At 27.4% G+C, this 115,343-nt stretch carries 114 protein-coding genes, 1 pseudogene, 3 riboswitches and 3 other annotated features (1 of these 121 running past the window's edge); of the genes and pseudogenes, 90 read left to right on the top strand and 25 right to left on the bottom strand.

Going from position 1 to position 115,343, the window contains the following annotated elements; all coding sequences use genetic code 11:
* From recQ to KGF36_RS10220, 8 genes are all read left to right on the top strand, one after another.
* Positions 1-872: the 3' portion of a DNA helicase RecQ gene (recQ, locus tag KGF36_RS10255; protein ID WP_227828418.1), read on the top strand. 1,612 nt of this gene lie to the left of the window's left edge; 872 of the gene's 2,484 nt are visible here — the last part of the coding sequence; its start codon lies off the left edge, out of view; the stop codon is at positions 870-872.
* Positions 873-960: 88 nt separating this feature from the next.
* A riboswitch (TPP riboswitch) is annotated at positions 961-1,072 on the top strand.
* 142 nt (positions 1,073-1,214) lie between these two features.
* A complete protein-coding gene (gene thiC / locus KGF36_RS10250) occupies positions 1,215-2,516 on the top strand; it encodes a phosphomethylpyrimidine synthase ThiC (protein ID WP_227433195.1) in 1,302 nt (433 codons plus the stop codon).
* Between the two features lie 48 nt (positions 2,517-2,564).
* Positions 2,565-2,759, top strand: a complete 195-nt coding sequence (gene thiS / locus KGF36_RS10245) for a sulfur carrier protein ThiS (protein ID WP_227828419.1) — start codon at positions 2,565-2,567, stop codon at positions 2,757-2,759.
* A complete protein-coding gene (thiF, locus tag KGF36_RS10240) occupies positions 2,746-3,555 on the top strand; it encodes a thiamine biosynthesis protein ThiF (protein WP_227854700.1) in 810 nt (269 codons plus the stop codon). Before thiS ends, thiF begins: the two co-directional genes overlap by 14 nt.
* Before the next feature lie 62 nt (positions 3,556-3,617).
* Entirely contained in the window at positions 3,618-4,388 is a 771-nt protein-coding gene (locus KGF36_RS10235) for a thiazole synthase (protein ID WP_227828421.1), read from the top strand.
* 16 nt (positions 4,389-4,404) lie between these two features.
* Complete coding sequence (thiH, locus tag KGF36_RS10230; RefSeq protein ID WP_227828422.1) at positions 4,405-5,508, top strand: 2-iminoacetate synthase ThiH; 1,104 nt, start codon at positions 4,405-4,407, stop codon at positions 5,506-5,508.
* Positions 5,509-6,207 (top strand): thiamine phosphate synthase, encoded by a 699-nt coding sequence (locus KGF36_RS10225; protein ID WP_227828423.1) that lies wholly within the window; start codon positions 5,509-5,511, stop codon positions 6,205-6,207.
* Positions 6,208-6,386: 179 nt separating this feature from the next.
* Positions 6,387-7,781, top strand: a complete 1,395-nt coding sequence (locus tag KGF36_RS10220; RefSeq protein ID WP_227828424.1) for a YfcC family protein — start codon at positions 6,387-6,389, stop codon at positions 7,779-7,781.
* Between the two features lie 184 nt (positions 7,782-7,965).
* Here the strand turns inward: KGF36_RS10220 and KGF36_RS10215 are convergent, their stop codons facing one another.
* The 4 genes and pseudogenes from KGF36_RS10215 to KGF36_RS10200 all read right to left on the bottom strand — a co-directional run bounded on the left by KGF36_RS10215 (position 7,966) and on the right by KGF36_RS10200 (position 10,177).
* Positions 7,966-8,475 (bottom strand): SdpI family protein, encoded by a 510-nt coding sequence (locus KGF36_RS10215; protein WP_227828425.1) that lies wholly within the window; start codon positions 8,473-8,475, stop codon positions 7,966-7,968.
* A gap of 173 nt (positions 8,476-8,648) precedes the next feature.
* Positions 8,649-9,764 carry a transposase gene (locus KGF36_RS10210; protein WP_227828426.1) on the bottom strand — a complete coding sequence of 372 codons (1,116 nt, stop codon included), beginning with the start codon at positions 9,762-9,764 and terminating at the stop codon, positions 8,649-8,651.
* Positions 9,742-9,897, bottom strand: a pseudogene (locus tag KGF36_RS10205) (IS607 family transposase); the annotation flags it as partial. The gene KGF36_RS10210 and the pseudogene KGF36_RS10205, both read right to left, overlap by 23 nt.
* A gap of 19 nt (positions 9,898-9,916) precedes the next feature.
* On the bottom strand, positions 9,917-10,177 hold the full coding sequence (locus KGF36_RS10200; RefSeq protein ID WP_227828427.1) for an autorepressor SdpR family transcription factor: 261 nt from the start codon (positions 10,175-10,177) through the stop codon (positions 9,917-9,919).
* Positions 10,178-10,454: 277 nt separating this feature from the next.
* Between KGF36_RS10200 and KGF36_RS10195 the strand changes: the two genes are divergently transcribed.
* From KGF36_RS10195 to KGF36_RS10135, 13 genes are all read left to right on the top strand, one after another.
* Entirely contained in the window at positions 10,455-11,822 is a 1,368-nt protein-coding gene (locus tag KGF36_RS10195; RefSeq protein WP_227828428.1) for a GTP pyrophosphokinase family protein, read from the top strand.
* A gap of 124 nt (positions 11,823-11,946) precedes the next feature.
* Complete coding sequence (locus tag KGF36_RS10190; RefSeq protein WP_255287807.1) at positions 11,947-12,450, top strand: molybdenum cofactor guanylyltransferase; 504 nt, start codon at positions 11,947-11,949, stop codon at positions 12,448-12,450.
* 47 nt (positions 12,451-12,497) lie between these two features.
* Positions 12,498-12,869: a CoA-binding protein gene (locus KGF36_RS10185; protein ID WP_227828430.1), complete on the top strand. Its 372-nt coding sequence runs from the start codon at positions 12,498-12,500 to the stop codon at positions 12,867-12,869.
* Positions 12,870-13,030: 161 nt separating this feature from the next.
* The gene (locus KGF36_RS10180) at positions 13,031-13,369 is read left to right on the top strand and encodes a heavy metal-binding domain-containing protein (RefSeq protein WP_227828431.1); all 339 of its coding nucleotides are present in this window, start codon (positions 13,031-13,033) and stop codon (positions 13,367-13,369) included.
* 188 nt (positions 13,370-13,557) lie between these two features.
* Positions 13,558-14,373: a selenium-dependent molybdenum cofactor biosynthesis protein YqeB gene (gene yqeB, locus KGF36_RS10175; protein WP_227828432.1), complete on the top strand. Its 816-nt coding sequence runs from the start codon at positions 13,558-13,560 to the stop codon at positions 14,371-14,373.
* Between the two features lie 62 nt (positions 14,374-14,435).
* Positions 14,436-14,939 (top strand): molybdenum cofactor biosynthesis protein B, encoded by a 504-nt coding sequence (locus tag KGF36_RS10170; RefSeq protein ID WP_227828433.1) that lies wholly within the window; start codon positions 14,436-14,438, stop codon positions 14,937-14,939.
* Positions 14,940-14,985: 46 nt separating this feature from the next.
* On the top strand, positions 14,986-15,945 hold the full coding sequence (gene moaA, locus KGF36_RS10165) for a GTP 3',8-cyclase MoaA (RefSeq protein ID WP_227828434.1): 960 nt from the start codon (positions 14,986-14,988) through the stop codon (positions 15,943-15,945).
* A gap of 3 nt (positions 15,946-15,948) precedes the next feature.
* Positions 15,949-16,419 (top strand): cyclic pyranopterin monophosphate synthase MoaC, encoded by a 471-nt coding sequence (moaC, locus tag KGF36_RS10160; protein ID WP_227828435.1) that lies wholly within the window; start codon positions 15,949-15,951, stop codon positions 16,417-16,419.
* 34 nt (positions 16,420-16,453) lie between these two features.
* On the top strand, positions 16,454-16,888 hold the full coding sequence (locus tag KGF36_RS10155) for an MOSC domain-containing protein (RefSeq protein ID WP_227828436.1): 435 nt from the start codon (positions 16,454-16,456) through the stop codon (positions 16,886-16,888).
* 194 nt (positions 16,889-17,082) lie between these two features.
* Positions 17,083-17,313 carry a hypothetical protein gene (locus KGF36_RS10150; RefSeq protein ID WP_413840993.1) on the top strand — a complete coding sequence of 77 codons (231 nt, stop codon included), beginning with the start codon at positions 17,083-17,085 and terminating at the stop codon, positions 17,311-17,313.
* A gap of 231 nt (positions 17,314-17,544) precedes the next feature.
* Positions 17,545-17,756: a binding site (T-box leader), on the top strand.
* A gap of 162 nt (positions 17,757-17,918) precedes the next feature.
* Positions 17,919-19,208: a cytosine permease gene (locus tag KGF36_RS10145; protein ID WP_227828437.1), complete on the top strand. Its 1,290-nt coding sequence runs from the start codon at positions 17,919-17,921 to the stop codon at positions 19,206-19,208.
* Positions 19,209-19,261: 53 nt separating this feature from the next.
* Complete coding sequence (locus KGF36_RS10140; RefSeq protein ID WP_227828438.1) at positions 19,262-20,341, top strand: DUF917 domain-containing protein; 1,080 nt, start codon at positions 19,262-19,264, stop codon at positions 20,339-20,341.
* Between the two features lie 20 nt (positions 20,342-20,361).
* Positions 20,362-21,906 carry a hydantoinase/oxoprolinase family protein gene (locus KGF36_RS10135; protein ID WP_227828439.1) on the top strand — a complete coding sequence of 515 codons (1,545 nt, stop codon included), beginning with the start codon at positions 20,362-20,364 and terminating at the stop codon, positions 21,904-21,906.
* 82 nt (positions 21,907-21,988) lie between these two features.
* Here KGF36_RS10135 and KGF36_RS10130 read toward each other — a convergent pair whose 3' ends face one another.
* Together KGF36_RS10130 and KGF36_RS10125 are read right to left on the bottom strand one after the other, a co-directional pair.
* Positions 21,989-22,273 carry a transcriptional regulator gene (locus KGF36_RS10130; protein ID WP_227828440.1) on the bottom strand — a complete coding sequence of 95 codons (285 nt, stop codon included), beginning with the start codon at positions 22,271-22,273 and terminating at the stop codon, positions 21,989-21,991.
* Positions 22,274-22,344: 71 nt separating this feature from the next.
* Positions 22,345-23,100, bottom strand: a complete 756-nt coding sequence (locus KGF36_RS10125) for a lysophospholipid acyltransferase family protein (RefSeq protein ID WP_227828441.1) — start codon at positions 23,098-23,100, stop codon at positions 22,345-22,347.
* 298 nt (positions 23,101-23,398) lie between these two features.
* Positions 23,399-23,493: riboswitch (guanidine-I (ykkC/yxkD leader) on the top strand.
* 63 nt (positions 23,494-23,556) lie between these two features.
* Between KGF36_RS10125 and KGF36_RS10120 the strand changes: the two genes are divergently transcribed.
* Both KGF36_RS10120 and KGF36_RS10115 read left to right on the top strand, forming a co-directional pair.
* Positions 23,557-24,264: a B3/4 domain-containing protein gene (locus KGF36_RS10120; RefSeq protein ID WP_227828442.1), complete on the top strand. Its 708-nt coding sequence runs from the start codon at positions 23,557-23,559 to the stop codon at positions 24,262-24,264.
* A 19-nt stretch (positions 24,265-24,283) separates the two neighbouring features.
* The gene (locus KGF36_RS10115) at positions 24,284-24,973 is read left to right on the top strand and encodes a radical SAM protein (RefSeq protein WP_227828443.1); all 690 of its coding nucleotides are present in this window, start codon (positions 24,284-24,286) and stop codon (positions 24,971-24,973) included.
* Between the two features lie 246 nt (positions 24,974-25,219).
* On the opposite strand, the gene KGF36_RS10110 is transcribed toward KGF36_RS10115, so the two are convergent.
* From KGF36_RS10110 to KGF36_RS10100, 3 genes are all read right to left on the bottom strand, one after another.
* Positions 25,220-25,420 (bottom strand): cold-shock protein, encoded by a 201-nt coding sequence (locus KGF36_RS10110; RefSeq protein ID WP_227828444.1) that lies wholly within the window; start codon positions 25,418-25,420, stop codon positions 25,220-25,222.
* A gap of 392 nt (positions 25,421-25,812) precedes the next feature.
* Positions 25,813-26,079, bottom strand: a complete 267-nt coding sequence (locus tag KGF36_RS10105; protein WP_227483233.1) for a DUF3795 domain-containing protein — start codon at positions 26,077-26,079, stop codon at positions 25,813-25,815.
* Positions 26,080-26,120: 41 nt separating this feature from the next.
* Positions 26,121-26,930 (bottom strand): helix-turn-helix transcriptional regulator, encoded by an 810-nt coding sequence (locus KGF36_RS10100; RefSeq protein ID WP_227828445.1) that lies wholly within the window; start codon positions 26,928-26,930, stop codon positions 26,121-26,123.
* A gap of 312 nt (positions 26,931-27,242) precedes the next feature.
* On the opposite strand from KGF36_RS10100, the gene KGF36_RS10095 reads away from it, so the two are divergent.
* Both KGF36_RS10095 and KGF36_RS10090 read left to right on the top strand, forming a co-directional pair.
* Positions 27,243-27,524, top strand: a complete 282-nt coding sequence (locus KGF36_RS10095; protein ID WP_003420428.1) for a hypothetical protein — start codon at positions 27,243-27,245, stop codon at positions 27,522-27,524.
* Between the two features lie 301 nt (positions 27,525-27,825).
* Entirely contained in the window at positions 27,826-30,732 is a 2,907-nt protein-coding gene (locus KGF36_RS10090; protein ID WP_227828446.1) for an EAL domain-containing protein, read from the top strand.
* Between the two features lie 149 nt (positions 30,733-30,881).
* Here KGF36_RS10090 and KGF36_RS10085 read toward each other — a convergent pair whose 3' ends face one another.
* Both KGF36_RS10085 and KGF36_RS10080 read right to left on the bottom strand, forming a co-directional pair.
* Positions 30,882-32,501 carry a Na/Pi cotransporter family protein gene (locus KGF36_RS10085; protein ID WP_227828447.1) on the bottom strand — a complete coding sequence of 540 codons (1,620 nt, stop codon included), beginning with the start codon at positions 32,499-32,501 and terminating at the stop codon, positions 30,882-30,884.
* 313 nt (positions 32,502-32,814) lie between these two features.
* Complete coding sequence (locus tag KGF36_RS10080; protein ID WP_227828448.1) at positions 32,815-33,555, bottom strand: helix-turn-helix domain-containing protein; 741 nt, start codon at positions 33,553-33,555, stop codon at positions 32,815-32,817.
* A gap of 148 nt (positions 33,556-33,703) precedes the next feature.
* Between KGF36_RS10080 and KGF36_RS10075 the strand changes: the two genes are divergently transcribed.
* From KGF36_RS10075 to KGF36_RS10045, 7 genes are all read left to right on the top strand, one after another.
* A complete protein-coding gene (locus KGF36_RS10075; protein ID WP_227828449.1) occupies positions 33,704-34,453 on the top strand; it encodes a nitrogenase iron protein NifH in 750 nt (249 codons plus the stop codon).
* A 63-nt stretch (positions 34,454-34,516) separates the two neighbouring features.
* Positions 34,517-35,413 (top strand): ABC transporter substrate-binding protein, encoded by an 897-nt coding sequence (locus KGF36_RS10070; protein WP_227828450.1) that lies wholly within the window; start codon positions 34,517-34,519, stop codon positions 35,411-35,413.
* A gap of 16 nt (positions 35,414-35,429) precedes the next feature.
* A complete protein-coding gene (locus KGF36_RS10065; RefSeq protein ID WP_227828451.1) occupies positions 35,430-36,410 on the top strand; it encodes a FecCD family ABC transporter permease in 981 nt (326 codons plus the stop codon).
* Positions 36,410-37,204: an ABC transporter ATP-binding protein gene (locus tag KGF36_RS10060; RefSeq protein ID WP_227828452.1), complete on the top strand. Its 795-nt coding sequence runs from the start codon at positions 36,410-36,412 to the stop codon at positions 37,202-37,204. Before KGF36_RS10065 ends, KGF36_RS10060 begins: the two co-directional genes overlap by 1 nt.
* 107 nt (positions 37,205-37,311) lie before the next feature.
* On the top strand, positions 37,312-38,589 hold the full coding sequence (locus KGF36_RS10055) for a nitrogenase component 1 (RefSeq protein ID WP_227828453.1): 1,278 nt from the start codon (positions 37,312-37,314) through the stop codon (positions 38,587-38,589).
* A 1-nt stretch (position 38,590) separates the two neighbouring features.
* Complete coding sequence (locus KGF36_RS10050) at positions 38,591-39,802, top strand: nitrogenase component 1 (protein WP_227828454.1); 1,212 nt, start codon at positions 38,591-38,593, stop codon at positions 39,800-39,802.
* A 159-nt stretch (positions 39,803-39,961) separates the two neighbouring features.
* Positions 39,962-40,153: a hypothetical protein gene (locus tag KGF36_RS10045; protein ID WP_227828455.1), complete on the top strand. Its 192-nt coding sequence runs from the start codon at positions 39,962-39,964 to the stop codon at positions 40,151-40,153.
* Positions 40,154-40,252: 99 nt separating this feature from the next.
* Here the strand turns inward: KGF36_RS10045 and KGF36_RS10040 are convergent, their stop codons facing one another.
* Complete coding sequence (locus KGF36_RS10040) at positions 40,253-41,065, bottom strand: Mrp/NBP35 family ATP-binding protein (RefSeq protein ID WP_227828456.1); 813 nt, start codon at positions 41,063-41,065, stop codon at positions 40,253-40,255.
* Between the two features lie 440 nt (positions 41,066-41,505).
* Between KGF36_RS10040 and KGF36_RS10035 the strand changes: the two genes are divergently transcribed.
* From KGF36_RS10035 to KGF36_RS10020, 4 genes are all read left to right on the top strand, one after another.
* Positions 41,506-42,657, top strand: a complete 1,152-nt coding sequence (locus KGF36_RS10035) for a GNAT family N-acetyltransferase (RefSeq protein WP_227828457.1) — start codon at positions 41,506-41,508, stop codon at positions 42,655-42,657.
* 114 nt (positions 42,658-42,771) lie between these two features.
* Positions 42,772-43,410, top strand: a complete 639-nt coding sequence (locus KGF36_RS10030; RefSeq protein WP_227828458.1) for a B12-binding domain-containing protein — start codon at positions 42,772-42,774, stop codon at positions 43,408-43,410.
* A gap of 1 nt (position 43,411) precedes the next feature.
* The gene (locus KGF36_RS10025) at positions 43,412-44,437 is read left to right on the top strand and encodes a uroporphyrinogen decarboxylase family protein (protein ID WP_227828459.1); all 1,026 of its coding nucleotides are present in this window, start codon (positions 43,412-43,414) and stop codon (positions 44,435-44,437) included.
* A complete protein-coding gene (locus KGF36_RS10020; protein ID WP_227828460.1) occupies positions 44,424-45,044 on the top strand; it encodes a hypothetical protein in 621 nt (206 codons plus the stop codon). The genes KGF36_RS10025 and KGF36_RS10020 overlap by 14 nt, the downstream gene beginning before the upstream one ends.
* Before the next feature lie 124 nt (positions 45,045-45,168).
* On the opposite strand, the gene KGF36_RS10015 is transcribed toward KGF36_RS10020, so the two are convergent.
* Together KGF36_RS10015 and KGF36_RS10010 are read right to left on the bottom strand one after the other, a co-directional pair.
* On the bottom strand, positions 45,169-45,855 hold the full coding sequence (locus tag KGF36_RS10015; protein ID WP_227828461.1) for a YjjG family noncanonical pyrimidine nucleotidase: 687 nt from the start codon (positions 45,853-45,855) through the stop codon (positions 45,169-45,171).
* A 12-nt stretch (positions 45,856-45,867) separates the two neighbouring features.
* Positions 45,868-46,413: a helix-turn-helix domain-containing protein gene (locus KGF36_RS10010; protein WP_227828462.1), complete on the bottom strand. Its 546-nt coding sequence runs from the start codon at positions 46,411-46,413 to the stop codon at positions 45,868-45,870.
* A gap of 232 nt (positions 46,414-46,645) precedes the next feature.
* Here KGF36_RS10010 and KGF36_RS10005 point away from each other — a divergent pair, with 232 nt between their 5' ends.
* The 8 genes from KGF36_RS10005 to KGF36_RS09970 all read left to right on the top strand — a co-directional run bounded on the left by KGF36_RS10005 (position 46,646) and on the right by KGF36_RS09970 (position 57,166).
* On the top strand, positions 46,646-47,893 hold the full coding sequence (locus tag KGF36_RS10005) for a GntP family permease (RefSeq protein ID WP_227828463.1): 1,248 nt from the start codon (positions 46,646-46,648) through the stop codon (positions 47,891-47,893).
* Between the two features lie 83 nt (positions 47,894-47,976).
* Complete coding sequence (locus KGF36_RS10000; RefSeq protein WP_227828464.1) at positions 47,977-49,971, top strand: ATP-binding protein; 1,995 nt, start codon at positions 47,977-47,979, stop codon at positions 49,969-49,971.
* A complete protein-coding gene (locus KGF36_RS09995) occupies positions 49,968-51,293 on the top strand; it encodes a sigma-54-dependent transcriptional regulator (protein ID WP_227828465.1) in 1,326 nt (441 codons plus the stop codon). Before KGF36_RS10000 ends, KGF36_RS09995 begins: the two co-directional genes overlap by 4 nt.
* A 279-nt stretch (positions 51,294-51,572) precedes the next feature.
* On the top strand, positions 51,573-52,859 hold the full coding sequence (grdG, locus tag KGF36_RS09990) for a sarcosine reductase complex component B subunit alpha (RefSeq protein WP_227828466.1): 1,287 nt from the start codon (positions 51,573-51,575) through the stop codon (positions 52,857-52,859).
* Between the two features lie 85 nt (positions 52,860-52,944).
* Positions 52,945-54,252, top strand: coding sequence for a sarcosine reductase complex component B subunit beta (gene grdF, locus KGF36_RS09985; protein WP_227828467.1), 1,308 nt, complete (start codon positions 52,945-52,947; stop codon positions 54,250-54,252).
* A gap of 304 nt (positions 54,253-54,556) precedes the next feature.
* Positions 54,557-55,264 (top strand): LytR/AlgR family response regulator transcription factor, encoded by a 708-nt coding sequence (locus KGF36_RS09980; protein ID WP_227828468.1) that lies wholly within the window; start codon positions 54,557-54,559, stop codon positions 55,262-55,264.
* A 1-nt stretch (position 55,265) separates the two neighbouring features.
* On the top strand, positions 55,266-56,651 hold the full coding sequence (locus KGF36_RS09975; protein WP_227828469.1) for a sensor histidine kinase: 1,386 nt from the start codon (positions 55,266-55,268) through the stop codon (positions 56,649-56,651).
* A 71-nt stretch (positions 56,652-56,722) separates the two neighbouring features.
* Positions 56,723-57,166 (top strand): FlxA-like family protein, encoded by a 444-nt coding sequence (locus KGF36_RS09970; RefSeq protein WP_227828470.1) that lies wholly within the window; start codon positions 56,723-56,725, stop codon positions 57,164-57,166.
* Positions 57,167-57,427: 261 nt separating this feature from the next.
* Here KGF36_RS09970 and KGF36_RS09965 read toward each other — a convergent pair whose 3' ends face one another.
* Together KGF36_RS09965 and KGF36_RS09960 are read right to left on the bottom strand one after the other, a co-directional pair.
* Positions 57,428-57,652, bottom strand: a complete 225-nt coding sequence (locus KGF36_RS09965; protein WP_003423664.1) for a FeoA family protein — start codon at positions 57,650-57,652, stop codon at positions 57,428-57,430.
* A gap of 96 nt (positions 57,653-57,748) precedes the next feature.
* On the bottom strand, positions 57,749-59,002 hold the full coding sequence (locus KGF36_RS09960) for a sodium/glutamate symporter (protein WP_227828471.1): 1,254 nt from the start codon (positions 59,000-59,002) through the stop codon (positions 57,749-57,751).
* A 261-nt stretch (positions 59,003-59,263) separates the two neighbouring features.
* Between KGF36_RS09960 and add the strand changes: the two genes are divergently transcribed.
* From add to KGF36_RS09935, 5 genes are all read left to right on the top strand, one after another.
* Positions 59,264-60,253: an adenosine deaminase gene (gene add / locus KGF36_RS09955; protein WP_227828472.1), complete on the top strand. Its 990-nt coding sequence runs from the start codon at positions 59,264-59,266 to the stop codon at positions 60,251-60,253.
* A 74-nt stretch (positions 60,254-60,327) separates the two neighbouring features.
* Positions 60,328-61,065: an EcsC family protein gene (locus KGF36_RS09950; protein ID WP_227828473.1), complete on the top strand. Its 738-nt coding sequence runs from the start codon at positions 60,328-60,330 to the stop codon at positions 61,063-61,065.
* A gap of 197 nt (positions 61,066-61,262) precedes the next feature.
* Positions 61,263-62,414, top strand: coding sequence for a double-cubane-cluster-containing anaerobic reductase (locus tag KGF36_RS09945; protein ID WP_227828474.1), 1,152 nt, complete (start codon positions 61,263-61,265; stop codon positions 62,412-62,414).
* Between the two features lie 22 nt (positions 62,415-62,436).
* Positions 62,437-63,192 carry an acyl-CoA dehydratase activase gene (locus KGF36_RS09940; protein ID WP_227828475.1) on the top strand — a complete coding sequence of 252 codons (756 nt, stop codon included), beginning with the start codon at positions 62,437-62,439 and terminating at the stop codon, positions 63,190-63,192.
* Positions 63,193-63,385: 193 nt separating this feature from the next.
* Positions 63,386-65,773, top strand: coding sequence for a cell wall-binding repeat-containing protein (locus KGF36_RS09935; protein ID WP_227828476.1), 2,388 nt, complete (start codon positions 63,386-63,388; stop codon positions 65,771-65,773).
* A 229-nt stretch (positions 65,774-66,002) separates the two neighbouring features.
* Here KGF36_RS09935 and KGF36_RS09930 read toward each other — a convergent pair whose 3' ends face one another.
* Complete coding sequence (locus KGF36_RS09930; RefSeq protein WP_227433254.1) at positions 66,003-66,236, bottom strand: ATPase; 234 nt, start codon at positions 66,234-66,236, stop codon at positions 66,003-66,005.
* 276 nt (positions 66,237-66,512) lie between these two features.
* Here KGF36_RS09930 and KGF36_RS09925 point away from each other — a divergent pair, with 276 nt between their 5' ends.
* The 10 genes from KGF36_RS09925 (at position 66,513) to KGF36_RS09880 (ending at position 74,351) form a co-directional block, all read left to right on the top strand.
* Positions 66,513-67,103: a TetR/AcrR family transcriptional regulator gene (locus KGF36_RS09925; RefSeq protein ID WP_227828477.1), complete on the top strand. Its 591-nt coding sequence runs from the start codon at positions 66,513-66,515 to the stop codon at positions 67,101-67,103.
* Between the two features lie 113 nt (positions 67,104-67,216).
* Positions 67,217-68,062: an ABC transporter ATP-binding protein gene (locus KGF36_RS09920; protein ID WP_227828478.1), complete on the top strand. Its 846-nt coding sequence runs from the start codon at positions 67,217-67,219 to the stop codon at positions 68,060-68,062.
* Positions 68,059-68,742: an ABC transporter permease gene (locus KGF36_RS09915; protein WP_227828479.1), complete on the top strand. Its 684-nt coding sequence runs from the start codon at positions 68,059-68,061 to the stop codon at positions 68,740-68,742. The genes KGF36_RS09920 and KGF36_RS09915 overlap by 4 nt, the downstream gene beginning before the upstream one ends.
* Positions 68,739-69,455 (top strand): ABC transporter permease, encoded by a 717-nt coding sequence (locus tag KGF36_RS09910; RefSeq protein ID WP_227828480.1) that lies wholly within the window; start codon positions 68,739-68,741, stop codon positions 69,453-69,455. The genes KGF36_RS09915 and KGF36_RS09910 overlap by 4 nt, the downstream gene beginning before the upstream one ends.
* Positions 69,456-69,551: 96 nt before the next feature.
* On the top strand, positions 69,552-69,806 hold the full coding sequence (locus KGF36_RS09905; RefSeq protein WP_227828481.1) for a helix-turn-helix transcriptional regulator: 255 nt from the start codon (positions 69,552-69,554) through the stop codon (positions 69,804-69,806).
* Complete coding sequence (gene def, locus KGF36_RS09900) at positions 69,787-70,242, top strand: peptide deformylase (protein ID WP_227828482.1); 456 nt, start codon at positions 69,787-69,789, stop codon at positions 70,240-70,242. Before KGF36_RS09905 ends, def begins: the two co-directional genes overlap by 20 nt.
* A 51-nt stretch (positions 70,243-70,293) precedes the next feature.
* Positions 70,294-70,755 carry a pyrimidine dimer DNA glycosylase/endonuclease V gene (locus tag KGF36_RS09895; RefSeq protein ID WP_227828483.1) on the top strand — a complete coding sequence of 154 codons (462 nt, stop codon included), beginning with the start codon at positions 70,294-70,296 and terminating at the stop codon, positions 70,753-70,755.
* Between the two features lie 49 nt (positions 70,756-70,804).
* Positions 70,805-71,707: a radical SAM protein gene (locus KGF36_RS09890; protein ID WP_227828484.1), complete on the top strand. Its 903-nt coding sequence runs from the start codon at positions 70,805-70,807 to the stop codon at positions 71,705-71,707.
* Between the two features lie 342 nt (positions 71,708-72,049).
* The gene (locus tag KGF36_RS09885) at positions 72,050-72,880 is read left to right on the top strand and encodes a class I SAM-dependent methyltransferase (RefSeq protein WP_227828485.1); all 831 of its coding nucleotides are present in this window, start codon (positions 72,050-72,052) and stop codon (positions 72,878-72,880) included.
* Positions 72,881-73,124: 244 nt separating this feature from the next.
* Positions 73,125-74,351 (top strand): RtcB family protein, encoded by a 1,227-nt coding sequence (locus tag KGF36_RS09880; RefSeq protein WP_227828486.1) that lies wholly within the window; start codon positions 73,125-73,127, stop codon positions 74,349-74,351.
* 188 nt (positions 74,352-74,539) lie between these two features.
* Here KGF36_RS09880 and KGF36_RS09875 read toward each other — a convergent pair whose 3' ends face one another.
* Both KGF36_RS09875 and KGF36_RS09870 read right to left on the bottom strand, forming a co-directional pair.
* Complete coding sequence (locus KGF36_RS09875) at positions 74,540-74,740, bottom strand: cold-shock protein (protein ID WP_131044449.1); 201 nt, start codon at positions 74,738-74,740, stop codon at positions 74,540-74,542.
* Positions 74,741-74,967: 227 nt separating this feature from the next.
* On the bottom strand, positions 74,968-75,144 hold the full coding sequence (locus KGF36_RS09870) for a hypothetical protein (protein WP_227435413.1): 177 nt from the start codon (positions 75,142-75,144) through the stop codon (positions 74,968-74,970).
* 52 nt (positions 75,145-75,196) lie between these two features.
* A riboswitch (cyclic di-GMP riboswitch) is annotated at positions 75,197-75,293 on the bottom strand.
* Between the two features lie 542 nt (positions 75,294-75,835).
* Here KGF36_RS09870 and KGF36_RS09865 point away from each other — a divergent pair.
* The 5 genes from KGF36_RS09865 to KGF36_RS09845 all read left to right on the top strand — a co-directional run bounded on the left by KGF36_RS09865 (position 75,836) and on the right by KGF36_RS09845 (position 80,070).
* Positions 75,836-76,231 carry a BlaI/MecI/CopY family transcriptional regulator gene (locus KGF36_RS09865; protein WP_227828488.1) on the top strand — a complete coding sequence of 132 codons (396 nt, stop codon included), beginning with the start codon at positions 75,836-75,838 and terminating at the stop codon, positions 76,229-76,231.
* Between the two features lie 318 nt (positions 76,232-76,549).
* On the top strand, positions 76,550-77,005 hold the full coding sequence (locus KGF36_RS09860) for a MarR family transcriptional regulator (RefSeq protein ID WP_227828489.1): 456 nt from the start codon (positions 76,550-76,552) through the stop codon (positions 77,003-77,005).
* A 106-nt stretch (positions 77,006-77,111) separates the two neighbouring features.
* Entirely contained in the window at positions 77,112-78,455 is a 1,344-nt protein-coding gene (locus KGF36_RS09855; protein ID WP_227828490.1) for an MATE family efflux transporter, read from the top strand.
* A gap of 203 nt (positions 78,456-78,658) precedes the next feature.
* Complete coding sequence (locus KGF36_RS09850) at positions 78,659-79,441, top strand: PhzF family phenazine biosynthesis protein (protein ID WP_227828491.1); 783 nt, start codon at positions 78,659-78,661, stop codon at positions 79,439-79,441.
* A gap of 209 nt (positions 79,442-79,650) precedes the next feature.
* Positions 79,651-80,070, top strand: coding sequence for a YjdF family protein (locus tag KGF36_RS09845; protein WP_227828492.1), 420 nt, complete (start codon positions 79,651-79,653; stop codon positions 80,068-80,070).
* Positions 80,071-80,180: 110 nt separating this feature from the next.
* Here the strand turns inward: KGF36_RS09845 and KGF36_RS09840 are convergent, their stop codons facing one another.
* On the bottom strand, positions 80,181-80,444 hold the full coding sequence (locus tag KGF36_RS09840) for a DUF1294 domain-containing protein (RefSeq protein ID WP_227828493.1): 264 nt from the start codon (positions 80,442-80,444) through the stop codon (positions 80,181-80,183).
* Between the two features lie 239 nt (positions 80,445-80,683).
* Here KGF36_RS09840 and KGF36_RS09835 point away from each other — a divergent pair, with 239 nt between their 5' ends.
* The 25 genes from KGF36_RS09835 (at position 80,684) to KGF36_RS09715 (ending at position 110,277) form a co-directional block, all read left to right on the top strand.
* Positions 80,684-81,385 (top strand): B3/4 domain-containing protein, encoded by a 702-nt coding sequence (locus tag KGF36_RS09835; RefSeq protein ID WP_227828494.1) that lies wholly within the window; start codon positions 80,684-80,686, stop codon positions 81,383-81,385.
* An 82-nt stretch (positions 81,386-81,467) separates the two neighbouring features.
* Positions 81,468-82,076 carry an NUDIX hydrolase gene (locus tag KGF36_RS09830; RefSeq protein ID WP_227828495.1) on the top strand — a complete coding sequence of 203 codons (609 nt, stop codon included), beginning with the start codon at positions 81,468-81,470 and terminating at the stop codon, positions 82,074-82,076.
* A 466-nt stretch (positions 82,077-82,542) separates the two neighbouring features.
* Positions 82,543-83,559 (top strand): type I glyceraldehyde-3-phosphate dehydrogenase, encoded by a 1,017-nt coding sequence (gene gap / locus KGF36_RS09825; RefSeq protein WP_227828496.1) that lies wholly within the window; start codon positions 82,543-82,545, stop codon positions 83,557-83,559.
* 380 nt (positions 83,560-83,939) lie between these two features.
* The gene (locus KGF36_RS09820) at positions 83,940-85,109 is read left to right on the top strand and encodes a hypothetical protein (RefSeq protein ID WP_227828497.1); all 1,170 of its coding nucleotides are present in this window, start codon (positions 83,940-83,942) and stop codon (positions 85,107-85,109) included.
* Positions 85,110-85,497: 388 nt separating this feature from the next.
* Positions 85,498-89,754, top strand: coding sequence for a 2-hydroxyacyl-CoA dehydratase (locus KGF36_RS09815; protein ID WP_227828498.1), 4,257 nt, complete (start codon positions 85,498-85,500; stop codon positions 89,752-89,754).
* A 146-nt stretch (positions 89,755-89,900) separates the two neighbouring features.
* Entirely contained in the window at positions 89,901-90,395 is a 495-nt protein-coding gene (locus tag KGF36_RS09810; RefSeq protein ID WP_227828499.1) for a methylated-DNA--[protein]-cysteine S-methyltransferase, read from the top strand.
* An 86-nt stretch (positions 90,396-90,481) separates the two neighbouring features.
* Positions 90,482-90,859, top strand: coding sequence for a C-GCAxxG-C-C family (seleno)protein (locus KGF36_RS09805; RefSeq protein ID WP_227828500.1), 378 nt, complete (start codon positions 90,482-90,484; stop codon positions 90,857-90,859).
* Positions 90,860-91,203: 344 nt separating this feature from the next.
* Positions 91,204-91,644: a SufBD protein gene (locus KGF36_RS09800; protein WP_227828501.1), complete on the top strand. Its 441-nt coding sequence runs from the start codon at positions 91,204-91,206 to the stop codon at positions 91,642-91,644.
* A 53-nt stretch (positions 91,645-91,697) separates the two neighbouring features.
* Complete coding sequence (locus tag KGF36_RS09795; RefSeq protein WP_227828502.1) at positions 91,698-91,850, top strand: hypothetical protein; 153 nt, start codon at positions 91,698-91,700, stop codon at positions 91,848-91,850.
* Between the two features lie 532 nt (positions 91,851-92,382).
* The gene (locus KGF36_RS09790) at positions 92,383-93,690 is read left to right on the top strand and encodes a hypothetical protein (protein ID WP_227828503.1); all 1,308 of its coding nucleotides are present in this window, start codon (positions 92,383-92,385) and stop codon (positions 93,688-93,690) included.
* Between the two features lie 85 nt (positions 93,691-93,775).
* Positions 93,776-94,035: a binding site (T-box leader), on the top strand.
* A gap of 125 nt (positions 94,036-94,160) precedes the next feature.
* Positions 94,161-94,964: an amino acid ABC transporter substrate-binding protein gene (locus tag KGF36_RS09785; RefSeq protein WP_227828504.1), complete on the top strand. Its 804-nt coding sequence runs from the start codon at positions 94,161-94,163 to the stop codon at positions 94,962-94,964.
* Positions 94,965-95,001: 37 nt separating this feature from the next.
* On the top strand, positions 95,002-95,613 hold the full coding sequence (locus KGF36_RS09780) for an amino acid ABC transporter permease (protein ID WP_227435933.1): 612 nt from the start codon (positions 95,002-95,004) through the stop codon (positions 95,611-95,613).
* Positions 95,614-95,645: 32 nt separating this feature from the next.
* Positions 95,646-96,317: an amino acid ABC transporter ATP-binding protein gene (locus KGF36_RS09775; protein ID WP_227828505.1), complete on the top strand. Its 672-nt coding sequence runs from the start codon at positions 95,646-95,648 to the stop codon at positions 96,315-96,317.
* A gap of 137 nt (positions 96,318-96,454) precedes the next feature.
* Complete coding sequence (locus KGF36_RS09770; protein WP_227828506.1) at positions 96,455-96,832, top strand: VOC family protein; 378 nt, start codon at positions 96,455-96,457, stop codon at positions 96,830-96,832.
* 233 nt (positions 96,833-97,065) lie between these two features.
* The gene (locus KGF36_RS09765) at positions 97,066-97,428 is read left to right on the top strand and encodes an arsenate reductase family protein (protein ID WP_227828507.1); all 363 of its coding nucleotides are present in this window, start codon (positions 97,066-97,068) and stop codon (positions 97,426-97,428) included.
* 673 nt (positions 97,429-98,101) lie between these two features.
* Positions 98,102-98,803, top strand: a complete 702-nt coding sequence (locus tag KGF36_RS09760; protein ID WP_227828508.1) for a DUF4253 domain-containing protein — start codon at positions 98,102-98,104, stop codon at positions 98,801-98,803.
* A gap of 385 nt (positions 98,804-99,188) precedes the next feature.
* Positions 99,189-99,992 (top strand): ATP-dependent sacrificial sulfur transferase LarE, encoded by an 804-nt coding sequence (gene larE, locus KGF36_RS09755; protein WP_227828509.1) that lies wholly within the window; start codon positions 99,189-99,191, stop codon positions 99,990-99,992.
* A 61-nt stretch (positions 99,993-100,053) separates the two neighbouring features.
* Positions 100,054-101,202 (top strand): THUMP domain-containing class I SAM-dependent RNA methyltransferase, encoded by a 1,149-nt coding sequence (locus tag KGF36_RS09750; RefSeq protein WP_227828510.1) that lies wholly within the window; start codon positions 100,054-100,056, stop codon positions 101,200-101,202.
* A gap of 141 nt (positions 101,203-101,343) precedes the next feature.
* A complete protein-coding gene (locus tag KGF36_RS09745; protein WP_227828511.1) occupies positions 101,344-102,723 on the top strand; it encodes a hypothetical protein in 1,380 nt (459 codons plus the stop codon).
* A gap of 28 nt (positions 102,724-102,751) precedes the next feature.
* Positions 102,752-103,450 (top strand): cell wall metabolism DNA-binding response regulator WalR, encoded by a 699-nt coding sequence (walR, locus tag KGF36_RS09740; RefSeq protein WP_021384573.1) that lies wholly within the window; start codon positions 102,752-102,754, stop codon positions 103,448-103,450.
* A 2-nt stretch (positions 103,451-103,452) separates the two neighbouring features.
* Positions 103,453-104,886 (top strand): cell wall metabolism sensor histidine kinase WalK, encoded by a 1,434-nt coding sequence (walK, locus tag KGF36_RS09735; RefSeq protein WP_227828512.1) that lies wholly within the window; start codon positions 103,453-103,455, stop codon positions 104,884-104,886.
* 21 nt (positions 104,887-104,907) lie between these two features.
* Positions 104,908-105,648: a tRNA pseudouridine(38-40) synthase TruA gene (gene truA / locus KGF36_RS09730; RefSeq protein WP_227828513.1), complete on the top strand. Its 741-nt coding sequence runs from the start codon at positions 104,908-104,910 to the stop codon at positions 105,646-105,648.
* Between the two features lie 105 nt (positions 105,649-105,753).
* Positions 105,754-105,961 (top strand) — a binding site (T-box leader).
* A gap of 263 nt (positions 105,962-106,224) precedes the next feature.
* Positions 106,225-107,424 carry an argininosuccinate synthase gene (locus KGF36_RS09725; RefSeq protein ID WP_227828514.1) on the top strand — a complete coding sequence of 400 codons (1,200 nt, stop codon included), beginning with the start codon at positions 106,225-106,227 and terminating at the stop codon, positions 107,422-107,424.
* A 410-nt stretch (positions 107,425-107,834) separates the two neighbouring features.
* Entirely contained in the window at positions 107,835-108,887 is a 1,053-nt protein-coding gene (locus KGF36_RS09720; RefSeq protein ID WP_227828515.1) for a BtrH N-terminal domain-containing protein, read from the top strand.
* Positions 108,888-109,113: 226 nt separating this feature from the next.
* Positions 109,114-110,277: a MerR family transcriptional regulator gene (locus KGF36_RS09715; protein WP_227828516.1), complete on the top strand. Its 1,164-nt coding sequence runs from the start codon at positions 109,114-109,116 to the stop codon at positions 110,275-110,277.
* A 129-nt stretch (positions 110,278-110,406) separates the two neighbouring features.
* Here the strand turns inward: KGF36_RS09715 and KGF36_RS09710 are convergent, their stop codons facing one another.
* The 5 genes from KGF36_RS09710 to KGF36_RS09690 form a co-directional block, all read right to left on the bottom strand.
* Positions 110,407-110,787 (bottom strand): DUF4363 family protein, encoded by a 381-nt coding sequence (locus KGF36_RS09710; RefSeq protein ID WP_227828517.1) that lies wholly within the window; start codon positions 110,785-110,787, stop codon positions 110,407-110,409.
* Positions 110,788-110,789: 2 nt separating this feature from the next.
* Positions 110,790-111,449 (bottom strand): DUF421 domain-containing protein, encoded by a 660-nt coding sequence (locus KGF36_RS09705; RefSeq protein WP_227828518.1) that lies wholly within the window; start codon positions 111,447-111,449, stop codon positions 110,790-110,792.
* A gap of 107 nt (positions 111,450-111,556) precedes the next feature.
* A complete protein-coding gene (locus KGF36_RS09700; protein ID WP_227828519.1) occupies positions 111,557-112,528 on the bottom strand; it encodes a 3'-5' exonuclease in 972 nt (323 codons plus the stop codon).
* Positions 112,529-112,567: 39 nt separating this feature from the next.
* Positions 112,568-112,918 carry a hypothetical protein gene (locus tag KGF36_RS09695; protein WP_227828520.1) on the bottom strand — a complete coding sequence of 117 codons (351 nt, stop codon included), beginning with the start codon at positions 112,916-112,918 and terminating at the stop codon, positions 112,568-112,570.
* Between the two features lie 287 nt (positions 112,919-113,205).
* A complete protein-coding gene (locus KGF36_RS09690) occupies positions 113,206-114,162 on the bottom strand; it encodes an L-threonine 3-dehydrogenase (protein ID WP_227828521.1) in 957 nt (318 codons plus the stop codon).
* A 499-nt stretch (positions 114,163-114,661) separates the two neighbouring features.
* Here KGF36_RS09690 and KGF36_RS09685 point away from each other — a divergent pair, with 499 nt between their 5' ends.
* Positions 114,662-115,030, top strand: a complete 369-nt coding sequence (locus KGF36_RS09685) for a C-GCAxxG-C-C family (seleno)protein (RefSeq protein WP_227854696.1) — start codon at positions 114,662-114,664, stop codon at positions 115,028-115,030.
* Positions 115,031-115,343 lie beyond the last annotated feature (313 nt).

Genomic DNA, 115,343 nt, shown 5'->3' with positions numbered 1-115,343 from the left:
CAAGTGAAGAAAAAATAGCTCCATATATGGTTTTTGGAGATGGAACACTTAGAGCTATGTCTAGTAGTTATCCAGTCAATAAAGAAGAAATGCTAAATATATCTGGAGTAGGAGAAATTAAATATCAAAAATATGGTGAAGATTTTGAAACACTAATCAAGGAATATGTCGAAAAAAATAATATAAATAAAAAAGATAAAGAAAAAAATATCGATTTAACGAATGATAATAGTGAATTTCTTGAAGTTAATACAGATAAAGCTTTATATGAAAGGCTAATAAATATTCGAGAAGAATATGCTAAAAAAGAAAAATTACTTCCATACATGATTTTAACTAATAAAGCTTTGAAAGAAATAAGTGGAAGATATCCCATTGATAAAGAACAATTAAAGGATATTTCAGGTATAGGTGAAGTAAAAATTGAAAAGTATGGGGCTAGTATTTTAGATGAAGTTAAACATTATGTAAAAGAAAATAATATTGATGTTAATTGGGAGAAAAAGAAAAAAAGAAAATTGATACTAGATGGAGAAAGCAGAAAAAACAATGAAATAGCATTAGATTTACTAAATCAAGGGAAGGACATACAAAGTGTTAGCCAAGAAATAGAAGTATCCTTATCTACAGTTATTGGATATGTATATGATTATGTGAAAGATGGGCAGAGTATGTCATTTACATTGGATTTAGAAAGTTTTTATACTGAAGATGAAAAGAAAATGATTTTAGAAGTGTGTGAAAAAATAGGTTATGAAAATTTAAATAACATAAAAAGAAAACTTCCAGATTCAATAAAGTATGAAAATATAAGGGCTGTAATACTTAAAACTTATCTTGAAAATTCGAAAAAAGGTGTATCATTAGAGTAAAGTTAGGTGGATTAAAATATAAAATTTGTATTATTGTGTTGAACTAATATTTTTGCTGTGTTATACTGAATTTGTAAAAATGATAAAAATTTAGAGCTAGGGGCGCTAGAATTGGCTAGCTGAGAGATAAAGCCGTAACTTACAAACCCTAATAACCTGATCAAGATAATGCTTGCGAAGGGAAGCTTTGTAATATAATTTTGTTATATAAATAGATAAATTATTCTGTATAGTGAGAAATTTGTCTAAGTGTATATATGATTATAAGAGTGCTTTCCAAAACAAGGAAAAGCACTTTTTTTATTGTTAAAAACTATAACTTTAATCTTGGAGGAATGTAATATGAATTATACAACGCAAATGGATGCTGCTAGAAAAGGCATAATAACTAAAGAAATGGAAATCGTTTCTCAAAAGGAACAAGTAGATGTAAATGAATTAAGAGAATTAATAGCAAAGGGACAAGTTGTTATACCTGCTAACAAAAATCATAAATCCTTAAGTGCAGAAGGTGTAGGTAAAAATTTAAGAACAAAGATAAATGTAAACCTAGGAATTTCAAGAGATTGTAAGAATATAGAAAATGAACTTGAAAAAGTTAAAGTGGCAATAGACATGAAAGCTGAAGCAATAATGGATTTAAGTAACTATGGAAAAACTAGAGAATTTAGAGAAAAAGTTGTTGAAATGTCACCTGCAATGATAGGTTCGGTTCCTATGTATGATGCAGTAGGGTATTTAGAAAAAGAACTAAAGGATATAACAGAAGAAGAATTTTTAAATGTAATAAGACAACATGCTATTGACGGAGTTGATTTTATTACTATACATGCTGGTCTTACTAGAAGTGTTTGCCAAAAGATAAAAAATCATGAAAGATTGACTCATATAGTATCTCGAGGAGGTTCATTATTATTTGCTTGGATGGAGTTAAATAATAAAGAAAATCCTATTTATACTAATTTTGATAAGATTTTAGATATATGTGAAGAATATGATGTCACATTAAGTTTAGGAGATGCTTGCAGACCTGGTTGTATAAAAGATTCTACAGATGGTGTTCAGATTCAAGAACTTGTTGTATTAGGAGAGCTTACTAAAAGAGCATGGGAAAGAAATGTACAAGTCATGATAGAAGGCCCTGGTCATATGGCTATTGATGAAATAGAAGCAAATGTAGTGTTAGAAAAAAGACTATGTCATGGAGCGCCTTTTTATGTTCTTGGACCATTGGTTACGGATATAGCACCAGGTTATGACCATATAACTAGTGCAATAGGAGGAGCATTAGCATGTGCTAAAGGAGTAGATTTTTTATGCTACGTAACTCCAGCAGAACACTTAAGATTACCTAATTTAGATGATATGAAAGAAGGGATAATAGCTGCTAAAATAGCTGCTCATGCAGGAGATATAGCTAAGAATGTTAAAGGAGCTCGTGAGTGGGATAACAAAATGAGTAAAGCTAGAGCAGATTTAGACTGGTGTGAAATGTTTAGACTTGCAATAGACCCTGAAAAGGCTAAAAGATATAGAGATGAGTCAACTCCTACTCATGAAGATAGTTGTACTATGTGTGGAAAAATGTGTTCAATGAGAACAGTTAAGAAAATATTAAACAATGAGGAACTTAATTTAATATAATTTGTACCAAGGATTGGTTGAATAAAGTCAAAAGGAGGAGGTGAGTTAGTGAAGGTTAATGGCAAGAATATTGAATTCAAAGAAAATTTAACTGTTATAGATTTGTTGAATAAATATAACTTAAAGAGTGATAGAGTTGTAGTTGAGATAAATCTAGAAATAGTTGAAGAATCTAATTACAATACATATATATTAAAGGATGAAGATGTTGTAGAACTTATTGGCTTTATTGGAGGTGGTTAAAATAAAAATCTTTGTAAATGAAATATTAACAGATGTTGAAGAAAATACAACTGCCTATAAAGTTAGAGATAATTATAATCACAAATGTGATGTATTGGTGTTGAATGGATATCCAATTAAAGCTGACATTCCACTTTCTGAAAATGATAAATTAACACTTATACAAAAAGGGGTTAAGCCTTCTTTTGATGAGCTAGAAAGCTTGTTGATAGCTAGGCATACTCCAAATGTGCATAATAAATTAAAAAAAGGAAGAGTTGCTATATTGGGACTAGGTGGACTTGGATCCAATATAGCTATCTCTTTAGCTCGAATTGGAGTTGGAGAACTTCTACTTATAGATTATGATGTTGTAGAGCCATCTAACTTAAATAGACAGCAATACTTTATAGACGATATAGGAAAACTAAAAACAGATGCTATGGTTGAAAATATAACAAAAATTAATCCATTTGTAAAATTAAAAACGCAAAATGTTTTTTTAAATAAATACAATATGGATGTACTTAAAGAGGCAGATTTGATAATTGAAGCTTTCGATGATGCTTCATGTAAAGCACAAGTTTGTAATTATACCTTACTAAACTTGAAAGATAAATATTTGATAGCATCATCAGGTATGGCAGGTTATTATGATTCAAATATAATAACTACTAAGAAAATAAGAGATAGATTTTATATATGTGGAGATTTTGTAAATGAAGCTAAATTTGGAAAAGGACTTATGGCACCAAGAGTAGCTATTTGCGCAAATCATATGGCAAATTTGGCAACACAAATACTTATAGATATGTAAATGCGTGAGTCACAAAATAAAAAGATTGAAAATTGAAAAAGTTAAGACTGGGAGGAAAGAAAATGGATAAATTAGTACTTGGAGGACATGAATTTAATAGTAGATTATTGGTTGGAACAGGTAAATATGGCTCAAATGATATATTGCCTAAAGTAATCAAAGAAAGTGGAAGCGAAATAATAACAATGGCACTTAGAAGAGTAGATTTAGATAATAAACAAGAAAATATCTTAACATATATTCCAAAAGAAATGACTATACTTCCAAATACATCAGGAGCTACTAATGCAGAAGAAGCTGTAAGAATAGCTAGAATATCTAGAAAAATGGGTTGTGGAGACTTTATAAAAATAGAAGTAATATCAGATACTAGATACTTACTTCCTGATAATGAAGAAACTATAAAAGCTACAAAAATACTTGCTGATGAGGGATTTATAGTACTTCCATATATGACACCAGACCTTTATGCTGGAAGAAGACTTATAGAAGCTAAAGCAGCAGCGGTTATGCCTCTTGGTGCTCCAATTGGTTCAAATAGAGGTCTTCAAATGAAAGAAATGATAAAAATAATGATAGATGAATTAGATATACCAATAATAGTTGATGCAGGTATTGGTAAACCGTCTCAAGCTATGGAAGCTATGGAAATGGGAGCTGATGCAGTACTTGTTAATACTGCTATAGCTTCAGCAGGTGACCCGGTGCAAATGGCTAGAGCATTTAAGTTAGCTGTAGAAGGTGGACGAGAAGCTTATATAGCAAAAGCAGGAAGTGTATCAGAATTTGCAAACGCATCTTCTCCTTTAACAGGTTTTTTAGGCAATTTATAGAAAGTGGTGATTGATGATGAGTTTTTATGAGGTAATAGAAAAATATAGGGATTTTGATTTTGATGGATATTTAAATAATGTTACAGACAATGATGTTTTAAGAAGTTTATCAAAAGACAAACTTGAGGATTTTGATATATTAAATTTACTTTCTGAAACTGCTGTAAAATATTTAGAAGCTATGGCACAAAAAGCACATAAATTAAGTGTTCAATATTTTGGAAAGACAGTCTGTCTATATACCCCAATGTATATAGCAAATTACTGTGTAAATCAATGTGTTTATTGTAGTTACAATATAAAAAGTGGAATAAAAAGAAAAAAACTAACTATGGATGAAATTAGAGAGGAAGGAAATGAAATTTCAAAAGAAGGTTTCAAACACCTACTTGTTTTAACTGGTGAAAGTAGTTTTCATTCAAGTGTAGAATATATAGGTGAAGCTATAGAAATATTAAGAGATAAATTTCCATCTATAGGAATTGAAGTATATCCGATGGAAGTAGATGAATATAAGTATATTGTAGACAAAGGTGTTGAAGGTCTAACTGTATACCAAGAGACTTATGATGAGGAAATATATAAAAGAGTACATTTAAAAGGGCCAAAATCAAATTATAAATTTAGATTAGATGCTCCTGAAAGAGGAGCAAAGGCAGGTATGAGAACTCTATCAATAGGAGCGCTTTTAGGATTAAATGATTTTAGAAAAGAGACCTTCTTTACGATATTGCATGGGAAATATCTAAAAACAAAATATCCTCATATTGAGCTTTCATATTCAACACCAAGAATGAGACCATTCAAAGGTTGTTTTGAAGAATTAGTAGATATAAGTGATACTGATTTAGTTCAAGCTATGGTTTGTATGAGACTGTTTGACCCTCATGCAGCTTTAAATATATCTACTAGAGAAAATTTAGAAATGAGAAGTCATATAATACCTTTAGGGGTAACTAAATTAAGTGCAGATGTATCTACAGATGTAGGAGGTCATTCTCAAGATGAACATGATACTGCTCAATTCAAAATAAATGATGAAAGTACTGTTGAAGATATAGAGAAAATGCTAAATTCAATTGGTTATCAACATGTATTTAAAGATTGGGAAAGATTTTAGATGTATTTGATAACAAATAGAAATTTATGTAGTGAGGAACGATACTTAGAGGTTATTAAAGAATCTATATTGAATGGCGTAGAAAATATTATAATAAGAGAAAAAGATTTAGAATATGAAGCATTAAAAGATTTATATATAAAGATAAAAAAGAAAATCAAGTGCATTAATTTTCAAGAAAAAATATTGGATGAAAGCTTGAAGAACAGTATAAAAAAGAAAGAAAATAATGATGCCTTTAACGTAAACTTCATAATAAATAGTAATATAGAATTTTTTGAAAAGATAGATTGTCAAGGTATTCATCTTCCATTTAAATTGTTTTTGAATTTACTGGGAAATAGGTATAATTTCAATAAAAATAAAATATTGGGATTATCATTACATAAAGTAGAAGAAGTAAAGTATCTAGAAGGAATAATAAGAAAACAAAATATAAAAATAGATTACATAACATTATCACATATATATGAAACTAAGTGTAAAGAAAATTTATTGCCAAAAGGAATTGAACTTTTAAAGGAAGCTAAGAAAATTACTGATATTAAGATAGTTGCACTTGGAGGAATTCTACCATCTAATGTCAAAGAAACATTAAAATACTGTGATGATTTTGCTGTAATGTCAACTATAATGAAATCTAAAAATATTGAAGAAACAATATCAAATTATAATGAAAAAATTCAATTAGCAAAATAGGAAGTAAAGTATTTAAATTGAATAAAAATAAAAAAAGCTATCTTTTAAAATCTAAAAGAGAGCTTTTTTATTTTGTATCTTTGCTAATAAAAAATTGTAAAAAGGGAAAACTTTAGTCAGAGAGATTAAAAAATATCCTATATAGATTCAAAATTTAGTAAAGTATGGAGGACATTATAATGATTGACAGTAAGAAGAAACGATTTATTATACCACACACTTTTACAATTATATTCTTGCTAATAGTCTTAATGGCAATATTAACTTGGATAGTACCAAGTGGTGAATTTAGTAGAGAAGATGTAGAAGGTAGGATGGTTGTTGTACCAGGGACTTATCAAAGTGTAGAAAGTAATCCTCAAGGATTTACAGATGTTTTTAAAGCGCCTATAGAAGGTTTTATTGATTCAGCAGAAGTTGTAGGATTTGTTTTAATAGTTGGAGGTGCTTTTGGTATTGTAAATAGAACTGGAGCTATAGAAGCAGGAATAGCATCAGTTATATCGAAGTTTAAAGGAAAAGAACTACTTATAATTCCGATATCAATGATTTTATTTGGTCTTGGAGGTACTACATTTGGGATGGCAGAAGAAACATTACCATTTTATATGATATTTGTTCCACTTATGACATCCTTAGGATATGATTCTCTAACCGCCATTGCGATTGTATTTATAGGAGCAGCGGCAGGAGCGGCTGCATCGACAATAAATCCATTCTCAGTTGGTATTGCACAAGCACTAGCTCAACTTGCTCCTGGTTCAGGAGTAGCATATAGAGTAGTGATTTTTATAGCATATATATTAATCAGTATAGCGTTTGTAATGTATTATGCTAAAAAAGTTAAAGAAAACCCTGAAAGCTCAATAGTGTATGAGATAGATAAAAATAATAAATCAATACTTAATCATACTTCAACTGAAATAAAAGAGTTTACTTTTAAAGAAGTATCTGTTCTTGCTATATTTGGAATAGGAATGGCGATAATGATTTGGGGTGTTTTAAGCCAAGGATGGTATATCCCAGAAATATCAATGTGTTTTGCTGCGATAGGTGTACTTTCTGGATTAGTTGGTAGATTGTCACAAAGTGAAATTTCTGATAGTTTCATAGATGGAGCAAAAGATTTAGCATCAGCTGCTCTTGCAATAGCTTTAGCTCGTGGAATTGTAATAATTGCTCAAAATGGATTCATAATAGATACTATATTAAATTCTGCAGCAAGCTTTTTAGGTGGACTTCCAAAGGTTATATTTGTATATCTATCATTTTTCTTGGAAGCTGCGTTGGCATTTTTGATTCCATCATCTTCAGGACTTGCTTCACTTACAGTGCCTGTTCTTGCTCCTCTTGGTGATTTAGTTAATATATCAGCTCAAGTTATAGTAACTGCTTATCAATTTGGGGTAGGTCTTACAAACTTTATAACTCCAACATCTGGAGTACTAATGGGAGCACTTGCGGTAGCTCATGTTCCTTTTTCAAAATGGGTAAAATTTATAATGCCTATATTGTTGATTTTAACAGCTGTATCTTTAGTTTTTTTAACAATAGGTATTTATATAGGTTTTTAATTTAAGAGAGTTTAATTTAATATATTTAGAAATTATATAAAATACTAAAAATATGATTATTAATAAATTGCCACCATAAATTTTTTGGTGGCAATTTATTTTATAAATGTTTCATTTCAATATTAAAACAAATTATAGCTTCCTTTAAGAAGAAGTTGCTTTATTTTATTATATTTATAATTATTTATTTAGGAGTATGAGCTCTAAATTTATTTCTATAATGAAGCAATAAATATAATAAAGGTATTGCAAACCATATGAACTGGCATGCTGTTGTGACTGTAGCTGAATCAAAGTAAAAACTCAATATAATCATTCCAATAGCTATAACAAATGATAAATACGCAAAAATCTTACTTGCCTTTTTCCATATTTTTTCATCTCCAATGGCCCAAGCATATTTAGTATCTATGTTCTTATAAATTTGTAGCTTAGGTAATAAATTACCAAAATACATAATTATAATGGCATTTATTATAACTGATACTTTGTCGTTAATTTCATAAGAAAATATCTCATCTATACCTAGTAAAGGAATGATAAACCTTCCAACTGCGACTATTAAAAATAACATTTGTAACCTTCTTGCAGTTTTAACTTTTGGGTTATCTTTTGAAAAACCTAAAATTTCTGGTGCATTTACATAGTTTATAATTAATAATGCTACAAGTAATATTAAACCTATATTTTCCATAATAACCGTTGCCAAAACCTTATAAAACTTTATAAAGTATGTTTAATTATTGTTTCAACGTATCTGATTTTGCAAGTCAAACTACAACAAGCTACTTTCATTTGATGTGATACTCCACAATCGTAAATTCGGATACAATGCATCCTACATATTAGCATTATCTTTTTGGTGATTTATGCTAATTTATAATTTGAAAGATTAATTGAAGCATTTAAATCTCTATCAATAGATAATCCACATTTGCAATTATAATATCTATTTTTAAGTTTTAAATCTTTCTTAACCTCACCACATTGACTACAAGTTTTTGATGATGGATAAAATCTACCTGCTATAACTAACTCTATTCCTCTAAACTTACACTTGTATTCAAGTTGTCGTCTAAATTCATAGAAGCCTTGTTTTGTAATAGCTTTTGATAAATGCTTATTTTTCATCAAATTAGAAACTGATAAATCTTCTATTACAACTCTGTATGGTTTGGCTTTCACTATACTCGTTGTAGTTTGATGAAGATAGTTATTTCTAATATTTGCAAGTCTTCTGTGCATTAGTTGTATTTGCTTTTCAAGTTTTATAATATTGTTAGTTTTGACATACTCCTTTCCTTTTTTATTATTTTCATACTTACAAGAAACTTGACGTTGCAACCTACGAAGTTTCTTATCTAATTTTCTAACTACATAAGTTTTATTTATGTTCTTGTAGACTATACCATCAGAACAAATTGCTAAGTCTTTTAGTCCTAAGTCTATTCCTAATGATACATCTGTTAACTCTTCTTTAATTTCTTCTTGCTCTATACCTACTGAAATGTACCAATACTTGTTATCATAACTTATTCTTGGATTACTATATTTAACTCCAGTAGGTAATTGTTCATTAGTTCTTATCCAACCAACTTTTTCAATATTAACTAACTTTCCTTCCTTTACTTTTAACTTACAGTTATCATTGTAGAAGGACTTCTTACTTTTCCTTCTACTCTTAAATATTGGTTTATCTGATAAGCCTTTGAAAAATCTCCTGTAACTATCACAAGCATCTTTAACTGATTGTTTCGCTACATTATTAGATACTTCTTTAAGACAACTTAATTCAGATTTCTTTAATTTAGTTATTTCTTTTCTTAGTTCGTTATCTGAAATAAACTTACCACCATTTTTATAATTTTCTTCTTGTTTCGCAAGTGTCCAATTATATATAAATCTAGCAGTACCTACTGATTGCCACAACTTTTGCTCTTGAAGTTGACTTGGATACAATCTAACTTTTTTCGCTAGTATCATCTTCTATCAACTCCTTTATCATCTTCTTGGCTTTATTACCTCTCTTGCCTTGAAGCCTACAACTAAAAACTGTGATTATCTGTATCATATCTTCAACTAACTCTTGTTGCTCTGCTTTTTCAGTATTGTCAATTTTAACAGTTGCAACTCTCCTATATCTTTTTAAAAATATCCAAGAAGTTTCCAAGTACTTCTTGAAGGACTGATAAATTAATAGAATAAATCAAAAATTGTCCCATTTTTTCTGAGCTAATAAGTTCTGCATCTTTTAAAATATCTAAATGTTTAGATATTGCTGGTTTAGACATATTAAAATGACTTGCTATTTCTCCTGCATTCATATCTCTTTCATTAAGTAATTTTAAAATTTCTCTTCTAGTTTCATCACTTAATGCTTTAAATACTTTTACCATAATATCCTCCTTGCTATAGATATAAATATTTAACTAATTAGTTAAATATTTATATCTATAGTATACTCGTATTAGGAAAAAAAATCCACTATTTTTATAACTTCATTATTACGAAATCTTTTAATTTTATCTGATATTTTAATTCTAATTTGAAATATATATGAAGGTTTTTGGAGAATACTTACTTATAATAGGAAAAAATGTTAAAATAAGAATGTAGTTAAATATAAAGAACTGAAATAGCTAACAGTTATTAAACATAGGAGTGTAAAAATTTATGGGATTAAAAGAATTTGATTTTATTGAAGAGTCTATAGAAATGTTGAGGACAATGTCTCCAACATTAGAAACTATATCAGATGAAATAGAAGAGTACTTTGAAAATATCTTGGATGAAAAAAATCAAGAGTATATAAATGTAACCTCTAGAATAAAATCAGAATCAAGTTTACGGGAAAAGATAATTAGAAATAGATATTTAAAAAAATATGGGGAGGCAAGTAATCTTATTCATAATGTATCTGATTTAATAGGACTAAGAATTGAGTGTAGATTTATTGAGGATGAAAATAAGATATATAGGCTTTTAAGAAGATACTTTAATAAAACAGATGATAAAATAAACTACTATAATAAAGAAAATAAAAATATTAAATTAAAATTGTCTGAAAGACAACCTAATAAGCAAAAAAATGGATTTGAAATATATAAGATAGATGGAGTTTTTGCATATTTAGATAGAGAAGTAAAATTTGAACTTCAAATTAAATCTCTTGTAAATGTGTTTTGGAGTGAGATTGAACATAAAATAATTTATAAAAATAACACATATTTACTTGCTGATAAATTTATAAAGGATATGATGGACTCTATAAAGAATAATCTTACTATGATAGATAATCAGCTTTTGAGTATTTATAAAAACTTTCACTCAGGAAAGTCTTTTAACATGAAAGGAAGTAAAAAAGAAATTGAAAAGCTCTTTGCAAAATTAGTGTACGATGCTTTTTCAGAAAAGATGAATAAAAGTATAGGTTTTGTTGTGGATTTTAAAAAGCCATGTGAAACTATATTAAGTTATTCTTTTAATAAACAAGATATAAGCGATGAAGTTTTAGGTAATTTTATGCTCGATGAGTTTGCAAGATTAAATGAAATTGTAAATAAAGATATAGATTTTAATGACCAAATAGAGTTTGAAAGAGAACCTACATTTGATGATAAATTCTGTAATGATTTAGGAAATCATTTTAGAAGTAGACTAAATACGGAGTTTCCATGGAACTTATTTTTTAGGATATTGTTTGAAATAGAACCATGTAATAACACTGAAGACTTTGAAAACTTTGTAGAGTTTATAAAGGAAAATGTATTGCTTGAAGAAAATAGAGAACAACTCTTATGTCAATTTGAAGAAGATAGTAAATTTATAATTGAAGATATATATAATTGTATTTTTAATAGTATAAGTGAAGTTGATAGTGTTGAAATTTTATATAACTATAATCTTGAAAAAATCAATTTTACATCAAGTGAAATTATAAATTGTATCTGTAGAGAGTATGAGTGTTATAGTGAATATTTAGAAGAAAAAGAAAAACTTATGAATGCATTTAAAGAAAAAATTATTCAGGTTTTTGAGTAGTCAATCAATATTGAAATGGCGCAATAGCGCCATTTTTCAAATATATATAAATAAAAGTATTTTAGAGGAGGCGATTTGTATAGAGAGAACAGGTGTAATTTTAGCAGGAGGGAAAAGCTCTAGAATGGGGAAAGATAAAGCTTTTTTAGAATTACATGAAAAGCCTTTTATTGAAATTGCAATAGAAGTTTTTAAAAATTTTGATGAAGTAATAATAGTATCTAATAATGAAGAATTATATTCAAAATATAACATTAAAGTTTATAATGATATAATAAAAAATGTTGGTCCAATAGGAGGAATATATACTGCTCTTGAACATGCAAAGTATGATATAGTTACAGTTGCATGTGATATGCCGTATCTAAATAATGAAATAGTCGAAAAAATAGCTGATGAAATGGATGATAAAAGTGTAATTTCAGTAACAAATGGAAAGTTACAACCATTGTGTTCTGGATACAAAAAGAGTATAATAAATAAAGTATCTTTATGTATAGGGAAAAATGATTTGAAGCTTAGAACTCTTATAGAAAAAATAGATAAAAGCTATATATACTTTGATAACGAAGATTTATTTTTAAATGTAAATACTATTGATGAGTATAAAAAATTGACTGAAGTTTAATTAGCTACGGTTGTAAAATAGAGTAGGATTTATATGGAGGAGAATTTATGAATTTACTTAAATGTGATTCTTGGGCAGTGATATTAAATAATAGTGACGAAGGAAGCAAAGCATATAAAATATTAGATGAACTTAAAAAGAATATGTACAAAGTTGTTGCTATAGATGAAGAGAAAAAGAATATTGAAGGTATAGATGTATATGAGTGTCTAAAAGACGTACCACACAATATTGATGTTGTAGCTATTATAGATAAGCAGTCTAAGATGGATGCCATTTTAGAAGAGATAGAACTTTTAGACATACAAAATATCTGGTTTGAAAAAGGAAGCTTTAGTGAAATGATTATTAAAAAAATTAAGGATTTAAAATTGAATGTAGAATACAATTTAAGTTTATATGATGAGTTAACTAAGTAAAATTATATATAGAAATGATTAAGAACATAATTGGTTAACGAAATATCTTATTTTATAATATAGATTTCCTAGATAAAGTATCAAATTAAAAGATTTATTAAGAAAATTCCTATTTACATGATATAATATATTAAACAGGAATATTAAGGAGTTGATATATTATGTTAATAGTAACTACAGAAAAAGTAGAAGGAAAAAAAATAGCAGAAGTGTTAGGATTAGTTAGAGGAAGTACAATAAGAGCAAAACATGTTGGAAAAGATATAGGAGCAAGCTTTAAGAATCTTGTTGGTGGAGAACTTACAGGATATAATGAAATGCTTACAGAAGCAAGACAAATTGCAATAGGCAGAATGGTTGAAGATGCAGAATCTAAAGGTGCAAATGCAATAATAGCATTTAGATTGTCTTCAGCTTCAGTTATGCAAGGAGCAGCAGAAATGCTTGCTTATGGAACAGCAGTTATTTTAGAAGATAACAATGATATAGCTGAAAAATAAAGTATAAGTAATTAGAAAGAGACATCTTTTATAAATTTTATGGATGTCTCTTTTTGTTTGAAAAATATCAGGTAAAAGTAATTTTTAACCATTATGATAATAAAATAAGATGATATTATATAAATAAGTAAAATTATATTATATAATATAAAGTATAGACTTTAAAATTTTTATTAGTAGGAGAAAATATGAACAATGTTATAATAGTTAGAGGAGCTGGAGATTTAGCAACAGCAGTTATACACAAGTTACATAACTGTGGTTTTAAAATAATTGCTTTAGAAGTTGAAACTCCTCTTGCAATAAGAAGGAAAGTTTCTTTTAGTGAGGCTATTTATGAAAAGGAAGTTTCTGTGGAAGGTGTCTATTGTGTGTATTGCAAAGATAAAACAGAAATAAAAAAAGCTTTAAATAAAAGAAAAGTGGCGCTAATAATAGACCCAAAAGGTAAATATATAGATGAAATACGTCCTGTAGCAGTTATAGATTGTATACTTGCAAAAAAAAATATTGGAACAAATAAAGCGATGGCATCACTTACAATAGCTTTGGGTCCAGGGTTTTGTGCAGGTAAAGATGTAGATATAGTTATTGAAACTATGAGAGGACATAATTTAGGAAAAGTGATAAGAGAAGGATATGCTTTAAAAAATACAGGAATACCAGGTGCTATATTGGGTATAACTAAAGACCGAGTTTTTTATTCTGAGAACGTTGGAATAATAGAAACTATATGTAATATAGGAGATGTAGTTAAAAAAGGAGATATAATATGTTATATCACTGAAAAAAATGGAAATAAAATAGAAGTGAAAACTTCTTTAGATGGTGTTTTGAGAGGCATATTGAAAAATGGTTCACAAATAGAAAAAGGATTAAAGATATTGGATATAGACCCTCGAATGGAAGAAGTAAAAAATTCATTTACGATATCAGATAAAGGACGTTGTATAGCAGGAGCAGTTTTAGAAGCATTATTATCAGAAGGAATATTACCAGAATAGGTTCTATTAAATAGATTTTTTATTTATAAAAGTTTAATTTATATGTAAAGGGGTGAAACCATATGTTTAATGTAGCAATTATAACACTTAGTGATAAGGGCTATGAAGGGAAAAGAGAAGACATAACAGGCAAAAAATTAACTGAATTTGTTGAAAATACAGGGAATTATAAAGTTATTGAATATGTGTTGATAAAAGATGATAAGGAAATGTTAAAGGAAAATATTATAAAAATTTGTGACAGTAATAAAGTAGATTTAATTCTTACCAATGGAGGTACTGGATTTTCAAAGAGAGATATAACTCCAGAGGCTACTAAAGATGTTTTAGAAAGAGAGATACCAGGTCTTAGTGAATACATGAGAATGAAATCTACAGAAATTACTAAAAAAGCTATACTAAGTAGGGGTGTAAGTGGAATAAGGAATAATTCTATAATAATAAATTTACCTGGAAGTCCCAAAGGTGCAGTTGAAAATCTAAGCTTCATTATTGATGTCTTAGACCATGGCATAGAAATTTTAAGAGGAGAAGCCACAGAATGTGCCACTAATAACAAAAAATAGTATATAATTCAGATAGATAAAAAATAGACAAAGAGGTAGATAAAGTATGATTGATAAGTATGGAAGAAAAATAGACTACCTTCGTATTTCACTTACAGATAAGTGTAATTTAAGGTGTGTTTATTGTATGCCACCAGATGTTAAATTTGAAAAAAATTATATAAACGATAATCTAAGTTTTGAAGACTATAAATTTATTATAAAGGCTATGTCAGAACAAGGGATAACAAAGGTTAGATTTACTGGAGGAGAGCCTCTTTTATATCCCAATTTAAATGAACTTATAAGGTTTACAAGAGAAGAATGTGGAATAGAAAATATAGGAATGACAACTAATGCTCTTGGACTTTCTGATAGAATATTTGAGCTTAAAGAATGTGGTCTGAATAAAGTAAATATAAGCTTAGATTCTTTAAAGGAATATAAATATAAATCTGTGACAAGAGGCGGCAATTTAAAAGAAGTATTAAAATCGATTGAGTCATGTTTAAATTTAGGTATAAAAGTAAAAGTAAATTGTGTTGCCATAAATGGATTTAATGATGATGAGCTTAAAGACTTTATGTTTTTAACAGTTAAATCACCAATTGATGTAAGATTTATTGAACTTATGCCATTAGGTGAAGCTAATAGAGTCTACAAAAAAGGATATTTTAATGTAAAAGAAATGGTTGAAAAAATATATGGTTTATATAAAGTTAAAAATGATGAAAAAAGTACAGCAGAATATTATAAGTTTAAAGGAGCAAAAGGAAGAATAGGAATTATAACTCCATTAAGCTGTTCATTTTGCAACACTTGTAATCGTATTAGACTTACCTCTAGTGGTGCAATAAAACTGTGTCTACATTCAAAAGAAGAAATAGATATAAAACCACTTTTACATAAACCATTGTTATTTAGAGAAACTATGAAAGATATAATAAAAGAAAAGCCAGAAAAACATCATTTAATAGAAAATAAATGTAGTGATACAAATAGACGTATGTATGAAATTGGAGGATAGGTAATGTTAACGCACATAAATGAAAAAGGGTATGCTAAAATGGTAGATATAAGTGAAAAAGATGATACTAAGAGAACTGCTATAGCAACAGCTACGATTACTCTTGGCAAAGAAGCTTTAGAAAAGGTAAAAAATGGACAAATAAAAAAGGGAGATGTATTATCCGTAGCTCAAGTTGCAGGGATAATGGGAGCTAAAAATACATCTTCAAATATACCAATGTGCCATCAAATTAAATTGGTTGGATGTGATTTAGAATTTGAGATAGATGATTCTATGTCTGCTATTAAAATATATGCAACCTGTAAATCGCTTGGCAAAACTGGTGTAGAAATGGAAGCATTAAATGCTTGTTCTTTAGCAGCGCTTACAATTTATGATATGTGTAAAGCAGTTGATAAAAAGATGGTCATAAGCAATATACATCTTGTGGAGAAAACTGGTGGAAAATCAGGTGATTTTAAGTTTGAATAATTTAAGAATATATGGGTGAAAATTTGGAGGAAATATGGCTAAAGTAGTGTCAATAAATATAAGTGACAGAAAGGGTGTCATTAAGGTTCCTGTGCAATGTGCAGAACTAAAAATAAATTATGGAATAGTTGGAGATGCACATGCAGGAAACTGGCATCGTCAAATAAGTTTACTTGGAAAAGAAAGTATAGATAAAATGAAAATGAGAGGCTTTGACCAATTAAAATTTGGAGACTTTGCTGAAAATATAACTACAGAGGGAATAGAAGTATTTTCATTACCTGTTGGTACAAAATTAAAGATAGGCAAATGTGAAGTTGAAGTAACTCAAATAGGGAAAAAGTGTCATAATGGATGTGAGATTAAAAAATTAACAGGGGACTGTGTAATGCCACGCGAAGGAATTTTTGTTAAGGTTTTAAAAGAAGGAGTTATAAATATTGGAGATTCAATAGATATAATTCAATAAAAATTTGATTAAACTTAAAATAAATTTCTGATTATATTTAAAAATTTTCTTAAATGTTCGTATAGCCTTGTTTTATAGGCTGTTCGGACATTTTTACTGTCAGGAGATACTTCACAATATTTCAGAATGTGTAGTGTAAAGTATTTTAAATAGATAGATTTAACAATATAACATACTGTTGTATAATATGAGATATGATTAATAAATTAAATATGGGAGGAGAGATACTCATATGCGGAAAAAGAAAGAGGAAGATTTTTAAAATATCAGAGGTTTTATTAAAAGAAAATGAGAAGAAGCTTTACACGAAAAAACATTCTTTTGCAGATGTAAGTGTAAGGAAATATTACTCAGGAACTCATTCGATTGTACTCATCATTAATGGCATAGAACAAGATAAGTTAGATTTTGAATTGAATGTATAATTTTACCTGAGTAACAAGTAGTATCCATCATATAAAATGAAAATAATTTGTAAAATTATATTCAATTGTATATAAAAATAATATAAAATTTTATTAAATTTAAAAAATACAAAATATAAATACAGTAATAATATAAAAAATTACATATAAAACTAAAAGATACAAGTAATTTACTTTTTAAGTTGACAAAATATTGCATATATATTATGATATAAATCATAAATAAATAACGTAGATTCGCAGAAGAAGAAAGTAGCATAAAGGAATTTTACAGAGAGTTAGATTTAGCTGAGAACTAATATTGAAATTTGTGTGAAAAGAACTTTGGAGAATACTATTACAGCTCTATTGTAGTAGTGGTTTAATTCGCCTTAAGAAAATGAGTGAGTAAAATAAATTTTTACTAATAAGAGTGGTAACACGGATTTGTATTCGTCTCTTGGATTTTTTCCAAGAGGCGTTTTTTATTATAAAATTATTTCAGAAAATTTAAAACTATATATTAAATGAAAATTATAAATATATAGTTGTTAATAAATTTATAAATTAGAAAATTGTAAAATAAACTAACTAAATGGTTTTACAATTTTAATGGAGGGATGAAAATGGAAGAAGAAAAAATTAATTATGCCTTGGAACAGGTTCCAGAGAATCAAAAACGTGGTTGGGTAGCTATGTTTTCAGTGCTAGTAGCGATAGGCGTGGATTTATCATCTGTTATTTTAGGAGCTGAGTTAGCTCAAAGTATGCCAATGAAACAAGCAATATTATCAGTAATTGTAGGTTCATTTTTTTCTGCTATTTTGTATACTATATGCTCTTTAGTTGGCTCATCTACAAGTTTATCTACATCTATGATAACAAAATATGTATTTGGAGAAGCTGGAGCAAAAATATTTTCTCTAGTTATAGGGGTTTCTCTATTAGGATGGTTTGGAGTTCAAGTAGGCTTCTTTGCTCAAAATGCTCAAATAATAATAAAAGATATATTTAATCTAGATGTGAGCATGCAAGTTTTAAGCCTCATAGGTGGTCTTTTGATGATGAGTACAGCTATTTATGGATATAAAGCAATGGAAAAATTAAGTGTGTATTCAGTACCATTCTTATTAATTCTTATGATGTTAACTATATTCTTGTCTTTTAAAGCAAATGGAATTCCAGTTGATGATAATATGAAATCGACTATGACATTTGCAGGTGGAGTTTCTCTATCAATGAGTATAATAATAGTTGGAGCAATAGTATCTCCTGATATAAGTCGCTGGGCTAAAAGTAGAAGAGATTGTGCACTTTCAAGTTTTCTAGGGATACAATTTGGAAATGCCTTTATGATAGTAGTATCAATAATATTAGTAAAATGTATGGGTACTTCAGATATTATGAGAATTTTTATTACATTAGGAATTGCTATACCAGGTATAATTGTACTTACATTAGCTCAATGGACTACAAATACAAGCAATGTATATTCTGCATCACTAAGTATAGCTCTTGTACTAAAAAAAGCTCCTGAAAAAGTATTAACTATAGTTCTTGGTGTTGTAGCAACTTTATTAGCTGTATTTGGAATATATGAAGGATTTATAGGATTTTTAAATTTACTTGGAATTGTTATTGCACCTGTTGGTGGTGTGTATACAGCAGAATATTATATAGTAAAACAAGAACTTAAAGGATTTGATAAGGGGATAGCATACAAACCAATAGTTAAACATTCAATAATATCTTGGATAATTGGTATATTAATAACATACCTTTCTACATATGGATTTATAACTCTTACTACTATAGCACCTTTAGATGGTTTTATAGCAGGATTTATAATACAATCAATTATTGGAAAAGCGATTTGTTCATCAAAAAACAAACAAGAAGTAAAAAAAGCAGTTTAATGAAATATGCTTGTAAAGTATAAAATAAATTTGGGATATGAGGAGAAAGTAACATGAGATTTTTAACAGAAGAAAGCGTGGATAAAATAGCAGTTGGCGCAGCAGTGCTTGGAACTGGAGGAGGAGGAGACCCATACATAGGTAAATTAGTTGCAAAACAAGCAATTAAAAAGTATGGACCTGTAAAAGTGATTAGTTTAGATGAACTAGAGGATGATGCTTTAGTAGTACCAGTATCTGGTATGGGTTCTCCTGTAATTACAATAGAAAAATTACTTTCTGAAGTGGAATTAACTACTCCTTTAGAGATAATGGAAAAATTATTGAATAGAAAAGTTGATGTTATAATTCCTATAGAAATAGGGGGAATAAATTCACTTATGCCAATAGCAGTTGCTGCAAAAAAAGGGCTTCCTATTTTGGATGCAGATTCTATGGGTAGAGCGTTTCCGGAAGCTCAAATGGTAACTTTTTATCTTGAAGGATATGAAGCATCACCTGCTGTAATGGCTGATGAAAAGGGTAATTCAGCTATCCTTTATCCTGTTGATGGAATTTGGTCAGAAAGATTGGCTAGAACTTTAACAGTAGAAATGGGAGGAAGTTCTTCTATTAGTGACTATAATTTAAGCGGAGCTCAAGTTAAAAAAGCTGCTATAGGAAATACCTTGACTATAGCTGAAACTATAGGAGGATTTTTACTTGAGAATAAGTCAGACTCAAAAGGTGCTATTGAAAATATATTGAAAGAATTAAAAGGATACAAATTATTTGAAGGAAAAGTAGTTGATATTAAAAGAGAATTAAAAGGTGGGTTTACTAGAGGGCATGCATTCTTTGCTGGAATTAATGGATATGATGGAGAATACTCTGTACTATTCCAAAATGAAAATCTAATTGCAAAAAAAGGTAGTACACCACTTTGTATTACACCAGATTTAATAGCAATATTAGATTTAGAAACTGGATTCCCAATAACTACAGAAAGAATAAAATATGGTTCTCGTGTGATGGTAGTAGCTTTTCCTTGTAATGAAAAATGGAGAACTAAAAAAGGAATTGAGACAGTTGGACCTGGATACTTTGGGTATGATGTAGAGTATAAAACAGTAGAAGAATTACAAGGAAAATAAAAATTTAGGGGGAAATTTTGATGTATCGTGTAGGAATTGACGTTGGAGGAACAAATACAGATGCTTGTATACTGGATAAGGAATTAAAAGTAATCCATTCAGTTAAAGTAGCAACTACAAAAGATGTTGAAACTGGTGTTTATAATGCCTTAAAAAAAGTTATAGATGAAAGTAAAATTGACCATTCATTAATAAAATATGCTATGCTTGGTACAACTCACTGTACAAATGCAATAGTAGAAAGAAAAAGGCTTAATAATGTAGCAATGATAAGAATAGGAAAACCAGCAACCACTGCCATTTTACCATTTATAGATTGGCCAGAAGATTTAAGAGAAAAAATAGAATTAGATTCAATATTGATATCTGGTGGTTATGAGTTTGATGGAAGAAAGATAAATGAACTTTGTAAAGATGAAGTAGTAGATTTTTGCAATAAGATAAAAGGTAAGGTAGAAAGTATTGCAATAAGTGGAGTATTTGCTCCTGTAAATAAGCAACAAGAAGAAGAAGTTGCAAAATGGGTTAGAGAGATTCTTGGTGATATTCCAATATCCTTATCAAATGAAATAGGTAATATAGGTATCCTGGAAAGAGAAAACGGAGCAATTTTAAACTCTGCATTGTCTAGAGTAGGGAAGGCTGTTTCTTTAGGATTTGAGAAAGCATTGAAAGATTTAGGAATAGATGCAGAAATATATTTTAGTCAAAATGATGGAACATTAATGAATTTAGAGTACACAATGAAGTATCCTATTTTCACAATTGGATGTGGAATAACAAATTCTATAAGGGGAGCATCCTTTTTATCAAAAGTAAAAAATGCAATAGTACTAGATGTTGGAGGAACTACGAGTGATTTAGGTGTATTATACAATGGATTTCCTAGAGAATCTTCAATTCCTGTTACAATTGGAGGAGTACATACAAACTTTAGAATGCCAGATGTTTTAACCATTGGACTTGCTGGGGGAACTTGTGTAAAAGGTGAAAAAGACAATATAAAAATAGGCCCTGAGAGTGTAGGGTATAGAATAACTGAAGATGCAATAATATTTGGTGGTGACACTTTAACTTTATCAGATGTTGTTACAAAGTTAGGCATGGCATTTGAGGATAGAAAAAGTAATGTTGAAAATTTAGATAAAGATTATTGTGATGATGTATATAAAAAAGTAATTTTAAAACTAGAAGATGCTGTAGACCAAATGAAGACTAGCCAAAATGATGTTGAATTAGTTTTAACTGGTGGAGGAAGTATAATTGTCCCAGAAAAACTAAAAGGCATAAGTGATGTTATAAGACCTCCTCATTATACCGCAGCAAATGCTATTGGTGCGGCTTTAGGGCAAATAAGTGGAGATGTAGAAAAAGTGTACAGCTTAGATAAAATGTCTAGAGAAGATGCTATAGAAGATGCAAAACAAGAAGCCATAAATAAAGCTTTAAAAGCAGGTGCTAAAAAGGATACTATAGAAGTATTAAATATAGAAGATGTTCCACTTGCATATCTTCCAGGTAATGCACTCCTTATAAAAGTAAAAGTTGTTGGAGATTTGATATAATTTAAAGAAAATTTAAGTGCTTTTAAATATGTTTTAGATATAAAAAAATCGGTGCATAGTTTGTACCGATTTTTTATCTTTATTAGTAGAGAACTCGTTTTTTTGCTTCTGCTATAGCTCTAGCAGCACTTTTTTCCTCGATTCTTTTTTCTTCTTCTCTTTTAAAAGCATTTATTGTATCATTTAAATTTTTATCGTGTTCATTTTTTTCTTTGTCTTCGTTTTCTCTGTAAACTAATACATAATCTATTATTGATTCATTTATTATTTGAGATATACTTTTATTTTCATTAATTCCTATTCTTTTAACTTCTTTAAGTAATGTTTCATCAATGTGAACCGTTGTTTGTTTTGTATTTTTTGCCACCTTAATCACCTCTTAAAAAAATTTTAACATTAAAATTTTTTATAGTCAATAAATTTTAACATTAAAATTCTTTAAAAGTTTTTATTTGTTTTTCTAAAACTTTCTATTTTGCTTATCATATTTTTTTTTATATTTTCGCCTAATACAGAAGATTTTAGTCTAGGATTTTCAATATGGTCATAAATTGGTTCTAGGAATTCAACTTCAACAGGAACAGAATTAATTTTACCAATAGGTTGATATCCTTCATAAGTATCTTTTGAATTTTTTATGACTAATGGAACAATAGGACACTTTGCTTTATATGCTATTTTTAAGGCTCCACTTCTAAAATCTGATACTAGTGAATTTGGTTCTTTAATCCATGTTAAATCCCCTTCTGGAAACACTGCCATACTCTGGCCTGTAAGTATATTTTGTGAGGCTTCAGCAATACTTTTAATCCCTTCTCGATTATTTTTTCTGTTTACATATACACATCTTAACAACTTTGCCCATTCTTTAAATATAGGTATATTTCTCCAAACTGGCTCATCTGCAATTACACATCCAATTGGTCTCTCTACACTTGCTGCTAGGATAAAACTATCAAGCATACTTGAGTGATTTACAACAAATAAGATTGGTTCTTTTGGTAATGTTTCTTTGCCAAGTATATTAAGGTCTATATTTACTATATCTAAAGATTTTTTAGCTTGTTTTTGCATAAATTCAAATTTTTCTTTTAAGCTAAATTTATCTGGATTTTTTTTGATTTTTATAAGTTTAGGTATAGAAGATGTAAAGCCTATGAGTTGATATGTAGCAAATTTTAAGTAATTATTCATAAAATTATCTCCTTAAAATAAAATTGTTTATTACTGTAAAGATTTTAACATAAAATGAAATTTAAGTCTATTTTAATTGGGATTTATAACTTACATTTAAAATAGACCTATTTTGAAATTTTTATACTTATAATTTTATTAATAAAACTATATTAATAATGTAGTATTCTATTAGATTAGCTAAATAACCTTTAAATATTATTTTGTATAATATAAATAGAAGAATCCAATATAGTATTGTTTTAAATCTTATATTATGCTAAAATTTATTTGTATTTTATAAATTACAAAAATATATAGTTTAGTTTTCTAGGGTTCCGCATTTTATAATGGGCAGGTCCAAGAGAAAACGCACGGTTATTGTGTACACGGAAGGATAAAAGCCTGGGAGATATTTAATAATATTTCTGTAGGCTTTTTTATTTTTATATATTTTAAAGTTGAGGAGGTATTCTAATGAAAAAATTTGTTGTTGAGAATGAGTTTTGGAACCTATTTCCTAGTTCAAAGATTGGAGTTGTTATTTGTCAGGACATAGACAATTCTATAATGGATAAAGAAGAATATAAGGAAATGATTTTGCAGGGAGAAGAATATGCATTAAAACACTTGAAGGATGTAGAATTTAGCAATAACCAAGTAATTAAAGTATGGAGAGAAGCATTCAAAAAATTTAAAACGAAAAAAGGAGCAAGGTCATCTATTGAGGCATTGTTAAAAAGAGTTCATAATGGAAATCATATAGCAACTATTAACCCCTTAGTGGATATTTACAATTCTATTTCACTAAAATATGCATTGCCTTGTGGTGGAGAAGACATAGACAAATTTATAGGAGATATTAGGTTGACTAGAGCAGTTGGAAATGAAGAATTTATACCATTAGGAGCAGGGGAAAACTCATCTCCATATGAAGGAGAAATAGTTTATAAAGATAATGGTGGAGCAATTTGTAGGTGTTGGAATTGGCGTGAAGCAGTGAGAACAATGCTTACTGAAAATACAAACAATGCCTTTTTATGTATTGAATTAGTAGATGAAAGCAGATTTGAAGAATTTGAGAATGCTTTGAATGATTTAGTGAAAATAGTTCAAGAAAATTTAGGTGGAACATGTAAAATTTCCATTTTAGATATTAACAATAAAGAAGTATCAATAAATTAATTTGAGGGAGTGTAGAGTAATGAGTAGTTTTAGCTATAAAGATATTTATATTGAGGATGGCAAAAGAGTATTAGAAGTAAACATACTTCCTGAAAAGTATTGTAATTTTGATTGTATATTCTGTCCTATTGGAAGGTCATATAATAAAGTAGATACACCTCAATCATTTGACAAGATTGATGACTCACTTAGAGAATTAGAACGTATGATAGAAAAGTATAAAGCAGAACTAGTTTTCATTAATTCAAAAGGAGAAGCCCTATTGAATGATAAAGTTTGTGATGTAATTGAGTTAGTAAAACGTAAAAGAGTGCCTGTACGATTACTTTCTAATGGATATTTATTAGGTAAAGATGAATATATAAAAGTAGCCAATATGTGTGATGAAATTATTGGAGAGATAAAAACAATATCGGAAAAAGATTTTCAAAAAATTCAGAGACCAATTGTAGGGTATACTCTAGAAGAATATATTTCAAATATGATTTTATTTAATAAACAGTATAAAGGAAAATTTATTTTAGAAGTAACAATTATCAAGGGATATAATGATAATGAGGAATCTATTAATAAGATAAAAAGTATTATTGATGAATTATCTCCAAATAAAGTGATTATTGAAAGAATGAACGATGAAAAATTTAAGCAAAAATTTGGTATATCTAATGAAAGGTTTGATAAAATTTCAAAAACATTATTAAACTTTTGAAAACATTAATGAAAAATGTTTATATATGAAATAAAAATCTAATAGAGTTAATCTATTGGATTTTTTTATATACAACATACTATATATCCTTACTGAATTAACTTTTATTTATGAAGATTATTTTATATTTAGAAGAGGGCTTTTTTCATTTGTCCAAACAATATTATTTACTTAATTAATAATTATCATATATATTATCAATAAAAAAAGACTCTTAAAAGAGTCTTTCCGAAAAAATCTATATAATTATAATATAGTTATGTTTTCTGCTTGCTGACCTCTAGCACCTTTAACTATATCAAAGCTTACTTTTTGACCTTCTTCTAATGATTTAAATCCTGAAGTTTGTATAGCTGAGAAATGAGCAAATACGTCATCTCCACCGTCTACTGTTATAAAACCAAATCCTTTTTCGTTGTTAAACCATTTCACTATTCCATTATTCATTAAAAATACTCCTATTAACCTATATCAAGATATACTTGATTTAATTGTGTATTACCACAAATACTATTGTATCACAGATTAATAAAAATGTCTACTTAATTGTAATTTTTAGTTAACATTTTTTGTTTATCCTTAACCATAAAAAAATTAAAAAGCTTTGTATTGCTATATATTAGTGAAAATGTAGATAAAATACTTTACTGACATTTAACTGACATAAATATTAAAATCTAAAATTAAGAGATTTAAAAATCAATGTTTATTTGCGAAAAAGATAGATAGCTATTATTTTATATTGAATAATAGCTATCTATCTTAGAGAATATATAATTATGTATTAAAGTAATAGTATAATATTTATATATAAGATAAAATATATAAATATTATACTATTATAAAGCTAGAGAAGCCCATTTTTCACATTGAGAAATTCTTTTTCCATCATCACCTTGCTCTTTATCGTATGCAAATTGAGTTAATATTTCACATGGAAATGTGTCACATAGGCCACAATGTGTAAGATTTTTATTCTCACAACATGATTTTACAGGACATTCTTCAGACCAAAAAGGTTTATCAATATTTGTACATCCAGCGCAATTTACATCTTCCTTATACTTACATTCACAACACAAAATTCCACATCTTGATTCTATCATTTTAAATCACTCCTCAAATATAAACTTTATATAATTATATGTTAAAATTTATATTTCTCATTGTAAAAATCAGACAAATTTTTTATATAGGTTGTTGGATTAACACCACAAATAGATTTAAAATCATTTATAAAGTGAGATTGGTCATAATAACCTATATTTTGAGCTAAAGTTGTAAATGACATCTTATTACTTTGTATTTCTTGTAGTACCATGTTTATACGTAATAATCTAAGGTATGTCTTAACACTCATACCAAGAGAATTATTAAAAATCCTATTTAAATGGCGTTCACTATAACAACTAATTTGAGCAATATTTTTAACAGACATGATAGAGTTTTGTTTTCTAGCATCTATAAGAATTGGTATTGTTAAATCTTTTATATTAGATTTAAATAAGTACGATAAAAATAATCTATCAAATTGTTCAATGAGTTCTTCAAGAGTACTGGACTTTTCAAAGATAGAATTAGTTTCCAAATCAAGTTGAGTGTTAAAATCTTTAACAGGAATTATTAAATCGGCTGATTCTATTTGAGGAAAACCTGTCAAATAGTATACTCCACATGGAAGAAATTCAACAAATACCCTAAAGAGTATATTTTCTATATCGTTTTTTACAATAGTAGTTTTTGTTGTAGCACCCCAAAATTTGCTATTTATACCTTTTTTACTAAATTCAAATACCATACATCCACTTGCATCAGGTATCAATGTCAGGTTTTCTATAGAATTTTTATCTTGAACAGTTATTGTATAATGGGCTATGTATGGTCTTAATAATTTGTGTGGTGAAATATATATATCATGATTGCAATTTTTTAACATGTTTTTAATTTTTTCTATCATAAATATGTCCCCCTGATACTATTTAGTGATAAATAGATTAGTTTAATTTTAATATTTTATATAATAAAACATTTTGATAAAAAAGTTTCATTGAGAGTATAAAGCATATAGAATAATTATAAAATAAAGTCTAAAAATGTACAATTATTAAAAAAATTATATGCGCTCATGAAATTGGCATATTAGATAGAGTTAAGTATAAATTAAACACAGAAAATAATAGTGTTACTTTTATAATAGATACATATAAAGATATTTTTAAGAATAAAATTTATTATTAAATAAAAAATAAGGGGAGAGTGATTTAATAGAATGGCATCAAAACAAACACCAAGAAATAATTTAGAAAAGTTTTTAAGAATAAGGGTACTGTCACATACAGGCGACAAAATACATATAAAATTACCTGTAAATTTTGCAAAGAGAATGATTGAAAACAATGCTTTAGATTTGTTTAATGGAAAAGATGATGTAGTTGATGGTAAAAAAGTTACTGAAATATTAGTTAAGGCATTTGATTATGATTTGACTGGAGAAGTGGTTCATCTAGAAAGAAAAAATGGGGATATTATTAAAGTATCAATTGTGCAATAAAATTAATTTATAGAAATTTCAATTTGATGTAATTATAAAAAACTATATAAAAAATTAATTATTTTATAATACTAAAAGCTATATAAATTTGTTATTTTGCAAATTTATATAGCTTTTTTAAGTATTCTTATTATGTGTGGTAGGTATAAAAAGTGGTATACTTATATAAGTTAAGTTTTCTGTATTGTCACTTGTAATATATATTTTAGAAGTATTTTGAAAGTTAAAAAACTGGCAGTATATTCTATTTTTCTATTGAAAATGATATAATATATCTACTAAGAGGGAGGAGGACAAAATTTTGAAGTTAAAATCCTTTCAATTGATTCTGATTGTTTGTATGATTTTTCTTTCTTTTCCAATAGAAATTAACTCTGCTTCAGATAGGGCTCCAGTTAAAGTCGGGTATTATGATGATGGCGATTATATGAGTCGAAATGAAAATGGAGAGTATATAGGATTTAATTTTGAATACTTACAAGAAATTACTAAGTACACTAACTGGAAATATGAAATAGTAGATTGTAAAAGTTGGGAAAATGCTTTTGAAATGTTAAAATCAGGTGAGATAGATGTTCTTCCTAGTGTCTATTATACAAAAGAACGCACAAAAGAAATGCTTTTTCCAACCCTACCAATGTGTAATATCTATACAACTTTAAATGTAAGAGTGGACGATACTCGTTATGATTATGAGGATTTTGATTCTTTTCAGGATATGAAAGTAGGTATTATTAGTAATAGTAAGGATGCTGAAAACTTTAAAGAATATTGTAAAACAAATGATTTTGAAGTTCAAATTATATCTTATAAAGAAACAGATGATTTGTTAAGAAATTTAAAAAATGGAAATCTTGACGGTGTTGCTATAACACATCTTGGTCGGACTAGTACATTTAAAAGTGTAGCACAGTTTTCTCCAGAGCCACTTTATACTGTGGTTTCAAATAAGAAGCTGGATTTATTATCTCAACTGAATTCTGCTTTGAATACATTGACACTTAGGAATTCAAGTTATGAAACAAAATTATACAATAAATATTTTTCTATAAGTACTGCTCAGAAGCCAGTATTTACAAAAGATGAGCAAGAATATATACAACAATCTGGTGAAATTTCAGCTGTGTATGATTCTACAAAGGCACCACTAGAATATGGTGATTCCAAAACAGGCGAGTTTTCTGGTGTGGTTGCTGATTTATTTAAGGAAATTACAAATAACACTGGGTTAAAATTTAGATTTATTTCTGCAAAAAGTTATAATGAAGCACTTCAAGTATCAAAAGATTCTAGCACATCTATAGTTTGTGGTATGGAAAACGATTATATTAATAACCAAAAAAACAATATAAGAACAACTCAGTATTATTTACGTGCTCCAGTAGTTTTAGTTAGTGGAGAAAAAGAAAATAAAATTAAAAAAGTAGCAGCTGTAAATGGTTCTTTAATTGGACAAAATATTACTGAAGATGGGAAACTAGATAGAACTATAGAATATTATAATTCTCCAAAAGAATGTTTTGAAGCTGTATTAAAGGATAAAGTGGATGCTGTTTATGTAAATACATATATTGCGGATTATCTATTGTCCAATCCTCGTTATGAAAAATTTTCTGTTTCGACTTTGACAAACTATGCAGAAGAAATAAGTATTGGCATTTCTGATTCTGCAGATTCAAGGTTATTTTCTATACTAGATAAATGTATTCAATACATGTCAACAGAACAAATGGACAGAATAATTTTAAAAAATACAATAATTCAATATGATATAACTTGGCAAGATATTATTCATCAGCATCCAATGGCAATTATTGGAGGAGTTATTATAATAGCAACTATTATTATTATACTTTTGAGTTTTCTACTTTTATTAAAGTCAAAAAATAATAAACGTATTGAGAGTTTGTTATACCGAGATAGTCTTACAGGAATTTGGAATTTAAATAAATTTTGTAAAGAAGCTATTAAGAGTTTAAGAAATGCAGAAAGTGGTTCATATGTGATTGTTTATTTAGATATAAAACAATTTCGAATGATTAATGACACTTTAGGATTTTCAGAAGGAGATGAAATACTTTGTGTATTAGCTAAAGCTTTACAAAATACTGTCTCTTTTGAAGAATCTTGTGCTCGCGTTTCTGCAGACCAATTTGTTATGTTACTAAAATACAATAGCTGGGATTGCTTAGAAGAACGTCTCTTTAAGATTGATACTCAATTAAATGATTGGGTAGAAAAAATGAGAAAAACTTACCAACTTATTCTTGTATTTGGCATATACATAGTAAATGAAGTTGAAAAACATGATATATCTCTTATGCTTGACCTAGCAAATTATGCGAGAAGAAATACGGAAATAACTCACAAAAGTTGTGTTGTACTTTATGATATGACTATGAGAGAGGAAGGGTTACATCAAAGAAACCTAACAGATAGGATGCAAATAGCCTTAGAACATGGAGAGTTTGTTCCATACTTTCAACCAAAGGTAGATATGAATACAAATAAATTGGTAGGAAGTGAAGCACTGGTAAGATGGAATTATCCAGATAAAGGTATAATAAGTCCTGGAAAATTCATTCCTTATTTTGAAAAAAACGGATTTGTGGTAGAAATTGACTTTTATATCTATGAAGAAGTCTGCAAACTGTTAAAGAGATGGATAGATTTGGGATTAAATATTAGTTCAGTATCTTGTAATTTTTCCAGAATTCATTTTAATAATGAAAGCTTCTCAGAAACATTGATAGAAATAGCAGATTACTATAAAATACCTCACAAATACCTTGAAATAGAAGTCACAGAAAGCATTTTTGTTGAAAATCTCAATCAGATTTTGAGTCATTTTAATCAACTAAAAGAATCAGGATTTCCTATTTCTATAGATGATTTTGGTTCTGGATATTCATCTCTTGGTTTATTACAACAATTTTCTGTTGATATAATTAAGTTGGACCGTACATTTATACAAAAAGGAATGCATGGTAGTCGTGAACAAGCTGTTGTGCGTGGAGTGGTAAATATGGCAAAAGAATTAAATATGAAAGTTATATGTGAAGGAGTAGAAAGTATAGAACAAGTGATAAGACTAAAAGAAATTGGATGTTATTTGGCACAAGGATATTTTTATGCAAAGCCAATGCCACAAGATGATTTTGAGCAATTATTAAAAAATCCTGCACTGAAAATTAAATCAAATGTTTAGGGTACTTGTTTATTATATAAGAGAAAAAGTAAAATACATATTCCAAATTTATATTAATTAAATTAAAAAAGCTATAAATAATAGAATTATTATTTATAGCTTTTTATTATATTAAATAGTTAATTAAAATTAAATATAAATTGTAATAACTATATTTTTTGTTTAAGTTTTAAAACTTGTGTTACTATGTTTGTTGAGTGGTCAGAAATTCTTTCTAAGTTAGTAAGTAAGTCAAGGTAAAGTACACCAGCATCAATTGTACAACTACCATTATTTAATCTAATCATATGAGCATTTCTAAAAGTTTTTTCTAAGTAATTTACTTCATTTTCAACTTCTAAAACTTTGTTTGCTAATTCAAAATCTTTTACATCTAAAACTACTAAAGCATCCTTAAAGTTAGTCATAGTTTTATTGTATATTTCATAGATTTCTTTTATTGCACTATCAGAGAAGTTAACATTCATTTCTTTAACAGTCATAGCCAACTCAGCTATATTTTCAGCATGGTCAGATACTCTTTCGATATCATTTACTGTATTGAAGAGTAAATCTGTTCTAAATCGTTCATCATCTCTAAGTGGTTCTTTAGAAAGTTTTAACAAATAATTTAATATATCTTTCTGCAATTTATTAACAACTTTTTCAGACTCAAAAGTTTTCTTAATATCTTCACTACCTTTATTTAAAAAACCTGCAATTGAATGTTCTAAAGAGTTTGTGGCCTTGTGTCCCATTCTAACAACTTCTTGTACAGTATTACCAAGTGCTATAGATGGAGTACTAAACATTCTTTCATCTAAGTACTTAGTATTGTTTACAATTTCTGACTCAGTTTCTTTAATAGGTATAAGTTTGTTTGCTAATTTAACTATGTATTTAGAAAATGGCAATAATATTATAACATTTGTAAGATTAAATAAAGTATGTGCATTTGCTATTTGTCTAGCTGTGTCAGTTGGGTCAAAATGAGTAACTATAGCTGATATAGGTTTATTTAAAACAAGCATAAATATTATTGTACCAATGACATTAAAACTTAAATGCATTACAGCTGCACGTCTAGCATTTCTATTTGCACCAACACTTGATAAAAGTGAAGTAACACAAGTACCAATATTATCTCCATAAAGTATAGGTAAAGCAGCTGATAGAGGAAGTATTCCTTGAGAAGCTAAAGCGATTAGCATACCCATAGAAGCGCTTGAACTTTGTATGATACCAGTGATTGCAAATCCTGCCAATATACCAAGTATAGGATTTTTACTAAAATATAAAAGTGTATCAGTAAATCCCTTATATTCAGCAAGTGGAGCTACTGCATCTTTCATAAATTCCATACCTGTAAACAATATACCAAAACCAATAAGTATTTCAGCTAAGTGTTTTGTTTTTTGATTTGATGTAAATAAATAAAATACTATACCTATACCTAATGCAATTGGGGCTATTCCTTCAAGATTAAATGAAACTAGTTGGGCAGTAACAGTAGTACCTATATTTGCACCCATTATTACACCAATGGCTTGACTTAGATTCATTATTCCTGCATTTACAAATCCTACAACCATTACAGTAGTAGCACTTGAACTTTGTATGATACCTGTAACAACTGTACCTACCAATACACCCATAACAACATTACTTGTTAAGAGTTCGATGATTTTCTTTAATTTGTCTCCTGCCGATTTTTGTAAACCTTCTCCCATTAAACTCATTCCATAAAGAAAAAGTCCAAGACCACCGATAAGACTAATTGCTATATTCACGACATTTCCTCCCTTAAGAAATTAATAAATTTTTTATATGAATTATAAACTTTATTAACTAAAATTTATCGTTTCCATAATATAGAATAACAAATTTTGTCAATTTAAATATTAACGTTTTGTTAAGTATAGGTTAAGAGAATGTTAAATCTTTAAGTTGTTGTTAATTTGAGAAAACTTATATCATATAGTAATTTAAATACTTGAGGTGATATTTAGCATATTTTGGATAAAATCAACTTAACAAAGAATTAACTTTTTTCGTCAAAATATTTATAACTAAAAAATATCATTCTTTGCAGAATGATATTTTTTAGTTATAAATATTTTTATATTCAATTGGTGTAAGGTTGTTAAACTTTTTAAAAACCATACTATAATAATTTTGGCTATTGAACCCAACAAATACAGCAACATCTAAAATAGACATATCTTCTCGAAGTAAATATTTTTTACTTTTTTCGACTCGAACTTTATTGAGAAAATTAGTAAATGTATATCCACTTTCTTTTTTAAATAGGGAACAAAAATAACTTTTATTAAGTTGTAAATTATTACATATATCACTTACTGTTATATCTTCTGAGTAGTTTTTATGAATATAATCAATAGTTTTTTTTACATAAAAACTAAGAGCTGGTTTGTGTTTCATTTTATCATTACATATTTCTGATAAAAGATTTGATATATAATCTATACATGATAGAGGCTTAAATGGTATGTCAGAAAACTCAATATCATTATTAATGCATGATTTAAAAGGTCCTATAACAAAATAGCCACTAGAAATATCAAATTTATATATCGGCATAATTAAAAATTGTATGTCATCGCAAAAACTTAACATTATATAGGACAAGTTTTTATTAGATATAAAATCTGTACTTTTTATATTATTGAATATGTTTAAACTAGAAAAGTACTTTTCTAGTTTATCATTGTAGCCAACGCTACAAAGTTCTTTTAAATCCTTATTAATCACTTTTGTTGGGATATTACAACAGTCAAAAAAATCATTAATGATAAGTTCTATATCATCTTTAAAACATTTCAAAAAATCACCTCATTTAAATTTATACAAATATTTTTATAAAAAAACAAATATAGTTAAGAATTTAAAAAACATATCGCGTAAAATAGTTGTTGCGAATGATAATTAATTTCGTTAAATAATATTATGATGTAAGAGAGGTAAAAAGTCAATGAAAAAAATAGCTATTTATGGGAAGGGAGGAATTGGAAAATCAACAACAACTTCCAATTTATCTGCATCACTTTCTCATTTAGGATATAAGGTTATGCAAATAGGATGTGACCCTAAATCAGATTCTACTAAAAATTTAATGAAAGGAAAATTTATACCAACAGTTCTCGATGTCATGAAAGAGAAGAAAGATGATTTGAAACTTGAAGACATAGTATTTGAAGGATATGGTGGAGTATTATGTATTGAAGCTGGAGGACCAACTCCAGGAGTAGGGTGCGCTGGAAGAGGTATAATAGCGGCTTTTGAAAAATTAGAAGAATTAAAGGCCTTTGAAATATATAATCCAGATGTAGTAATTTACGATGTACTTGGAGACGTTGTTTGTGGAGGATTTTCAATGCCAATAAGAAATGGATTTGCAAATGAAGTGTATATAGTAACTTCTGGAGAAATGATGTCAATGTATGCTGCTAGTAATATATCTTTAGCTGTAGAGCAATTTAAAAATAGAGGATATGCCTCTTTAAAAGGACTCATATTAAATGCTAAAAATGTTGAAAATGAATTAGAATTAGTTGAAAAATTGGCTGATGAAATAAAAAGTAAAGTTTTTCACTATATACCAAGAAATAAAATCATGCAACAGTCTGAGAATAATGGAAGAACCGTTATAGAAGAAGATAAAGATAATGAAATGTCACAAGTATATATAGAACTTGCAAATAAGATTATACAAAGTAACTAGATAGATATAGGTTTAAATAGAAAATACAGTTTTAAAATAAAGTTTATTATGGAGGAAATTTTTATGAAATTTAAAAAAATATGCTCAGTATTTTTACTTAGCGCATTAATATTAACAGGATGCTCAAAGCCATCAAATGATGAGTCTGCAAATAAGGAGTCAGATAACAACGTAAAAGTTGTCTCAGCCACAGTAGCAGCAACACAAGTATTGGATAAATTAGATGCTACTTTAGTAGGCATTCCAACGACTAAATCTGAACTACCAGAAAAATATAAAAATCTACCAGAAGTAGGACAAGCTATGAATCCTGATTTAGAAATTGTAGCCTCTCTTGAGCCAGATGTATTTATAGTTGATAGTATGTTTAAAGAAAATGTTGAAAAGAGTATGAAAGAATATAACCTAGATACATTCTATTTTGAAACTGGAACATACACAAAGTTTCTTAAAAGCATAGAGAATTTGGGTAATAAAATAAATAAACAAGATGAAGCAGAAAAACTTATAAAAGAGCTAAAAGGAGTAGAAGAATCTGTAGTAGAAAAGTCAAAAAAACAGGATAAAAAACCAAGGGTAGCTATTTTATTTGGTGGTGGAAATAATTTTATGTTAGCTACAAAGAGCTCATATCTTGGTGACTTGGTTAAAACAGTAGGTGCTGAAAATATAGCTGATAACTTAACAGATAGTGTGGATTCAGATTATATACAATTTAGCTTAGAACAAATTATAAAAGAAAATCCAGATTACATACTTAGATTTGCACATGGGAATATAGAAGAGACTAAAAAAGCATTTGATGATTCTTTTGATAAAAATCCTGCATGGGATACATTAAGTGCAGTAAAAAATGGAAAAGTTATAGATTTAGACTCAAGTATATTTAATGTATCAGCAAATATACATGTCAAAGATTCAATAAATAAATTGGGAGATATCTTATATGGAGATAAATAAATTTTAGGTGAAGAATATGGATAATAAAAAAGTATTATTGATATTTACAGGGTTGATAACTGTAATTATTTTATTAATTGTTTTTTCTACTGTAGGGAGTGTAAATTTAAGTATTGGGGAAATATTTGATGCATTGATAAATGAAAATAATGCAATGGTTACTACCATAGTTTATAAGATGAGGTTACCTAGAAATATTTTAGCAGCGTTAGTTGGTGCAAATCTAGCAGTTTCAGGACTATTGTTACAAGCTGTTATGAAAAATCCATTAGCAGACCCTGGTATAACAGGTATATCTACAGGAGCAAGTGTAGCTGCTATTATAATATTGCTTTTATTTCCACAATATACAAGTATGTTGCCAATAGTTGCTTTTATAGGAGGGCTCATATCTTGTGGAGTAGTATATTTGATGGCGTATAAAAATGGGCTTAGACCAGAGCGAATTATACTAGCTGGAGTAGCTGTAAACACTATATTAGGTGGTGTGATATCATATTTATCAACTATGTATAGTGAAAGAATTCAAAGTGCAATGTTGTGGTTAAATGGAAGTTTAGCCACAAAGACTTGGTTAGATGTAAATATGCTAATATGGTATTCTGTTATAGGATTGATAGGAGCTATTTTCCTCATCAGAAGTGCAAATGTACTACAATTAGGAGATGATGCAGCTACAAATCTTGGCTTCAATGTAAATAAAAGTAGGTTTTTAATCTCATTAGTAGCTATATTTTTAGCAGGTGTTTCTACTTCAATAGTTGGTGTCATCAGTTTTGTAGGTCTTATAGTACCACATATAACGCGTATGTTGCTTGGCAGTGACCATAAATATACGATACCATTTAGTATAGTACTAGGGAGTATTGTATTATTAATTGCAGATACATTAGCAAGAACAATAGGAGGCTCTATAGAGATTCCAGTAGGCGTTATTATGTCTATAATAGGGGGTCCATTCTTCTTATATTTATTAAGAAAGAGAGGCAGTTATTAATGTTCAATGTAAAAAATGTCAAAATAGGTTATGAAGATAAGATTATCATAGACAATCTGAGTGTGAGCATTAAAGAAAAAGAAGTGGTTTCTATATTAGGTCCAAATGGTTCAGGAAAATCTACATTACTTAAGTCCTTATCTAGAATTTTGAAAATTAAACAGGGTGACATATATATCGGTAAGAGAAATATGAAAGTCATGAGTAATAAAGAAATTTCGAGAAAAGTGGCATTATTAGCTCAACATAATGCCTCCCTAAAGGATATAAAAGTAAAGGATTTAATATATTATGGAAGAATACCACATAAAGGTTTTTTTGAAAGTAAAAATAAAAATGATGAAGAAATAGTAAATTGGGCAATGAGAAATACAGGTCTTGAAACATATAAAGATAAATTGGTAAGCAATTTATCTGGAGGAGAAAGACAAAGAGTATGGTTAGCAATGGCACTTTGTCAAAAGCCAGATATACTTTTATTAGATGAACCTACAACATATTTGGATATATCTCATCAATTAGAACTAATGGAGCTTGTAAAAGATATAAATAAAAAATTTGGAATGACTATAATTATGGTTTTGCATGATATAAATCAAGCGAGCAAATACAGTGATAGACTTATTATTATGAATAATGGTGCTATAGTAGCGGATGGACATCCTAATAATGTAATAAGTGAAGAGATAATAAAAGATGTTTACAAGGTAAAATGTGATATAGATATAGACCCAATTAGTAAAAAGCCTAGAATTCATCCAATAATGTTATGTAGAAGAACTAGTAGTATATAAAATTTTAATATTTAAGATGACTATAGTTGAAAAAATATAAAAAGTAATATAAGTGTAACTTTAAATTTATAAAGTTGTATAAGTAATAGGATTGGAAAGGAAAAAATATGTATACTTTAAATGTATTAAATAGATTAAAAGATATAGCGTATGATAAAGATATAAAATCTTTATCATATGCTGTGTTTCCAGGGACTCATTGTCCATTGTTTGGAGTTGTATTAACTGCATCATATATAAAAAACATGGCTCTTGTGATAGTAGGAACAAATGAATGTACTTATTATAGTAAAAATTTTGCATATCATAGACAGTCTGGTCAAGATAGTGTTTATTCAGTAGTCTTAAAAGATAAAGATATAGTTTTTGGTGCAGAAAAAAAAGTAATAGAAGCTGTAAAGTATATTTCAGAAGTTGAAAAATTTGATGCAATAATGATAGTAACTACATGTGTACCAGAATTAATAGGTGAGGATTATAATGCTTTATCTGAGGAATTGGAAGAACTGATTGGTGTACCTGTTTTAGCAGTTAATACCGAACATTATACTTGTAATTCTCATATAATTGGAATGACCAGAGCTTTAAAGAGTTTATCATCAGTTATGGAGAATTATACAAATAAAAAAGGTGTTAATATTTTAGGGCATAGACAAGAGAATGTAGAAGATACAGAGCTTGTAAAGTTACTTTCTAAAGAAGGTGTAAAAATAAATTGTGTAATACCATCTAAATGTACTATAAGAGATATAAAAAGTGCATCTAGTGCTAAATTAAATATAGTAACAGATATGATAGCATTGGATTTAGCAGAAGATATGAAAAATAAATTTGGAATAGAATACATATATTTTGATAAAAACATGAAAGAGTCAATTATAATGGAAAACTATAATAAACTTTGTAACATTTTAGACATAGATGTACAAGATGAATTATTAGAGCAAAGACAAAGATATAATTTGTTATTGAATAAATGTAGACTTCTAATGGAAGGTAAAAAGCTAATTTATGGGAATACACCAATGATGGCATTTGAAACAGTGGATTTCTTAACAGAATTAGGGTTAGTGCCAGAATTTATACAAGTGCGTGAACTTTATGAACAAGATAGTTTATTTAAAGACAACATAATAAAAAAAGGACACAATCCATATGTAAGCAGAATTGCAAATATAGCACCACTTAGAAGTTTGTATGATACTATAAATGCAGATATTTATATAGGTCATGAAAGTCCAATGTTATTAAAAGAAAAGGGACTTATGCAAATAACGTTAGACGAACATGCACAAAAAATAGGATTTGAGCTTCCAATAGGCATAATGGAAACTTTAATTAAATTATTTGATGTGGAGAAAATTACAAGAAAGGAAGTGATTTAATATGGAAGTATATAAATATTTTCCAAATCCTTCTGATAGAATGGGAATAATATTTACAGTATCATCAATAAGCGAAGCCTGTGTCATAGAATTTGGTCCATCAGGAACAACTCACTATGCTATAGAAGCAATTGGAAGTTTAAATGGAGAAGACAAAGCAAAGATTTATTCAACTCATATGAGTGAAAGCGATGTTACGTTTGGAAATTATGATAGATTAGAAAAGGCTATAATTGAAATAGATAATAATATTAAACCCAAGTATATATTTGTAATGGCTTCATCTGTATCTTCTATTATAGGTGTGGATATAGTAGGAATCTGCAATATTATAAGTGATTCCGTAAACTGTAAGCTAATGCCAATCACAACAGGTGGATTAAGAGAAGATTATAATCAAGGAGTTGAAGATTTTCTTTATATATTAGCAAAGGATGTAGTAAAAGAGAGCAATGAAAAAATTGATAGCTTTAATATAATTGGATGTAATATAGACCAATATAATTTTTTATCAGATTGTGAAGAAATTAAAAGGATGATAAAGGCTTTTTTCAAAAAAGAAGTAAATGTAACCTTTACATCATACACATCAATTGAGGAAATAGAAAATGCATCTAAGTCTAGTCTAAATATAGTACTTAGGAAAGAAGGTATCAAAGCAGCAACTTTTATGAAGGATAAGTATAATATACCTTATGTATATAAAAAGCCTTATGGAATAAAAAATACTGAAGAGTTTATTAAAGACATACAAAAAGTAACTATGTGGGATTTGAATAAAAGTGCTTATGAAGCTGAAGTATCTAGCATAAAAAGACAAGTATTTAATATAAAAAGGAAGTTTTATTTTTATGAGGGAAGCAAAAAATGTGCTGTATTTGGAGATTATGACACTGCTTTAGGGTTTAAAGATTTATTAAATGAATTAGGTCTTGAAGTTGATAGAGTTAACATATTACATAATACAGATTGTAAGGACGAATCCGTATATATTGGAAATAATGAGTTAGATAGAAACAAATATTTAAAAGAAAATGAGTTGTTGGTTTTATTTGGAGATGGTACTAGTATTGATATGAATCATAATTCAAAGTTAGATATACAGATAAGTAATCCAAACTTAAAAAGTGTAAATATATATCCATATACACCATTTGTTGGATTAAGAGGAGTGCTTTACATAATTGAAAGAATACTTAATATATCACTATAAGATAGATTTATTAAAACGTTAATGCATATTTTTTCACAATAATTTATGAATTCTGTTAGGATTTGTAGGATATGGGATATAATATAAATAAGTAAATTTTGTAAGTAGAGAATTTATTTGCTTTATTTTAATTATGTTGGAGAAGTGGGGGAATAGGTTATGGAAAGACTAATGGAGCTTTTAGAAAGAAAATTTTTAAAAGATGTAGAACTCTTAGAATTGGAAGATATAGAAAATGTAGTAGAGTGTAAAATGACACAGCCATACAATGCTCACTATAATGAATATCTAGTAAAAGTGAAAAATGGAGATATGATAGAAGAATATTTTGTGTATTTAAAACATAGATAGATGTAAAAGAGGTGTGTATTTTATTTGTAATATTACAAAATAAATACACACCTCTTTTTTTAGTGTTAAAGTGTAAAACTATAAAATTTTAATTTATATCTATTTAATATTTTCAACAATATCAGTTAATACTGAGTCTAAATCATTACTAATTTCTGTAACACCATTATGAGTAATATCTATGATTTCTTTAGTCATAGGAAGTTCACCTAGAAGTTTTAAATCTAAGTCATTTAAAAACTTTTCAGTAGAGTCACCATCAAATAATTTGATTTTTTTAGAACAATCAGGACATTGAATATAACTCATATTCTCAATAACTCCAAGAACGTTTATGTTCATTTTTTTAGCCATATTAACAGCTTTTGATACAATCATAGATACCAAATCTTGAGGAACTGAAACCATAACTATTCCACTTATAGGTATAGATTGCATAACTGTTAATGCAACATCTCCAGTTCCAGGGGGCATGTCTATAAGTAAATAATCTAGTTCTTCCCAAAGTACATCAGTATAAAATTGTTTTACAACTCCTCCAACTAGAGGTCCTCTCCAAACAACAGGCTCATTTTCGTCATCTATCATAAGATTTATAGACATTACTTTTATGTTATTTGAATTTTCTACAGGATAAATATAAGAGCCATCAGAATAAGTTTTTACATTTTTTAGACCCATAAGTCTAGGAATACTTGGTCCTGTTATATCAGAGTCTAATATACCAACTTTGTATCCCATTTTATTTAGTTTATTAGCAAGTAAAGCAGTTACAGTCGATTTACCAACTCCACCTTTCCCACTCATAACACCAATTATTTTTCCAAATTTATTGTTAGGGTTATTTTCAATAGAACAATTTGATTGACTATTACAATTTCCCTTTGATGGACATGAATTACAATCTGCCATATCTATTACCTCCAATTTTTAGTATTTATTAGATTATTTGTAACCTACATATACTATTTTAGTACAATTAAACAATAAAGTCATTATTTAAAAGCAACTTAGAATATTTTCTATTAAGCAAATAGTAATTTATTATAAAAAAAAGAAGGTAATAAAAAAATATAACCTTCTCAATAAAATGGTTGTTTCAATTGACCTATAGAGTTTAATCATATAAATATATAGGAAATATTTCAATATATTATACATAAATGGTCATTTTATAAGTATAACTGGAAAGTATATATATTTTTTATAGAAGTTTGTTGAAAAACAATTAAAAATCATGAAGAAAAAAGATATAATTAGAAATGTAGTGATAAATTTAAAAACGTGGTAATAAATATTTTACTAAGAATGATAACATTGAAATATTTTAAATAATATCAGGAGGAATATAGATGGAAATAAAACCAAGAAGTGCAAAAGTAGAAGAGTTTAATAAAGTAACAGGATTAATAAACTATGTGTTTAGAATATCAAGAAATTATAAGCCAACTATGGTGGAAGAGTTTCCACTTTTATTGAATAAAGATAACATAGAAAATATGATTATAATATCAGAAAATGAAAAAGTAGTTTCAGATGTAAACTATTTGGTACAAGATGTATCTATTCAAGGAAATAAACTAAAGGTTGCAGCTATAGGTGGAGTATGCACACATCCAGATTATGAGAAGAAGGGATATTCATCTAAAATACTAGATAAAGCAGAAGAAAAAATGTTTTCTGATGGTGTAGATGTTTTAATTATTTCAGGGACAAGAAGTTTATATAGTAGAAGAAATTGCAGTGTGGTGAAGAGTTTCTATAAATATACAATAAAGCCAGAAAATATTGAAATACCATATGAAATAGTTGAATTTGATGAAACTAATTTTGAAAAAGATACTGATTTAAATAAAATGATTGAATTATATAATCAAAATAGTACTAGATTTATAAGAACAAGAGATGAATTTAAAAAATTATTACATGCAGCTACTCTTGCTTGGGGACCAATTAATTATAAGAAAGTATTTGTAAAAGATAATAATAACATGATAGGATATTTAATAATAAGAACAATAAAAAAAGAGTACTCTATTGTAGGAGAAGTAGTTGAACTAGGATTGAATAATATAAATGTTGAAAATGTATTAAAATATACTACGAATAAATTTGGTTTAGAGTATTTAGACTATAAGGTACATGTAAGAAATCTAAAAGACCAATTAGAATGTAATGAATTAAAGTCTTTAGATTATCAACAAGGAACAATTAAAATAATAAATTATAGTAAATTATGCAATAATTTAAAAGGTTATTTTAATCAATATGTAGATTCTGAACTATTAGAGCATATTGAATTTAAACAAGTTGAAAATAAATATATCATCAAATATAAGGAAGAGGAGCTTATAATAGAAAGCTTAGATAAACTTAATAAGCTATTTTTTGAAAGAAATGAAGAACAACACAATGAATTTAAACATTTGAAAAATATATATGAATTTACTACAAAAGTATTTCCTATAGATTTTCCATGGACTGCAAATTTAAATTATCAATAATTATTATACTTTTAACCTAAGATTTGATAAGAAATGTTCTTAAAGTATGAACTAATTTTTTATTGAATGTTAGTAAAGTACTTTTATGAAGGAATTGGAAAGGATGAGTATTATATGGATATACTTGAAAAGATAGCAGAATGTATATTAAATATGGATGTAAATAATATAGAAGGCTTGGTAAAAACTGCTATAGAGGAAAATATTAATGTAGAAGATATATATGAATATGGGTTAAACAAGGGTATGATAGGTGCTTTAGACAAATTTGAGAATAAAGAATACTATCTTTCAGAAGTGATAGTATGTACAGATGCATTAAATAAAGGTATTAATCTCTTGAAGGGAACTGGCAAAATAAAAGAAAAATCAAAGGGAGTAATCTTAATGTCTGTAGTAGAAGGTGATACTCATGAGATAGGAAAAAATATTGTAAAAGTAATGGTTGAAGCCACTGGATACAAAGTAATTGATTTAGGTGTAAATAGAAAAAGCGAAGATATAATAGAAGAGGCTATAAAAAACAATGTAGATATAATAGGTTTATCTTCAATGATGACAACGACGATGGAAAACATGAAATCAGTAATAAATAGGCTTAACAGACTTAATCTAAGTAAAAGGCCAAAGGTAATAATTGGTGGAGGTCCTGTAAGTATGGATTTTGCAGAAGAAATAGGTGCAGATGGATATAGTCCAAATGCTCCAAAAGCAGTTAAATTAATAGACAAACTTATAGGAGGAGAAATTTAGAATGTTTTCAGATATGACTTTATTGCAATATATAAATAGTGAAGATAGAGGATTTTTCCTGCCCGATATGGGTACAAATGGTTTATTTTTGATAAATAAAAAAGCATATGAAGTATATGATAGTGTAGATATACAATTGGAATTAGCAAGAACTATGGATAAATATTTTGAATCAGATTTTATATATTCATTTTGTGATGGGATTACATTTTGCGAGACTCTGGGATTAGAGACACTAAGACCAGATTATGATTTTCCAAGTGTATTGACACATACAATAACAAATAGTGAAAAGTTAAGAAAATTAGATGTGCCAGACCCATATACAAGTGGACGTATGCCACTTAATCTAGAAAGCTTATCACTAATATCAAAAACTATAAAAAAACCATTATATGAATCAATACAAGGTCCATTTACTCTTGCGGGTCAATTAGCTGGGGCTACACAACTTTTGAGGTGTATAATAACTGATAAAAAATTTGTGGAGGAGTTATTAGAATTCACTACTGAGTTAGTAAGGAGATATGCTGTTGCTGCAAATAAAGCAGGTGCAAAATATATTTCAATAGCAGAGCCAACATCAGTAACTTTAAACAAAACTAGATTTGATGAATATATAGTAAAAAATTTAAATAAAGTATATGATGAACTTGATTGTTGGAAAGGTATGCATATATGTGGAGATACAAGAGAGTTGTTAGATAATATGTTGAGTTGCAATATAGATGCAGTAAGTTTAGACCAAATTCTAGACTATGAAGAGATTGCACCAAGAATTCCAAAAGATATAGTTTTAATTGGAAATTTAGACCCAATAAAACTTCTTGGACGTTCCACACCTGATAAAATAACAAAAGAAACACTAAAGTTGTTAAAAAAGATGAGAAAGTATGACAATTTCTTATGCGATTTTGGTTGCAACTGTTTAAATACAACACCAGTAGAAAATTTACAAGCAGCCATAAAGGCAGGGAGAATTAGTTATAAAGAATTAGATAGGATTGATATGAATGAGTTGGAATAACAATGAAAATATGCCTTATTTAGAATATATAGATTTAGAAGATATTTATATAAATAAAGATACAGTGCTAAAGTTTTTGGGATATTCGAATAGAAAAGTTCCAGAAATGATTAATGGAATAGTTGAAGAAGAAATAAAAAGTATAAAAAGTATATTGAATATTAAGGTTTATGTAAGTGAAATTGATATTGATAAAATGCCTAAAGAGTGTAAAAAGGCATTTGCAATTTTATATACCGTAGGAGATAAAATTGACATTAAAATGAAAGATTACATGAAAAATTGTAATATGATGGCAGGTTTGGCACTAGATAAAATAGGTATAGTGTGCTTAGACTACATCAACGAGAAAATAAAAATGTATTTAAAGGAAACCTATAGTAATCTCAATATATCATATGAGATATATCCAGGAGATAAAGATTTTAAAGTTGAAAACCAAAAAGATATTTATGAATATGTAAAAAATAAATACGATAATCTAGAAATAGAAATCAATGATTATCATCAATTATCTCCTATAAAAAGTGTTGCGATGCTTATTTTAATGGGAGATAAAGAAAACACTGAATCAAGATGTAGTAAATGTATTAGAAAGTGTTTTTAGAAATTTTTACAAGATTAAAGTTGATATTGGTAAGTTGCAATAATTTTTTTAGCTTAAAGATATGCTAGCTAAAAAAATTATTGCAAAATAATAAGATTCTACTTGATATACTCATACTTACAGATTATAATAAATTTTTTAATTCAATGAGAGTATTTATTTCATAAGTGGGTATAGAACTAGTATAATTTATACTGTTATTGGAATTTAGCCAACAAGTATCTATTCCTGAATTTATTCCTCCTAATATGTCTGAAGTTAAACTATCACCAATCATCAAAGCAGAAGTTTTATCATAACAGTTAAACTTCTTAAATGCATATTTAAATATTTCAGGATTTGGTTTTGATACTTTTACTTCTTCTGATACAATCATTCCATCAATATATTCTTTTATTTCTGAGTTTTTAAGTCTATTATTTTGGACTTTAGAAATTCCATTTGTTATTATGATAATTTTGTATTTACTTTTAAGATATGATAATACATCAAGTGCACCTGGCATTAAAAAAGTACATTCTGCCAAAAGATTTAAGTACATTTTACTAAGAATTATAGGGTCAACATTTAAGTTCATTTCCTTTGCAAAAAGTTCAAATCTAAGTAGTTTAAGCTCATCTAAAGTTATAGTGTTTTTTTCAAGGTCAAGCCAAAGTTTATCACTTATATTTCTATATATTTTTATAAATTTTTCAAAGTCAAAATCTAATCTAAATTTAGATAAAAGTTTCTTAAAAGCATAAGATTCACTCTTTTTAAAATCAAATAAAGTATCATCTGCATCAAAAAATATAAATTTATATCTCTTCATAAGGTCTACCCTTTATAGTACAACTGCAAAAACTACTTTGCTTTCACTATCAGAATCATTTTGCCATTTATGCTTTGTTCCTAAAGGAACCTTAACGCTATCACCCTTAAATAAAGTAAATTCATCATCATCCATAAAGAGTTTGACTTCTCCCTCTAAAATGTATGCAATTTCATCTCCATTATGAGTAATTCTATCTACACAAGAAGATGTATTTGGAGCCAAATCCATAATAGCAAATTCTAAATTACCACTAGAATCTGGAACTAAAACTTCATATACAACATCATTACTTCCAGGTAAAATAACTTTCTTTCTACTATCGTGTCTCACTATTAAACTTTTTTTGTCTACTTCAGATACAAAAAATGTAAATAGAGGAACATTTAGAGAAGAGGCTATAGATTTTAATGAATTTACAGATGGATTAGCAAGACCTCGTTCTATTTGGCTCAATAATGATGGTGTAACATCTGCTAGTTTTGCTAAATCTCGAATACTTAGATTTTGTTTTTTTCGAACTTCAGCTATTTTTTCTCCTAAATTTAAATCATTCATATAAATATCCTCTCTTTTTCGTTTTAAAAATATTACTTTAAAATAATCTAAATAAAAAGATTATATAGTATGAAATCATTATAACATATAAGATATAATTTTGAATAAATAATGTTAAATGTAATTGAATAAATTAAAATATAATTGACAAGTGGATACAGAATACTTAAAATATATTTAAATAAAATTAAATAAAAAATAATTAACTTACTTTAAGATAGGAGGGGATATTGTGCAAATAACAACTTTTGGAGCTATATTTGGCTTATTAGTAGCAATTATTTTAATTATAAAGAAATTTCAAGCTGTATATAGTTTAATGTTAGGGGCATTTGTTGGGGGAATAATTGGAGGCGCAAGTATAACAGAAACTGTAGATTTTATGGCAACTGGAGCTATGAATATCTCACCATCAATTCTTAGAGCTTTAGCATCAGGTGTATTGGCTGGAAGTTTAATAAAAACAGGAGCAGTTGATAAAATATCAGAACAAATCGTAAGGATATTAGGAGAAAAGAGAGCCTTACTTTCTATAGCTGCTTCAACTATGGTACTTGCAGGAGTAGGAGTAAATTTGGATGTATCTGTAATAACTGTAGCACCAATAGGTTTATACATAGGAAGAAAATTAAACTATTCTAAATTAGCAATACTTTTAGCTATGTTAGGTGGAGGCAAAGCAGGTAATATAATATCACCAAATCCAAATACTATTGCAGTAGCAGGAAATTTTTCTGTAAATCTATCTAGTGTTATGATAGCAAACGTAATTCCAGCAATTGTTGGTATTGTGTTTACTGTTGTTTTGGCAAGTGCATTAATAAATAAAGGAAACAATGTAGAATCATATGAACTTTTGGAACAAAGAGAGGATTTACCAAATTTGTTTAAGTCATTATGTGGTCCAATTGTAGCTATATTTTTATTGTTTCTAGGAAATATATCACCTATAGTAATAGACCCTATGGTTGCACTTCCTGTAGGAGGAGTAGTAACCTTAATCGCGACAGTAAATTTGAAAAATACAAGAGAGTATTTGTCTTTTGGATTATCTAAGATGCAAGGTGTATGCATATTATTACTTGGAACAGGGACTATTGCGGGGATTATACAAATGTCTGAATTACAACAGAGTACAATAGGTATACTACAATATTTAAATATGCCACAATTTTTATTAGCACCGATTTCAGGTATACTTATGTCACTGGCAACAGCATCATCAACAGCTGGAGCCACTATAGCATCATCAACTTTTTCTGATGCTATATTAAGTGGTGGATTATCACCAATTTCAGGAGCATCAATTGTTAATGCAGGTTCCAGTGTATTTGAACAATTACCACATGGTTCATTATTTCATACTAGTGCAGGCAGTATAAATATGGATATAGGTGAAAGATTTAAATTGATTCCGTATGAAGCACTAATAGGGATAGTAATGACTATAGTTTCAACATCTATACAATTAATCTTATAATAAATATAGATATTTAATGAAAAAAGTAGGATTTTGTTATTAAATATTGAATTTATATAAAAAAGAAAGATTGGAGTTTTAAGGTGAATAAAAAAAAGATAGTAATTATAGGGATTATTTATTCATTTTTAGTTGTAGTTTCACTCACAAATATGTATGTAGGCATGGAGTATAATTTGAATATATTTGAATATGTTAAGAAATCACTTCCATTTACAGAAGAGGAAAAACAATGGCTAAAAAAACATAAAAATTTAATTTATAGTTCTGACCAGAGCTCTCCTCCTCTTAGATATAAAGGTCAAGAAGATGGTCAATACAAAGGAATTGTTGTTGATTTAATTAATTCCCTATCAATCCAAATAGGTAGAGATTTCTATTTTAAACCAAATACATGGTGGAAAGAATCCTTTATAAATCCAGTGGATGATAGTATAAGATTTTTTGACTTAATTCCATCAAAAGAAAGAGCAAATAAGTTTATATTTACTGACCCCGTTTATACATTAAGTGCAAATATATTAAAAGATAAAAAAGCACAGAATATAAATAGTTATAGAGATTTAAAGGGAAAAACAATAGCAATACCAGAGGGTGACTATTCTATAAACTTTTTAAAAGAAAGAGTTGACAATATAGATATTGTGTTGACTCCAGATATAAAGACTGGAGTAAATTATTTAATGTCAGGCAAAGTAGATGCAGTTGTTGGTGATGAACCAGTATTACGATATTATGTGATAAACTATGAACTCTCAAAGAAATACAGTATTTTAAATACTCCTATTTATACCAAAAAGGCAGTTCTCGCTGTTCCTAAACAATATAAAGAATTAGTTGGTATTTTAAATAAGGGAATTTTTAAACTTCAGAAAAATGGTGTATATAAAGATTTAAATAAAAAATGGTATTCTATATATAATGAAGTCGATGATGTATTATATGATAGAGGAGTCATGCCAATCATTTATATTTTTATAGGCATAATTTTGATATCTATTTATATTTTTTATAGTTATACATATTTATTAAAAATAGAAATAAAAAGGAAAACAGAAGAAGTAATAGAAAATAAAAAGGCTTTAGAGGCCACATTTAATAGTATCACAGACATAATAATGCTTATAGATGACAATTACAATATAGTTGAATCAAATAAAGTATTCTATGATTTTATCAATGAGATACAATATAAAAAAGAAGAATTAATTGACATAATAAAAAATATTATTGAGAATACATTTTCTGAAAATACACATAAAACAAGTGAAATAGAACTGATTAATAAGATTTTGAAAATAAGTACTTTCCCTGTAGAATATAAAAAAAATAATATTGAATATATAGTAGCCGTGATTAAAGATATAACTAATGATAAAATAATAGAAGCAAAATTGCTGAGAGATAATAAAATGATATCTATAGGGCAATTAGCTTCTGGAGTAGCACATGAGATAAGAAATCCTCTAGGAATAATAAGAAATAATTGTTATCTTTTAAAAGATAATGTTACTATAGAAGAGGTAAATGATTGTGTAAAATCAATAGAAAGTAATGTAGATAGAGCAAGTAATATAATAACGAATTTATTAAATTTTGCAAGAATATCAGATGATAGTTTAGAAAATATAAATATAAGAAATTTTATTGAAAATATAGTCAAACTTCAGTATAAAGTTTTACAGTTAAAAGATGTTGAAATAAAGATAAACTGCAATAAGGATTTAGTATGCTACATAAATGGAGAATCTTTGAAACACGTATTTATAAATTTAATATCTAACTCAGTAGATGCAATACATGAAGGCGGTAAAATTATTATAAATTGCTATGTGAAAGAGTGCTGTTTATTTATAGATTTTAAGGACAATGGTGATGGTATAAAAGAAAACGTTTTAAAGGATATATTTAATCCTTTTTATACCACAAAGCCAATTGGTGAAGGAACTGGATTAGGTTTGTACATTACATATAACGAGATTAAAAAGAATAATGGAGATATAAGTGTCAAAAGTCAATTGGGAGTTGGTACTTGTTTTTATATAAAAATTCCACTAAATAAAGAGGTGACTATATGATAAAGATACTAGTAGTTGATGATGAATTAGAGTATGGAACAATAATGAAAAAAATTTTGCAAAAGAATGGATATGTGGTAGATATAGCACTAAGTGGAGAAGAAGCTGTGAGTATTATTAAGAAAGATAAAAATTACGATTTGATTTTATCTGATGTTATGATGAAAAATATGGATGGAGTACAACTTTTAGATAGAATTAAATCTATTAATAAAAATATAGAAGTTATATTAGTTACTGGATATGGAAGTATTGAAAATGCAGTTGAAGCTATGAAAAGAGGAGCTTTATCTTATTTTATAAAAAGTAATCCTATTGAAACTTTATTAGAAGAAATTGAAAAAGTAAAAAGAGAAAAAGAAGTAGTTTGCACACAAAAAAATAATTTGGGCTTTACTTTAGAATCTAAAAATAAGGATTTTAATAATATAATAAAAATCGCAGAAAAAGCTGCCTGTAAAGATGTAAATATACTAATTCTTGGAGAATCTGGAGTAGGAAAAGATGTTTTAGCTAGATATATACATAGTCTAAGCCCAAGAAGAGATGAAATATTTGTACCTGTAAACTGTTGTTCTTTTTCCGAAAATTTATTAGAGTCTGAGTTATTTGGACATGAGAAAGGTTCTTTTACTGGAGCAATAGATAGCAGAAAAGGTAGATTTGAACTTTCAAATAGGGGTACTTTATTTTTAGATGAAATAGGAGATATACCTTTAAATGTGCAAGTAAAATTGTTAAGGACACTTGAAGAGAAATCTATAGAGAGAATAGGAAGTAATAAGTCTATTAAAGTTGACTTTAGATTAATTTGTGCAATGAATAAAGAACCTAAAATAGAAATATTAAATGGTAATATAAGAGAAGATTTTTTTTATAGAATAAGTACAATAACAATAACTATACCACCTTTAAGAAATAGAAGAGAGGATTTAAATACACTTATAGACTTTTTCTTAAATAAATACCAGATTGAACATGATAAAAAAATATCCTCAATTGATAAAGAAGTAGTGGATTTTTTGATAAATTACGATTATCCAGGGAATATAAGAGAATTAAAAAATATAATCAATAGATTAGTAGTTTTAAGTGAAGAAAGTAAGTTATCAAAAGACAATTTGAACTTAATATCAAACAATATAAACATAGATGATAAAATAAGTATTAGACCTCTAAGAGAAATAAGAAAAGAATTTGAGTGTGAATATATTGAAAAGGTTCTATCTCTATGTGGAAATAATATTTCAAATACAGCAAAAAAATTGGAGATTAGCAGAAGACAATTAACTAATAAAATATCAGAGTACAATATTAAGTGAGAAAAAAACTTCTCATGTACTGAGCAAAAAATTTCTCACAATTATTAAAAGATAAGTAGAAAAATTCTACTTATCTTTTTTATTATAATTTTTAAATTTAAGACTTACAATAATTATAGGTAGATTCAATGTTTATATAAGTAAAAAATGAAAATATCTATAGAATCAACATAAAAAAGCTATATTTTAAATAATTGGCATATAAAATGCTTTGTATATAAATAAACGTAATAATAAATATTTTTAATTGCGATTAAATGTATTAAGGGGGATTTTCATATGAAGCTAGAGCTAGGGAATATATTTATAAAAAATATTGAATTTGGAGAGAAAACAGAAGTAAAAGATGGCATATTATATGTGAATAGTAAAGAAATAGAACAGATAGCTTTAGAAGATGAAAGAATTGTAAGTGTAAATGTTGAACTTGCAAGACCTGGCGAATCAATAAGAATAGCACCAGTTAAAGATGTCATAGAACCTAGGGTTAAAATTGGAGATGAAAGCAAAATATTTCCTGGAATTATTAACAAAGTAAAGACTGTAGGAAGTGGAAGAACTCATGTACTTTCAGGAGCTTGTGTTATAACTTGTGGAAATATAGTTGGATTTCAGGAAGGTGTAATTGATATGAGTGGTCCTACTGCTAAATATACACCTTTTTCAAAAACAAATAATGTATGTATTGTGATAAAAGCAAAAGAGGGTATAGAAACTCATGATTATGAAGAAGCAGCTAGAATAGCTGGATTAAAGATAGGTGCATATATAGGAGAAGCAGGCAAGGAAATTGAACCAGATGAAATAATAGTATATGAAACAAAACCACTATTAAAACAAGTGAAAGAATATCCAGACCTACCAACAGTAGCATATGTCCATATGTTACAATCACAGGGACTTTTACATGATACTTATTATTATGGAGTTGATGCTAAGCAAATAGTCCCAACATTTATGTATCCAACTGAAATAATGGATGGAGCCATAATATCTGGTAATTGTGTTGCACCATGTGATAAAGTGACTACTTTCCACCATTTAAATAATCCAGTTATACATGACTTGTATAAAAGACATGGAAAAGACCTAAATTTTATAGGAGTAATTTTAACTAATGAAAACGTATTTTTAGTTGACAAAGAAAGAAGTTCTGATATGGTTGCAAAGTTAGTAGAATTTTTAGGTGTTGATGGAGTATTAGTAACAGAAGAAGGATATGGGAATCCAGATACTGACCTTATGATGAATTGTAGAAAATGTAGTGAAGTTGGAGCAAGTGTAGTTTTAATCACTGATGAGTTTCCTGGAAAAGATGGAAAGAGTCAATCTATAGCAGATGCTACGAAAGAGGCAGATGCACTTGTTTCTTGTGGTCAAGGAAACTTAGTAGTCCATTTTCCTGCTATGGAAAAAGTTATAGGAACTTTGGATTATGTAGAAATGATGATTGGTGGATATAAAGGATGCTTAAATGACGATGGAAGTATGGATGCGGAATTACAGATTATAATAGCATCAACTATAGCAAATGGTTACAATCATTTGACAGCAAGATATTATTAAATAAATATTTGAGTATAGATTATTGTTAATACCATTATTAATTTAATTGATGTAATAACTATAAATTGATTTGGAGGATTAAGATATGAGTAAAATCAGAGTTGTTCACTATATAAATAATTTCTTTGCTGGTATAGGAGGAGAAGAAAAAGCAGATATTCCACCAGAAAAAAGAACGGGAGTAGTAGGGCCTGGAATGGCCTTTCAAAGTCAATTTAAAGACGAAGCGGAGATAGTTTCAACTGTAATTTGTGGAGACACATATTTTGGAGAAAATATTGAAGATGCTACTAGAGAACTTTTAAAAATGATAAAAGAAGAAAAACCTGATTTATTTATTGCAGGGCCAGCATTTAATGCAGGTAGATATGGAGTAGCCTGTGGAACTATTTGTAAAGCAGTTGAAGAAGAACTAAATATTCCTGTAGTCACAGGAATGTATAAAGAAAATCCAGGTGTAGATATGTTTAAACTAGATTTACACATAATAGCTACAGGAAATTCAGCAGCTAGTCTTAGAAAGGTAGTTCCAATAATGTCAAGACTAGGGCTTAAATTAGTTAATGGTGAAGAAGTAGGGCCTCCTGAGGTAGAAGGATATATAATGAGGGGAATAAGAAAAAATTTCTTCCATGAACTTAGAGGTTCTGAAAGAGCGATTGAAATGTTGGTTAAGAAAATGAATGGAGAAAAATTTGAGACTGAGTATCCAATGCCTGAATTTGATAGAGTTACACCTGTAGAGGCTATCAAAGACTTATCTAAAATAAAACTTGCATTAGTAACTTCTGGAGGTATAGTTCCAACTGATAATCCAGATAAAATCGAATCTTCAAGTGCTACTAAGTATGGTATTTATGATTTAACAGGCATGAATTCTATGTCAAATAAAGATTTTACAACTATACATGGAGGTTATGATAGAGCATATGTACTTGAAAATCCAAACTTAGTTGTGCCATTAGACGTGGTTAGAGAATTTGAAAAAGATGGTGTAATTGGAGAATTGGCAAATTACTTTATAACTACTACAGGGACTGGAACAAGTGTAGGTAATTCTAAGAGATTTGGAGAAGAATTTTCTAAAAAATTGGTAGAAGATAAAGTAGAGGCTGTAATTTTAACATCTACATGAGGTACTTGTACTCGTTGTGGAGCAACGATGGTAAAAGAGATTGAAAGAGCAGGTATAGCAGTTGTCCATGTTTGTACTGTAGTACCAATATCACTTACAATAGGAGCAAATAGAATTGTTCCAGCAGTAGGTATACCATATCCACTTGGAAATCCAAAGCTAGGGGAAGAAGAAAGTAAAAAAATTAGAAAGAACATAGTTTTAAAGGCCTTAAATGCATTAAAAGAAGATGTAGAAGATCAAACCGTATTTGAATAATAAAAATATAACACAACACTAAAATTAAAATAGATATCATAAAATAGTTTCTGAAAATTATTTTATGATATCTTTTTTTATTAAGTAATTTAAAAACATTGAATATATTTTTATATTTTTAAATTAAATTTACTAGAATGAAAGATTAAATTTAGAGTATTGATACATAAATTTAAATTAGATATACTATGAAAAGTAAAGTTATTCACTTTGGAACATATATTCAGCATATTAGAACAGATTAATTGAAATAAAGAAGTTAACTTTATATAATAAAATAATATGAGAAAGAAGGTGTTACATATTGATTTCAATTGCTATTTGTGATGATGAATCGTATATGTTAAATGATTTAAAAGAAAATATAGAGCTATATATGAATAGAAATAATTTATTGTATAATATAGAACTTTTTGATAAAGCTGAGACTCTATTATATAATCATGAAGTATTTGATATTATCTTTTTAGATATACAGATGGAAGGTATTAATGGAATGCAAGCAGCTAAAAAATTAAGGTCATGTGATAATGATTGCTTTATAATTTTTGTGACAGTTTTAAAGGAATTTGTATATGATGCTTTTGAAGTAGATGCTATAAATTATTTGATAAAACCATTGTCTAACGAAAAACTAGCTAAGACAATGGATAGGATAATTATAAAGCTGGAGAGTAATGAAAAGAATTATATAACAATACAAAAAGGGCACTCATATTGGAGATTGAAAATAGCAGATATTTTATATTGTGAAGTTATAAAAAGAAAGATTTATATCCATTTAAAAAAAGAAATTATTGATTATTATGAAACTATTGATAGTCTAGAAAGAAGCTTGCCAATAAATTTTTTTAGATGTCATCGTAGTTATATAATTAATTTACAATCTGTATATAGCTATGAAAATGGTAATGTAGTTATGGAAAATGGAGATATGATACCTGTTTCCAGGTTACGCCAACAAGAATTTTCTGAAGCTATGCTTAAGAATATGAAAAATAGGAGGAGATAACATGGCTAATTTACCTTATTCTAATTCATTATTAGAATATAGTATTTTATTCGTCTTTGCAATAGATAGAAGTCTAATAGCCATATTGCAATATTATTTTCTAATTAGTTTTACAAATACTAAGTCAAAATTTTGGTACTGTATTTTATACTTGTTAGTATCAGTTTTGTCAATTAGTATAAATACATATTTTAATTTATATAATTTATTTTATTCACAGCTTATATTTTTTCTACTGACTTTTTTGTTTGTAAAGTATGTAATAAAAAAATCTACAGTTTTATCTATAATATTATCTCTATTAGTATATGTAATTGAGCAGTTAGCATATGGATTTATGGCTCCATTTAATTATCTACTATTTATAAATAATACAGATATAAACATTTATAAATTTGTTGTAAATACGGAGATTTCATTTTTTATTACGATTATAATAGTTGGATTTATATATTGGTACAGTGCTAAAAAATTTAATATTAAAACTGTAAAATTTGATAGATATTCAATAATTTTAATAACTCCATTGTTACTCATAATATTATTTTGGCAATCATTTGAGAATACTGGTTATTCAAGTTCAACCATAAATATCGATACGAAACTTCAAACTGTAAAATTATTAATGAATACGTCTCTTACTAAAGAAATTCAAGCTTTCCTTTTTTCTTCAATTGGAATTATATGTGTGTTTTTCTCTTTATTTGAGTTTAAGAAATTGATGCAATATTTAAAAGAAGAGAAAAATAAAGCGATTTTAAATCAACAAATTCATTCTCAAAAAAATTACATTGAAGAAGCAAAATCTCGATTGTCACAAACAATGTCTTTTAGGCATGACTTTAACAATCATCTAGCTATTGTAAATGGACTGCTAAAAAAAGGCGAAATTTTAAAAGCACAAGAGTATTTAAATAAACTCGAAAAAATAACCAGTGACCTATCATTTTCTTGTAATACAGGAAATGTTGTAATTGATGCCCTTTTCAACAATAAATTAAGCATAGCAAAACAATTAGGAATACAGGTGGATTGTGATGTAATTATACCAAGTGATACTAGTATAAATGATGTTGACCTCTGTATAGTATTTGCCAATGCTATTGACAATGCAATTAAAGCCTGTAAACTTGTAGATAAACAAAATAGATATTTAAAACTCTCAACTAAACTAGAGGGTGGCTTTTTTATGATAGAAATAAAAAATAGTTATAATGCAGTAAATAATTACACAAGTGGCTCAGGTATCGGAATTTCAAATATAAGAGAGATTGCTAAGAAATATCAAGGGGCTATAAGTATAGAGAATACACAAGAGTATTTTCAAATAAATATATTACTAATTATTTCATTACACTGTACTGACATTTCAGAACAATTAACTTGAAAATAGAATTTGTAACCAATATTATATATGTAAATAAAAAGTTTAACATATAGAAATAGGAGGTTACTAAAATGAAAATTGGAAGTATAAATGGTCAAACACCAAGAACATCTAATATAGATGGTTCAAATAATAACCAAAGCGAAATACAAAGTTTAGAACAACAAAAAAAAGTATTACAAGAAGAACTGGAGAAAGTTAAGAGCAATAAAAGCATTGATAGTGAAATGGCTAAGTCAAAAATAGAAGATTTAAAAAAAGAAATAAAAGATATAGAAAGTAAAATTCAAGAACTAAAAGGAGAAAAAACACAAGAGTCAGATGGAGGACAAAATACTGTTTCTGAAGTGAAAAATAGTACATTAGATAGAAAAGAAGAAAATTCTAATAATAAAAATGCAAAAACACCGTGTGATGTTTTTGAAAAAGGCAATGAAGAAGAACAATGGGACAATACTTATAGCCTTGTTCAAGATGATAAAAATTTAAAAGTAAAATTTAATAGACCTATATAGTTTATCTAGAAAATTAACTTATTGAAATGGTAATTAGTATTTTATACTCTTAAGTAATAATTACATAAATATATTAATTGTAAATAAATATACTATATTTATTCAAATTTACATATAGCTTTACAACTATTATTTATAAATTTCTATTTTAAGTTTTATACCGAATATAAATATTAGTGAATATCCTCTTAAGTTTACTTATGGTTCTAATGCAAATAAAAAAAGAGATTTTAAAATCTCTTTTTTTATTTTTATTCTATATTAATTATTTTTTAAATTTATATTTTTTGCATCAGATTTTCTAATAGCTAAATCAAATCCTCTAAATCTAATCACTATCGGATCATTAAGAGGGGCTATTTTTTTTACTTCAACTTCAGTGCCATCTATTAATCCTAAAGCAAGAAGTCTCTTCATAAGTTTTTCATTCCCAGCTATATTATCTATAATTCCCTTTTGCCCAAGTTTTAAGTTGTAAACAGTCATTATTAACACCTCCTAATGAAAATCATTATCAAGTTCTATATTTATAATATATAATAAAAAAGCTAAATTGTCAATATATAACAAAAAATAAACATACTAACTCAGTATGTTTATAAAAAGTAGTATACAAGGGATACTAATGGCATCTAGTAAAAAACCACTTACTAAGGGAACAACCAAAAATGCTTTTGGAGAATCTCCATATTTTTGTGTTAAAGAGCTCATATTGGCTAAAGCATTTGGAGTAGCACCTATTCCATGTCCAATTAAACCACTTATTATGATGGCAGAATCAAAATCTTTTCCAAGTATCCTAAAACAAATAAATACTGAAAATAAAATTATAAAGATTACTTGGAAAGTTACTATTAAGAGAATTGGAGGCAATAGTGTTGATAATTCAAATAAATCTATATTCATAAGCGATAATGTTAGAAAAATTCCTAATGAAAGTTCTTTTAGAAACTCTATAAGTTTAAAGTTTAACTCTAGTATATTTATCTTGTCATTTAAATTTCTAAAAATAACTGCTGAAAACATACAAGTCACAACAGAAGGTAAAAGAATGTTACATGTCATATAAAATATTCTACTTATAATTTCGCCTGTATTTATACAAATAAATATAAGAAGAACTTGCTCTAAAAATATAGTAGGATTTATAGTTTGAGAAAATTCGTTTTTGATTGCTCTATTTTTGCTTCTAAAAAATTTATTTTTTAATCTCATTGAATCTTTTTTATATCTAAAACCTGATAAATCTATTTTTGTTGAAGGTTGCAATTTATATTTTTCTATCAGAAATCTAGCAACAGGACATCCTAATATCCCACCTATAATAAGACCTATTGTTGCAGCAGATAAACCAACACCAACTGCACCATCTACACCAAGACTTTCTATTGTAAGTCCAAATGCAGCTGAATAACCGTGACCACCTTCCATAGATACATTACCACACATAAGCCCTAAAAGTGGTTCAAATTTTATAATTTTTGATATTGATATAGCTATAATGTTTTGACAAAAAGCTAGTATTCCGCATAAAATCCAATATCTAAATAATACACTACCACCTTTTTTTATAAGGTTTATGCTTATTTCAAGCCCAATAGTTGTAAAAAAGAAAGTTATGAAATTTGGCATTAAGTTTCCACTTACAGATATGTCTGCTATATGAAAATATTTAAGAAATAAATTTAAAAAACAAAATAATAGACCTCCTATTACTGGTGCAGGTATACAGAAGTTATTTAAAAATTTAATCTTATTTTTTAACAGATTACCAATTAAAAAGAATAGCATAGATAAGGTTAAAGTTTGTACAGTATTAAAAGTTAAAGTAATCAAAATAAATCCTCCTTGTAATTTAAAATCGTCTTTGTATAATTTAAATTATTATGTAATGGAATTTTTACTATCAAATGTATATTAATAAATGTATATTAAAAAAAATCAATGGATATAATTAGATAATCATAAATTAAATAAGAATATTTTACTAATATACAGCTTTTAACATGAAAAATTTTAGTATATTGTTATAATAGAAATAAGACTTAAAAATTTATCAATAAGATATGTTATTTATAAGTGTAAAAGGAGGATAAAATGTTTGAAAATTTACCTAAGGTAGAATTGCATTGCCATTTAGATGGAAGTGTTAGAGTGGAAACTATATTTGATATAGCGCTTAAAGAGAAAATAGATTTGCCTTCAGATAATATTAATGAAATAAAAAAATTATCGAAGGTTCCACATGATTGTACTTCACTTGATGAATATTTAAAAAGATTTGATTTACCTCTAAAAGTTATGCAGTCTAAAGAAAGTTTAAAAAGAATTACTTTTGAACTTTTGGAGGATGCAAGTAAAGAAAATATTAAATATATAGAAATTAGATTTGCTCCATTACTTCATATTCAAAGAGGGTTGAGTATTAAGAGCATAATTGAAAGTGTAGTTGAAGGAATTAGAGATGCTGAAAGTCTTTATGATATAAAAGGGAATTTAATATTAGGTTGTATGAGAACAATGACCCCAAAAGAGGCATTATTGGTAATTGAAGCAGGTAAATCCTTTATAAATAGAGGTGTTGTAGCGGTAGATTTATGTGGTCCAGAGAAAGAAGGCTTTTGTAATGAATATGAAGAAGCTTTTAAACTAGCAAGAGATTATGGATATAAAATTACAGTGCATGCAGGAGAAGCAGCAAGTGGAAAAAATGTATTAGATGCTATAAGTATTTTAAAGGCAGATAGAATTGGTCATGGTATAAAAATTAATGGAGAAAAAGAAGCATACGATTTAGTTAAAAATAAAAAAGTATTACTGGAAATATGTCCAACCAGTAATGTACAAACTAAGACAGTAGATTCTTATAAAACACATCCATTTTACGATTTTTATAAAGATAATTTACCTGTAAGTATAAATACTGATAATAGAACTGTATCAGATATAAGTTTAAATTCAGAACTAAATCTAATATTTGATATATTTAATCTAAGTTTAGAAGACTATAAAATAATTTATAAAAACACAGTAGAAGCAAGTTTTGCAGATAAAGAAACTAAAAAATATTTATATAGTCTAATTTAGTAGGTTAAATAGATTAAAAATTTAAATTAATTAAGTAAGTTAATTAAACATATATTTTAGAGTAGGAGATAAATTTGAAAAATTATAAAGAGATTTCTTATAATGAATTAGCAAAAAAAGAATTAGAACAATGGAAGAAAGATATATTGAAAAAACCGTCTATATTTGATAAAGCTTCAAAAGGTATACAAAATAAATTCAATGGAGTGTTGCCAGATAAATACCATGAAATAATGACTTCTTCAATAAAAGGAATGACAAAAACTGTATTTTTTGGATATAAATATGCTACAAAGTCACCAATTAGAAATATATCCTTAGAAGAAAGGGAAAAGTTAGTTGAAGAAAAGGCTAAAAATTATAAAACTACAGCAATGATTGAAGGAGCAGGTACAGGAGCTGGAGGTATTTTTTTGGGGCTTTCTGATTTTCCTCTACTTTTAGGTATTAAGATAAAATTTTTATATGATGTTGCTTCAATATATGGATATGATGTTAAAGATTATAGAGAAAGAATTTATATACTAAGTATATTGCAGTTGGCTTTTTCTAGTCAATCGAATATAAATACAACATTTAAATTGATGAGTAATTGGGATGAGTATATAAAAAATTTACCAAATGATATCAATGATTTTGATTGGAGAACATTTCAGCAAGAATACAGGGATTATTTAGATTTAGCTAAACTTTTGCAACTAATGCCTGGAATAGGGGCATTTGTAGGATTTTATGTAAATGGAAAATTAATTGATAAATTACATGAAACAGCAGTATTTGCTTATAGATTGAGGATTAGAGAGCTTAATTGATAAATGGTAAAATTTTTAAATAGATATAAAATATATCTATATATATATTGATTTGCATTGATAAAAACAATGATGGATGAAAGGTAAAGCATGATAAAATCTAATGTAGAGGTTTGTATTTTAATGGAAATATTTACGTTTTATTGTTTAAAATACAAAATGAATTATAAAGAGAAGTAATTGGGAGGAATATTTTCATGGCAAATTTACCAAAACAATTTGATAGTTTTAATGAAGCTAGACAAAAAGGATTTATAAATGCAAAGGAACTTAAAGAAAGTGGGAAAAAAATGGTTGGAGTGTTCTGCACATTTACTCCAGTTGAGATTCCAATGGCAGCAGGAGCAACAGTAGTAGGTGTTTGTGGAGTTAGTGAAGAACCAATTCCAGATGCAGAAAAAGTGTTACCAAGAAATCTTTGTCCTTTAATAAAATCAAGTTATGGGCATGCAATAACAGATACATGTCCATATTTCTATTTTTCTGATTTATTAATAGGAGAAACTACTTGTGATGGCAAGAAAAAAATGTATGAAGAGCTTGCAAAGGTTAAACCAACATATGTAATGCATTTACCAAATACTGCAAAAGGTAAGTTTGCTTATAAGCTTTGGAAAGATGAAATGGTAAAATTAAAAGATGAGGTTGAAAAATCTTTAGGCGTGACTATAACAGAAGATGATATAAGAGCGGCCATAAAAGATAAGAATGAAGAGAGAGAACTTTTAAAAGAGTTTTATGCACTTGGTAAATTACAACCATCTGCACTTACAGGTCTTGAACTTCATAATGTACTATATCAAGCAGGTTTTAAATTTGACCGTACTGAACTTAAGCAATCTTTAAGAAAAGTTATAGATGATATGAAAGAAAGATATGAAAAAGGAGAATGTCCAGTTACAAAAGATAAACCAAGAATTCTTATAACAGGTTCTCCAATTGGTGGAATAAGTGAAAAGATAGTTAAAACTTTAGAAGATGCTGGAGCATCAGTTGTGGCATATGAACTTTGTGGAGCTATAAGATCAAATGATTTATTAGTTGATGAAGAAACAGAAGATGTGTATGATGCTTTAACACAAAAATACATAAATATAGGTTGTTCTTGTATGATGAACAATGACCATAGGATTGAACTACTAGATAGAATAATAGATGAATATAATGTAGATGGTGTAATAGATGTAGTTTTACAAGCCTGTCATACATTTAATATAGAAAGTTACAGAGTAAGAGAATTTGTTACAAAAGAAAAAAATAAGCCATTTATGTCTCTTGAAACTGATTATTCAAAATCAGATACTGAACAATTAAGAACTAGATTTGAAGCGTTTGTAGAGATGTTATAGGAGAGTAATAATAGGAGGGGTTATGTTTAGTATAGGAGTGGACTCAGGGTCAGTAGCAACAAAAGGTGTGTTATTTGATGGTGAAAAAATTGTCAAAAAAATAATTATACCAACTGGATGGAGCCCTAAAAGTACATCTAAACAAGTTTATGAGTTGTTAAGCGATGGAATTGATAAAAAAGATATAAAAAAAGTAGTAGGTACAGGCTATGGCAGAGGGGTAATGGACTTTGCCGATAAGAAAGTAACAGAAATAACGTGTCACACTAGAGGCGTTTACTTTTTAAATGAGAATGTAAGGACTATTTTAGATGTAGGTGGTCAAGATAGTAAAGTTATAAATTTAGATAGAGATGGAAATGTATTTAATTTTATAATGAATGATAAGTGTGCTGCTGGTACTGGTAGGTTTTTAGAAATTACCTCTAATCTTTTGGGAAGTGATATAGAAAGTATTGATACGCTAGCTCAAGGAAATGAACCAGTTAATATATCTAGCATGTGTACAGTTTTTGCAGAGTCCGAAATAGTAAGTCTCTTAGCTCAAAATATTTCTACTGGAGATGTAGCAGCAGGAATACTTAAATCTATTGCAAATAAGTCAACATCGATGTTGGCAAGAGGAGAAATAGTAGATGAAGTTGCATTTACTGGAGGTCTTGCGAAGAGTAAAGTATTAGTAAAAATGATAGAAGAAATATTAGATAAAAAAATATTTATTGCAGAAGATACTCAGATAATAGGAGCATTAGGGGCTGCAGTAATTGGATTTAAATAAAAATATCTTAAAGAATAAAATAAAAAGCTGAATTTATCCAAGATAATTTCAGCTTTTTATTTTATTCTATTTATTTTTAAAGGAAAACTTTGGTATAATTGATTTAAATGATTATATATTTAGAAATAATTAATATTTAGTCATATATAGTATTAAATTTTTAAAAATTAGCTCGAAGTTAGGGGGAGAAAGTATGAAAAAGTTTGCTTCAAGAAAAGCATCAAGGTTTATTGCATTATTTTTAATATCTATTTTAGTAATGTCAACGATTCCTGTATCAGCTGAAAATGGAAATACATTGAATCAGATAAAAAAAGCTGAATACAGTGAGACCTATAAACAATATCTAGAAGATGCTAAAAATGGACGTACAGAAAAATATAATGGGATTATACCAAATCCATATCAATTGGAAGGTACTAAAGTTCGAAGTAAAGGAAGAACAGCTCCAGCATCTTATGACCCAAGAAAGTTGGGATTAATGACCTCAATAAAAAATCAAGAAAATCTTGGAATATGCTGGGATTTTGCAGCCATGGCAACTTTAGAAAGTTTTCTAAAATTAAAGAATTATGGAGACTATGATTTATCAGAAGAACATTTAAGATGGTGGGCTTCAGAAGGTGAATATGGATGGACTGTAAATGATATGGATGGTGCTTTAAATTATGAAGCTATGGGATACTTAACATCTTGGTCAGGTCCTAAATTGGAAAAAGATATTCCATATAACGGTAAAATATCTAAAGCACAAGGAGCAACAAAACCAGCTAATATGAATACAGCACCAACTATTTTTAATGTAACAGATGCTGTATGTGTAAGTAATGATATGAACTCTACAAAAAATGCTATATTACAGTATGGAGCAGTAACATCAGGTTATTATGAAGATATTAAGTATCAAAGTGAAGACAACAATTCATATTATTGTCCAACAAAAAGTTTCAATACTAACCATGCTATTTCAGTTGTAGGTTGGGATGATAATTATTCTAAAGATAACTTTAATTCAAGTAATAGACCATCAAAAAATGGTGCATGGCTAATAAAAAATAGTTGGGGAGATTATAATTCTGAACGTGGATACTTCTGGATATCTTATGAAGATAAGACACTTATGTCTGATATAGATAATTTCTCAATCAGAGGAGGTCAAAAACCTAATGATGATGAAAAAATGTATCAACATGACTACGCAAGTATTGTTCCTTTAATTTCAAATAAAATAACAGCTGCAAATGTATTTGACTTTAATAGGGGAGATGAGACTCTAAAATCTGTAATGTTTTTAACTGAGAGTATAGGAGCTAAGTATGAAATATATTATGCTCCAGTAGTAAATAGCATACCTCAAGAAAATAATATGAAAAAATTAAAAGAGGGTACTACGCAATATTCAGGATACATAACCGTTCCAATCGATTCTTTTGATATACCAGAAGGAAAAGGTGCTATAGTAGTTAGCATAGAAGATAAAAATGGAGAATCAACTATAGGTTCTGAATCAAATGTGCCAGGTTATGATACGTTTAAAGCAAAAGCAAACTTAGGAGAAAGTTACATTATAGATAGTACTGGAAAATTCTATGATATAAATAGAGATAGCAAGTTTTATCCATGTAACTTTACTATAAAAGCTGTTACAGAAAAATCTTCTGATGAAAGTATTCCAAATGAATCTTTAATTGGTAGTGATAGATATGAAACTGCCATTAAAGTTAGCCAAAATGGATTTAGTTCTTCAGAAAATGTAGTTTTAGTAAATGGAGGTTCAATAGTAGATGCATTGGCAGCAACTCCTTTTACATCTGCCATCAATTCACCGATACTATTAACACAAAAAGAAGCTTTGAATTCAAAAACTAAAGCTGAAATACAGAGATTAGGTGCAAAAAAAGTATACTTAATAGGTGGAGAAAATTCCATAAGTAAAGAAACTGAACAACAATTAAAAAACTTAAATATATCAACTGAAAGAATATCAGGAAGTGACAGATATAAGACAAGCTTGCTATTAGCTCAAAAGTTGAATAGTATAAAAAATGTCTCTCAAATAGCTGTTGTAAATGGTGTAAAAGGTTTAGCTGATGCAATTAGTGTAGGTGCAGCCGCAGCAGAAAATAATATTCCAATTATACTTGCAAATGAAAAAAGCGAATTGCAAGGAGCAGATGAATTTTTAAACTCACTAAATATAGAGAAGTCTTATATTATTGGAGGTACAGTATCCTTATCAACTAGTTTGGAAAGTAAACTTAAAAACCCAACTAGATTATCTGGTAGTAGTAGAGACGAAACAAATTCAAAGATAATAGATAATTTTTATAAAAAAGATACTTTGAAAAATGCATATGTAGTTAAAAATGGAATAAAGAGTCAAAATGATTTAATAGACGGTCTAGCAGTTGGTCCTCTAGGAGCAAAAAATGGGTCACCAGTAATTTTGGTTGGTGATAAATTAGCTGATAGTCAAAAAGATATTCTTAAAAATAAAACTTTAGAAAAAGTAACTCAAGTTGGTGGAGGTGCAAATCAAAACGCCTTTAAGGAGTTAGTAAAATTAAAAAGTGTTAAATAAGATACTAGTAGATTAATATATTTCTAGTAGATAATGACAAATTGAAGCTGTAAATAGCCATTTTGAATTATTGATAACTGAAACAATCAATAATTATAAGATTCTATTTACAGCTTTAAATATACGTATTAATATTTTCAATGTATAAAATGTATAAATAGAAAAGGGTTATTTTTATATAGAAAGTCTTACATACTATATAAAAATAACCTGTATTTAATTAACCTTTTTATATAGTTCTAATAGCTATTATAGAGCTAAGTGGTAAATATAGTGTGTAAGTCTCGTTTAAAGATGGATTAGATTCGTCTATATATCTTGAACAAAGTGTAATTGATAAGCTGTCTGCTTCTATAATTTCCCCATATAGAGGGCAACTGCTAAAATAAGAATTTACTTCAACATATTTATTTAAGTTTTCTTGAACAAAATCATAAAAACGATTTTTTGTAGTAGTAGTCATAAAATCAACTCCTTCATTTTTTATTAAAAATGGAACATTTAAAAAGATAAATATGATTACTGCTATTAGAAACTAAGTTAAAAAATAAGCAAATAGATATGAAAATAGAATAATATATTATTTATATTTTAATTATAACATTATAGAATAAAAAAAGCTATATAAAATTCAGAATTTTCGAAGATTTTTAATAGAATTAATAAATTTATTGACATTAAAGAGTAAAAGAATTATATTGACTATAAAGATTAATTTAGTCAAATAGGAGATGAGAGGATGCCTAAATCATATTCTGATAAAGAAAGAGAGTACATAGTTAAAAGACTTAAAGAAGAGGCTAGTTTGTGTATTGAGCAATATGGTATTAGAAAAACTACTGTTGATGAACTTGTAAGGCGAGTAAAGATTCCAAAGGGAACTTTTTATCTGTTTTTTCAATCGAAAGAATTACTTTTTTTTGAAGTATTGAAAGATATACATGATTCAATACAAAACCAAATGTTATACGAATTAAAAAAACTTGATGAAAGTGTTACATATGATAAGTTGACAGATATATTTATGAAATTTTATAAGCTAGTTGATGATACTTCAATTTTAAATCTGTTAATTAATGGAGAGTTTGAAATACTAATGCGAAAATTACCAGATTATATAATTGAAGAACATTTTAAGCATGATGATTTTGAAATTAGTAAGATGATATCTTATATACCAAATGCAAAAAATAAACATGTAGAAAACTTTAGTGGGGCATTTAGAGCAGTATTTCTTACTATGTTATACAAACATGAAGTTGGTGAGAATTGTTTTGATGATGCTTTAAGATTGATGATAAGAGGTCTAGTTATACAACTTATGGAATAAATTTTTAAACTTGTTTGCTAGTATTTTTACTAAAAAGTATTAACAAACAAAAAAATTGGTTTTTATTGACTATATAATTAAATTAGTCAAATATATAAAAAGGTGGGATAAAAATGATTAAAGTTGATAATTTATCATTTAGTTATACAGATAAAAAATTTTTACAAAATATTAATTTTGAAGTGGGAAAAGGAGAAATACTAGGATTTTTAGGACCATCTGGAGCAGGTAAATCAACATTACAAAAAATTCTAATTGGTATGATAACCAATTATGAAGGAAGTGTACTTGTAAATGGAATAGAAAGCAAAAAACATTCAAATAAATTTTATGAGAATATAGGAGTTGATTTTGAATTTCCTAGTTTATATGAAAAATTAACTGCAATAGAAAATTTAAAATACTTTGGTTCTTTATATTCTAAAAAATTACTACCAATTGGAGAACTACTAAAATCAGTAGGATTAGAAAATGAAGCAAATAAAAAAATATCGGAGTATTCAAAGGGGATGAAATCGAGATTAAATTTTATAAAAGCTTTATTACATAATCCAGATATATTATTTTTAGATGAGCCAACAAGTGGTCTTGACCCATCAAATAGTAAGATTATGAAAAATATGATTCTATCAGAAAAATCTAAAGGTAAAACTATTATTTTAACAACTCATAATATGTTGGATGCAACAGAACTTTGTGATAGGGTAGCATTCATTGTAAATGGGAAAATATCTGCATTAGGTACACCACATAATCTTATTATGTCAAAAGGTGCTGTTAAAATTAGATATACATATTTTGATAATGGAGAAAAAATTTCTGAATGTTTTTTAAGTGATACTAGTAACGACAAAAAATTAAATATGCTTATTAAGGAAAATAAGCTCTTATCAATACATAGTAGTGAACCAACATTAAATGATATTTTTATTGAGATAACAGGGAGGAATTTACAATGAGATTAAAAAATCTTATCTTAGGAGATATAAAGTTTCAATTTAAATATGGATTTTATTTTTTATATGTTGTTTTAAGTATTGTATATATTTGTTTGCTTAATGCATTTCCACCATTATTGAGAGAAAAGGTAGCTATAATTATGATTTATTCTGACCCAGCAGCAATGGGATTATTTTTTATGGGAGCAATTGTACTTCTTGAGAAGAGTCAAAGAGTTTTAAATTCTCTAGCGGTATCTCCAATAAAAATATCAGAATATATTTTATCAAAGGTGATTTCATTGTCAATGATATCTAGTATTGTAGCTATGGTAATTGCAATTACAGCAAATTTAAATAATATTTTGATAGTAATTATAGGAACCTTCTTTGCATCGATAATATTTTCATTACTTGGGCTTATATTTGCAAGTAGAGCATCAAGTTTAAATCAATTTATTGTTTTAACTATTCCTGCTGAGATTGTCTGCTTTGTGCCACCAATAATTAATGTATTGATGGATTTAAATGTATTTACTAATTTGTATCCTTTCAATATATGTATTTCTCTGATTAGTGGAGATAAAAATTCTTTAGTAACTAATATATTAATTTTAATATTGATGACTATAATAGTTTATTTCATAACATATTATTTTGTTTGTAGTATTTGGAAAAAGGTAGGTGGTATAAAGTTATGATAAAAATTATTAATGCTTTTAGACAAGAATTTGAGCAAATAAAATGTGATGCTATGCTTTTTGTAGTATGCATTTCTCCAATATTATGTGGAGGTCTTATAAAATTTGGAATACCATTAATTCAGAATATATTAATTGATAGCTCTTATTATCAATTAACTTTAGAACCATATTTTTTAGTATTTGACTTGCTTTTAGCTTTCATAACACCTTTTATGTTCTTTTTTGCTTCTACTATGGTTATGTTAGGAGAAATTGATGATAATATTTCAAAGCACTTGATAATCACTCCTATTGGAAAAAGTGGTTATCTTATTTCAAGACTTGGAATACCAGCTATCCTAGCATTTGTCATTACAGTAATTTTATTACTAACTTTTTCGCTAACTAAAATTTCTTTTTTATTAAATTTAGCGATTTCTTTAGTAGCTTTGATGCAAGGAATTATTATATCAATATTAATAACTTCTTTATCATCAAATAAATTAGAAGGTATGGCACTTACAAAGTTATCAGGTCTTTTTATGTTAGGTATTCCAGCACCATTTTTTATTTTAAATAAAATACAGTATATTTTATTTTTCTTACCATCATTTTGGTTAGCAAAGGCATTTAAGGATAGTAACTACATATATATTTTTATCTCATTTATTGTATCATTAATTTGGATTGTTTTATTACTTAAAAAATTCAATAAAAAAATATCTAGTTAAATAGATTATTAAAATAAATGTAAGGTTGACTTGACATAAAAATTGGAAAATGTTACAGTTTAAATGTAAGGTTAACATTACATGAATGGAGTATATATGAAAAATAAAATCAAGGTATTAAGAGAAAAATTGGGGTTAACGCAAGAACAACTAGGAGAATTAGTAGGAACATCTAGGCAGGCTATAAATGCTATAGAGACTGGTAAAAATGAACCTTCAATATGGTTAGCATATGATATTTCAAGAGTTTTTAATGAACCAATTGAAAATATATTTTTATTTGAAGAGAGTGAGAGAAAATCAAGAGCTCAGACAAGTAGGGGGGAATATTATGGCTCTAAGAGAGATTAGAACTTTTGACGATGAAATTTTAAGAAAAAAGAGTAAGAATGTAGAAAAAGTAGATAATAAGATAAGAGACCTATTAAATGATATGGCAGAAACGATGTACAACACGCCAAATGGTGGGGGGTTAGCTGGGTGTCAAGTAGGAATATTAAAACGTTTAGTTGTTATAGATTTAGGAGAGGGACTTATTAAACTTGTTAATCCTGAAATTATTAAAGAAGAAGGAGAGCAAATTGTTGTTGAAGGTTGCTTAAGTTTTCCTGATGTATGGGGAAAATTAAAAAGACCTAAAAAAGTCACAGTTTCAGCTTTAGATGAGAATGGTGAGAAAATAACAATTAAAGGCTCAGGACCCATGGCAAAATGTCTTTGTCACGAGATAGACCATTTGAATGGCATAGTTTTTACAGATAAACTTATTGAACGTGTGAAACTATAATGTAATTTAAGTACTAAATTTAGAGAATATTTTATAGTGAGGAGTTAAATTATGAGATTATGGCATAAGGATTTAATTGATGTATTACCTAAAAATCAATTAGTAAGTCAATGGAGAGAACTATTCGCTATAAAAGGTTCTATAGAGAAAAAAGGTACTCCAAATCATCTATTAGTAAATAAAGTATTAAATTATAGTATAGATGAATTTAAATTTTATGCAAAAGTTATACATGATGAAATGGTGAAAAGGGGTTATAGACCTAATGAAACTAAGTTTATAGAAATGCTAAAATGGAATAATAACAATTTTTCAATGGATGTATCTGTATTACATAATCTAAATTTAGAAACTTTATATAGAGATTGGCATAATGAAGTATATTTAAAACAATGTCTATATAATTTAGAAGAAAAAGCAATGTGTGGAGGAATATCCATGAATGAATGGAATATATTACTTTGTAAATACGGTGATGACTATGACTTATGGTATGGTAATAGCTTACTTTAATTACTATAATTTAATATTATGGTATGATTAGATGTAAAGAGGTGATTGTTTGTATAATAAAGTAAAATATACTCCAATAAATTGTGAAACTGCTTGTAATAAACTAAAAAGAAGTATGCCGTATAAATGGGATTTAAATATTTATCGTGGTTGCGAACATGCATGTAAATATTGTTATGCTATCTATTCACATAAGTATATGAATTCTAGTAATTATTTTGAAGAAATTTATGTAAAAACAAATATAATAGAAAAACTTGAAAAACAATTGAGTAGTAGTAAATGGAATAGAGAAGTAATTAATATAGGGGGAGTGACAGATAGCTATCAGCCTATAGAAGCTGAGTATAAGATTATGCCAGAAATATTGAATCTATTAATTAAATATAAAACCCCAGCGATTATTTCTACAAAATCAGATTTAATTTTAAGAGATTATGATTTGATTGATAAATTATCTAGAATTACATATATTAACATAGCTTCTACAATTACAACAGTAGATGAAAAGACACAAAAGCTCATTGAACCGAATGGAGTAGATTCAATGAGAAGATTTAAAATGTTAAAGGAATTTAGAAAAACTAACGCTTCAGTTGGTCTTCATATTATGCCAATTATACCTTATATTACAGATAATTTTGATAATATAAATTCATTGTTTAGATACGCAAAAGAAAGTAATGTACACTATGTGTTGCCTGGAACTTTGTATTTAAGAGGTGTAACTAGAGGTGTTTTTTTTGACTTCATTAAAAAAGAATTTCCTGATTTATTTGATAAATTATCAATACTATATAGTACAGGTTCAGCAAATAAAGAATATAAAAACCAACTTTATAAAATGGTCAATCAACTTAGAAATAAGTGCTCTTTATCAAGTAGTTATGCCAAAATAATGAAAGAAAAATTAAAACATTCAGGTGATATTCAGTTATCTTTTTTTGATTAATTTTAGATATAATAAGCTACTTCTAAATTGACTATTATAAATTATCTAAACCAAAATTCATTGACAAATAAATATATAATGTATCTATAAAATAAAAATATGAAAGGATGATGTTGTTCGGCGTACTTGATATCATAAAATCGTTGATGTAAGTATTGCTGGAAAAGAGTAGATAAAATCAAATTTAATAAGTAAACAAAATAAAGCGATAGTTTTATTGTTGTGCTTAAAAATATTTGGTTCTATTTTACTCTTATTTAAACTCATCTTTTTGAAGTTAAACCACAGAGTAAAATCTGTGGTTTTTTTGTTTTATAAATAAACTTTAAGGAGTGGTATGTTTTGTTAAACAAATTATGTATGTATTTAGAAAGACCAGAACTTTATAAGGAAAGTAAAGTTAATTTTTGGGATGATGAATATATCTCAAAACAGTTATTAAAAGCTCATTTAGATGTTGATTTTGAAGGAGCAAGTAGAAGTCTAGACTTTATTAATGATTCTGTAGATTGGATAGTTAAAGTTGCATCTCCAGATAAGTATCCAAATTTAATTGATTTAGGATGTGGACCAGGACTATATGCAGAAAGATTTGCACAGAAAGGTTATAAAGTAACTGGGATTGATTTTTCAAAGCGCTCTATTAATTATGCACAAAGTAGAAATGAAGAGAAAAATCTAAATGTAACATATTTATTTCAAAGTTATTTAAATATGAATTACAGTGAAGAATTTGATATAGCTACTTTAATTTATTGTGATTATGGAGCTTTATCAACTAAAAGCAGACGTCTATTAATGGAGAATATTTACAAAAGTTTAAAACCTGGAGGAAAGTTGATATTAGATGTATTTACAGTAAATAAATACAATGATTTTAAAGAAGTTAAAACATGGGAAATAAATGAAAAAGGAGGATTTTGGAGTAGTGAAAGATATGTGTGTATACAAGATAATTGCAAATATAGTGATTACAATACATTAGAACAAACTCTTGTTATAACAGAAGGAAATGAAAATGTATTTTATATTTGGAATAAATACTTTTCAAAAGAGAGTTTTTTAGCAGAAATTAAAGATATTGGTTTTAAATCTATTGAATTTTTTAATAATGTCAAAGGTGAAGTATATTCTGATGATAGTATGACTATGGGATTAGTTTTACAAAAATAGTAAAAAAATGATGAATATGTTTAAATGAATAAAAATTTGAAATCTATAATAATATCACATAAGAAAAGTATATATATTGAAAGATGGACATTTTTATGTTATTTTTAATACATTATAAATTTGATTATATAAAAATAAAAGCAATATTTTTGTTATTATTTTTTATATAAAATTTATTTGAATATATTTTTTTAATGGCATATGATATAAAATTTAATATATAGTTTAGAAGGATGTGGTATTAGTGTTAGAGATTCAAGGGAAATACAATAAAGCAAAAATATTTACAGATAATGTAGACAGTACAACAATAAGTCAAATAATAGAATTATGTAATCAGGAATTTACAACAAAATCTAAGATAAGAATAATGCCAGATTGTCATGCAGGTTCTGGCTGTGTAATAGGTACTGTAATGACAATACAAGATAAAATCGTTCCAAATCTTGTTGGAGTAGATATAGGGTGTGGGGTTATATGTGTAAATCTGGGTAAAGTTGATTTGGATTTAAAGCAGATAGATGATTTTATAAGAAAAAAAATACCTCATGGATTTAATATAAACAAATATAGTAAAGCAAACTATAAAAAAGAGATAGAATCACTATATTGTATAAAAGGCATAGGAAAAGCTACAGAGGAATATAATCGAGCTATTGGAAGCCTTGGAGGGGGAAATCATTTTATTGAGTTAAATGAAGATAGTGAAAAAAATAAATATTTAATAATACACTCTGGTAGTAGAAATCTTGGTAATAGGGTAGCAAAATACTACCAAAAAAAAGCTTATGATTATTATATTAGAATTAGTAATAATTTTGAGGAAGATAGTAAAAGACTTGTTGAGCAGTACAAAAAGGAAAATAGAGAAGAAGAAATTCAGGATGCATTAATATCGCTTAAAAAAGAACATAACTTTACTCCTAAAATACCAAAAGATTTATGTTATTTAGAAGGCAAATTGATGGAAGATTATCTTCATGATATGGATATTATACAAAAATATGCTGAATTAAACAGAAATACAATGGCTAAAAGAATAATTGAAGAATGTATAGGTCTTAAATTTAATGATTTATACCATTTTCAAACTATACATAATTATATAGAAATTGAAAACAGAATACTAAGAAAAGGAGCTATAGCATCATATGAAGGAAGAAAGTTATTGATTCCTATAAATATGAGAGATGGTGTTATCTTGGGAGTAGGAAAAGGAAATTTAGATTGGATTAATTCTGCACCTCATGGAGCAGGACGTATACTTTCAAGAGGAGAAGCCAAAAGAAGTATAAATATGAAAGATTATGAAGAATCTATGAAAAATATATTTACAACGAGTGTAAATATTAAAACCATTGATGAAGCACCTCAAGCGTATAAGCCAATTGATGAGATTGTAGAAAATATAAGAGAAACAGTTGACATAATTAATATATTGAAACCAATTTATAATTTTAAGTCAAATTAACAATTTGGAAGATTAAGAAAATACAGTAATCTTAATCTATATAAAAAAATAAAATTTATAAAAAAGGAGTACAAAAAATAGTACTCCTTTTTTATATAGAGGTTCAGAAATAAGGATTAATAATTATCTTATATATACTAGCAATAAAAAAAGACCCTCAAAAGAGTCTTTCCCGAAAAATCTATATATTATAATATAGTTATATTTTCTGCTTGAGGACCTCTAGCACCTTTAACTATATCAAAGCTTACTTGTTGACCTTCTTCTAATGATTTAAATCCTGAAGTTTGTATAGCTGAGAAATGAGCAAATACATCATCTCCACCTTCCATTGATATAAAACCAAATCCTTTTTCATTATTAAACCATTTCACTATTCCATTATTCATTAAAAATACTCCTATTAACCTGTATCAAGATATACTTGATTTAATTGTGTATTACCACAAATACTATTGTATCATAGATTAATAGAAATGTCTATGTAATTGTATTTTTTAGTTAACATTTTTGGTTATTCTTAATATTAAAAATATATTTAAGAGTTTTGTATTACTATATATTAATATAAATGTAGATAAAACTAAAAAGGGTTCTTCTAGAAAACAAAATCTATTTAATTATACTTACTTACCAATACCATCACTTGATGTAAGCAATTTTCTACTACATTTTCTCCGTACTCTAGTATAAAATCATCTAATTGTGTATCTATAAAATCACAATAATCATATGAACTACCAATATAAGCAGTTAACATATGTGTACATCTATCCATTTTATCTCTAAACATATATTATTATCCCCCTAAAAAACTTTCATAAAAACAAAAAGAACAATATCTTTTTGGCAACTGGCTGACATAACTTATAAGATATTTTACAAGTCTTAGTCCCTATAGCTTTGCGTCACTAAATTTCTCTAGTTTTGCCGATTTAGTTTTATTCTACAATTTAATAATACAACGAAATCAGTTATTATTCAACATCATTGTTTGAAAATTTGAAAATTGAATAAATTTATAAATATGAATGTCGTTTTATTTTAGAAAAAATAATCTAAAAATGTAGAGTATATAGAAAAATTTACCTGTAGTTTTTGTATAAAAAAGCTCCTATTATTAATTTAAGCTAGATTGAATTTGAGGAAGTGACATAAAATGGAGCAACAAGAGGTAGTAGAGAAACTGCACAGAGGGGAATTGATGCTGATGGAATATATGTGGAGTAAAAAATCTATTCTATCTAAAAAAGAAAATAGTAAGTTTTAAATCAAACTATGATGTGCTAGTAATTAAAAAAGAATATTTAAGTGCTAGAAAAGAAGAAAGGTGTATAAGTAAAGATAATAACTTTTTCATACGAATATTTACAACTATACATAAAAGAAATAATACAATAGAAGAAAAATTAAAAAGATTCATAAAAAATATGCAAAATATAGTAAAAAGATAACTCTGTTTATATAGAAAGAAGGAATATATTATGTTGAATAAAAAATTACCAGATGCGGAGTTAAAATTGATGAAAAATATTTGGAATTCGGGATATAAAATTGTAATATCTAAAGACGTTGCAGATGAAATGGAGGAAAAATATGGTTGGAAACATACAACTACAATTACACTTTTAGCGAGGCTAAGTAAAAAAGGTTTTTTAATATCCCAGAGAATTGGAAAACATGTACACTATACAGTATTAGTAAAAGAAAAAGAAAAAGAAAAAGAATATCTAAAACTAGAAGGTAAAAGAATTTTTGGAGGTTTGCATAACAATCCCCTGTCAGAGTTAATTTCAAAACTACATAATAAAGAGGAAATAACTGAAGAAAAAATAATAGAAATAGGAGATTGGATAAAAAGTTGGCAAGAAGAAGATTAATATATATTAAAAGGTAGCTACTAATATAATTGCTACCTTTTTATTGTTGTGGATAAAATTGTGGGTAAACTATGGAAAACTTATGTAAAATTTGTGGATAAAATATTTTACTGACATTTAACTGACAAAAGGATTAAAATGAAAAATAAAAATGTTGAAAAAACAATACTTACAAACACTTAAAAGCCTATAAGAACTATTCAATTATAAAATAAATCTTTAGATATTTCTTAAATAGAAACTTGACAATTGAGAAGCAAAGATATAATGTGTATAGTAACTAAACAGTAATGAAACTAAACACATAGAGGTGAAAGTATGAGAGATTATTCTAAACTAATTACACTGATGGAACGTATTATTCACAAATACAATCAGTGGGAGGATAAAAAACGAACTTATGGAACAGAGCTTTTATTATCAAAATCAGAAATTCATACAATAGTAGCTGTTGGTAATAATCCTGGGATAAATATTACATCTCTTGCAGATACTTTAGGTATTACAAAAGGCGCAGCTTCTCAGATGATTTATAAACTAGTAGATAAAGGGACAGTGGTAAAAAAAGTATCTCCTGATTCTGATACAGAAGTAGCTTTGAGCCTTACAGATGATGGAATGAAAAATTATAAAGCTCATCAAGAGTATCATAAGCAAACTAATGATGAATCACTTAAACTGTTAGATGATATGCCAGAACCTTTTTATGAATATATGCTGAGTTATTTTTCTGCTTTTGAAGAAAGTATTGATAAAAAACTAGAAGAAAATTAAGTCATATATGTGAAAAAATTGCTATCGTAGAGGGTAGCAATTATTTTTAAAAATATGTTTAGTAACTATACTATATCGAAACAAAACAATTGAAAGGGTGATTGGTATGGATGGAAATCAAAAAAGAATCTATCTTTTAGAAAAAGAAGATGTAAGGAAATCACTGTTAAAATTAGGAATGCCTACTATGATAGGGATGATAGTATCAGCATTATATAATATTGTTGATGCTTTCTTTGTAGGTCGTTTGGGTACACTGCAAACTGCTGCAGTATCCTTAGTATATCCATTAACTATGGTTGGTACTGGAATAGGGCTGCTTTTTGGAAGTGGTGCAGGTTCTTATATTTCAAGGCTTCTTGGTAAAAAAGAATATGAGGAAGTAAAGATTTGTAGTAGTATAGCTTTCTTTTCAGGTATATTTTTAATCGCTGTTTTGGTTACAATTATGCTATTATTTTTTAATTCTCTTATGAATTCTTTAGGGGCAACAGATAACACACTTTATTATGTAAGAGAATATGGTTTGATATATATTTTGGGGCTTATATTCAATGTTTTCAATATAATGATGAATAATATGATAGTTGCAGAAGGGAGTTCTTCATTTAGTATGACTGCTATGTTGTTTGGTGGATTGACAAACTTCATATTAGACCCAGTTTTAATCTTTGGATGTCATATGGGAGTTTCTGGTGCTGCTATTGCAACATTAATTTCACAACTTGTCTCTACTTCATTTTATGGGTTTTATATTTTAAAAGGGCATACATTTTTGAAAATTTCTTTTAGTTATTTTAAAATCAAGCGTACTATTTACATAGAGATTTTCAAGATAGGTCTACCAGTTTGTTTCTTTCAATTTTTGACTGGTGGCGCTGTGAGTTTAACTAATATTGTTGCCAAACCATTTGGAGAAGCTGCCATTGCTGCTATGGGAATTGTTAATCGCCTTATGTCTTTGGAATCCAATGCTTTGTATGGTTTTTTAAAAGGTTATTCTCCTCTGGTTGGATATAACTATGGTGCAGGAAAAATAGATAGAGTTGAAAGAGCTACTAAGACAGCAATATATTGGAGTACTGCTATAAATGTATTGTTTGGAATTTTGTGCATTTTATTTTCAAAGCAATTTATTTATGTATTTAATCAAGAATCAGTTAAAGTATTGGAAATTGGAAGAACTGCTTTAATTGTTGATGCTATTTCATTTATGACATTAGGAGTTCAAATTGTCATAGGAAATTACTTTTTGGCAATTGGAAAGGCAAAACAAGGTGGTATGTTAAGTATATGTCGTCAAGGTTTACTGTTCATTCCATTTCTGCTGATTTTCACAAACTTATGGGGTATGACAGGTCTTATTGCAACTCAATTGGTAGCAGATGTATGTGCAACAATTATTACTGTCATAATGTGGTTTAAAGAAAAGTCACTGCAATTAGTATAGAAGAGATTTTGTCACAAAAGAAAATAATGTTGAAATATTGATAAGTAGGCATTTTATTTTTATATGTCAATAAATCATTATCAAAAGTAGATAAATATATTATATAGATTCATAAGAAATAGTAATTTGTTTTGATTATTTAAATATGAGATAATATAATATGAATGTATTCCTAACTTTAAATTAGAAAGAAGGTATGAATAATGAAATATTATGTAGTTGATGCATTTATAAATAGATTATTTAAAGGAAATCCTGCTGGTGTCTGCGTTCTTGAAAAGAGATTATCATTAGAATTAATGCAGAAAATAGCAACAGAGAATAATCTTCCAGAAACAGCTTTTGTAGTTGAAAATGATGGAAATTATGATTTACGATGGTTTACACCTAAAGCAGAAATTGATTTATGTGGTCATGCAACTTTAGCCGCAGCTTATGTTATATCCAATTTTATTGATATAGATATTCAGAAAATTTGTTTTTTTACTCAAAGCGGAAATCTTGAAGTTACACGAAATGGAAATCTATATGAAATGATATTTCCAAACAGAGAACCTGTTGAAATTGAATTATCATTACAACAACGTAGTTTACTAGGTTGTACACCAGTGGCTATCTACTCTTCAAGAGATTTAATATTGTTACTAAATAATGAACAAGAAGTTATAGACTATACACCTAATTATCAAGATTTAAGTAAATTAACAGATTGGTTAGGTGTTATAATTACATCACAAGGGACTGATACAGATTTTGTCTCTCGATATTTTTGTCCAGAATTAGACTCAGAAGACCCTGTTACAGGTTCATCTCATTGTAGTCTCATACCATATTGGGCTGAAAAGTTGGGAAAAGATAAAATGATAGCATCGCAACTTTCTAATCGTGGTGGTATTATTCAGTGTGAATTATTAAGGGATAATGTTGTAAAAATTTCTGGAGAAGCAGCTTTATTTATGCATGGAGAAATAATGTATAATATTTAAAGAAAAATAGTTAAAGTTGTTAATAGCAATAATAAAGAAGATAAATTTATGTCAACATTGACAAATTAAAATAAAAAAGTTAGTATTTAATTGACGAAGATAAAAACACAGTCTGGTTGGTAGTCCAGACGCAGCAATTGCTGTCAGTAACCTGCCTCCTTGGTTGTCCATTCTTTAGAAATAAAGTAAATAAATAGGAGGAACTAGCAATGGATAATGTTAGTGGAAAATTAACAGTCTTATTTGAAGAACCGTTTTGGATAGGTGTATTCGAAAGACAAGATAGTAAAAAATATGAGGTATGTAGGGTAGTTTTTGGAGCAGAACCAAAGGATGTAGAAGTATATGAATTCATACTTGAAAAGTTCTTTTCATTAAATTTTGGAAGCATTAAATTGGAGAAAAATGTATCTAAAGATAACATTGGATACAAAAGGATGCAGAGAAAAGTAAAAAAAGAACAGGCTAAAGAAACTATAGGAACTAAAGCACAAAATGCTCTTAAGCTTCAATATGAAGAAAGAAAACAAGATAAAAAAATCCTATCTAAATCTAGAAAAGAAGAAGAAAAAGAAAGACTTTTTAATTTGAAACAAGAGAAAAGAAAAGCCAAACATAAAGGTCATTAATCTAATTGGTTGGATTTTTATGAATTGCTAGATAAAAGGTGTATAAAATTAAAAATTTTATACACCTTAAATTATTAATAAAGATAGAATTATTATATTAAAAAATCACTTTAAAGCATATAAAAATATAATAATAACAGTTGTAGTAATATTATAAATGGTATCCCAAGTGTAAATTTAATATGCTTAGTCTTATGTCTAAAAGAATACATTCCAATGATAGAACCTATGCTACCCCCAATTATTGCTATGGTAATAAGGGTAGCTTCTTTTATTCTCCATTTATTTTTTATTGCTTTTTTCTTATCAATATACATTGAAGAGAAACCAATAATATTAATAATTATAAAATATATAGAAATCAAATTTTTCACAATATTACCTCCGTAAGACGTATAATAAAAATATATTATACATTATAAATCAAGAATATTTTTTTTAAAAGCCTAATCTACAATTACTATATATAAAATATTTCATAAGAAGTAATATTATATTAATTGGAAAATTTTAAAAAATTAAACAATTGCTAAAATAGGGGGTATATTTATAAGACATAAAGTGATAAAATTTACTTAGAAAATAATGTAAAATAACAGGAGGACAAGGCAAAATGAAATTCATAGTAGAAAAAGAAGTATTTGATAAATTAGAAAATGTATGTTTTGGTGTAGTAGTTGCAAAAGGAATAGACAATACTAAAGAAATTGAAAGAATAAATAATCTTTTAGATATAAGTATAGACAGAGTAGAAGAGTACTTTAAAGATAAAAAGGTAAAAGAAGCAGAAGAAATTATACCATATAGAGAAGCATTTAGAAGCCTAGGAATGAATCCAAATAAATTTATGAGTTCGATAGAAGCAATGACAACAAGAGTTGCTAAAAATAAAAAACTTCCACATATAAATCCTATTGTAGACTTAGGAAATTCTATTTCATTAAAATATCTACTTCCAATGGGTGCACATGATATGGATTTTAGAGATGATGATGTATTTGTTAGATTTTCAAAAAAAGGGGATAAATTTATTCCATTTGGAGAAACTGAAGTTGAGTTGATGGAAGAAGGAGAATTAATTTATTCTGTTGGAGATATGGTAAAAACTAGAAGATGGATATGGAGACAAGGTGAAGAAGGAAAAATTACAAGTAGTTCAAAAAATATATTTTTCCCTATAGATGGTTTTACTGATGCAAATTTAGATAAAGTAATGAGTGCAAGGGAAGAATTAGCAAAATTATTAAAAGAAATATTTGATTGTGAAATTAAAGTAGGGTTCATAGATAAAGATAACTTAGAAATGGAAATATAAGAAACTGTATCCAATACTTATTTTAAATTATTATGTATATAATTACTTAAAGGTATTTAAATAAAGAGAGGTCGTAGTAAATTTGAAAAAAACTATAATAAAGAATATAAATCCATTGGTTGAAAGTAAGTTTATGGGACTTTTTGAAATTGAGTATAAAAATAAGCTAGATGAAGATAAGGTATGGATGGTAGCATCAAGAAAAAGCAGTGAGCAATTAAAAAGTATTTATCTTGAAAATAAGGCAGATAGTGCAGATGCAGTCGCAATAGTAGGTCTTCATAAAAGTAGCAAAAAATTAATTTTAATAAAACAATTTAGAGTACCTATTAATGGATATATATACGAATTGCCAGCAGGTCTTATTGATAAGGGTGAATCTATAGATATTTCTGTTGAAAGAGAACTTAGAGAGGAAACTGGGCTTACTCTTTTAGAAATTCAAAAAAATAAGAGTAATGAGAAAGTCTATCTATCTCCTGGTATGAGTGATGAATCGATTGCATTTGTTTACTGTATATGTGATGGTAATATAACTGATGAATTTTTAGAACCAGATGAAGATATTGAAGCTATTTTAGTTTCACAAGATGAAGCAAAAGAAATTTTACAGAGTAATCATAAGATAGATACAAAAGCATTTTTAATTTTACAAATGTTTGTAAGTTTAGGAACTAAATTATTTGAATAATTATACAGAAAAGAGATTGTATTATGTGAGTGAGTAAAGTATAAAAATTTATTTTATTCATATAATGATATAATCTCTTTTTTGTTTTATTTTTTTAAGCTGTAAAGTAATCAATACAAAAACATACAAGGATTATTTTTAGGTAATCCTTATATGTTTTGTGTTGAGAGATAATCTTTTAATACATATTGTATTTTCAAATATAAATATAGTTTAAAAATTCAAAAAAATGGTGGTGAAATATGTCCCAAGGGACATTGGGCAAAATACGTCCCTCTAGCCTCTTTATATTAAAAAGTATATACTAAATAAGGGTTAAAAGAGATAAAAATGATACACTAATTGTCTTTTGATAATAAAAAAACACAGAATTTAATTATTTAATCTAGAAAAAGTATTGAACAAATGAATTGTTTAGTGTACAATAATCATGTAAAAACATAGTAATGGAGGGAGACATTTCATAATGAAAATTAAGGTAGGAATGAACGGATTTGGAAGAATAGGAAGAGCTGTGTTGAGAATAGCTCAAGAAGAATTAGGAGATAATATAGAAATTGTAGCCATAAATGCAAGAGCAACAACAGAGTCTTTGGCACATTTATTTACATATGATTCATGTTACGGAACTTTTAGAGGTGAGGTAGAAGCAAAGGATGAAGATACACTAATAGTAAACTCTAAAGAAATAAAAATACTGAGATACAATGACCCAGAAGAATTACCATGGAAAGAATTGGGGGTTGATATAGTTATAGAATCAACAGGATTATTTACACAAAGAGAAAAGTCAGAAAAACACATTAAAGCAGGCGCAAAAAAAGTAATAATAACAGCTCCAGGAAAAAATGAAGATATAACTATAGTTGTTGGAGTTAATGAAGAACAATATGATAATGAAAAGCATAATATAATCTCAAATGCATCTTGTACTACAAATTGTCTAGCACCATTTGCTAAAGTATTGGATGAAAAATTTGGTATAGTAAAAGGTTTAATGACTACTGTACATTCATATACTAACGATCAAAGAATATTAGATAAGAGCCACAAAGACTTGAGAAGAGCGAGAGCAGCGGCTGAATCTATAATACCTACCACTACAGGAGCAGCAAAAGCTGTGTCAAGAGTATTACCACAATTAGAAGGAAAATTAAATGGTTTTTCACTTAGAGTGCCAACACCAACAGTTTCACTTGTTGATTTAGTATGTGAACTTAAAGAAAACGTTACAGCTGAGCAAGTGAATTCTGTATTAAAAGAAGCTGCTGAAGGAGAATTAAAGGGTGTTTTAGGATACTGTGACAAACCACTTGTTTCTATAGATTACAGAGGCGATTCAAGATCATCTATCATAGATGCTCTGTCCACAATGGTTATAGAGGACAATATGGTCAAAGTAGTTTCATGGTATGATAATGAATGGGGATATTCTTCAAGAACTGTTGACTTGGTAAAATATATAGCTGAAAAATTAAAATAGTACATAACTTGAAAAAAAGTTTTGAAAAAATTTTATAAAAATAAAAGAAAGATTATGAAAAATATTGAAGGAAAAATTTTTTCATAATCTTTTTTGGTTCATGTAAAAGATACAAGTTACAACTTGTTAGTGGATATTAGGTCGTTAGAGTGGGATATGTCTATTTAGTAAGAAATTGTATTATTTTATATATGAAAGATAATATGTCGAAAACTTGCAGAAATCTGAAAAATTTTTATTATTGGAATACTGGTTTTCATTTTAAATATGATAAAAAAATGACAAATAAAGTTGCAAAGAGTAATATTTATAAGTATAATTAAAAAAGAGAAAAGGTTTTGTTAAGCTTTACAACAAAAGAAAAGAAGGGATGATTCAAAATGGAGAAGTTAACAGACAGGAGACAGGTTAAGGCAGTAAGCATGGAGACATTCGTTTTCATAATATTACTAATAGTTGGATTTGGCTATGTTGGTAGCATTATGGGAGCAGGAATGATGTTTAAAGTAATAATGAGTACAGCACATGCTTTACTATTAGAGACAGTTTTCTTAATTATGGCTATGGCAGTTCTTGCAGGCGCATTAAGCGCACTACTTTCAGAGTTTGGAGTAATAGCATTAATTAATAAAATTTTCGCTATATTTATGAAGCCTTTATATGGATTACCTGGTGCTAGTATAGCAGGAGCTATAACAACTTATTTATCAGATAATCCAGCTATTATACCTTTTGCTAAAGATAAAACATTCACACAGTATTTTAAACAATATCAAGTTCCAGCACTATGTAATTTAGGAACAGCTTTTGGTATGGGACTTATCTTAACAACATTTATGATATCTCAAGGTACAGAATATGTATTGCCAGCATTGATTGGTAACTTAGGTGCAGTAATAGGTAGTGTTGTAAGTGTTAGAATAATGTTGACATTTACTAAGAAGTTTTATAACTATAATCCAGAAGAAGATAAAGCAGCAGGAACATTAGAGAAAAAAGCTGAATTTAGAGAAATAAGAGAAGGAAATGTATTCCAAAGAGGCTTAGATGCTATTCTTGAAGGTGGTAAGATGGGCGTAGACATGGGAATGGCTATAATCCCTGGTGTCCTAGTAGTGTGTACATTAGTTATGCTACTAACTTTTGGACCATCTACAGACCCTGTTACAGGTCAAGAGGTTTATACAGGAGCTGCATATGAAGGAATAAAATTACTTCCAGTTCTTGGAGATAAGCTTGGATTTATATTAGAGCCATTATTTGGATTTACATCACCAGAGGCAATAGCATTTCCTATAACTTCATTAGGAGCTGTTGGAGCAGCAATGTCTTTAGTTCCAGAATTTATAAAATCAGGAGCTATAACTCCTAATGATATAGCAGTATTTACAGCAATGGGTATGTGTTGGAGTGGATATTTAAGTACACATATTGGTATGATGGATGCATTAAACGCTAGACAATTAGCTGGGAAAGCAATTCTTTCTCATACAATAGGTGGTTTATGTGCAGGAGCAGCAGCTCACTTTATATTTATGCTCGTATCATAAATATGATGAATAGAAATAATTAAAATAAAAAATAATATACAAAAAAATGGTTGTCTATATGCAATAAGAAATTGTGTACTGACAACTATTTTTTTTGAATGAAGATATTTTATAATATATGAACATTAAATTGGTATTAGAGTTAAGTTATATTTATGTAAAAAGTAACAAAAATCTGTAGAAATTTATGACAAAATTTAGTACACTAACTATATGTTCTTATTTAAAATTTAAAGGTATGATTAGAAATTACCTAGTAGAGTAAGATTGATTAATAAAAGAATCATAAAACAAAAATATTAATCATAAAAATTATAAAATAACTTACTTAAAATAAAACCATAGAACTTACAAAAATTAAAAAAGCATATAAGTATGGAGGGGTACAATGGATGAATTATTTCATATAGGAATTGATGTAGGTTCTACAACAGTAAAGGTTGTGGTACTTAATAATAACAATATAGTTCATAAAGAGTATAAAAGACATTATTCTGATGTGAAGAAATCAGTTAAAGAAGTACTAAATGGAATATACGAAAAATTGGGAGATATAAATGCAACCATTATAATAACTGGTTCAGGAGGAATTGGAATCTCAAAAAAACTTGGGGTGAAATTTGTCCAAGAAGTTATATCTAGTACAAAATCAATAGAATATTTCCATCCGGAAACTGATGTTGTTATAGAACTTGGAGGAGAAGATGCAAAAATAACCTATTTAAGTGGAGGAATAGATCAAAGAATGAACGGTATATGTGCAGGTGGTACTGGAGCATTCATAGACCAAATGGCTTCGCTTTTAAAGACAGATGCTAGTGGTTTAAATGAATTAGCTAAAGGCTACAATGTTATTTACCCAATAGCCTCAAGATGTGGTGTTTTTGCTAAAACAGATATTCAACCTCTTATAAATGATGGAGCTAAGCAGACTGATATAGCAATGAGTATTTTTAATGCAGTTGTCGTACAAACAGTAAGTGTTCTTTCTTGTGGAAGAAAAATAGAAGGCAATGTTGCATTTTTAGGTGGGCCATTGTATTTTTTATCTGAACTTAGAGAAGCTTTTAAAAGAGTACTAGATTTAAAAGATGAAAATGTAATTTTCCCAGAAGATGCACAGCTTTATATTGCTATTGGAGCAGGATTATTATCAGTAGATGAAGATAGTATAAAACTTAAATCTCTAATAGAAAAACTAGACAATATAAAAAACATTGAAGATGGAGAGGTAAATTTATTAGAACCTTTATTTAAAGATAGAAATGAGTATGAAGAATTTTTAAAAAGACATGAAAAAGAAAAAATAGATTATGTAGATATAAATTCAATTAATAAAAATTGTTATCTAGGAATTGATGCAGGTTCTACTACTACTAAGGCCGCGCTTATTGATGAAGATGGGAATCTAGTATATTCTTATTATAATAGTAATGAAGGAAATCCACTAAAAACAACAATCAAGGTCATAAATGAAATATATGATATATTACCAAAAGACGTTAAAATCTTGAGTTCAACTGTAACTGGATATGGAGAGGGGCTTATTAAAAAAGCATTAAAAATAGATAATGGGGAAATAGAGACTATAGCACATTATAAAGCTGCTAAATTTTTTAATAAAGATGTAGACTTTATACTTGATATTGGTGGTCAAGATATGAAGTGCTTAAAAATAAAAGATGGTGTAATTGATAATATAATATTAAATGAGGCTTGCTCATCAGGCTGTGGTTCATTTTTAGAGACCTTTGCAAGTTCTTTATCTATGACAATAGAGGAATTTGCACATGAAGGTGTCTATTCTCAAAGTCCTGTAGATTTAGGTTCAAGATGTACTGTGTTTATGAATTCGAGAGTAAAACAATCTCAAAAAGAAGGAGCAAGTGTTGGAGATATATCAGCAGGCTTATCCTATTCTGTAATAAAGAATGCTTTATTTAAAGTAATAAAAATCAGAGATTTAAATGAGATTGGAAATAATATTGTTGTACAAGGTGGAACATTTTACAATGATTTAGTACTTAGAAGTTTTGAAAGGTTAATTGGCAAAAATGTAATTAGACCTAATATTTCTGGAATTATGGGTGCTTTTGGTTCAGCTCTTATAGCCAGAGAGAAGTATGAAAGTGGATATCAAACATCTTTATTATCTAAAGAAGAATTGAATAGTATAAAATTAGAATCAAGTGTAATTAGATGTAAAGGATGCTCAAATCATTGTCTTCTTACAATAAACAAATTTTCTGATAATGAAATTTTTATTTCAGGAAATAGATGTGAGAAGGGAGAAGCCATTTATGGCGATAAAAAGATAGGTTTAGAAAAGAAAAACCCCATAAATCTATTTAAGTATAAATATGACAGGATTTTTAAATACAAACCATTAGAAAAAGATAAGGCAAAAAAAGGAGAGATAGGAATACCAAGAGTATTAAATATGTATGAAGATTATCCATTTTGGTTTACATTTTTCAATGATATGGGATTTAGAGTTGTACTTTCAGATAGGTCATCAAAACAATTATATGAAACTGGTATAACTAGCATTGCTTCTGAAACAGTGTGTTATCCTGGGAAATTAGTTCATGGGCATATAGAAAATCTAATTTCAAAAGGAATAAAAAATATATTTTATCCAAGTGTGACCAATGAAAATAAAGAGGATTTAAGTGCAGATAATTATTATAATTGTCCTGTTGTAATATCCTATTCTGAAGTAATAAAAAATAATGTGGAAAATATAAGAAACAAAAATATAAATTACATAAATCCATTTATTAGTTTAAATGATAAGGCAAAGTTGAAAAAGAGACTTCATGAGGAATTATCAAAACGTTTTACTGGTATAAATATAACTAAGGAAGAAATTAATCATGCAGTTGATAAAGCTACTGATGAACAAAATTCATTTAAAATGGAGATGCAAGCAGCAGGCGAAAGAGCACTTAAGGAGATAAAAGAGAGAAACTTAAAGGGAATTGTATTATGTGGTAGACCATATCATATAGATCCAGAAATAAATCATGGAATGCCAGAGCTTATAAATTCTTTAGACATGGCAGTGCTTACTGAAGATTCTATATGTCACTTAGCAAATATGCAAAGACCACTTAGAGTTGTAGACCAATGGGTCTATCATTCAAGATTATACAAAGCAGCTAGTTTTGTAAGAGATAAAAATTATTTAGAATTGGTTCAACTTAATTCATTTGGGTGTGGCTTAGATGCAGTAACTACAGACCAAGTTCAAGAAATACTTAATGAAAAATCTAAAATATATACTATTATAAAAATTGATGAAGGTAATAATTTAGGAGCTGCAAAGATAAGAATGAGGTCTTTAAAAGCAGCTATGTTTGAAAGAGAAAGTAAAAATATAGATGTAAAAAATATGAAAGTAGATAGAATACAGTATGCAAAGAATAATCAAATAACGAACAAACATACTATATTAGCACCGCAAATGTCACCTATACATTTTCAATTTCTTGAAGAAGCTGTAAATTTGAGTGGATATAAGATAGAAATTTTAAAAGATACAGATAGTAGTGTTATTGAGGAAGGTTTGAGATATGTAAATAATGATGCTTGTTATCCAGCTATAATAGTAGTAGGTCAATTAATAACAGCATTAAAGTCTGGAAAATATGATTTAAATAATACATCTGTTGCAATAACTCAAACTGGTGGCGGTTGTAGAGCTACAAATTATATTGGATTTTTAAGAAAAGCTATGTATGATGCAGGATTTAAAGATGTCCCAGTTATTGCACTTAGTGTAAATGGAATAGAAGATAGTGGAATAATGGATAATGTATCGCTAAAATTAATCAATAGACTTTTTATGGCTGTTGTGTATGGAGATTTATTAATGAAAGTACTCTATAAAGTGAGACCATATGAGAAAGTTATTGGAAGTACAAATGCTCTATATGAAAAATGGGTTGATATATGTAAAAAATCTCTTGTCAAAGCTAAAATTTCTGTATTTACTAAAAATATAAAAGAGATAGTAAATGAGTTTGACAACCTAGAGATATTAGATATTAAAAAACCTAAAGTAGGTTTAGTTGGAGAAATATTAGTGAAATTTCATCCAATTGCAAACAATAATCTAGTGAATATATTAGAGCGAGAAGGAGCCGAAGCAGTTGTACCAGACCTTACAAATTTCTTTTTAAGTTGTGCGTTTAATACTATTTATAAGCACACTCATTTAGAAGGAAGTAGAAAAAGTAGAATGATAGGGGAAGCCTTTATATACATAACAAGTATATACCAAAGGGTATATAAAAAAGCACTTGATAAAAGTAAAAGATTTTATGCTCCAGGAAATATAAAAACAGTTGCGAAGAATACAGAACCAGTAGTATCATTAGGAAATCAAACTGGAGAAGGATGGCTTTTAACAGGTGAGATGGTTGAATTATTAAATGAAGGTGTGGAAAATATCATTTGTATGCAACCTTTTGGATGTTTACCTAATCATATAATTGGTAAAGGTTCCATAAAAGAATTAAAAAGGTTATATAAGAATGCAAATATAATTCCTATTGATTATGACCCTTCTGCAAGTGAGGTGAATCAGCTTAACAGGATAAAACTTATGCTTTCTAAAGCTTTTAAAAATATAGAAGATTAAGGTTTCACATGTTGAAAATTTATAGCTTTCTAAATAAGCTACTATTATATTAATAATTATAAAAAGAGTTACTCTATATTTTTTAGGGTAACTCTTTATTACTTGAAAAATTATATGTATACTAATATAAAAGGGGGGGAAGTTATATGAATTTAGTATATGATGTTTATGAGTCTAAAATAGGAAATTTGTACATATTGAGTGAAGATGGTTTTGTAGTTAGCGTAGATATAGGAGATGAAAAATTTAATAATTTAAAAGAAGAATATATTAAAAAAGGAATAGATATAAAAAGAAGTAAAGAAGATTTAAAAGAAGCAATAAATCAGATAGACGATTATTTTAATGGAAAAAGAAAAAAATTTGATTTAAAAATACGTGTTGATGGTACTGAATTCCAAAAATCTGTCTATGAAGAAATGTTAAAAATACCTTATGGAAAAACACTATCATACTCAGAAATAGCACAAAATATAAATAATCCAAAGTCTGTTAGAGCAATTGGACAAGCAAGTAAAAGCAATAAAATCCCAATAATAATACCTTGTCACAGAGTTGTTGGTAAAAACAATGTTGGTGGATATATGGGAAATCATTCTGACTTAAAAAAAATATTATTAGATTTAGAAAAAAATAGTTAAATTGGTTAAAAGTGATTTTTTTGTTAATATTTGATATAATTATGTTAGAAGAAATTTTTAATTTACGATGATAAGGGGGAGTTTTAATGTGCAATAAAGTTATAGCATCAAAATATCATGAAAAGGGGTTCAATTGTGCAGAGTCAGTTATAAAAGCATATAATGAAGAGTTTAATACAGATATACCAGTTTGTTTAGGTAGTGGATTAGGTTCAGGCTGTGGAGTTGCTAGTTTATGTGGTGCAGTAAACGCCTCAAATATAATAATTGGATATGTAAGAGGTAGAAACCATGAAGGTGAAAGCACTAAAGCTAAAGCATATGCTAAAGATTTGACAACAACAGTAAGAAATGAGTACGGTTCAGAGTTATGTATAGACTTAAAAAAAGATTTAGTTGCATGTAGAGAGATAATGGATTTTGCATATGATAGTTTAAAAGAAACTTTAAAAAAGGAACTATAATAAATATAAGCTATAGAATATAAGCTATTTGATATAATATATTTAATAAGTCTATTATATTATAACTTATTAGTTGCAAATAAAACGCAATGAACTTTAAAAGAATATTAGATTTTATATTATAAAGACGCTCAGAAAGGAGCGTCTTTTTGCTAGTATAATTTAGAAAAAAGTTATATTATTTATTAACAGAATTTAAATGACAGTTGAGTATTAGCATTCATTGATGTAAATCAGCTTAATTAACAGATAATATTTATATAGGTATCTCAATTATTTCTATTTATTTTTTGTTATGTTATACTCAGCTTAAATAAATATTTGTTACAAAGGAGATGAAAGTATTGGAAAATATTGATTTGCTTATTAATGACTTATGTTCAAAAAATCACACTGAAGCATATAAAACTTTTTTATTTCTAGAAAATGAAAGCAAAAAATCAAACATTACGTACTGTTTCTTTGATTATTTTCTAGAGATGATTAATAATGAAAGTTCATATATTCGTACAAGAGGACTGTCATTAATAGTTGCAAATGCTAAGTGGGATACTGATAATAAAATTGAAATGAATATAGATAGTATACTAAGTCACATAGTGGATAAAAAGCCTTCTGTGGCGAGAAATTTTATTCAGTCATTACCTAATATTACAAAATATAAGAAACAACTTATTCATCGTATAAGAAGGGAATTAAGTAATGCAGATATAAGTATTTATAATGATAATATGAAACCATTAGTAGAAAAGGATATAAGTAATACTTTATCTAATCTTGAGTAAAGATATATTATCTAAATTTTACCAGTTGATATCATCATTAGGGATTAATTTTTTTGACAATAGCAAGAAATGTGAAAACAGCTAAGACAGAATTATGTACAATCATACTAGAAGGAGGCATTATGAAAACTAATTTAGAAACAATACAGGATGTAGTTGATAAGGATGGTAAAAGTTTGATTGAATATTGGGTTCCAATTTTATGAGTATTATAATATGCTTGAATATATAGACTAAATAAAAGTAGTAAAAATTGTTGTAATGAGTAAAAGCTTTATATGTTAAAAGAGAATATACATAATTTAATGGTAGTTTTGAAATAACAAATTAAAGCTACCATTTTTATTTTGAAAAATCATTCAATGAAATAGATTCAGTTTGTTAAATGTATTATTTATAAAATTATAGATAATATATTGTTAAAGAAAATATTTGATAAATTAAATGTTTTCTTTGACAATGTATATATATGAATGATAATATCTAAATGAATAAAAGCTTTGGTAGTAAAATGATTTCTTACAATCCACTTTAGGTATTATTAATAAATAAAAAATTTAAAAATACATAATGTGTCTAACAAACGATGATACTAGAATGATACTGTTTTTATAAGAAATTATAAAATACATAATTAATAAAAATAATATATTGAATTATATAATAGATTGGGTTTTACTAAATAAAAAAGAACTGAAATCCCCATGTTATTATACAAAAGCAAAGGTGGGAACAAAAATGAAAGCAATTGATGATGCTATAACATCACCATATTTAAGCTATGATATCAATGAAGATATTAGTATCTATAAAGGTAGATTTTGCATATATTTAGATAAGAAATATAGATGTAATGGAAAAATTTATTATAAAATGACACCTCCAATATCCATAAATTTTAAAGCAGATATAGGTTGCATTGAAGATATAGAAAATGAAGATGATAACTTAGTTTTGGATTATGATAATGCTATTCTTGAGGTCTATGGTTATAAGATTATTTCTATAACAATAAATACTCTAAGTGATTTTGGCATAGAAGGATATATCAATGATGATTGTATAAAATCTAAAAACTCTTATGTTGAACATGTAGATTTTAATATAATAAACTTAGATAAAATACCTGGAAAACTTATAAAATACAATGATAAAGTATATGCAGGTAGGATTGAATTTGATATAAATGATTATGTTGTTACTATAGATAAACGGTATGATTATAGAAAAGAATTAAAGTCAGATTTGAAGTCTAAATCTGGAGCAATAATAACTCATATAGGTAGGATTAGAAGAAAAGATGGTAAAATTTTTAGAACTAATAATACAATAAATCTTTTAGATAGAATAGCAACAGCCTTGAGTTTTATGTGTGGCAGATATGTTGGATTTTGTTTGGCAAAAGGATATAGAAATGGTAATGAAGTTTATAGAATTTGGAATGAGAATCAAATAACACCTTTTAGATATGTACCAACATGGTCAGATACGCTGTCAAATTATCATAATATGGAAAAATATATAAGTCTCATGTGTAAAAAATTAGAAGATTTTTATTATGGTTCTGCGATAAAGAGTGTTGTTGATTGGTATATAGAGTCTCTTGGAAGTGTGACTATGGAAAATAATATAATATCTGTACAGATTGCACTTGAAACTTTGTCATATGTAATGCTAGTAGAGCAGAATAAGGTGCTTACAGATGAAACTTTTGACCATAATTTGGCATCTAAAAATATCAGACTTCTACTTGATATATGTAAGATACCATATGGTAAATATGAGTTAGATATATTTGACAATATGATAAAAAAGAAGTTTGATGATGGAATAGATTTAATTATTTATTTAAGAAATAGTATAGTTCATCCAAGTAGAAAAGCCCATAGAGCTACATTAGAAGTTGAAGACATTTGGAATATAATTTCAATTGGAACAAGATATATTGAGCTTGTTTTGCTTTTTATTTTGGGATATAAAGGAGAGTATTCTAATAGATTGGTAGAACGATGTTATGGTGAGGTGGAAGTTGTGCCTTGGAATTAGATTTTTATATTTATTTTAAAATATATATTGACAGATATTACCTTATGATATAAAATCAATATCATAATAAGAATTCAAAACAACATTAAATGCTACGAAAAGAAATAGTAAAAGTAAGTAATCTTAAACAGAGAGTTTCCGATTGGTGAGAGGAGCAATAGATTTTACTTTGAACACATCTTTGAGCAGGACTCTGAAAGAGTAAAAATACTTTATTAGGAGCTTTCCGGTATCCTTGCACCCGTTATAGTGCTAGAGTATAATTTTATTGTACTTAAAGAGGTTAGTGTCGTGAGGCATTAATGAACAGAGGTGGAACCACGAGATTTAACTCCCGTCCTCTAGCAATAGCTAGAGACGGGAGTTTTTTAATATAATTTTTTAAGCGCGCAGAAAATTATATTGCAACAGATACATTTTTTCTAAAATAATCAAAATATTTAAAAATTTAAAAGATGAGGGAGAATATTATGAAAAATATATTAAAAAAATTAGGATTATTTACAATTATGTTAGGTTTAGTAAGTGGAATGGCAGGTTGTTCAAAATCAGATAATGAAAAGGATAAAAATACTTCAAATACATCAAAAAAAGAGGTAATTGTAGGATTTGATAATACATTTGTACCAATGGGATTTTTAGATGAAAAAGGAGAAACAGTGGGATTTGATGTTGATTTAGCAAAAGAGACATTTAAGAGACTTGGAATGAAAGTTAAATTTCAACCAATAGATTGGTCAATGAAAGAAACAGAGTTAAACGATTCAAAAACTGTAGATGTATTATGGAATGGATATTCTATAACAGATGAGAGAAAGAAAATAGTATCATATACAGAACCTTATTTACAAAATAAACAAATAATAGTTACTTTAAGTGATTCAAAAGTAAATACAAAAGCTGATTTAAAAGATAAAGAAGTTGGAACTCAACAAGGTTCAACAGCTCTTGATGCAGTAGAAAAAGATAAAGATTTTATGAATAGCTTAAAGGGTGGAGCTCCAGTTCTTTATGATACTTATGATAAAGCACTTAGAGACTTAGAAATAGGTAGAACTAGTGCAGTTGTTGGTGATGAAGTTTTAATTAGATACTATATGGGACAAAAAGGTGAAGATAAATATAAAGTATTAAAAGAAGATTTTGGATTAGAAGATTATGTTGTAGCAACATCTAAAGAAAATCCAGAACTTTGTAAGAAAATAAATGAAACATTACAAGAAATGAAAAAAGATGGAGCTTTTGACAAAATTTATGATAAGTGGTTTAAATAAAAGATAAGTTAGCTGTTAAGAAGGGGGCACTAAAGGCATGTTACAAGGTTTAGAAATAGTTATAGCAATGTTTTGTATAACATTGATAGTATCAATTCCATTGGGGATTGGAGTTGCATTTTTAAGATTATCAAAAAATAAATTAATAAGTGGTATTACACAATGTTATATATTAATAATGAGAGGAACACCTTTACTTTTACAAATGATAGTAATATTCTATGGTTTACCTCTTATAGGAATTGTGTTTGACAGATTTACAGCTGGAATAGTAGCTTTCTTCTTAAATTATGCAGCATACTTTGCAGAAATATTTAGAGGTGGAATACAATCAATAGATAGAGGTCAATATGAAGCTTCAAAAGTACTAGGGTTTGATAAATTTACGATGTACAAGAGAATCATATTTCCACAAGTTTTTAAAAGAATACTAGCACCTATTTCAAATGAAGTAATTACATTGGTAAAAGATACATCTTTAGTATATATATTAGGATTAAATGATATTTTAAGAATATCTCAAATAGCAATGAATAGAGAAGCAAGTTTGTTACCACTATTTGAGGCAGGAGCAATATATCTTATATTTGTAGCTATACTCACTAAGGGATTTGAATTACTTGAAAAAAAATATTCTTATTACAGATAAAGCTACAATAATTATAGGAGGAGGTTTTTCATATGTTGAAAATCAGTAATTTAAATAAATCATTTAAAAAAAATAAAGTACTTAAAGATATTTCTTTTGAACTAGAAGAAGGTCAGATTGGTGTCTTACTTGGCAAATCTGGTGCAGGAAAGACTACAATATTAAGATGTATAAATGGTCTTGAAGAATTTGATAGTGGAGAAATTATAATAGATAATGAAATAATAAAAAATAAGAAAGACATGGCAAAAATACGTGGTAAAATAGGTATGGTTTTTCAAAACTTCAATCTATTTCCTCATATGACAGTACTTGAAAATATAATTGAATCTCCAGTTAATGTTTTTAAGGTTCCTAGAGAGGAAGCTGAAAATAGAGCTAAAGAACTTTTGAGACTAGTTGATTTGGAAGATAAATTGAATTCCTATCCATTTGAGTTGTCAGGAGGACAGCAACAAAGAGTTGCAATAGCTAGGTCTTGTGCATTAATGCCAAAAGTTCTCTGTTTTGATGAGCCTACTTCTGCACTTGATATTGATACTATTCAAAAAGTAGTAAATATAATGAATAGGCTTAAAGATAAGGGAATGACTATACTGATAATTACACATGATGTTGTATTTTCAAATAGTGTTGCAGATAAGATTATAAGTATAAAAGATGGTATAGTTGAGGATATTCAAATAAAAGAAAAAATTGTTTAAATTTTTATAAATGAAATTTGTATTAAAATTTTATAAAAAAATAAGGATTGTTTGTCTGATTTTTACAATGAAAAATATAAATTTTAATGTATAATTATATAAAATTTATATTTTGTATCAAGGAGGAGATATTGACCATGCTAACTCCATATTTAACATTTAATGGGACTTGTGAAAAAGCATTTAACTTTTATGCTGAGGCTTTCGGAGGTGGAAAAACTCTGTTTGCACGATTAGATAACAACCCAAGCAATCCTGTTATGCACGCAAGTGTTACTTTCACAAAATATGAAGGTTGTATAATGGGGGCCGATACAAACCAGCCTGTTGTAATTTCTGGAATGGCGATTTGTGTTGTGCTACCGTCTCGAGAAGTAATAGAAGAAATATCTGTAAAACTTGCCGAGGGCGGTACGCTTGTGCAAGGATTTTTACCACACCCACCACCAGATCAAAGTGATGGTGGTGCTGAAGTGCTTGATAGGTATGGGTATACTTGGTATTTGAGTACATAGTTAAAACAAAAAACCTACAACTAATAAGCATAATATAGAGTAGCTAAATTTCAATTTAACAACGTAGTAAAAAAGTCGTGACTTTAAATTGTCATGGCTTTTAATTGTATAAAAATTCAAGAATTTTATTGAAAGCTTAGAGTAATTATGATACAAATTGATTAAAATATACAAATTATGGGTATAAGCATATAAATATTAAGATAAAAAACTAGAAAGGAAGTTTTACTACAATGATTAAATTATATGGATATACAAAATGTTCTACAGTTAAAAAAGCAAAAAATTGGCTTAAAGAAAATAATTTAAAATTTGAGGATATAGACATGGTTCAAAATCCACCAACTAAGGATGAATTAGAGTCAATTTATAATATTAGTGGGTATGATATAAAAAAATTTTTTAATACAAGTGGAATGAAATATAGAGAATTAGGTCTTAAAGATGTAGTAAAGACTGAGCAAGATGATAAACTTCTAGAAATATTAGTAAGCGATGGTATGCTTATTAAAAGACCACTACTATTTGATGGTAAAAATGTACTGTTAGGGTTTAAAGAAGATGTATGGAAAGATATTTTATTAAAGGAAGAATAGAAATCAATGGGTGTATTAGTTAAAATTTTTAATTGATACACCTATAAATTTAAGTATTTTTAGTATTTAGCATTGAGATTAAAACCACATCAATAGAATTATTAACTATTAGATAGAAGAATCTTGTACTTTCTGAGTTTAATATATTAAATAAATACATATCTTTTTACATAAAAGTACTATTAAATCTAAATCTTGATTTTAATCTGTTAATTCTTGCAAACTGGCATGTGATTTTTTAGAATTTATACTATACGTAAAGTCTAATAAAATATAATATTATTTATTATTTTGTGGATATTTGTTACTATTAAAAAAATATCCACATTAAATTTGTCTCAAATAAATTTAATGTGAATAAACATGACCTTTCTTATACAAATTATATCATTTATTTTATTTAAAATAACATAATATTACAACGAATTATTACAAAATTACTTATTATTAACCATGAACATTTGTTTTGTGATATTATATTTATATGAGGATATTGTCATAAAAAACATTATATTTATACAAAAAATTAAATGAAAAATTTATTTGATATGAATGTTTTTTACAAATTATACCTCTACTTATAGTTTTACAAATAATAATAGTATTTAAAAATTTGACAACAAAAAAAGAAAACTTTCAAAAGAATTAAATCTAAAAAGAATAGGAGATAAATATGGGTATTGAAGATTTATATGGTTTTGAATGTGTTCCTGTGAACAATGATATTGATATTGACAATTTATTAGAGACGATGATAGAAGATGGAAAAGAAAAAGGGTATACACCAATTATAATTATCGATGAAAAGGTAGGATTGCTAAAAGAAAACATCGATATTATTAATAAAGAGTATGGATCTCTTGAGAACTACAAAGAGTATTGTCTGAAAAAATATAATGAAATTGATGTAAATGAATTTTTCAAGTATAGGAAGAGTGAAATTTCAGAGATGATAAAAGAACTCATAGATTCAGAAGATACTTTTTGTGACTATAAAAGTTTTAACCCAATTACAAATATAGATATATTTCAAGAAAATAACAAAGTTTACATAGCTAAAGTCCCAACAACTAAACCTTACGAAGTGTTTGCATATATACCAATTGGTGGATTTAACGATTGTCCTAGTGATGAAGAGCATATAGCAGTTGCAAAATATTGGTACGAAAACTATGGAGCATACCCGATAGCAATTGGATGTGACACAGTTCAATATTTTTCAAAAAATATAACTAGCGATAATAAAATGTTTAATAACTTATGCATAGAATTAATCTTGTACTGTGAAGATATTATTGTACAAGGATATGAGACATTAAGAGCTCTAAAAGAGGTAATACAAGGTTCTACTATATGGCTTTTTTGGTGGGATTGATATAGAACTGTGTAAACTATAAGTATTAAGTTTAAGTTTTTAGAACATTTCTAATGATAGTATCTTTTTGTAATTTACAATTATATTACTAAGAAGAGTAATTATATGATAATAAAATCGTGAACTTAGCCATGAAGATAGGCTACTTACACTTCATGGCTTTTAAGTATATTGCTGTATTACACTGTTTTGTTTTTATATAGTGTAGTACAGTAATATGCTTAAATTATAAAGATATAAATAAAAGTACTTTAATATTATAATTAATATACTTAAAAGACATTCTAATTTTTTAAATATATACTTTATATGTTATAATCATTAAGTATGTAAAAAATAAGAATAGTTTTAGAGTTCATATTTTCTTGATATGGAGGTAGATTTAATGAAGGAAAGAGAAAAGCTAGAAAAATTAAGAGAAAATTTGATTGGGTTAGAAAGTGTGGCAGTTGCTTATTCAGGTGGAGTTGACAGTAATTTCTTACTTAAAGTAGCAAGAGATACATTAGGAGATAATGTTATAGCTGTAACTGTTCATGCAATGATGCACTCAAATAGAGAAATAGAAGAAGCAAAACAATATACTAAGGATTTTGGAGTTAAACATATTATATTAAAAACAGAAGATTTTGATTTAAAGGAATTCAAAGAAAATGGTGCTGAAAGATGTTATCATTGTAAAAAATATATATTTACTAAAATAAAAGAGGTCGCAAAGGAACATAATATAAAGTACATAGTAGATGGAACCAATGTAGATGATTTAGGAGACTATAGACCAGGTCTTAAAGCACTAAATGAATTAGAAGTAATTAGTCCATTAAAAGAAAGTGGATTAAAGAAAGATGAAATTAGGTTACTTTCAAGAGATATGAAGTTAGAAACTTTTAATAAACCATCATTTGCATGTCTGGCAAGCAGAATTCCTTATGGTGTTGAAATTACAGATGAAAAGCTTAGGATAATAGAAAAAAGTGAAGAATATTTATCCGACTTGGGATTTTCTCAATTTAGAGTAAGAATGCATGGAAATATAGCTAGAATAGAAGTTAACCAGGAAGAATTAGGTAAATTTTTTGAAAATAACAATTTTAGTAAAGTTGACACTAAATTAAAAGAATTTGGCTTTAAATATGTTACACTAGATATGTCAGGATATCAAATGGGAAGTATGAATTTAAATATGTAAATATGTAAATAGGTTAAAAAATAAATAATCGTTATAATTAATATAAGAAACAGGAGGTTTTATGAAAAACTATACACTAATATCGCCATGTTTTTTTGGAATGGAAAAAATGTTGGCTAGAGAAATTACTAATTTGGGATATGAAATAATAAAAACAGAAGATGGAAGAATAACATATAAGACTGATGAATTTGGAATAGCAAAATCAAATATGTGGTTGAGATGTGCAGAAAGAGTACATCTTAAGATTGCTGAATTTGAAGCAAAAAGCTTTGATGAATTATTTGAAAATACAAAAAGGATAAACTGGTCTAAATATATACCTTATGGAGCGCAATTTCCTATTTCAAAGGCTTCTTCTATAAAATCAAAATTATACAGTACACCAGATGTACAAGCTATAGTAAAAAAAGCTATTGTAGAAAGCTTAAAGAAAAGTTATTTAGAGGATGGTTTGCTTAAAGAAGATAAAGAAAAATACCCTATATTTGTATTTATACACAAAGATAAAGTAACTCTTTCAATAGACACAACTGGAGATGCTCTACATAAAAGAGGATATAGAGAAAAAGCAAATAAAGCTCCAATAAGAGAAACTTTAGCTTCTGGACTTATCTACTTAACTCCTTGGAAAGCAGGTAGGACTTTAGTAGACCCTATGTGTGGTTCTGGTACTATATTAATTGAAGCAGCCATGATAGGTATAAATATGGCGCCTGGCTTAAATAGAGAATTTATATCAGAAAAATGGAGAACACTTGATAAAAAGATTTGGTGGGATGTAAGAAAAGATGCTTTTAATAAAATAGACAATGAATCTAAATTTAAAATTTATGGATATGATATAGATGCAGAATGTATAGATATAGCTCAAGAAAATGCAGAAATAGCAGGTGTAGATGAATATATAGAATTTAATGTAGGAGATGCAACTGAGTTTAAAAGTGAAGAAGAATTTGGATTTATAGTTACCAATCCACCTTATGGAGAACGATTAGAAGATAAGGATAGTGTTAAACAATTATATAAAGAGCTTGGTTATGCATTTAGAAAGTTAAAAAATTGGTCATATTATCTGATAACTTCTTATGAAGAATTTGAATATGAATTTGGACAAAAAGCAGCTAAAAAGAGAAAACTATATAATGGTATGCTAAAAACTAACTTTTTCCAATATCCAGGGCCTAAACCTCCTAGAAATAATAATTAGATTTTATATTTATCATAAGTTTTATCAAAATAATAAAGTTTTGTTAAAATAAGTAAAACCTTATGAGGATTTGAAACGTCTAACTATTGTGAGGAGATTTTTGCGAGAAAAATTTAAGATTGTAGGATTAGGAGGAGTTAAATGAAGTTATTAAAACTTATTATTGTATCAGGCTTAATGATGTTATTTGTTACTGGATGTAATGTTAAAACTGAATCTCCAGAGCAATTGGCAAAGATACCTGACTATGATGATACAAAAAAAGTATTGTACGATGGTATAGATCAGCTACTAAAACCAGACTCATCTATGATATTGCCTTCTAATACAAAAGAGGTAGGAAAAATAAATAAGGTAGATTTAAATAGTGATGGAGTTGATGAATTAGTAGTATTTGAGCAAAAAGAAGATTTAAGTAATAATGTTAATAAAGTAGGTTTTGTAACCTTAAGTTACAATGGTGAAAAATATGTACTAGGAGACCATTATTTAGAAAATGGAGAATCAATAGAATATGCTAATTTCTATGATTTGGATTCAGATGGATATAAGGAAGTTATTTTACTTGTTAAATCCAAAGATAAAACTAATATGCATATATACAAAGTAAGGGATAATGAAATCACAAAAGTATACGATTTAGATGCTTCTTGGATTCAAAATAAAGAAGATTTTAACGATATAAAAGTAAAGATTGGTTATATAGATGGAGATGACAAGATAGATATATTAATGCTTCATTTGAATAATAAAACTAATGAGATGTTTGCAACTGTTGCAAATTTTGATGGAACTATGAAGGTTAAGGATTATGTCAAATTTGAAAATGTAAAAAATCTAAATGAGTTATATATAACTCTAGGTAATGTTGCTTCATCTGTTGGAAACTCATCGGCATCCATCAAAGGTGTTGTACTTGATATTCCCATGTTAAAGGAAAATAATTATATCACACAGATATTATATATGAAAAATGATAAAATTCAAAAAGTATTTAGTGATTATGATAAAACTATTACTAAACCTTACTACATACCTGTTGATGATGTTGATAAAGATAAAATTATAGAGATACCTATAGTTGCTGGTGGAAATAGAAATACCTATACCTCTAAAGCATCTGCTAATATAAGTTGGTACAGATGGAATGGGAAAGAAGGTTCTAATTCAAAATTAATATTTATAAGCCAGATATACTATAATTATAAATACAATTTTAGGTTATTTATGCAAAATAATTTAGTGGATAAAATAATTGTTGAACAAGAGTTTGTTGGTGAAAAAGCAGTATTTAAATTTTACTATTTTGATTATTCAGAACGTAAGAATTTATTTAATATAGTAGTAGAGAGTAAAAATAAACTTGAAGATAGAAAAAGTGCAAATACACAAAATTCTATTGTACTTCAAGAAAGTGATGAATATACTTTTTTACTAGTTATAAATGATGCAAATGAAATGGATAAGCTAGATATTACTATAGACGCATTAAAAGAGTATTTCTCATTAATATATGGTTAATATTATACTCAATTGGAGGTTTTATTTTATGAAGGAAAAAATACTTATACTAGAAGATGAAATTGGAATTAGAAGTTTTGTCAGTATAAACTTAAAAAGAGAAGGCTATGAAATAGTTGAAGCGGGTACAGGTAGAGAAGCTATAGAAAAAATGACAACAGAAAGTGACATTACAATAGCTCTTTTAGATGTAATGCTTCCAGATATAAGTGGAATAGAGGTTTGTAAATTTATAAGGGAAAATTTTGATCAAGTTGGTATAATAATGCTTACTGCAAAAGCTCAAGAAGATGATAAAATAGAAGGATTTATTTCAGGAGCAGATGATTACATCATAAAACCATTTAGTATAAAGGAGCTTTTAGTCAGGGTTTCTGCTCTTCTTAGAAGAGTTGCAAAAGATGATTCAAATGTTAAGTCAAGTGAAATAGTCTCACCACCATTTATACTTGATATAGATAAAAGAAAATTATTTAAGAATGGTAAAGAGATTGAACTTACTCCAACAGAATTTTCAATAGTAAAATATCTGATATCAAATGCTAAACAATCATTAAGTAGAGATCAGATATTAGATGAGGTATGGGGAACTAATTATTTGTATGATTTTAAAATAGTAGATGTAAATATAAGAAGGATAAGAAATAAAATAGAAGATGACCCATCAAAACCAAAATATATACAAACTATTTGGGGTTATGGATACTGTTTTAGAAAGGAAGAATAATAGTGTTACATTTTGAAGGTCTGAGAAAAAAAGTAATAAAAAACTATTTTATAATAATTATTATAATGGTAACTCTGTTTGAAGGGCTATTCATGTTTTATATACAAAACTATTACTATGATTCTGTTAAACAGCTACTTGAATCTGAAATAAAATATGCTGATGAATATAATGCTATTACAATGGAAACTACAAGTTTTGAGAAAAAAGTCAAAAACATTTTTGATAAACAACCATTAACAAAGAATTCAGAATTTGGGATTTCAATAATAGATAAGAATAAAAATGTTATATTGGACCAATATGGATTTAAAAGTAAAGAAAAAGCAAATTATGAAGATGTAGATAATGCATTAAGAGATGTAAAGACTAAGAATTTAACACCATATACTTATAAAATACCAGATACAGGAGAACATGTCATGAGTATCTCCTTACCACTCAAAGTAAATAATATTATAGAAGGTGTTGTTAGATATACTGTTTCATTAGATGGAATAGATAACGCCATATTAAAGCAAGCTACATGGCTTATATTGGCAGGAATATTTATACTTATTATAGCTATATTAATAAGTCTCAAATTTGCTGAGACTCTGATAAAACCGTTGAGAGAGCTAAAGAAGTTTGCAAACGAATTAGCAGTAGGAAACTACAATATAAAATTGGAAAATATGAAGATTGTAGATGATGAAATTGGTGATTTAGCACAGACATTTGAACATATGGCACATGAAATTGATAAGAGTGAAAAATTGAAAGAAGAATTTATATCTTCTGTATCTCATGAGCTGAGAACTCCTCTTACATCTATAAAGGGATGGAGTGAAACATTAGGATATGAAAGTATAACTAGAGAAGAGTTAGATTTAGGTCTAGGTATTATACAAGATGAGACAGAAAGACTTATAAAGTTGGTAGAAGAATTATTGGATTTTTCAAGGCTTTCCTCTGATAGGATAAAACTTCATGTTGATATAGTTGATGTTGAAGGATTAGTTGTTGGGGTTGTAAATCAGTTGAAAGTTAAAGCAGCTGAAAAAGATATATCACTTTTATTTGAATTTGAAAATGAATTTATAGAAAATATCCAAGGAGATAAAAATAGACTAAGACAAGTTCTTATAAATTTAATACAAAATTCATTTAAATTCACTAGTCAGGGTGGTTACATAAAAGTTGTAGCTTCTCAAGATGAAGATACAACGACTATATCAGTTGAAGATAATGGTTCAGGTATAGAAAAGCAAAATTTAAATAAAGTTTTAGATAAATTTTTCCAAGAAGATTACAATAAGGCTGGAAGTGGATTAGGTCTTGCAATTAGTAATGAAATTGTAAAACTTCATGGTGGAGTAATGAAAATAGAAAGTGAAAAGAACGTTGGAACAAAAATAATTTTTAATATAAAAAATAAATTTGCTAAACAGGCATAAATTCTTAGAAAGAGGATTAAGATGAGAAATATAAAAATGATAGTAGCATATGATGGTTCAAGATATAAAGGTTATCAAAAATTAGGTGATAATGACATGACTATACAAGAAAAGCTTGAGTCTGTCTTAAGCAAAATGGCCAATGAAACCATTGAGATAACTGGTTCTGGGAGAACTGATATGGGAGCACATGCAAGAGGTCAAGTTATAAACTTTAAAACAAATTGTATGGATTCAGTAGATAAAATTCAAAAATATCTATATGAATATCTGCCAGAAGATATAGTTGTAAAAACTGTTGAGGAAGTTGATGAAAGATTTCACTCAAGATACAATGTAAAATCAAAAACGTATTTATATAAGATTGATAATAATAAATATCACAGTCCTTTTATGAGAAAGTATGCTGCGCATATAAGTAAAAAATTAGATTTAGATAGAATGAGAAAAGCAAGTGAGTACTTAGTAGGAGAACATGATTTTACTAGTTTTGCTTCTTCTAAGTCTAAGAAAAAATCTAATGTAAGAGAAATTTACTCAATAAATATAAAAGAAAATGATGATATTGTAGAAATATATATAGAGGGAAATGGATTTTTGTATAATATGGTAAGAATAATAGTAGGAGCATTAATAGATGTTGGTCTTAAAAGAAAAGCACCACAAGATATTAAGTATATGCTTGAGTTGAAAGATAGAAGTAAGTCATCAGACACCGCACCAGCTAAAGGACTATGCCTTTGGAAAGTAAAGTATGAGTAAGCTTAAAGAGAAAACATTTTAAAAAGAAAATAAATTATATAGTTGACATAAATGGAAAAATAAACTATTATATATTCTATAAGAGATATCTAAAAAATTTGATATTTAAATCCGATGAAAAAGAGAGTAACTTTTATGTATTTTATAGAGAGCTGAGGATGGTGGAAGCTTAGCAAGTAAGTATTAGTGAAAAGAACTTTGGAGGATGCTAATTGAATTTAGTATGTTAGTAGGTAATCTCGCCTTAAGAGAAAGAGTGGATAAGTTTATCTTATCAATTAGAGTGGTAACGCGGATATATTTCGTCTCTTGGTTTTTCCAAGAGGCGTTTTTTAATATATTTATTTACTAATGTGTATTTAGTAGTTGTACATTTACTGATTGATTAGCTAAGTTTATCAATAAGAGTGGTACCGCGGATATTTCGCCTCTTAGTATTTAAAAATACTGAGGGGTTTTTTTAGTATTAAAATGATTTTATAAGAATCCACATTTTTAAAGTCATTCAATATTAAGAGTTTCTATTAAAAAATAAAAAATATAAAAATCATAATTTAAAATTAGGAGGAATTAACAATGAAGGAAAAAGTAGTATTAGCATATTCAGGAGGACTTGATACATCAATTATAATACCTTGGTTAAAGGAAAATTATGAAGATATAGAAGTTATAGCTGTTTGTGGAAATGTAGGTCAAGAAGATAAAATGGAAGATGTTTATGAGAAAGCTCTACAAAGTGGAGCATCAAAAGCTTATGTAGATGATATAAGTGAAGAGTTTGTGACTGAAACTATATTTAAAGCTGTAAAAGCAGAAGCAAAATATGAAGGAAAATACTTATTAGGAACTTCTTTAGCAAGACCTATAATAGCTAAAAAATTAGTTGAAGTTGCTCATAAAGAAGGCGCAAAATATATATGCCATGGATGTACAGGAAAAGGTAATGACCAAGTTAGATTTGAAGCTACAATTGCAGCTCTTGACCCAACTATAAAGGTTATAGCTCCTTGGAGAATATGGGATATAAAATCAAGAGAAGATGCTATAGATTATGCTGAGAAACACAATATAAAAGTAACAGCAACTAAAGCTAAAATATATTCAGTAGATGCTAACCTTTGGCATGTATCAACAGAAGGTGGAGACATAGAACATCTACAAAATGAACACAAAAAGGATGTATATAAACAATGTGTAGATCCTGAGGATGCATGTGATGTAGCTGAATATGTAGAAGTTTATTTTGAAAAAGGTGTGCCTAAAAAGATAAATGGGGAAGAATTATCTCCAGTGGCACTAATTCATAAATTAAATGAGTTAGGTTGTAAGCATGGAGTTGGAGTTATAGATATAGTTGAGAATAGACTTGTTGGTATGAAATCAAGAGGGATATATGAAACTCCAGGCGGAACAATTCTTTATGAAGCACACAATATTTTAGAAAGTGCTACTTTGGATAAAGATACACTACACTTTAAGCAAATGGTATCTTACAAATATGGAGAACTTATTTATAATGGATTATGGTACTGTAAATTAAGAGAATCTATAGATGCATTTATGGAACAAACTCAAGATAATGTTACAGGAACAGTAAAAGTTAAACTTTACAAAGGTAACATAAAACCTGCTGGAATATTTACTGAAAATGCACTTTATGATGAAGGAATATCTTCTTTTGGAGATAGTGAACTTTATGACCATAAAGATGCAGAAGGATTTATTAATTTATTTACTTTACCATTGAAAATTAGAGCTATGAAGGCTGGTAAATAATAGAATATAGTAAATTGAAATTATTAGAGTATATAAGAAATGTTTTTTAGTTTTTTATATACTCTTTTTTATATATTTATATAAAATTATTACATTATACAATTTGTAACAGTTTAGTTATTACAATATAAGAAATTTTAAAACTTATTTTTCTTCAACACTTCCTATTTATTTGTAAGCATTAAAAGTATGATTTTCTTATAAGTTACACAATATGAATACTTATTTTTGAATTTTGCTATTGACTCTCACATTATAAGAGGGTTTATACTAAGTTTAATTAAAAATCTACATGCAAAAGCTGCGCATAGTAGAAGGTAGTAACCATATCATTTGAAATTATAAAGATATAATTTATGAAAATACTATTAATTCCATAATGAAATTATTTATAAACGGAGGTAGATTAAATGAGGAAAATAATTGAAATAAAACACCATTCGCATGATTATGAATGTATGTGGAATGGTATAGAAGATATATATATGAATAAAATGGATGAATCTCTGCCAAATGATTTTTTCTTTTTATTAGCAGGTTTTGGTTCATTTTGTTATCTGAGGACAAACAAAAAAGAATTAAAGAGAATGGTTGCTTTGGGAGATGGAAGAACCAAAAAAATGTATGAATTTTTAGCACCTATTGTTGGTTTTGAATATAAACACTATGAGTTTAAAAAGTATGAACAAGCTTTAAAAAAAGCAAAATCAGAAATTGATTCTGGTTATCCAGTTGTTTTAGGAGCTTTAGATATGTATTATCTGCCATATTATGAAAAATTATATCATAAGGAGCATATTCCTTTTCATTATGTGCTTATGGTAGGGTATGATGATATGGCAGAGAGAATATATTTATATGATTGTGGGAGAACTGAGTTACTTTCTCTTTCTTATGATGAACTATGTGAATGTATGAATTGTAGTTATCCTGGGTTAAGCAAAGCAAATACAATTTGTACAGTTAGAATGAATAGTTCAAAGAATAAATATCAGATTGCCCAAGAAGCACTTGCTATAAAGCGGGATATGTTTTTAAATCCATCTACAGGTTTTTTAGGATACAAAGGTTTTGAAAAGTTTATTAAAGAATTGCCACAATGGAAACACGAATTGGAAAAAGATGACTATGATAGGATTTTAGCTAATATGGTTATGCTTTTTGGAACGGTACCAACTATTCCAAATGCAATCAAAGGAATTGAAGAACCAGATAGTGTTGAATTTAAAGGTGGTTTTGATAAAATGAGCAAGATGCTTAAGTGTATTGGAACTGAATACAAAAATGACTGTTGGGTACAAGTAGCAGAGATTTTTGAAGAAAGTTCAATCATAATTAAAAAAATATCTAATATAATAATAGATTATTTATCGAATAAGGTTGATGAGACTGAAAAACTTTCTTTGCTATTTTCTGAAATTTTGAAACAAATGAAAGCTGGATACTTAATGTTAGGTATATGAATATAGAATAAGATTTCTTTTTTAATAAAAGTGTATTAGCTAGATAATCAAAATTTAAATATGAAATGAGTTCAAAAAATCAAATTATATATTTATAAAGTGTTGACCCTAACACCACGTCATATTGTAATATGAAAACATAGTTTGAAAATATTAATAAATACTGATAGGTATATAAGTATTTATTAATATTTGTAGCTATAAAATAAAATTTTGAGGTGAGGCAATGAGAACAGTAAAACAAGTTTCAGATTTGACAGGAATAAGTGTGCGCACATTACATTACTATGACGAAATAGGCTTATTAAAGCCAAGTGAAATTACAGAAGTAGGGTATAGGCTTTATGATGATGAAGCTATTGAAACGCTTCAACAAATTTTATTTTTTAAAGAACTTGAGATACCTTTAAAAGAGGTTAAAGATATAATGTTAAGCCCATACTTTGATAAAATGCATGCTCTAGAAAGTCAAAAAAAGCTACTTATTATAAAACGTAAAAGATTGGATAGTCTAATAGAAATTATAGACAAAACTTTAAAAGGGGAAAATATAGTGAACTTCAAAGGATTTGACATGAGTGAATATTTTAAAGTATTAGAGGAATTTAAAATAGAGCATGAAGATAAAATAATCAAAACTTATGGTAGTGTAGAGAAATATAATGAGCATATTGAGACGTTTAAATCTAAAGAAGATGAAATTGCTAAAATGGCTATAAAAAAATATGGAAGTATTGAGAAATATGCTGAGGCTATAAAGAAGAATTTTAATAGTGATATATTAACTTTAGCAGAACAATTTGATGAATTTAAAAAAGATTGTTTGGAGGACAATCATCCAAAATTAAAAGAACTGTATAAAAGACTTGTAGCAGATTTAAGTAAAAATCCTTTATCAAAAGAACTTCAAGAAATTGCTAAAGAGATAACAGATACATCTAAGAAAGATTATGAACTTTTTAATATGGAGTATGGAGATGATAATTGGTATGGCATGGTACAAAATTATTTACTAAATCCCATATGGATAAAAGAAGTTGATAAAAAGTATGGTAATGGAGCATGTAAATTTATTGGCGAAGTTTTGAAGCATTATTTAGGTAATAAACAGCCCAAAATAAATATGTTATATGAAAAACTTGTAGCAGACTTAAGTAAAAATCCATCTTCAAAGGAAATTCAAGATATTGTTGAAGATATAGTGTATGAAACTAACAGAAGTAATGAATTTTACAAGATAGATGAAGGAGAGAATAATTTAGATTATTTAGCAGAACTTTATTTACAAAATTCTATTTATATACAAGTAAATGATAAGAAATATGGTAAAGGGGCATCTAAATTCATTGGAGAAGCTCTAAAAATTTATTCTGATAATAGTAAAATATAAGTAAACAAATATGGAAAATTGTAAAATAGGATAAAAAATAGCAACTAGATTATTGCAAAGTTGATTATATTTTGAATGTAGAAAAAGGATATAGAATTATTACTTTATCTATATCCTTACTTGTGATTGTTAAAATATATAATTTATATCGAACTTAACACTTTCAACAATATTTCCTAAATATGTTTTTATACTTTCAACTTCTTCTAAAGATTTTAATTTATTTTCAGTATAAATTGCCTTATCAAGAATATTAAATTTTAGACCTATTTCATCAAAGTATTCATGATTTAAAACTTTATACCAATGATTTCTTTCTTTAGACCATCTAGTAGATATAGAATCAGCTTCTTTTTGAGCTTTTTCCCAATCTTCATCTACTATAGATTTTTCTAAGATAGACATATTACTTTTATAGTCCTCTGTAAAATCATATAATTTATTATTAACATAAAATCCAAATAGCATAAATAAAACAGCCCATAGTATAACAAATGTTGCAGATTTCAATATTAATCACCCTTCTTATTTTGAATAAATATTTTGTCATTTTCATCTAAAACACAAATAAGAACATCTTTAAAAGTTTCTATGTGGTTAGACTTTAAGATACCCATTAACCAGTTAGTATCTTTTTCAGCCATATCAAGATTTTTATTTATTATTTTACCATCCAATATAAGTGGAATTGGCAAATGATTAAAAGCTCTTGGAGGAGTACTATTGTAACTTGATGCTGGAACTACACTTAAATTACCATCAGTCTCTAAAATAGCATATTGTACATCTTTTAGGTTGAAGTAGCCTTGAATTCTCAATTGCTCTAACAACTCATCTATACTAACTCTTTCTTTTTTAAGTTCATTATATACAATCTTTCCTTTGTCAATTAAGACAGAAGGTTTACCTGATAAAAATGAACTTAATTTTCTACTTTTTAAGGATAAAAATGAAATTAGAGTCTGCATAATTACAAGGCCAGTTATTGCTGCAACGCCATTTATAATTGGTATATTATTATTTTCCATTGGGACGGATGCAACTTCTGCAATTAAAAGTGTTATGACCAAGTCAAAACAGTTCATCTCAGCGATTTCACCTTTTCCCATGACTCTAAGTGCAATCAACACTGTTATGTATAATATAATACTTCTTATTAATACAACTGTCATATCTATCAATTACTCCTTTAAAAAATATTTACACTAAGTTAGTATATCCTATATAAAAAAATTAATTCAGATTATAAAAAATACCTTAAACAATTGAATTCAATTATTTAAGGTACTCTTGATAGTCTCAATATTAAATTTTTTATAGATTTTCTATTACTTTTATTTATCTTAACTACAGATTCAACAAAATTCTTTTTATCCCCTAATTTCAATACAAAATCAGGGTATTCTTCAAATTCATTGAGCTTTATTAATTTAAAAGAAGAAGATAAGTTTTTAAAGCTGATAATTTTAGAATTATTTACTAATACACTTCTTTTTTTAAAATAAATGTCTTTTTTACTTATATTTAATATATTGAATATTTGTTTAAGATGCATTATTATATCCTCTGGAGTCTTGTCAAATTTAAGTTCAAAATTTTCATCCTCAAAGTAGGGAATACAATATAAAGGATTTTTAATAGGAGGCAGTTTATTGTATAATTCTTCAAGTATATTAGTATCTTTAGGATAGTTAAGGTAAAAACATTTACATACATTCATTAAATCCATAGCATCTGAAAGTGAATTATGTTTAATTTCTCCCTCTACAGAAAAAATCTTTTTCATATTTAGTAAAGATAGTTGCTTAGATAAGATTCTATTTTTGTATGTAATATGCTGAGATATAAAAGGTTGAATATCAATCATCATATTGAATAACTCTAAGCAGATACCCGTATATTTATATACTCTAAAGGAATTTAGAAGACCAGCAATATCAAAATTACCCCAATTATATATTGTAACATCACTAAATTTTTTAAACCATTTGCAAAAATCATCCATAACATATAAAAGATTATGAGCATTATCAATTTCTAACTGGTTTAATTTAGTGAGTTTTTTACATTTAGATGAAAGTAATTCATTGTATTTTGGTTTAACTAAAGAATAATAATCATCAACTATATTAAAGTCATTATCTACCAAAACACAACCTATGGAAATCAACTCAGCTCCACTATATTCTAGCTTGTATTTATTATCATCTAATATATTAAATTCAAAGTCTATAAATAACTTGTATTTCATAAATTAAAAGCACATCCTCATAGATATTATTTAATGAGATTAAGCGTCATAAGAATCAATCGATATAATGATTCTGAACATCAAAGGCTCATTACAACTTTTATTTATTTCGTAATTTAAATCAAAGGAATCTTTTAAGATAGAATTTATAAGTATTCTTTCCCAACCTATTTTTAGATTAACTTTAGCTTCTATCAATTTAGTTTCTATTTTTTTAAATATTTCTATATTTGCGGGTATTATACTGAGTTCAATATTACTTTTAAATGGGTTAGATTTTAAATCAGCTATAAGAATATTCTTTAACTCTTCTGTAAGTTCAGAGATTAAATTATTCCCTATATATTCTTTAATTATTTCTTCTCTAATTTCTCTTAAATTTAGCAACATTAACACCTGCTACTTGTATTATAATATGCAAAGTATAGTAAAATTTGATTAAGTTTTTTTATTATACTTGCAATAGTAGCTTTTTCCTTTCTGTTTATTTTTATATGACTAATCCATATTAGAAAACTATTAATATGCTTATAAATAATAGTTTGTTGTATGTTAAAAGTAAAAACTTTTATATTTTCAGAGAATAAAAACTATATAAAAGTGAAGATTTATAAAATAGAATCATAAAGATAAGATGTTTTATTCTCTGAATTTTTTGGTACTAAATTCTTAATTTGTTATTTGCCAATTCCTTTTTCTGATAATTTTTCTAGCATATCCTTAGTCATTTTATCTAAATCATAATTAGCTTTAAAATTCCATTCATTTACAGCACTGCTACTATCTAATGAATTAGGCCAAGAATCAGCTATACCTTGTCTTACAGGGTCTACATCATACTCTATTGTAAAATCAGGTATATATTTTTTTATAGAATCAGCTATTTCTTCAGGAGCAAAACTCATAGCGGTGATATTAAAAGCATTTCTATGAATAAGTTTTTCGGCTGGAGCTTCTATTAAATCTACTATAGATTGAATGGCATCAGGCATGTACATCATATCCATTTTTGTACCTTTTGCTATGTAAGACTTATATTTTTTATTTTTTAATGCTTCATAATATATATCAACTGCATAATCTGTAGTTCCACCACCAGGAGGAGTAACGTAAGAAATAAGGCCAGGAAATCTAACTCCTCTAGTATCCACTCCAAATTTTGAATGATAATAATCACATAGTAATTCACCAGAAACTTTAGTGACACCATACATAGTATTAGGTCTTTGTAGTGTATCTTGAGGAGTCATGTTTTTTGGCGAATTTTCACCAAATGCAGCTATTGAACTAGGTGTAAAAAACTTACAATTCAATTCTCTAGCTACTTCAAGACCATTTACCAATCCATTCATATTTAAATTCCAAGCTTCTAAATGTTTACTTTCTGCAACTGCAGAAAGCAGAGAAGCTAGATGAATTATAGTATCTACATCATACTTTTTTGCGATTTCAAAGAATCGATTTTTATCTGTGACATCTAATATTTCAAATATACCAGATTCACATACAGGATTTCCTTCTTTTATTCTTCTTGAGCTAGCAATTACATTTTGTTCTCCATATTCATTTCTTAGCTTGATTGTTAATTCTGAGCCTATTTGTCCTAATGCACCTGTTATAAGTATTTTTTTCAATTTGCTAACCTCCTTAGAGTTTAATTTATGTATTATTGCTTATTTTTATTTTAGCAAATCTTTTGTTTAAATACAAAGAATTAAACCCATTAATGCATTACTTAATTTAATAAAGCATAATAAATGTTTCAGAATTTAATGTAATAAATATCAAAATTAAGTATATAGTATATAGGTAAGATATAGTAATATAAATGTTTATATGTATTATTTATAGAGATTGTTTTTAAAGATAGATAAAGTACAAAGATAGGCAAAATGTACAGTGGATTAAATTTAAAAAGTAATACTTATAAGATTGCTTTTATTTAAGTTCTAAATTTATTTTTTATTAAATTAAGTCTTAATGAGGTATAAAGATAGAGTATGTGACTAAGTCACAGAAATAAAAGTAAATTTAGGATATAATAAAAATATATAATATTAAGATATAACAAAGATGATTCTACAAATGAAAAAGTATTATAAGTTAAAATAAAAATTGAAAGGAAGTATAAAAATGACAAGACCATCAATATATCATAACCAAGGATACACTTGTGCAGAAGCATTAATAAAATCTTATAATGAAGAACATGAAACAGATATACCAATTTCAATAGGAAGTGGTATGGGGGTTGGAATTACTGTAGGGAGTGTTTGTGGAGCTGTAAATGCAGCAGTTGTTATAATAGGGTATCTAAATGGACGAAATAATAATTTAGATGATAATATAGCAAAAAAGTATTCAAGAGAATTAATGAATAAAGTAAGGGACAAATACAGTACAGAAATATGTGCTTCATTGAAAAAAAATAAAATAAGCTGTGGTGAAATAATAAATTTCACATATGATGCCTTAAATGATATACTAGAAAATCAAAAATAATCTTAAGAAATGAGCATTTCCTATTTAGGGGAGTGCTATTTTTTATTATATAAATAGTATCTTCTTTTAATATAATTTTTAAATCAATTTGATTATATTTTAGTCAATATAATTTAATATAGAAAATATTAATTGACAAGAAAAAATATACTATGCTAAATAAAAATAAATTATTTAATATATATAGAGTCGATATATTTATGTCTATAAGATTGCACAAACTAATAAAAAAATATATTAATTATAAAGAAATATATAAGAAAATAAAAGAATTAATGAATGTAATATAAAGTAAAAAAGTATAAAATTATAT

It is taken from the genome of Clostridioides sp. ZZV14-6009, assembly GCF_020658095.1.
Lineage (GTDB): Bacteria > Bacillota > Clostridia > Peptostreptococcales > Peptostreptococcaceae > Clostridioides.
Note: the sequence above shows the minus strand (reverse complement) of the source record. Positions and strands in the feature narration are given on the sequence as shown.

Coding starts and splice junctions, on each gene's coding strand:
- thiC (WP_227433195.1), top strand. CDS start 1,215: ATGAATTATACAACGCAAATGGATGCTGCTAGAAAAGGCATAATAACT.
- KGF36_RS10235 (WP_227828421.1), top strand. CDS start 3,618: ATGGATAAATTAGTACTTGGAGGACATGAATTTAATAGTAGATTATTG.
- thiH (WP_227828422.1), top strand. CDS start 4,405: ATGAGTTTTTATGAGGTAATAGAAAAATATAGGGATTTTGATTTTGAT.
- KGF36_RS10225 (WP_227828423.1), top strand. CDS start 5,509: ATGTATTTGATAACAAATAGAAATTTATGTAGTGAGGAACGATACTTA.
- KGF36_RS10220 (WP_227828424.1), top strand. CDS start 6,387: ATGATTGACAGTAAGAAGAAACGATTTATTATACCACACACTTTTACA.
- KGF36_RS10215 (WP_227828425.1), bottom strand. CDS start 8,475: ATGGAAAATATAGGTTTAATATTACTTGTAGCATTATTAATTATAAAC.
- KGF36_RS10210 (WP_227828426.1), bottom strand. CDS start 9,764: ATGATACTAGCGAAAAAAGTTAGATTGTATCCAAGTCAACTTCAAGAG.
- KGF36_RS10200 (WP_227828427.1), bottom strand. CDS start 10,177: ATGGTAAAAGTATTTAAAGCATTAAGTGATGAAACTAGAAGAGAAATT.
- KGF36_RS10195 (WP_227828428.1), top strand. CDS start 10,455: ATGGGATTAAAAGAATTTGATTTTATTGAAGAGTCTATAGAAATGTTG.
- KGF36_RS10190 (WP_255287807.1), top strand. CDS start 11,947: ATGGGGAAAGATAAAGCTTTTTTAGAATTACATGAAAAGCCTTTTATT.
- KGF36_RS10185 (WP_227828430.1), top strand. CDS start 12,498: ATGAATTTACTTAAATGTGATTCTTGGGCAGTGATATTAAATAATAGT.
- KGF36_RS10180 (WP_227828431.1), top strand. CDS start 13,031: ATGTTAATAGTAACTACAGAAAAAGTAGAAGGAAAAAAAATAGCAGAA.
- yqeB (WP_227828432.1), top strand. CDS start 13,558: ATGAACAATGTTATAATAGTTAGAGGAGCTGGAGATTTAGCAACAGCA.
- KGF36_RS10170 (WP_227828433.1), top strand. CDS start 14,436: ATGTTTAATGTAGCAATTATAACACTTAGTGATAAGGGCTATGAAGGG.
- moaA (WP_227828434.1), top strand. CDS start 14,986: ATGATTGATAAGTATGGAAGAAAAATAGACTACCTTCGTATTTCACTT.
- moaC (WP_227828435.1), top strand. CDS start 15,949: ATGTTAACGCACATAAATGAAAAAGGGTATGCTAAAATGGTAGATATA.
- KGF36_RS10155 (WP_227828436.1), top strand. CDS start 16,454: ATGGCTAAAGTAGTGTCAATAAATATAAGTGACAGAAAGGGTGTCATT.
- KGF36_RS10150 (WP_413840993.1), top strand. CDS start 17,083: ATGATTAATAAATTAAATATGGGAGGAGAGATACTCATATGCGGAAAA.
- KGF36_RS10145 (WP_227828437.1), top strand. CDS start 17,919: ATGGAAGAAGAAAAAATTAATTATGCCTTGGAACAGGTTCCAGAGAAT.
- KGF36_RS10140 (WP_227828438.1), top strand. CDS start 19,262: ATGAGATTTTTAACAGAAGAAAGCGTGGATAAAATAGCAGTTGGCGCA.
- KGF36_RS10135 (WP_227828439.1), top strand. CDS start 20,362: ATGTATCGTGTAGGAATTGACGTTGGAGGAACAAATACAGATGCTTGT.
- KGF36_RS10125 (WP_227828441.1), bottom strand. CDS start 23,100: ATGAATAATTACTTAAAATTTGCTACATATCAACTCATAGGCTTTACA.
- KGF36_RS10120 (WP_227828442.1), top strand. CDS start 23,557: ATGAAAAAATTTGTTGTTGAGAATGAGTTTTGGAACCTATTTCCTAGT.
- KGF36_RS10115 (WP_227828443.1), top strand. CDS start 24,284: ATGAGTAGTTTTAGCTATAAAGATATTTATATTGAGGATGGCAAAAGA.
- KGF36_RS10110 (WP_227828444.1), bottom strand. CDS start 25,420: ATGAATAATGGAATAGTGAAATGGTTTAACAACGAAAAAGGATTTGGT.
- KGF36_RS10105 (WP_227483233.1), bottom strand. CDS start 26,079: ATGATAGAATCAAGATGTGGAATTTTGTGTTGTGAATGTAAGTATAAG.
- KGF36_RS10100 (WP_227828445.1), bottom strand. CDS start 26,930: ATGATAGAAAAAATTAAAAACATGTTAAAAAATTGCAATCATGATATA.
- KGF36_RS10095 (WP_003420428.1), top strand. CDS start 27,243: ATGGCATCAAAACAAACACCAAGAAATAATTTAGAAAAGTTTTTAAGA.
- KGF36_RS10075 (WP_227828449.1), top strand. CDS start 33,704: ATGAAAAAAATAGCTATTTATGGGAAGGGAGGAATTGGAAAATCAACA.
- KGF36_RS10070 (WP_227828450.1), top strand. CDS start 34,517: ATGAAATTTAAAAAAATATGCTCAGTATTTTTACTTAGCGCATTAATA.
- KGF36_RS10065 (WP_227828451.1), top strand. CDS start 35,430: ATGGATAATAAAAAAGTATTATTGATATTTACAGGGTTGATAACTGTA.
- KGF36_RS10060 (WP_227828452.1), top strand. CDS start 36,410: ATGTTCAATGTAAAAAATGTCAAAATAGGTTATGAAGATAAGATTATC.
- KGF36_RS10055 (WP_227828453.1), top strand. CDS start 37,312: ATGTATACTTTAAATGTATTAAATAGATTAAAAGATATAGCGTATGAT.
- KGF36_RS10050 (WP_227828454.1), top strand. CDS start 38,591: ATGGAAGTATATAAATATTTTCCAAATCCTTCTGATAGAATGGGAATA.
- KGF36_RS10045 (WP_227828455.1), top strand. CDS start 39,962: ATGGAAAGACTAATGGAGCTTTTAGAAAGAAAATTTTTAAAAGATGTA.
- KGF36_RS10040 (WP_227828456.1), bottom strand. CDS start 41,065: ATGGCAGATTGTAATTCATGTCCATCAAAGGGAAATTGTAATAGTCAA.
- KGF36_RS10035 (WP_227828457.1), top strand. CDS start 41,506: ATGGAAATAAAACCAAGAAGTGCAAAAGTAGAAGAGTTTAATAAAGTA.
- KGF36_RS10030 (WP_227828458.1), top strand. CDS start 42,772: ATGGATATACTTGAAAAGATAGCAGAATGTATATTAAATATGGATGTA.
- KGF36_RS10025 (WP_227828459.1), top strand. CDS start 43,412: ATGTTTTCAGATATGACTTTATTGCAATATATAAATAGTGAAGATAGA.
- KGF36_RS10020 (WP_227828460.1), top strand. CDS start 44,424: ATGAGTTGGAATAACAATGAAAATATGCCTTATTTAGAATATATAGAT.
- KGF36_RS10015 (WP_227828461.1), bottom strand. CDS start 45,855: ATGAAGAGATATAAATTTATATTTTTTGATGCAGATGATACTTTATTT.
- KGF36_RS10010 (WP_227828462.1), bottom strand. CDS start 46,413: ATGAATGATTTAAATTTAGGAGAAAAAATAGCTGAAGTTCGAAAAAAA.
- KGF36_RS09995 (WP_227828465.1), top strand. CDS start 49,968: ATGATAAAGATACTAGTAGTTGATGATGAATTAGAGTATGGAACAATA.
- grdG (WP_227828466.1), top strand. CDS start 51,573: ATGAAGCTAGAGCTAGGGAATATATTTATAAAAAATATTGAATTTGGA.
- KGF36_RS09975 (WP_227828469.1), top strand. CDS start 55,266: ATGGCTAATTTACCTTATTCTAATTCATTATTAGAATATAGTATTTTA.
- KGF36_RS09970 (WP_227828470.1), top strand. CDS start 56,723: ATGAAAATTGGAAGTATAAATGGTCAAACACCAAGAACATCTAATATA.
- KGF36_RS09965 (WP_003423664.1), bottom strand. CDS start 57,652: ATGACTGTTTACAACTTAAAACTTGGGCAAAAGGGAATTATAGATAAT.
- add (WP_227828472.1), top strand. CDS start 59,264: ATGTTTGAAAATTTACCTAAGGTAGAATTGCATTGCCATTTAGATGGA.
- KGF36_RS09945 (WP_227828474.1), top strand. CDS start 61,263: ATGGCAAATTTACCAAAACAATTTGATAGTTTTAATGAAGCTAGACAA.
- KGF36_RS09940 (WP_227828475.1), top strand. CDS start 62,437: ATGTTTAGTATAGGAGTGGACTCAGGGTCAGTAGCAACAAAAGGTGTG.
- KGF36_RS09935 (WP_227828476.1), top strand. CDS start 63,386: ATGAAAAAGTTTGCTTCAAGAAAAGCATCAAGGTTTATTGCATTATTT.
- KGF36_RS09930 (WP_227433254.1), bottom strand. CDS start 66,236: ATGACTACTACTACAAAAAATCGTTTTTATGATTTTGTTCAAGAAAAC.
- KGF36_RS09925 (WP_227828477.1), top strand. CDS start 66,513: ATGCCTAAATCATATTCTGATAAAGAAAGAGAGTACATAGTTAAAAGA.
- KGF36_RS09920 (WP_227828478.1), top strand. CDS start 67,217: ATGATTAAAGTTGATAATTTATCATTTAGTTATACAGATAAAAAATTT.
- KGF36_RS09915 (WP_227828479.1), top strand. CDS start 68,059: ATGAGATTAAAAAATCTTATCTTAGGAGATATAAAGTTTCAATTTAAA.
- KGF36_RS09910 (WP_227828480.1), top strand. CDS start 68,739: ATGATAAAAATTATTAATGCTTTTAGACAAGAATTTGAGCAAATAAAA.
- KGF36_RS09905 (WP_227828481.1), top strand. CDS start 69,552: ATGAAAAATAAAATCAAGGTATTAAGAGAAAAATTGGGGTTAACGCAA.
- def (WP_227828482.1), top strand. CDS start 69,787: ATGGCTCTAAGAGAGATTAGAACTTTTGACGATGAAATTTTAAGAAAA.
- KGF36_RS09895 (WP_227828483.1), top strand. CDS start 70,294: ATGAGATTATGGCATAAGGATTTAATTGATGTATTACCTAAAAATCAA.
- KGF36_RS09875 (WP_131044449.1), bottom strand. CDS start 74,740: ATGAATAATGGAATAGTGAAATGGTTTAATAATGAAAAAGGATTTGGT.
- KGF36_RS09870 (WP_227435413.1), bottom strand. CDS start 75,144: ATGTTTAGAGATAAAATGGATAGATGTACACATATGTTAACTGCTTAT.
- KGF36_RS09865 (WP_227828488.1), top strand. CDS start 75,836: ATGTTGAATAAAAAATTACCAGATGCGGAGTTAAAATTGATGAAAAAT.
- KGF36_RS09860 (WP_227828489.1), top strand. CDS start 76,550: ATGAGAGATTATTCTAAACTAATTACACTGATGGAACGTATTATTCAC.
- KGF36_RS09855 (WP_227828490.1), top strand. CDS start 77,112: ATGGATGGAAATCAAAAAAGAATCTATCTTTTAGAAAAAGAAGATGTA.
- KGF36_RS09850 (WP_227828491.1), top strand. CDS start 78,659: ATGAAATATTATGTAGTTGATGCATTTATAAATAGATTATTTAAAGGA.
- KGF36_RS09845 (WP_227828492.1), top strand. CDS start 79,651: ATGGATAATGTTAGTGGAAAATTAACAGTCTTATTTGAAGAACCGTTT.
- KGF36_RS09835 (WP_227828494.1), top strand. CDS start 80,684: ATGAAATTCATAGTAGAAAAAGAAGTATTTGATAAATTAGAAAATGTA.
- gap (WP_227828496.1), top strand. CDS start 82,543: ATGAAAATTAAGGTAGGAATGAACGGATTTGGAAGAATAGGAAGAGCT.
- KGF36_RS09820 (WP_227828497.1), top strand. CDS start 83,940: ATGGAGAAGTTAACAGACAGGAGACAGGTTAAGGCAGTAAGCATGGAG.
- KGF36_RS09815 (WP_227828498.1), top strand. CDS start 85,498: ATGGATGAATTATTTCATATAGGAATTGATGTAGGTTCTACAACAGTA.
- KGF36_RS09810 (WP_227828499.1), top strand. CDS start 89,901: ATGAATTTAGTATATGATGTTTATGAGTCTAAAATAGGAAATTTGTAC.
- KGF36_RS09805 (WP_227828500.1), top strand. CDS start 90,482: ATGTGCAATAAAGTTATAGCATCAAAATATCATGAAAAGGGGTTCAAT.
- KGF36_RS09790 (WP_227828503.1), top strand. CDS start 92,383: ATGAAAGCAATTGATGATGCTATAACATCACCATATTTAAGCTATGAT.
- KGF36_RS09785 (WP_227828504.1), top strand. CDS start 94,161: ATGAAAAATATATTAAAAAAATTAGGATTATTTACAATTATGTTAGGT.
- KGF36_RS09780 (WP_227435933.1), top strand. CDS start 95,002: ATGTTACAAGGTTTAGAAATAGTTATAGCAATGTTTTGTATAACATTG.
- KGF36_RS09775 (WP_227828505.1), top strand. CDS start 95,646: ATGTTGAAAATCAGTAATTTAAATAAATCATTTAAAAAAAATAAAGTA.
- KGF36_RS09770 (WP_227828506.1), top strand. CDS start 96,455: ATGCTAACTCCATATTTAACATTTAATGGGACTTGTGAAAAAGCATTT.
- KGF36_RS09765 (WP_227828507.1), top strand. CDS start 97,066: ATGATTAAATTATATGGATATACAAAATGTTCTACAGTTAAAAAAGCA.
- KGF36_RS09760 (WP_227828508.1), top strand. CDS start 98,102: ATGGGTATTGAAGATTTATATGGTTTTGAATGTGTTCCTGTGAACAAT.
- larE (WP_227828509.1), top strand. CDS start 99,189: ATGAAGGAAAGAGAAAAGCTAGAAAAATTAAGAGAAAATTTGATTGGG.
- KGF36_RS09750 (WP_227828510.1), top strand. CDS start 100,054: ATGAAAAACTATACACTAATATCGCCATGTTTTTTTGGAATGGAAAAA.
- KGF36_RS09745 (WP_227828511.1), top strand. CDS start 101,344: ATGAAGTTATTAAAACTTATTATTGTATCAGGCTTAATGATGTTATTT.
- walR (WP_021384573.1), top strand. CDS start 102,752: ATGAAGGAAAAAATACTTATACTAGAAGATGAAATTGGAATTAGAAGT.
- truA (WP_227828513.1), top strand. CDS start 104,908: ATGAGAAATATAAAAATGATAGTAGCATATGATGGTTCAAGATATAAA.
- KGF36_RS09725 (WP_227828514.1), top strand. CDS start 106,225: ATGAAGGAAAAAGTAGTATTAGCATATTCAGGAGGACTTGATACATCA.
- KGF36_RS09720 (WP_227828515.1), top strand. CDS start 107,835: ATGAGGAAAATAATTGAAATAAAACACCATTCGCATGATTATGAATGT.
- KGF36_RS09715 (WP_227828516.1), top strand. CDS start 109,114: ATGAGAACAGTAAAACAAGTTTCAGATTTGACAGGAATAAGTGTGCGC.
- KGF36_RS09705 (WP_227828518.1), bottom strand. CDS start 111,449: ATGACAGTTGTATTAATAAGAAGTATTATATTATACATAACAGTGTTG.
- KGF36_RS09700 (WP_227828519.1), bottom strand. CDS start 112,528: ATGAAATACAAGTTATTTATAGACTTTGAATTTAATATATTAGATGAT.
- KGF36_RS09695 (WP_227828520.1), bottom strand. CDS start 112,918: ATGTTGCTAAATTTAAGAGAAATTAGAGAAGAAATAATTAAAGAATAT.
- KGF36_RS09685 (WP_227854696.1), top strand. CDS start 114,662: ATGACAAGACCATCAATATATCATAACCAAGGATACACTTGTGCAGAA.